General features: G+C 72.7%; 83 protein-coding genes, 2 tRNA genes and 2 pseudogenes (2 of these 87 cut by a window edge). 57 read left to right on the top strand and 30 right to left on the bottom strand.

Annotated features, from left to right (window positions below; translation table 11 throughout):
- Both G7063_RS11850 and G7063_RS11845 read right to left on the bottom strand, forming a co-directional pair.
- A protein-coding gene (locus G7063_RS11850; RefSeq protein WP_166414573.1) for a pyrimidine dimer DNA glycosylase/endonuclease V crosses the window boundary here: on the bottom strand, nucleotides 1-164 show its start. Its footprint begins 337 nt before the window's first position; only the first 164 of its 501 coding nucleotides appear in the window; it begins with the start codon at nucleotides 162-164; the stop codon falls past the left edge of the window.
- Between the two features lie 34 nt (nucleotides 165-198).
- Nucleotides 199-2,352 carry an MMPL family transporter gene (locus G7063_RS11845; protein ID WP_166414572.1) on the bottom strand — a complete coding sequence of 718 codons (2,154 nt, stop codon included), beginning with the start codon at nucleotides 2,350-2,352 and terminating at the stop codon, nucleotides 199-201.
- A gap of 110 nt (nucleotides 2,353-2,462) precedes the next feature.
- On the opposite strand from G7063_RS11845, the gene G7063_RS11840 reads away from it, so the two are divergent.
- The 5 genes from G7063_RS11840 (at nucleotide 2,463) to G7063_RS11820 (ending at nucleotide 7,370) form a co-directional block, all read left to right on the top strand.
- Nucleotides 2,463-4,154 (top strand): FAD-binding protein, encoded by a 1,692-nt coding sequence (locus G7063_RS11840; protein ID WP_166414571.1) that lies wholly within the window; start codon nucleotides 2,463-2,465, stop codon nucleotides 4,152-4,154.
- A 45-nt stretch (nucleotides 4,155-4,199) separates the two neighbouring features.
- Nucleotides 4,200-4,508: a ferredoxin family protein gene (locus G7063_RS11835; protein ID WP_166414570.1), complete on the top strand. Its 309-nt coding sequence runs from the start codon at nucleotides 4,200-4,202 to the stop codon at nucleotides 4,506-4,508.
- A 104-nt stretch (nucleotides 4,509-4,612) separates the two neighbouring features.
- On the top strand, nucleotides 4,613-5,662 hold the full coding sequence (locus G7063_RS11830) for an ABC transporter substrate-binding protein (protein ID WP_166414569.1): 1,050 nt from the start codon (nucleotides 4,613-4,615) through the stop codon (nucleotides 5,660-5,662).
- Nucleotides 5,659-6,651, top strand: coding sequence for an ABC transporter permease (locus tag G7063_RS11825; protein ID WP_206188149.1), 993 nt, complete (start codon nucleotides 5,659-5,661; stop codon nucleotides 6,649-6,651). The genes G7063_RS11830 and G7063_RS11825 overlap by 4 nt, the downstream gene beginning before the upstream one ends.
- Entirely contained in the window at nucleotides 6,648-7,370 is a 723-nt protein-coding gene (locus G7063_RS11820) for an ABC transporter ATP-binding protein (protein ID WP_166414568.1), read from the top strand. Before G7063_RS11825 ends, G7063_RS11820 begins: the two co-directional genes overlap by 4 nt.
- A gap of 119 nt (nucleotides 7,371-7,489) precedes the next feature.
- Here the strand turns inward: G7063_RS11820 and ald are convergent, their stop codons facing one another.
- From ald to G7063_RS11800, 4 genes are all read right to left on the bottom strand, one after another.
- Complete coding sequence (ald, locus tag G7063_RS11815) at nucleotides 7,490-8,623, bottom strand: alanine dehydrogenase (protein ID WP_166414567.1); 1,134 nt, start codon at nucleotides 8,621-8,623, stop codon at nucleotides 7,490-7,492.
- Nucleotides 8,624-8,776: 153 nt separating this feature from the next.
- Complete coding sequence (locus tag G7063_RS11810; RefSeq protein WP_166414566.1) at nucleotides 8,777-10,894, bottom strand: ABC transporter ATP-binding protein; 2,118 nt, start codon at nucleotides 10,892-10,894, stop codon at nucleotides 8,777-8,779.
- Nucleotides 10,894-12,630, bottom strand: coding sequence for an ABC transporter ATP-binding protein (locus tag G7063_RS11805; RefSeq protein ID WP_166414565.1), 1,737 nt, complete (start codon nucleotides 12,628-12,630; stop codon nucleotides 10,894-10,896). Before G7063_RS11805 ends, G7063_RS11810 begins: the two co-directional genes overlap by 1 nt.
- Before the next feature lie 126 nt (nucleotides 12,631-12,756).
- Nucleotides 12,757-14,454 (bottom strand): dolichyl-phosphate-mannose--protein mannosyltransferase, encoded by a 1,698-nt coding sequence (locus G7063_RS11800; protein ID WP_166414564.1) that lies wholly within the window; start codon nucleotides 14,452-14,454, stop codon nucleotides 12,757-12,759.
- Between the two features lie 54 nt (nucleotides 14,455-14,508).
- On the opposite strand from G7063_RS11800, the gene rsmI reads away from it, so the two are divergent.
- The 10 genes from rsmI to G7063_RS11750 all read left to right on the top strand — a co-directional run bounded on the left by rsmI (nucleotide 14,509) and on the right by G7063_RS11750 (nucleotide 25,761).
- Complete coding sequence (rsmI, locus tag G7063_RS11795) at nucleotides 14,509-15,348, top strand: 16S rRNA (cytidine(1402)-2'-O)-methyltransferase (protein ID WP_166414563.1); 840 nt, start codon at nucleotides 14,509-14,511, stop codon at nucleotides 15,346-15,348.
- Between the two features lie 81 nt (nucleotides 15,349-15,429).
- On the top strand, nucleotides 15,430-15,897 hold the full coding sequence (locus tag G7063_RS11790) for a hypothetical protein (RefSeq protein WP_166414562.1): 468 nt from the start codon (nucleotides 15,430-15,432) through the stop codon (nucleotides 15,895-15,897).
- Between the two features lie 28 nt (nucleotides 15,898-15,925).
- Nucleotides 15,926-17,128 carry a sorbosone dehydrogenase family protein gene (locus G7063_RS11785; protein WP_240916063.1) on the top strand — a complete coding sequence of 401 codons (1,203 nt, stop codon included), beginning with the start codon at nucleotides 15,926-15,928 and terminating at the stop codon, nucleotides 17,126-17,128.
- Between the two features lie 68 nt (nucleotides 17,129-17,196).
- Nucleotides 17,197-18,804, top strand: a complete 1,608-nt coding sequence (metG, locus tag G7063_RS11780; protein ID WP_166414561.1) for a methionine--tRNA ligase — start codon at nucleotides 17,197-17,199, stop codon at nucleotides 18,802-18,804.
- A 1-nt stretch (nucleotide 18,805) separates the two neighbouring features.
- A complete protein-coding gene (locus G7063_RS11775) occupies nucleotides 18,806-19,714 on the top strand; it encodes a TatD family hydrolase (protein WP_166414560.1) in 909 nt (302 codons plus the stop codon).
- Between the two features lie 148 nt (nucleotides 19,715-19,862).
- On the top strand, nucleotides 19,863-20,813 hold the full coding sequence (locus G7063_RS11770; protein ID WP_166414559.1) for a G5 domain-containing protein: 951 nt from the start codon (nucleotides 19,863-19,865) through the stop codon (nucleotides 20,811-20,813).
- Nucleotides 20,814-20,817: 4 nt separating this feature from the next.
- Nucleotides 20,818-21,987 carry a G5 domain-containing protein gene (locus G7063_RS11765; protein ID WP_166414558.1) on the top strand — a complete coding sequence of 390 codons (1,170 nt, stop codon included), beginning with the start codon at nucleotides 20,818-20,820 and terminating at the stop codon, nucleotides 21,985-21,987.
- A gap of 439 nt (nucleotides 21,988-22,426) precedes the next feature.
- Nucleotides 22,427-23,659, top strand: coding sequence for a resuscitation-promoting factor (locus tag G7063_RS11760; protein WP_166414557.1), 1,233 nt, complete (start codon nucleotides 22,427-22,429; stop codon nucleotides 23,657-23,659).
- Nucleotides 23,660-23,752: 93 nt separating this feature from the next.
- Nucleotides 23,753-24,793 (top strand): 16S rRNA (adenine(1518)-N(6)/adenine(1519)-N(6))-dimethyltransferase RsmA, encoded by a 1,041-nt coding sequence (rsmA, locus tag G7063_RS11755; RefSeq protein ID WP_166414556.1) that lies wholly within the window; start codon nucleotides 23,753-23,755, stop codon nucleotides 24,791-24,793.
- The gene (locus G7063_RS11750; protein WP_240916062.1) at nucleotides 24,790-25,761 is read left to right on the top strand and encodes a 4-(cytidine 5'-diphospho)-2-C-methyl-D-erythritol kinase; all 972 of its coding nucleotides are present in this window, start codon (nucleotides 24,790-24,792) and stop codon (nucleotides 25,759-25,761) included. The genes rsmA and G7063_RS11750 overlap by 4 nt, the downstream gene beginning before the upstream one ends.
- 167 nt (nucleotides 25,762-25,928) lie before the next feature.
- On the opposite strand, the gene G7063_RS11745 is transcribed toward G7063_RS11750, so the two are convergent.
- From G7063_RS11745 to G7063_RS11730, 4 genes are all read right to left on the bottom strand, one after another.
- Nucleotides 25,929-27,719 (bottom strand): ABC-F family ATP-binding cassette domain-containing protein, encoded by a 1,791-nt coding sequence (locus G7063_RS11745; protein ID WP_166414555.1) that lies wholly within the window; start codon nucleotides 27,717-27,719, stop codon nucleotides 25,929-25,931.
- 53 nt (nucleotides 27,720-27,772) lie between these two features.
- Nucleotides 27,773-28,300: a MarR family winged helix-turn-helix transcriptional regulator gene (locus G7063_RS11740; protein WP_166414554.1), complete on the bottom strand. Its 528-nt coding sequence runs from the start codon at nucleotides 28,298-28,300 to the stop codon at nucleotides 27,773-27,775.
- A 151-nt stretch (nucleotides 28,301-28,451) separates the two neighbouring features.
- Complete coding sequence (locus G7063_RS11735; protein ID WP_166414553.1) at nucleotides 28,452-29,621, bottom strand: ABC transporter permease; 1,170 nt, start codon at nucleotides 29,619-29,621, stop codon at nucleotides 28,452-28,454.
- Nucleotides 29,618-30,538 (bottom strand): ABC transporter ATP-binding protein, encoded by a 921-nt coding sequence (locus tag G7063_RS11730; RefSeq protein WP_166414552.1) that lies wholly within the window; start codon nucleotides 30,536-30,538, stop codon nucleotides 29,618-29,620. Before G7063_RS11730 ends, G7063_RS11735 begins: the two co-directional genes overlap by 4 nt.
- Nucleotides 30,539-30,835: 297 nt before the next feature.
- On the opposite strand from G7063_RS11730, the gene G7063_RS11725 reads away from it, so the two are divergent.
- Together G7063_RS11725 and G7063_RS11720 are read left to right on the top strand one after the other, a co-directional pair.
- Nucleotides 30,836-41,992, top strand: a complete 11,157-nt coding sequence (locus G7063_RS11725) for a DUF5979 domain-containing protein (protein WP_166414551.1) — start codon at nucleotides 30,836-30,838, stop codon at nucleotides 41,990-41,992.
- Between the two features lie 289 nt (nucleotides 41,993-42,281).
- Nucleotides 42,282-44,180 carry a DUF4914 family protein gene (locus G7063_RS11720; protein WP_240916061.1) on the top strand — a complete coding sequence of 633 codons (1,899 nt, stop codon included), beginning with the start codon at nucleotides 42,282-42,284 and terminating at the stop codon, nucleotides 44,178-44,180.
- 441 nt (nucleotides 44,181-44,621) lie between these two features.
- Here the strand turns inward: G7063_RS11720 and G7063_RS11715 are convergent.
- Nucleotides 44,622-45,218 (bottom strand): annotated as a pseudogene (locus G7063_RS11715) (TetR family transcriptional regulator); the annotation flags it as partial.
- A 138-nt stretch (nucleotides 45,219-45,356) separates the two neighbouring features.
- Here G7063_RS11715 and G7063_RS11710 point away from each other — a divergent pair.
- The 9 genes from G7063_RS11710 to G7063_RS11670 all read left to right on the top strand — a co-directional run bounded on the left by G7063_RS11710 (nucleotide 45,357) and on the right by G7063_RS11670 (nucleotide 54,539).
- Nucleotides 45,357-45,428: transfer RNA gene (locus G7063_RS11710), tRNA-Gln, on the top strand.
- Nucleotides 45,429-45,520: 92 nt separating this feature from the next.
- Nucleotides 45,521-47,131, top strand: a complete 1,611-nt coding sequence (gene glmU / locus G7063_RS11705; protein ID WP_166414548.1) for a bifunctional UDP-N-acetylglucosamine diphosphorylase/glucosamine-1-phosphate N-acetyltransferase GlmU — start codon at nucleotides 45,521-45,523, stop codon at nucleotides 47,129-47,131.
- Nucleotides 47,128-48,111 (top strand): ribose-phosphate diphosphokinase, encoded by a 984-nt coding sequence (locus tag G7063_RS11700; protein ID WP_166414547.1) that lies wholly within the window; start codon nucleotides 47,128-47,130, stop codon nucleotides 48,109-48,111. Before glmU ends, G7063_RS11700 begins: the two co-directional genes overlap by 4 nt.
- A 1-nt stretch (nucleotide 48,112) precedes the next feature.
- Nucleotides 48,113-48,733: an SIMPL domain-containing protein gene (locus tag G7063_RS11695; protein WP_166414546.1), complete on the top strand. Its 621-nt coding sequence runs from the start codon at nucleotides 48,113-48,115 to the stop codon at nucleotides 48,731-48,733.
- Nucleotides 48,734-48,999: 266 nt separating this feature from the next.
- Nucleotides 49,000-49,581, top strand: coding sequence for a 50S ribosomal protein L25/general stress protein Ctc (locus tag G7063_RS11690; RefSeq protein WP_166414545.1), 582 nt, complete (start codon nucleotides 49,000-49,002; stop codon nucleotides 49,579-49,581).
- A 141-nt stretch (nucleotides 49,582-49,722) separates the two neighbouring features.
- Nucleotides 49,723-50,322 (top strand): aminoacyl-tRNA hydrolase, encoded by a 600-nt coding sequence (gene pth, locus G7063_RS11685; protein WP_166414544.1) that lies wholly within the window; start codon nucleotides 49,723-49,725, stop codon nucleotides 50,320-50,322.
- A gap of 203 nt (nucleotides 50,323-50,525) precedes the next feature.
- The gene (locus G7063_RS11680) at nucleotides 50,526-51,677 is read left to right on the top strand and encodes a DUF1972 domain-containing protein (protein WP_166414543.1); all 1,152 of its coding nucleotides are present in this window, start codon (nucleotides 50,526-50,528) and stop codon (nucleotides 51,675-51,677) included.
- A complete protein-coding gene (locus G7063_RS11675; RefSeq protein WP_370520706.1) occupies nucleotides 51,674-52,507 on the top strand; it encodes a CDP-alcohol phosphatidyltransferase family protein in 834 nt (277 codons plus the stop codon). Before G7063_RS11680 ends, G7063_RS11675 begins: the two co-directional genes overlap by 4 nt.
- Nucleotides 52,508-53,135: 628 nt before the next feature.
- The gene (locus G7063_RS11670; protein WP_166414542.1) at nucleotides 53,136-54,539 is read left to right on the top strand and encodes a hypothetical protein; all 1,404 of its coding nucleotides are present in this window, start codon (nucleotides 53,136-53,138) and stop codon (nucleotides 54,537-54,539) included.
- Here the strand turns inward: G7063_RS11670 and G7063_RS11665 are convergent.
- A complete protein-coding gene (locus tag G7063_RS11665) occupies nucleotides 54,526-56,832 on the bottom strand; it encodes a glycosyltransferase (RefSeq protein ID WP_166414541.1) in 2,307 nt (768 codons plus the stop codon). The genes G7063_RS11670 and G7063_RS11665 overlap by 14 nt on opposite strands.
- A gap of 197 nt (nucleotides 56,833-57,029) precedes the next feature.
- On the opposite strand from G7063_RS11665, the gene G7063_RS11660 reads away from it, so the two are divergent.
- Nucleotides 57,030-58,481, top strand: a complete 1,452-nt coding sequence (locus G7063_RS11660) for a lipopolysaccharide biosynthesis protein (protein ID WP_166414540.1) — start codon at nucleotides 57,030-57,032, stop codon at nucleotides 58,479-58,481.
- A 25-nt stretch (nucleotides 58,482-58,506) separates the two neighbouring features.
- On the opposite strand, the gene G7063_RS11655 is transcribed toward G7063_RS11660, so the two are convergent.
- Nucleotides 58,507-60,102 (bottom strand): polysaccharide biosynthesis tyrosine autokinase, encoded by a 1,596-nt coding sequence (locus G7063_RS11655; RefSeq protein ID WP_240916283.1) that lies wholly within the window; start codon nucleotides 60,100-60,102, stop codon nucleotides 58,507-58,509.
- Between the two features lie 101 nt (nucleotides 60,103-60,203).
- Entirely contained in the window at nucleotides 60,204-61,145 is a 942-nt protein-coding gene (locus G7063_RS11650; RefSeq protein WP_166414538.1) for a glycosyltransferase family 2 protein, read from the bottom strand.
- A gap of 213 nt (nucleotides 61,146-61,358) precedes the next feature.
- Between G7063_RS11650 and G7063_RS11645 the strand changes: the two genes are divergently transcribed.
- From G7063_RS11645 to G7063_RS11630, 4 genes are all read left to right on the top strand, one after another.
- On the top strand, nucleotides 61,359-62,060 hold the full coding sequence (locus tag G7063_RS11645) for a hypothetical protein (protein WP_166414537.1): 702 nt from the start codon (nucleotides 61,359-61,361) through the stop codon (nucleotides 62,058-62,060).
- A gap of 146 nt (nucleotides 62,061-62,206) precedes the next feature.
- Entirely contained in the window at nucleotides 62,207-67,339 is a 5,133-nt protein-coding gene (locus tag G7063_RS11640) for a PKD domain-containing protein (protein WP_166414536.1), read from the top strand.
- On the top strand, nucleotides 67,336-68,256 hold the full coding sequence (locus tag G7063_RS11635; RefSeq protein WP_240916059.1) for a glycosyltransferase family 2 protein: 921 nt from the start codon (nucleotides 67,336-67,338) through the stop codon (nucleotides 68,254-68,256). The genes G7063_RS11640 and G7063_RS11635 overlap by 4 nt, the downstream gene beginning before the upstream one ends.
- A 139-nt stretch (nucleotides 68,257-68,395) precedes the next feature.
- Nucleotides 68,396-69,739 (top strand): hypothetical protein, encoded by a 1,344-nt coding sequence (locus G7063_RS11630; RefSeq protein WP_166414535.1) that lies wholly within the window; start codon nucleotides 68,396-68,398, stop codon nucleotides 69,737-69,739.
- A 198-nt stretch (nucleotides 69,740-69,937) separates the two neighbouring features.
- Here the strand turns inward: G7063_RS11630 and G7063_RS11625 are convergent, their stop codons facing one another.
- Entirely contained in the window at nucleotides 69,938-70,171 is a 234-nt protein-coding gene (locus G7063_RS11625) for a hypothetical protein (RefSeq protein WP_166414534.1), read from the bottom strand.
- A 198-nt stretch (nucleotides 70,172-70,369) separates the two neighbouring features.
- Between G7063_RS11625 and mfd the strand changes: the two genes are divergently transcribed.
- The 11 genes from mfd to G7063_RS11570 all read left to right on the top strand — a co-directional run bounded on the left by mfd (nucleotide 70,370) and on the right by G7063_RS11570 (nucleotide 88,041).
- A complete protein-coding gene (gene mfd / locus G7063_RS11620) occupies nucleotides 70,370-74,011 on the top strand; it encodes a transcription-repair coupling factor (RefSeq protein ID WP_166414533.1) in 3,642 nt (1,213 codons plus the stop codon).
- A 232-nt stretch (nucleotides 74,012-74,243) separates the two neighbouring features.
- On the top strand, nucleotides 74,244-74,729 hold the full coding sequence (locus G7063_RS11615; protein WP_166414532.1) for an adenylyltransferase/cytidyltransferase family protein: 486 nt from the start codon (nucleotides 74,244-74,246) through the stop codon (nucleotides 74,727-74,729).
- An 11-nt stretch (nucleotides 74,730-74,740) separates the two neighbouring features.
- Nucleotides 74,741-76,324: a sugar transferase gene (locus G7063_RS11610; protein WP_206188147.1), complete on the top strand. Its 1,584-nt coding sequence runs from the start codon at nucleotides 74,741-74,743 to the stop codon at nucleotides 76,322-76,324.
- A gap of 254 nt (nucleotides 76,325-76,578) precedes the next feature.
- Nucleotides 76,579-77,316, top strand: a complete 738-nt coding sequence (locus G7063_RS11605) for a MazG family protein (RefSeq protein WP_166414531.1) — start codon at nucleotides 76,579-76,581, stop codon at nucleotides 77,314-77,316.
- Between the two features lie 331 nt (nucleotides 77,317-77,647).
- Nucleotides 77,648-81,109: a carbohydrate binding domain-containing protein gene (locus G7063_RS11600; protein WP_166414530.1), complete on the top strand. Its 3,462-nt coding sequence runs from the start codon at nucleotides 77,648-77,650 to the stop codon at nucleotides 81,107-81,109.
- A gap of 318 nt (nucleotides 81,110-81,427) precedes the next feature.
- A complete protein-coding gene (gene eno / locus G7063_RS11595; RefSeq protein ID WP_166414529.1) occupies nucleotides 81,428-82,708 on the top strand; it encodes a phosphopyruvate hydratase in 1,281 nt (426 codons plus the stop codon).
- Nucleotides 82,709-82,885: 177 nt separating this feature from the next.
- Nucleotides 82,886-83,548 carry a septum formation initiator family protein gene (locus tag G7063_RS15305; RefSeq protein WP_240916058.1) on the top strand — a complete coding sequence of 221 codons (663 nt, stop codon included), beginning with the start codon at nucleotides 82,886-82,888 and terminating at the stop codon, nucleotides 83,546-83,548.
- Nucleotides 83,549-83,610: 62 nt separating this feature from the next.
- Nucleotides 83,611-84,165, top strand: a complete 555-nt coding sequence (locus G7063_RS11585) for a DUF501 domain-containing protein (protein WP_370520705.1) — start codon at nucleotides 83,611-83,613, stop codon at nucleotides 84,163-84,165.
- A gap of 71 nt (nucleotides 84,166-84,236) precedes the next feature.
- Complete coding sequence (locus tag G7063_RS11580) at nucleotides 84,237-85,190, top strand: exopolyphosphatase (protein WP_240916057.1); 954 nt, start codon at nucleotides 84,237-84,239, stop codon at nucleotides 85,188-85,190.
- Nucleotides 85,183-86,388: an acyltransferase gene (locus G7063_RS11575; protein WP_166414526.1), complete on the top strand. Its 1,206-nt coding sequence runs from the start codon at nucleotides 85,183-85,185 to the stop codon at nucleotides 86,386-86,388. Before G7063_RS11580 ends, G7063_RS11575 begins: the two co-directional genes overlap by 8 nt.
- A gap of 195 nt (nucleotides 86,389-86,583) precedes the next feature.
- Nucleotides 86,584-88,041 (top strand): NAD(P)/FAD-dependent oxidoreductase, encoded by a 1,458-nt coding sequence (locus tag G7063_RS11570; protein ID WP_166414525.1) that lies wholly within the window; start codon nucleotides 86,584-86,586, stop codon nucleotides 88,039-88,041.
- A gap of 107 nt (nucleotides 88,042-88,148) precedes the next feature.
- Here G7063_RS11570 and G7063_RS11565 read toward each other — a convergent pair whose 3' ends face one another.
- From G7063_RS11565 to G7063_RS11550, 4 genes and pseudogenes are all read right to left on the bottom strand, one after another.
- Nucleotides 88,149-88,613 (bottom strand): PTS glucose transporter subunit IIA, encoded by a 465-nt coding sequence (locus G7063_RS11565; protein WP_240916056.1) that lies wholly within the window; start codon nucleotides 88,611-88,613, stop codon nucleotides 88,149-88,151.
- A pseudogene (locus G7063_RS11560) lies at nucleotides 88,610-88,852 on the bottom strand (glucose PTS transporter subunit EIIB); the annotation flags it as partial. The gene G7063_RS11565 and the pseudogene G7063_RS11560, both read right to left, overlap by 4 nt.
- Before the next feature lie 78 nt (nucleotides 88,853-88,930).
- Nucleotides 88,931-89,176 (bottom strand): glucose PTS transporter subunit EIIB, encoded by a 246-nt coding sequence (locus tag G7063_RS11555; protein WP_166414523.1) that lies wholly within the window; start codon nucleotides 89,174-89,176, stop codon nucleotides 88,931-88,933.
- The gene (locus tag G7063_RS11550; protein WP_166414522.1) at nucleotides 89,173-90,036 is read right to left on the bottom strand and encodes a GntR family transcriptional regulator; all 864 of its coding nucleotides are present in this window, start codon (nucleotides 90,034-90,036) and stop codon (nucleotides 89,173-89,175) included. The genes G7063_RS11555 and G7063_RS11550 overlap by 4 nt, the downstream gene beginning before the upstream one ends.
- Before the next feature lie 258 nt (nucleotides 90,037-90,294).
- Between G7063_RS11550 and G7063_RS11545 the strand changes: the two genes are divergently transcribed.
- Together G7063_RS11545 and ptsP are read left to right on the top strand one after the other, a co-directional pair.
- Nucleotides 90,295-91,737 (top strand): PTS transporter subunit EIIC, encoded by a 1,443-nt coding sequence (locus tag G7063_RS11545; RefSeq protein WP_166414521.1) that lies wholly within the window; start codon nucleotides 90,295-90,297, stop codon nucleotides 91,735-91,737.
- Nucleotides 91,734-93,407 (top strand): phosphoenolpyruvate--protein phosphotransferase, encoded by a 1,674-nt coding sequence (ptsP, locus tag G7063_RS11540; protein ID WP_166414520.1) that lies wholly within the window; start codon nucleotides 91,734-91,736, stop codon nucleotides 93,405-93,407. The genes G7063_RS11545 and ptsP overlap by 4 nt, the downstream gene beginning before the upstream one ends.
- A 238-nt stretch (nucleotides 93,408-93,645) precedes the next feature.
- Here ptsP and G7063_RS11535 read toward each other — a convergent pair whose 3' ends face one another.
- On the bottom strand, nucleotides 93,646-93,912 hold the full coding sequence (locus G7063_RS11535; RefSeq protein WP_166414519.1) for an HPr family phosphocarrier protein: 267 nt from the start codon (nucleotides 93,910-93,912) through the stop codon (nucleotides 93,646-93,648).
- Nucleotides 93,913-94,040: 128 nt separating this feature from the next.
- Here G7063_RS11535 and G7063_RS11530 point away from each other — a divergent pair.
- The 3 genes from G7063_RS11530 to G7063_RS11520 all read left to right on the top strand — a co-directional run bounded on the left by G7063_RS11530 (nucleotide 94,041) and on the right by G7063_RS11520 (nucleotide 95,821).
- A tRNA-Leu gene (locus tag G7063_RS11530) sits at nucleotides 94,041-94,114 on the top strand.
- Between the two features lie 193 nt (nucleotides 94,115-94,307).
- Entirely contained in the window at nucleotides 94,308-95,141 is an 834-nt protein-coding gene (locus G7063_RS11525; protein WP_166414518.1) for a Bax inhibitor-1/YccA family protein, read from the top strand.
- Nucleotides 95,142-95,419: 278 nt separating this feature from the next.
- Entirely contained in the window at nucleotides 95,420-95,821 is a 402-nt protein-coding gene (locus G7063_RS11520; protein WP_166414517.1) for an FKBP-type peptidyl-prolyl cis-trans isomerase, read from the top strand.
- 180 nt (nucleotides 95,822-96,001) lie between these two features.
- On the opposite strand, the gene G7063_RS11515 is transcribed toward G7063_RS11520, so the two are convergent.
- Nucleotides 96,002-98,170 carry an HNH endonuclease signature motif containing protein gene (locus tag G7063_RS11515; protein WP_166414516.1) on the bottom strand — a complete coding sequence of 723 codons (2,169 nt, stop codon included), beginning with the start codon at nucleotides 98,168-98,170 and terminating at the stop codon, nucleotides 96,002-96,004.
- A 365-nt stretch (nucleotides 98,171-98,535) separates the two neighbouring features.
- On the opposite strand from G7063_RS11515, the gene G7063_RS11510 reads away from it, so the two are divergent.
- Nucleotides 98,536-99,405 (top strand): LLM class flavin-dependent oxidoreductase, encoded by an 870-nt coding sequence (locus G7063_RS11510; protein ID WP_166414515.1) that lies wholly within the window; start codon nucleotides 98,536-98,538, stop codon nucleotides 99,403-99,405.
- Between the two features lie 56 nt (nucleotides 99,406-99,461).
- Nucleotides 99,462-99,740, top strand: a complete 279-nt coding sequence (locus tag G7063_RS11505; protein ID WP_166414514.1) for a hypothetical protein — start codon at nucleotides 99,462-99,464, stop codon at nucleotides 99,738-99,740.
- 47 nt (nucleotides 99,741-99,787) lie between these two features.
- Here G7063_RS11505 and G7063_RS15300 read toward each other — a convergent pair whose 3' ends face one another.
- From G7063_RS15300 to G7063_RS11485, 4 genes are all read right to left on the bottom strand, one after another.
- A complete protein-coding gene (locus G7063_RS15300; RefSeq protein WP_240916055.1) occupies nucleotides 99,788-101,245 on the bottom strand; it encodes a class I SAM-dependent methyltransferase in 1,458 nt (485 codons plus the stop codon).
- 46 nt (nucleotides 101,246-101,291) lie between these two features.
- Nucleotides 101,292-101,699, bottom strand: a complete 408-nt coding sequence (locus G7063_RS11495; RefSeq protein WP_206188271.1) for a DUF5997 family protein — start codon at nucleotides 101,697-101,699, stop codon at nucleotides 101,292-101,294.
- 136 nt (nucleotides 101,700-101,835) lie between these two features.
- Nucleotides 101,836-102,504, bottom strand: coding sequence for a response regulator transcription factor (locus G7063_RS11490; RefSeq protein ID WP_166414512.1), 669 nt, complete (start codon nucleotides 102,502-102,504; stop codon nucleotides 101,836-101,838).
- A gap of 124 nt (nucleotides 102,505-102,628) precedes the next feature.
- The gene (locus tag G7063_RS11485; protein ID WP_166414511.1) at nucleotides 102,629-103,897 is read right to left on the bottom strand and encodes a sensor histidine kinase; all 1,269 of its coding nucleotides are present in this window, start codon (nucleotides 103,895-103,897) and stop codon (nucleotides 102,629-102,631) included.
- A gap of 204 nt (nucleotides 103,898-104,101) precedes the next feature.
- Between G7063_RS11485 and G7063_RS11480 the strand changes: the two genes are divergently transcribed.
- The 3 genes from G7063_RS11480 to G7063_RS11470 all read left to right on the top strand — a co-directional run bounded on the left by G7063_RS11480 (nucleotide 104,102) and on the right by G7063_RS11470 (nucleotide 106,666).
- Nucleotides 104,102-104,824 carry an ABC transporter ATP-binding protein gene (locus G7063_RS11480; RefSeq protein WP_166414510.1) on the top strand — a complete coding sequence of 241 codons (723 nt, stop codon included), beginning with the start codon at nucleotides 104,102-104,104 and terminating at the stop codon, nucleotides 104,822-104,824.
- 73 nt (nucleotides 104,825-104,897) lie between these two features.
- Nucleotides 104,898-105,659, top strand: coding sequence for an ABC transporter permease (locus G7063_RS11475; protein ID WP_166414509.1), 762 nt, complete (start codon nucleotides 104,898-104,900; stop codon nucleotides 105,657-105,659).
- A gap of 80 nt (nucleotides 105,660-105,739) precedes the next feature.
- Nucleotides 105,740-106,666 carry a LysR family transcriptional regulator substrate-binding protein gene (locus G7063_RS11470; RefSeq protein ID WP_240916054.1) on the top strand — a complete coding sequence of 309 codons (927 nt, stop codon included), beginning with the start codon at nucleotides 105,740-105,742 and terminating at the stop codon, nucleotides 106,664-106,666.
- 88 nt (nucleotides 106,667-106,754) lie between these two features.
- On the opposite strand, the gene G7063_RS11465 is transcribed toward G7063_RS11470, so the two are convergent.
- The gene (locus G7063_RS11465) at nucleotides 106,755-107,972 is read right to left on the bottom strand and encodes a pyridoxal phosphate-dependent aminotransferase (RefSeq protein WP_166414508.1); all 1,218 of its coding nucleotides are present in this window, start codon (nucleotides 107,970-107,972) and stop codon (nucleotides 106,755-106,757) included.
- A 106-nt stretch (nucleotides 107,973-108,078) separates the two neighbouring features.
- Complete coding sequence (gene msrA, locus G7063_RS11460; RefSeq protein ID WP_166414507.1) at nucleotides 108,079-108,747, bottom strand: peptide-methionine (S)-S-oxide reductase MsrA; 669 nt, start codon at nucleotides 108,745-108,747, stop codon at nucleotides 108,079-108,081.
- Nucleotides 108,748-108,950: 203 nt separating this feature from the next.
- Between msrA and G7063_RS11455 the strand changes: the two genes are divergently transcribed.
- The gene (locus tag G7063_RS11455; RefSeq protein ID WP_166414506.1) at nucleotides 108,951-110,270 is read left to right on the top strand and encodes an AI-2E family transporter; all 1,320 of its coding nucleotides are present in this window, start codon (nucleotides 108,951-108,953) and stop codon (nucleotides 110,268-110,270) included.
- Complete coding sequence (gene ilvA / locus G7063_RS11450) at nucleotides 110,267-111,484, top strand: threonine ammonia-lyase (protein WP_166414505.1); 1,218 nt, start codon at nucleotides 110,267-110,269, stop codon at nucleotides 111,482-111,484. The genes G7063_RS11455 and ilvA overlap by 4 nt, the downstream gene beginning before the upstream one ends.
- 199 nt (nucleotides 111,485-111,683) lie before the next feature.
- Here the strand turns inward: ilvA and greA are convergent, their stop codons facing one another.
- The gene (greA, locus tag G7063_RS11445) at nucleotides 111,684-112,163 is read right to left on the bottom strand and encodes a transcription elongation factor GreA (protein WP_166414504.1); all 480 of its coding nucleotides are present in this window, start codon (nucleotides 112,161-112,163) and stop codon (nucleotides 111,684-111,686) included.
- Nucleotides 112,164-112,425: 262 nt separating this feature from the next.
- Nucleotides 112,426-112,887: a DUF4307 domain-containing protein gene (locus G7063_RS11440; protein ID WP_166414503.1), complete on the bottom strand. Its 462-nt coding sequence runs from the start codon at nucleotides 112,885-112,887 to the stop codon at nucleotides 112,426-112,428.
- 236 nt (nucleotides 112,888-113,123) lie between these two features.
- Between G7063_RS11440 and mca the strand changes: the two genes are divergently transcribed.
- The 3 genes from mca to G7063_RS11425 are packed head-to-tail and all read left to right on the top strand — an operon-like array spanning nucleotide 113,124 to nucleotide 115,185.
- Nucleotides 113,124-113,981, top strand: coding sequence for a mycothiol conjugate amidase Mca (gene mca / locus G7063_RS11435; RefSeq protein ID WP_166415337.1), 858 nt, complete (start codon nucleotides 113,124-113,126; stop codon nucleotides 113,979-113,981).
- On the top strand, nucleotides 113,978-114,379 hold the full coding sequence (locus G7063_RS11430) for a hypothetical protein (protein WP_206188146.1): 402 nt from the start codon (nucleotides 113,978-113,980) through the stop codon (nucleotides 114,377-114,379). The genes mca and G7063_RS11430 overlap by 4 nt, the downstream gene beginning before the upstream one ends.
- Before the next feature lie 2 nt (nucleotides 114,380-114,381).
- Nucleotides 114,382-115,185 carry a nitrilase-related carbon-nitrogen hydrolase gene (locus G7063_RS11425; protein ID WP_166414502.1) on the top strand — a complete coding sequence of 268 codons (804 nt, stop codon included), beginning with the start codon at nucleotides 114,382-114,384 and terminating at the stop codon, nucleotides 115,183-115,185.
- 94 nt (nucleotides 115,186-115,279) lie between these two features.
- Here the strand turns inward: G7063_RS11425 and G7063_RS11420 are convergent, their stop codons facing one another.
- Nucleotides 115,280-115,343: the 3' end of a hemolysin III family protein gene (locus G7063_RS11420; RefSeq protein WP_166414501.1), read on the bottom strand. 638 nt of this gene lie beyond the right edge of the window; only the last 64 of its 702 coding nucleotides appear in the window; its start codon lies off the right edge, out of view; the stop codon is at nucleotides 115,280-115,282.

Genomic DNA, 115,343 nt, shown 5'->3' with positions numbered 1-115,343 from the left:
GCGGCGAGCGGGTCGGGCGCCTCACGGAACCGCTCGAGCTGCGGGTGCTGCGTGTAGCCGCGGGTCCGTCCGGCGAGGACGGCCTGCGCGAGCAGCGTCTCGCGCCAGCACGCGACGAGCCCGACGCGGTCGAGCACGCGGGGGTCGAGCGACCAGATCCTCACCGCTCGCCCCGCAGCGCCGCGGGCGGGGGTGTGCTCACCGCTCGCCCTTCGCGAGCCGCGACGGCCACCAGATGACGCGGCCGAGGTCGTAGCCGAGCGCGGGCACGAGGACGGTCCGCACGAGGAACGTGTCGATGAGCACGCCGAACGCGACGATGAACGCGAGCTGCACGAGGAAGAGGATCGGCAGGACGGCGAGGGCGCCGAACGTCGCGGCGAGCACGAGCCCTGCTGACGTGATGACGCCGCCCGTGATGGCGAGCCCGCGCGTGATGCCGTGGTGCGTGCCGTGGGCGAGCGACTCCTCACGGACGCGGGTCATGAGGAAGATGTTGTAGTCGATGCCGAGCGCCACGAGGAAGACGAAGCCGAACAGCGGCACGGCGGGGTCGGCGCCCGGCATGTCGAGCACGTGGTTGAAGACCAGCGCGCTCACGCCGAGCGTCGCGCCGAAGGACAGCACGACGGTCGCGATGAGGAGGATCGGCGCGACGACCGCGCGCAGCAGCAGCCCGAGGATGATGAGGATGACGAGCAGCACGACGGGAATGATGAGGTTGCGGTCGTGCACGGAGGCGTCGTCGGAGTCGATGGCGGTCGCGGTCGAGCCGCCGACGAGGACGTCGTCGCCGACGCTCGCGCGCAGGGCGCGCACGGTCGACTCGGCGGCTGCGGAGTCGGCGGCGTCGGTGAGGGTCGCCTGGAGGAGGACCTGGCCGTCGACGACGGTCGGGGCGGGCGGCTCCGTGCCGGGGCGACCGACGGCCTGGATGCCGTCGGCGGTGACGGGGGCGGTGCCCGACGGGGAGTCCTTCGCGGTGACGGCGAGCGAGGCGACCCCCTGCGTCCCGAGGACGGTCCGTGCGACCTCGTCGAGGCCCGCCTCCGGGGCGAGCACGTAGGTCGGGGAGCCGGAGCCGCCCGGGAAGTGCTGCGCGAGCAGCTGCTGGCCCGTGCGTGCGGGGGAGTCGCCCATGACGAGGTCGGACTGCGCGACGCCGTCGGCCTTGAGCTGCGTGAGCCCGACGCACGCGAGGAGCAGGACGGCCGTCGTCCCCACCCAGAGAGCGCGCGGGCGGCGTGCGACGGCGCCCGGCAGCGCGTGCCACAGGCCGCGCTGCGGCATGCGGGTGTGGGGGTCGGCGGCCTGCTCCGCCGTGAGGGGCTGGGGGCGTCGCGGCCAGAACGCCGCGCCGCCCGTGAGCGCGAGCAGCGCGGGCAGGAGCGTGAACGACGCGATCATCGCCCAGACGATGCCGATCGCGGCGATGGGGCCGAGGTCGCGGTTCGACTGGAGGTCGGAGAGCAGCAGGCACAGGAGGCCCGCGACGACGGTGCCGCCCGACGCGAGGATGGGCTCGCGCGCGCCGCGCAGGGCGGCGCGGGTCGCGGCCCACCGGTCGGGCTGGACGCGGAGCTCCTCGCGGAAGCGTGAGACGTAGAGCAGCCCGTAGTCGGTCGCGGCGCCGATGACGAGGATGAAGAGGATGCCCTGCGTCTGCCCCGAGAGCAGCACGACGCCTTCCTTGGCGAGCAGCCACACGGTTGCGAGCGCCGCGCACAGTGCGAAGACGCTCGTCATGAGGACGAGCAGCGGCAGGACGGGGGAGCGGTAGACGACGACGAGGATGATGAGTACCGCGGCGAGCGCGACGCCGAGGAGAAGGCCGTCGATGCCGGCGAAGGCGTCGCCGAGGTCGGCGGAGAGGCCTGCGGGCCCGGTGACGAGCACCTCGACGCCGTCGGGGACGTCGGCTGCGAACGCCGCGCGGATCGCCTCGACGCCCTCTCCGAGGTCGGACTGCGTGCTGAGCGGTACGAACACCTGGACGGCCTTGCCGTCCTCGGACGGGATCGCGGGGCTTGCGCCGCCCGCGACCTCGGGGAGCGTGGCTGCGGCCTCGGCCGCGGTGCCGAGCGCTGCGAGGTCGGCCTCGGTGAGGCCGCTGTCACGGACCGCGACGACGACCGCGGGGATCGCGTCGCTGCCGAGGAACCCGGTGAGCTGCTTCTGGACCTGCGTGGCCTCCGCGCTCGTCGGCAGGTACGCCGTGGGGTCGTTCGACGAGACCTCGGAGATACGTCCGAAGAGCGGCCCGCCGAAGGAGGCGAGGCCGAGCCAGACGACGACGAGGAGTGCGGGGACGAGGCTGCGCAAGAGGCGGGCGCGGGGTCGGTTTGCAGTCACGCCGTCACTATATACCTAGCCAGGCTAGGAATGCTCCTGGTTCGTCTCGCGATGCGGGATGAGGGCTTTATCTAGACCTTTTTGGTCCAGAAGGCCGTACGTTCCCACCCATGACAGCTCCGCGCCGCGCCCCGGCCCCCACCGTCGACCACGACGACGCCCAGGGCATCACCCTCACCGCCGACGTCCTCGTCGTCGGCGGAGGCCCCGCCGCCACCTGGGCCGCCATCGCCGCGACCGAGCACGGAGCCCGCACCGTCCTCGTCGACAAGGGGTGGTGCGGCACCTCCGGCGTCGCGGCCGCCGCGGGCGTCGCCCACTGGCTCCTGCCGCCGGACGCCGCCCGGCGCGACGCCGAGATCGCCGTCCGCGAGGCCCGCGGCGGCCACCTCACCGACCGTCGCTGGATCGAGGCGGTCCTCGACGAGGCATGGTCCCGCACCGCGCTCGTCGACGGCTGGGGCTACCGCCCCAGGGGAGCGACCCGCGACACCGACCGCAGCCGCGGCGACGACCGCACCCTCGCGGGCACCGCCCCCGACTACCTGCGCTTCCTGCGCGGCCGGACCCGACGCGGCGGCGCGCGCATCCTCGACCACAGCCCCGCGCTCGAGCTCCTCCGCGACGACGACGGCCGCGTCCGCGGCGCCCAGGGCGTCCAGCCGCGCGCCGGACGCCCCTGGACCGTCCACGCCGGCGCCGTCGTCCTCGCCACAGGCGGCACGACGTGGCGCAGCCACGCCCTCGGCGGCGACGTCGACACCGGCGAGGGCCACCTCATGGCCGCCGAGGTCGGCGCCCACCTGTCATCCATGGAGATGTCGAGCTTCTACGGCATGGTCCCGCTCGGCACGTCCATGGACAAGAACGGCTTCATGGTCGCCGCGTCCTACCGGGACCACGAGGGCCGGCCCCTGCACTACCGCGACCTCCACGCGACGCGCATCGAGCTGCTCCGCGCCTCCGAGCGAGGCACGATCACCGCACGCCTCGACCAGGTGCCGCCCGAGCGCCGCGCCGACGCCCGCGCCGCCATGCCCAACTTCTTCATGGTGACCGACAAGCTCGGCATCGACCCCTTCACCGAGCACTTCCCCATCGACTGGGTGACCGAGGGCACCGTCCGCGGGACCGGAGGCCTCCACCTCGCCGGCCTCGACGCGTCCACCGGCGTGCCCGGCCTCTACGCCGCCGGGGACGTCGCCGCGCGAGACCGCCTCGTCGGAGCCGCGACCGGCGCCGGTGGCCCCAACCTCTCGTGGGCCGTCGCGACAGGCACGTGGGCGGGGCGCACGGCCGCCGACGAGGCCCGGAGCCTCCCTCCCTACCGCGGAACCCCGCGGCCCGCGGGCGGGCTCGGCCTGCGGGGCACCGCGCCCGGACCGACGACGCCGACGCCGCGTGCCGTCCTCGACGCCGTCCAGTCCGAGACCCACCCACCCGCGCGCTCCGTCCTCAAGGACGCCGCCATCCTCCGCGACGGAGATGCTCGGCTGCGCGCGCTCGCGTCGGCCCCCGGCGTCCTCGTCCCCGCGGACGGTCCCCGCTCCGCGTCCGCGCTCCGCACGCGGGAGGTCGCCGGGATGCTCCAGACCGCCCGCTGGGTGCTCGCCGCCGCCGCAGCCCGCACCGAGACCCGCGGCATGCATCACCGCCTCGACCACCCCGAGGAGGACCCTGCGCAGGCACGCCGCCTCCTCGTCGGCGGCCTCGGCGACCCGTGGGTCGCCACCGACCCCGAGACCCCGCGCACAGGACCCGACCACGCGCCCTCCCGGGCGGCGCTCGCCGCCCTTGCGTGAGCCCCGCGCTCCCCGCACCCCCACCACCGACCCGAAGGAGACACCGTGATCGAGCTCGTCGACCCCGTCCGCTGCACGCTGTGCGACATCTGCGTGCGCGTGTGCCCGACCAACGTCTTCGACGCCGTCCCCGGCGGCGTGCCGACGATCGCGCGCCAGTCGGACTGCCAGACGTGCTTCCAGTGCGAGGCCTGGTGCCCCGCCGAGGCGATCTTCGTGAGCCCGCTGCGCACGCCCGAGCCGCCCGGCTCGCGCGCCCACGACCGCGACGCGCTCGAGGAGGCGGGGATGCTCGGGCTCTACCGGCGCCGCGTCGGCTGGAGCCGAGCCGACCCCGCCGTCGCGGACGCCTAGCGGTTCCCGACCCGGCCGCGGTCTCCTCTGACCGCCCGGCCGCCGTTCCGCCCTCTGCCCTGCCCTTCGTCCAACCCGCCCACCCTTTCGTCCTGGAGGACCCCATGACCTGGCTCCGCTCTGCCCGCACACCGTCCGACACGCCGTCCCGCCGCCGTGCCCGCGGCCCTCTCGCGACCGCGCTCGCCGCGGCCGCCGCCCTCGCCCTCGCCGCGTGCTCGGCCACCGCCGACGCGACCGGCTCCACCCCGAACGCGCCCGGAGGGCTCACGCCCCTCGTCGTCGGAGCACCGTGGAACGGCGGTCCCGGCACGACGCCGACCGAGACCGGGCCCTTCGGCTACGCCGTCGCACGCGGCCTCGCGGACAAGATCCTCGCGCCGCACGGATACGTATACGACAAGTTCGTCGGCTTCAGCAACGGACCGCCCGTCGTCGAGGCGCTGCTCTCGGGCGACGTCACGGTCGGGTTCATCGGTGACACGCCCGCGACGCAGGCGCGCGCGAGCGACCGCCCAGTGACGGCGCTCGCGATCGCCCGGCCCTCGTCGGACATCTGGTTCCTCACGCGGGACGCGTCGATCACGTCCGTCGAGGGTCTCGCGGGCAAGAAGGTCGCGCTGCAGTTCGGCTCGAACTTCGACAAGTACGGCCGTGCGGTCCTCGAGCGCGCGGGTGTCCTCGAGGACGTCGAGCTCGTCAACCTCCTCTTCGCCGACGCCCTGCCCGCGCTGCAGCGCGGGGACGTCGACGCGGTGCCGTTGCCCGCGACGACCGCCGGCCTGTGGCTCGCGCGCAACGACTTCCACGTCCTCAGCCGCGCGAGCGTCGACGACCCGGACCTTCTCGCGACGAACGTGACGCTCACGGCCGAGGCGACCGCGACGGCGCAGCCCGGGCTCGCGGACGCCGTGTGGGAGGTCTACCGCGCGGGCGCCGACGCGATCGAGGCCGACCACGATGCGTACGCCACCTGGGTGTCGGAGACGACGGGCACACCCGTCGACGTCGTCCTGCAGGCAAACCTCTGGGCGTACGGCACCGAGCGGGTCGACCCGCAGGGCCTCGCCACCGTCCGGACGACGCTCGAGTTCCTCACGGGGAACGGTTCGGGCGCGAAGGAGTTCGACGTCGACGGGTGGGTCGCGCCATGAGCGCGCGTGCCGCCACGGTGCGGACCCCCGTCCCCGGGGCCTCCAGCCCCGGGGCCTCCGTCCCCGAGGCCTCCGTCCCGGGGACCGCCGGCGACTCCCGCGAGACCGGTGCCGGGAGCACGGCGGCGTCCCGCGACGCCCTGGCCGCGACCTCGCCGGTCGGGCCTGCGCGGCACCCACGGCAGCGCACCCGCACGGTCGCCGGCGGCGGCCGGCGCGCCGTCCGTCGCATGGGGCAGGTGCTGCGGCGTGCCGCCGTGCCGGCCGCCCTGCTGGCGGCCTGGGCATGGGGATCAGCGTCCGGGCGCGTCCCGGAGCGGATCTTCCCCGCGCCCTGGCAGGTCGTCGCGACCGCGCGCGACCTCGTCGCGAGCGGGGTGCTCGCCGAGAACCTCGAGGTCTCGCTCGTGCGTGTCGCGACCGGCTTCGCGATCGGCGCCTCGCTCGGGATCCTCCTCGGGGTCGTCGCGGGTCTCTCGAGCCTTGCCGACGAGCTGCTCGACCCGACGCTGCAGATGCTCCGGACGATCCCGTTCCTCGCGGTCGCACCGCTGCTCGTCCTGTGGTTCGGCATCGGCGAGCTGCCGAAGACGATCATCATCGCGACGGCTGCGACCTTCCCCCTCTACCTCAACATCCATGCGGGGGTGCGCCATGTCGATCGCAAGGTCGTCGAGGCCGCGCGCGTCTTCGGCCTGCGAGGCCCGGCGCTCGTGGCCCGCGTCGTGCTCCCGGGGGCCGTGCCGTCGGTGCTCGTCGGGCTGCGCGTGTCATTGTCGGTGTCGCTCCTCGCGCTCATCGTCGCAGAGCTCACCAACGCCCCGCGGGGGCTCGGCGCGCTCATGACGTCGGCGCAGCAGTACTTCCAGACGGACGTGCTCGTCGTCATCGTGGCGATCTACGCGCTGTGGGGGCTGGGGGTCGACCTGCTCGTCCGGGGTCTGGAGCGGGTGCTCCTGCCCTACCGGGTCGCGGGGCGAGCCGCATGAGCGCGCGGGCGACAGGCATCTCCGCGCGCGACGTCACGCGTGCGTTCGACGGCCGCGCGGTGCTCGACGGGTTCTCGCTCGACGTCGCACCGGGGGAGTTCGTCGCGCTCCTGGGTCCCTCGGGCTCGGGCAAGACGACCTTCCTGCGGATCCTCGCGGGGCTCGAGACGCACGACGACGGCGACGTCGAGGTGGGCGAGCCGCTGTCGGTCGTCTTCCAGGAGCCGCGGCTGCTGCCGGGCACGCGGCTTCTCGGCAACGTGCTCCTCGGTCGGCGGCGCGGGCGGGAGTCGCGCGCCCAGGCGCTCGCGGCGCTCTCGGAGGTCGGGCTCGAGGGACGTGAGCGAGCGTGGCCGACCCAGCTGTCCGGGGGCGAGGCCCAGCGGGTGGCGCTCGCGCGAGCACTCGTGCGCGACCCGGGCGTGCTGCTGCTCGACGAGCCGTTCGCGGCGCTCGACGCCCTCACACGCATCCGCATGCAGATGCTCGTCGCGGACCTGTGCCGACGGCACCGGCCTGCAGCGCTGCTCGTCACGCACGACGTCGACGAGGCGATCCTCCTCGCCGACCGGGTCGTCGTGCTCACGGACGGTCGGGTCGGTCTTGACGTCACGGTGCCCTTCGCACGCCCGCGTCGACGTGGCGTGCCGGGCTTCGGCGACCTGCGGCTGCAGCTGCTCGACGCGCTCGGTGTGGTCGAGCGGGTCGGGGCGTCCTAGGCGTCGCGGCCGCCTCGGGGTCGCCCGACGGCTTCGAGGCACGGAGGGGCGGTCTCCCGCGCAGCGCGGGAGACCGCCCTCCGCGTCGCGCGCGTCGTGGAGACGGAGGGTACAGACGGTCAGAGGGTGGCGAGCGGCAGGCCATGGGCGTCGGCGACGCCCACGTGCCGGACGAGTCCCTCGCTCGTCGTGAGCCCGGCGCGCAGGCCCGCGCGCAGCGACGCCCGGCGCGGCCCGTGGTCGCCGTCGTCTGCCCCGACCGCGAGGGGCGTGCCGCTGGCGAGCTCGAGCAGGTACGGCAGCGTCGCGTTCGTCAGCGCCCGCGTCGACGTCACCGGCACCGCTCCGGGCATGTTCGCGACCGCGTACACCCGCGAGCCGTGCACCTGGTAGACGGGGTCGTCGTGCGTCGTGGGGTGCGACACCTCGAAGCAGCCGCCCTGGTCGATCGCCACGTCGACGAGCACCGAGCCCTCGCGCATCCGCGCGACGAGCGCGTCCGAGACGAGGTGCGGCGTCCGCGCCCCCGGCACGAGCACGGCCCCGACGACGAGGTCGGCCTCGAGGAGGAACGGCTCGATCTCCCACGCGTTCGACGCCGCCGTCCGCACGTGACCGCCCGTCTCGGTGTCGATCGCCCGCAGCGTCTCCGGCGAGACGTCGACGACGGTGACGTCCGCGCGCATGCCGAGCGCGATCTGCGCCGCGTTGCGCCCGACGGTCCCGCCGCCGAGCACGACGACCTTCGCCGGCGGCGTGCCCGGCACGCCGCCCATGAGGATGCCGCGGCCGCCGCGCGAGCGCATGAGCTCGACCGCGCCGACCTGCGCCGCGAGCCGGCCCGCGATCTCGCTCATCGGCGCGAGCAGCGGCAGGCCACCCGTCGGCCCGGTGACCGTCTCGTACGCATAGCTCGTGACCCGGTGGTCGAGCAGCGCACGCGTGAGCGGCAGGTCGGCGGCCGCGTGGAGGTAGGTGAAGAGCTCGAGCCCCGGCCGCAGGAAGGCGTGCTCGGCGGGCGTCGGCTCCTTGACCTTGCAGACGAGCTCCGCGCGCTCCCAGACCTCGGCCGCGTCCGCGACGACGGTCGCGCCGGCCGCCACGTACTCGTCGTCGGGCATCGCGGAGCCCGCACCTGCGCCGGCCTCGACGAGCACCTCGTGGCCCGCCGCGACGAGCGCGTGGACGCCGCCGGGCGTGCACGCGACGCGATACTCGTGGGTCTTGGTCTCCGTGGGAACACCGATGCGCATGGCTCCACGGTAGTCGCCAGTCGCGGCGGCCCACCGGACCGGGCCCGCGGGCGGCAGGACGCGCACGCGACCGTGCAGGTGATGACACGGACGGCCGAGGGCCCGCGACCTGTGGTCGCGGGCCCTCGGCTCCGTGCGGGGATCAGGCGGGTGTCACGCCTGATCCGGTGCGTCCTCGTCCGTCACGTCGGCCGCGTCGGCCGACGACTCGTCGTCGGACGTCTCGTCGTCCCCGGGCGCGGACTCCGGCCCGCCGCGGAACTGGCTCTCGTAGAGCTCGCGGTAGGCACCGCCGCGCTCGAGCAGCTCTGTGTGGTTGCCCTGCTCGACGATGCGGCCCGCCTCCATGACGAGGATGAGGTCCGCGTCGCGGATCGTCGAGAGCCGGTGCGCGATGACGAACGACGTCCGGTCGGAGCGCAGCGCGTGCATCGCGTGCTGCACGAGCAGCTCGGTGCGGGTGTCGACCGAGCTCGTCGCCTCGTCGAGGATGAGCAGCGACGGCTGCGAGAGGAACGCGCGCGCGATCGTGATGAGCTGCCGCTCGCCGGCGGAGACGGAGCCGCCGTCGGAGTCGACGACCGTGTCGTAGCCGTCGGGCAGCTGCCGCACGAAGCGGTCGACCATCGTGGCCTTCGCCGCCTCGATGATCTCCTCGTCGGTCGCGTCGAGGCGGCCGTAGCGGATGTTGTCGCGGATGGTCCCGCCCCACAGCCACGCGTCCTGGAGGACCATGCCGACCTGTCCGCGCAGGTCGGAGCGCGTGAGGTCACGCACGTCGACGCCGTCGAGGAGGATCTGCCCGCCCTGGATCTCGTAGAACCGCATGATGAGGTTGACGAGCGTCGTCTTGCCGGCGCCCGTGTGACCGACGATCGCGACCGTCTGCCCCGGCTGCACGGTGAGCGAGAGGTTCTCGATGAGCGGGCTGGCGGGGTCGTAGGAGAACGAGACGTCGCGGAGCTCGACGTGCCCGTCGGTGCGCGCGGGCAGCGTGGCCGACGCGTCGTCGGGCTCCTCCTCCTCGGCGTCGAGCAGCTCGAACGTGCGCTCGGCCGAGGCGACGCCCGACTGGAGCATGTTCGCGATGCCGGCCATCTCCGCGATGGGCTGCGTGAACTCGCGCGAGTACTGGATGAACGCCGTCGCGTCACCGAGCGTCATGCTGCCGGACGCGACGCGCAGGCCGCCGCCGACGGCGATGAGCACGTAGGAGAGGTAGGAGACGAAGGTCATCGCGGGCATGATCATGCCCGAGACGAACTGCGCGCCGAACGACGCCTGGAAGAGCTTGTCGTTACGCTCGTCGAACTCGTCGAGCATGACCTCGTCACGACCGTAGGCGCGGACGAGGTCGAGGCCCGAGAAGGTCTCCTCGACGTGGCCGTTGACGGCTCCGGTGTGCGCCCACTGCGCCTTGAAGAGGCGCTGCGAACGGACGCCGATGATGCCGGCGACCGCTCCCGACAGCGGCAGGGCGATGAGCGCGAGCAGCGCGAGCTGCCACGACACGACGAACATCATGACGAGGATGCCGAGCACCATCATGATCGACTGCACGAGCTGGCTGAACGCCTGCTGGAGGGCGGACTGCACGTTGTCGACGTCGTTCGTCACGCGTGACATGACGTCGCCGCGCTGGCGCGTGTCGAAGTACGACAGGGGCAGACGGTTGAGCTTGTGCTCGATCTCCTCGCGCAGGTTGTAGACGACGCGCATGACGAGGCGGTTGAGGATGAAGCCCTGCGCCCACATGAAGATCGAGGAGACGACGTAGAGGCCGAGGACGGTCGCGATGAGCACCGCGAGACGGTCGAAGTCGATGCCCTGGCCGGGCACGGCGCCCGAGCGCAGCAGCATGTCCGCGAACGTGTCCTGCCCCTGGGCGCGCAGGGTCGCGACGATGGTCTCGAGCGGCATGTCGGCGGGGAACTGCTTGCTGATCGTGACGCCGATCCAGCCGCTGAAGATGACGTCCATCGCACGGCCGAGAACCTTGGGCGCGATGACGGACAGGACGACGCTGCCGACGACGAAGGCGAGCACGATGCTCATGAGCGCCTTCTCGGGGGCGAGCAGCCCGACGAGGCGCTTGGCCGACGGCCAGAAGTTCTGCGCCTTGCGTGCGGGCGGTCCGCCCATGAACGGGTCGCCGTCCATCTCTCCCGGCGTGAAGTCGAGCTCCTCCTCGGCGACGGCGACAGCCGCCGTGGCCTCGGCTCCGGCGTCCGGCTGTGCGGCGTCGGTGCGCCGGCGGTCGGTGCGGGCCATCAGGCCACCCCCTCGATGCTCATCTGGGACTCGACGATCTCGCGATAGGTCTCGTTCGATGCGAGCAGCGCGTCGTGCGTGCCCTCGCCGACGACCTTGCCGTCGTCGAGGACGACGATGTGGTCGGCGGTACGGATCGTCGAGATGCGCTGCGCGACGATGATGACGGTCGCCCCTGCGGTCGCGTCCGCGAGCGCCTCCCGCAGGAGGGCGTCGGTCGTGACGTCGAGCGCGGAGAACGAGTCGTCGAACAGGTAGACCTGCGGCTGCGCGGCGAGCGCGCGCGCGATGCACAGGCGCTGGCGCTGGCCGCCGGAGACGTTCGTGCCGCCCTGCGCGACGGGCTCGTCGAGCTCCTTGGGCTTGGCGCGGACGAAGTCTGCGGCCTGCGCGACCTCGAGCGCGTGCCACATGTCGGCCTCCGTGGCCTCGGGCCGGCCGAAGCGCAGGTTGGACGCGATAGTCCCGGAGAAGAGATAGGGCTTCTGCGGCACGAGGCCGACGAGTCCCGCGATCTGGTGGCGGCCGAGCGAGGAGACGGGGACACCGCCGATCGACACGGTGCCCTGCTGGGCCTCGAAGAGGCGCGGGATGAGCCCGAGGAGGGTGGTCTTGCCGGAGCCGGTGGAGCCGACGATCGCGGTGGTCCGTCCCGCGCGGGCCGTGAACGACACGTCGTCGAGGACCGGCAGCTCGGCGCCGGGGTACCCGAAGGTCACGTGGTCGAGGACGACGTCGCCGCCCTGCGGCGCCGCGGCGGAGCCCTCGGCCGGAGCCTTCATCGTGGGGACGGCCTCGAGGACCTCGTCGATGCGCTCGGCGGAGACGACGGCGCGCGGGATCATCATCATCATGAAGGTGCCCATCATGACGGCGACGAGGATCTGCAGGAGGTACTGGAGGAACGCGGTGAGCGCCCCGACCTGGATCTGGCCGGCGTCGACGCGGTGCCCGCCGAACCACAGCACGGCGGCCGTGGCGAGGTGGAGGATCATCATGATGACGGGGAACATGAGGACAAAGAGGTTGCCGACCTTGATCGAGACGTCGGTGATCGCGAAGTTCGCGTCCTGGTAGCGCTTGGCCTCGAAGGGCTCGCGGACGAACGCGCGGATGACGCGGATACCGGTGATCTGCTCGCGCAGGACGTCGTTGATGCCGTCGACGCGGTCCTGCATCTGGCGGAACAGCGGCAGGAGCTTGACGACGAGGATCGAGACGATGACGAAGAGCAGCGGCACGGACACCCACACGAGCCACGACAGACCCGGGTCCTCGCGCAGCGCCATGACGATGCCGCCGATGCACATGATGGGCGTCGACACCATGAAGTTCAGCGTCATGAGGACGAGCATCTGCACCTGCTGGACGTCGTTCGTCGAGCGCGTGATGAGCGTCGCGGTGCCGAAGCGGGAGACGTCGAGGGAGCCGAGCGAGTCGACCTTGCGGAACACCTCGCGGCGCAGGTCGCGGCCGATGCTCATCGAGGTGCGCGCACCGAAGTAGACGGCGGCGATCGCCGTGACGACCTGGGCGAGGCACACGAGGAGCATCTGGAGGCCGGTGCTCCAGATGAAGTCGACGTCGCCGAGCGAGACGCCCTTGTCGATGATGCGGGCGTTGAGGCTCGGCAGGTAGAGGGCCGCGATGGTCGAGGCGAGCTGGAGGACGCCGACCGCGGCGATCCACCACCAGTAGGGGCGGGCATGTCGGAGCGCGAGACGCAGAAGTGTCACCGGGGAGCCTTCCGTCGGACGTGGGCAACGTCCGACGATAACCCTGGCCTCCGACATCCGGGAGTGGTTTACCCGTCGCCCGCTCTCAGCGCTCCGCGAAATCGTCGGTGCCGACGCCTTCGGGGATCAGATCCAGGACTGCAGCCACATGTGCCACTGCCAGAACTCGAAGGGCACGACCTTGGCGGTCCAGATGGGGTAGAAGAACACGCTCACGGCGACGAGGAGCCCGCCGACCACCCAGAGGATCCGGCGCACGAGGCGCCGTCGGCCCGGTGATCCCTCCGTGTGCTCGAGCGCGAGCGCGACGGCGTAGCCGAGAGCGAGGTACACCCAGGGTGCGAAGGCGATCGTGTAGAACGTGAAGATCGTGCGGTGCGAGTAGAGCAGCCACGGCGCCCAGCCGGCGACGATGCCGGAGAGCACCGCGACGCCGCGCCAGTCCTTGCGCCACACGACCCACACGACCGCCAGGAGCAGCGCCGCCGTGCCGAGCCACCAGACGAGCGGGTTGCCGAGCGACGTCACCGCGACCGAGCACTTCTCGTACGCGCACGCGCCGAGGCCGTCGGGCAGCTCGCCGCCGCGCTCGACGGAGCGGTAGTAGAAGGACGTCGGGCGCAGCTGGAGCAGCCAGCCCCACGGGTTCGACATGTACGTGTGGGGTGTCGTGAGCCCCGTGTGGAAGTCCCACATCTGCACGTGGTACTCGACGAAGGACCGCAGCGGCGCGGGCAGCCACTGGATGCCCTGGCCGGGGTTGTCCTCCGCCCAGAGCCGCTTGTACGAGCCCGTGTTGGCGAACCAGGCGCTCCACGACGCGAGGTAGGTGAGGCCCGCGAGGGGCACCATCGTCACGGCCGCCGGGACGGCGTCCTTCCAGAGCGTGCCGTTGGCCCAGCCCGTGACACCGACGGTGCGTCGCGCGGAGGCGTCCCAGAGGACGACGAGGACGCAGAGGACCGCGAGGAAGTACGCGCCCGACCACTTCGTGCCGATGCACAGTCCGAGCGCGACCGCGGCGGCGAGCCGGTACCAGCGGATACCGAGGTGCGGCCCCCAGCGCCCGAGGCCCTGGCCGGCGTCGAGGAGCGCGGCGGCGCGCCGCGCGAGCCTGCGGCGGGAGTCGAAGCGGTCGAGGACGACGAACGCGAAGCCGACGAGCGCCCAGAACATCACGAAGCTGTCGAGCAGGCCCGTGCGCGCGTGGACGATGCCGACGCCGTCGATCGCGAAGATGCCGCCGGCGACGACGCCCGCGACAGTCGAGGAGAACAGGCGGCGGCCGACGCGCGCGACGATCCACACCCCGAGGACGCCGACGACGGCGGTCGCGAGGCGCCAGGCCCACGTGTTGTCGGCGCCGCCGAGCTTGAGCCCGAGGGCGATCATCCACTTGCCGACGGGCGGGTGGACGACGTACTCGGCGCTGTCGAGGAAGATGTCGCGGTTGCCGGCCTCGAAGGAGGCGTTGGGCTCGTCGGGCCAGGCCGCGTCGTACCCGACCTGCAGCAGCGAGTACGCCTGTTTGACGTAGTAGGTCTCGTCGAACACGAGCGTCCTGGGCCGGCCGAGGTCCCACACCCGCAGGACGGCCGCGAGGACCGTCACGAGCAACGGACCGAGCCAGCCCCACAGGCGGTCCTGCGCGGTGAGACCGAGGCGCAGGGCACGCTCGCCGAGGAGCTCGCGCAGGAGGCGCCGCTCGGTCGACTCGACGACGTCGGGGAGCGGCTCGACGACGACGTCGGTCGGCGCGACGACGTCGGGGAGCTCGTCGTCGGCGGTGCCGGCGGGCGTGGGGGCGGTCGTCACGTCAGACATCGTAGGGGAGCAGTCGCGTCGGGGCAGGGGACGGGCCGTGGCAGTCTTGTGGGCATGACCGGATCGCTCATCCTCGCGGCCACCCCGATCGGCGACGTCGAGGACGCCTCGCCGCGCCTGCGGCGCCTCCTCGTCGAGGCCGACGTCGTCGCGGCCGAGGACACACGGCGTCTCCTCGCGCTCGCCGCGCGCCTCGACCTCAAGGTTCCCGGGCGCCTCGTCTCCCACCACGAGCACAACGAGTCGGACCGCGCGGACGACCTGTGCGACGTCGTCGAGGGCGGCGGGACCGTCCTCGTCGTCTCGGACGCCGGCATGCCCACGGTCTCGGACCCGGGCTTCCGCGTCGTGCAGCGCGCCGTCGAGCGCGGCCTGCGCGTCACGGCCGCGCCGGGGCCGAGCGCCGTGCTCACGGCCCTCGCGCTCTCGGGCCTGCCGACCGACCGCTTCTGCTTCGAGGGCTTCCCGCCCCGCAAGGACGGGGACCGCGCGCGGACGTTCGGGGCCCTCGCCGACGAGCGACGCACGATGGTCTTCTTCGAGTCCCCGCACCGGATCGACTCGACGCTCGCGTCGATGGCCGGGGCGTTCGGCGCCGACCGCCCCGCGGCCGTGTGCCGCGAGCTCACCAAGACGTACGAGGAGGTTCTGCGCGGCACGCTCGGCGAGCTCGCGGAGCGCGCGGCCGCGGAGCAGCTGCGCGGCGAGATCTGCGTCGTCGTCGCGGGGGCCGAGGCGCCGGCCGCGGCCGAGCCCGCCGACCTCGTCCCCGAGGTCCTCGCGCTCGCGGACGGCGGCGTCCGGCTCAAGGACGCGGTCGCGCAGGTCGCGGTGCGCGCGGGCGTCGCGAAGCGCGACCTCTACGAGGCCGCGCTCGCGGCACGGGGCCGCTGAGCGCTCCACTCGGCACGCAACCCTCGCGCACACCCCCGGCCTGCGCGAGGATGGTCGGGTCAGGCAGACGGAGGGGGAGACATGGCGTCGACAGGTGCGTTCGCAGGTCCGGGCGGTTCCCGCCCGTTCGGGTACTGGCTCGGCCTCGTCGAGGGGCTCGTCGAGGACGCGTTCGGTCGGGTCTACGACGAGGCGGGGCTCACGCGGCGGCACTGGCAGGTGCTCGCCGTCGTGCGTGACGGGGCGAGCAGCCCCGCGCAGGTCGACGCGCTCCTCGGTGCGACCGGCTCCGCGACGACGGTCCCGCACCTCGAGGACCTCCGCGCCCGCGGCTGGGTCGCGGGTCCCGCGCACCTCGAGGGCGCGCCCGCGGACGTCGGCGGGCTCGCCGTGACGGTGGCGGGGGAGGAGGCGTACGCGGACCTCCAGGCGGGGCTCGGCGAGGCCCGCAGCGCCATGACGCGCGGCCTGGCCGCGCGCGACTACGAGGTCACGGTCCTCACGCTCCAGCACGTCGCCCGCAACCTCGGCTGGCAGGGGGACGCGTGACGCGCCGGGCGGTGGAGAGGGCGGCACGGTGACCGCGCGGCTGCGCGTCGCGCGGCGCACGCGCGTGCTCGTCGTCGTCCTCGCGCTCCTCGCGGCCGTCGCGGTCGTCGTCGTGGGGATCGTGCTCGACCGTCGGCCCGGTCCCGGGCCGACGCCCGTGACCCCGACCCCCACCGCGGGCGCGACCACCCCGGAGGAGAGCCCCGAGCCCACGGCGACGACGCCGCCCGGGCCGGTCGACGTCACCGTGACGGACCGTACCGAGGTCGTCGACGACCTGGCGGCGCCGTGGGGCATGGCGCTCCTGCCGGGCGGCGACCTCCTCGTGACCCTGCGCGACACGGGCACGCTCGTGCGGGTCGCGCCCGACGGCACGACGACTCCCGTGACCGGGCCGGGCGCTGACGCGCTCGCGCGCGAGACCGTCCACCGTGGGGAGTCGGGGCTGCTCGGCGTCGCCGTCGCCCCCGGGACGTCGGACATCGTCGTCCAGCGCACGGGGACCGACGGCAACGCCGTCCTGCGCGGCACGCTCACGGGTGCGACGCTCGGCGAGCTGACGACGCTGCTCGACGGCATCGCGTCGGCCCAGTTCCACGATGGCGGCGCGGTCGCCTTCGGGCCCGACGGCATGCTCTACGTCGCGACGGGCGACGCGACCGAGCCGCGCACGGCGCAGGACCCGGACTCGCTCAACGGCAAGATCCTGCGGCTCACGCCCGAGGGCGAGCCGGCGCCCGGCAACCCCGTGCCGGGGTCGCCCGTGTGGAGCCTCGGGCACCGCAACGTCCAGGGTCTCGGCTGGGACGCCGACGGCCGCATGTTCGCCTCGGAGCTCGGCCAGGACACGTTCGACGAGCTCAACCAGATCCTCCCGGGCCGCAACTACGGCTGGCCCGAGGTCGAGGGCACGGGTGGCACGGACGACGGCTTCGAGGACCCGCTCGTCACGTGGACGACCGACGAGGCCTCGCCGTCCGGCCTCGCCGTCACCGACGAGGGCGTGTACGTCGCGGCGCTGCGCGGCGAGCGGCTGTGGCGCGTCGACCTTGCCGAGCTCGCGGAGGGCGCTGCGACCCCGACCGTCGTCCTCGACGGCCTCGGCCGTCTCCGCGGCGTCCTCGCCGAGCCGGGCGGCACCCTGCTCGTCTCCTCGAGCGCGACCGACGGGCGCGGCGAGCCGCGGGCCGGCGACGACCGCGTCTGGCGGCTCACGCTCGGACGGTCCTGAGCCCGCGGTCCCGGACGTTTCCCAGGACGCGGCGCGGCGGCGGCCGCCGCCGCCCTAGGATTGACCCCATGGCCCAGAACTCGTCCTTCTACATCACGACGCCGATCTACTACGTCAACGACGCCCCCCACATCGGGCACGCGTACACGACGGTCGCGGCGGACGTCCTCGCGCGCTGGCACCGCCAGCGCGGCGACGACACGTGGTTCCTCACCGGCACGGACGAGCACGGCCAGAAGGTCATGAACACCGCGGCGAAGCACGGCGTGACGCCGCAAGAGTGGGCGGACCGCCTCGTCACCGAGGAGTGGCAGCCCGTCCTCGCGACGCTCGACGCGACGAACGACGACTTCATCCGGACGACGCAGGAGCGTCACACCGAGCGGGTCCAGAGGTTCCTCCAGGGCCTCTTCGACGCGGGCCACATCTACCAGGGCAAGTACGAGGGCTACTACTGCGTCGGCTGCGAGGAGTACAAGCTCGACGGCGACCTCGTCGACGGCACGGGCGAGGACGCGGGGCAGAAGGTGTGCCCCATCCACTCGCGGCCCGTCGACTGGCTCTCGGAGGACAACTACTTCTTCCGTCTGTCCGCCTATGCGGACCGGCTCGTCGAGCTCTACGAGTCCCACCCCGAGTTCGTGCAGCCGGCCTCCGCGCGCAACGAGGTCATGGCGTTCGTCAAGGGCGGCATGAAGGACCTCTCGATCTCCCGCAACACCTTCGACTGGGGCATCCCGCTGCCGTGGGACTCCTCGCACGTCCTCTACGTGTGGTTCGACGCGCTGCTCAACTACGCGACGGCCGTGGGTCTCGGTGACACCGAAGGCCCGGGCGCGGAGCAGTTCGCGCGTCGGTGGCCCGCGTCCGTCCACCTCGTCGGCAAGGACATCCTCCGGTTCCACGCGGTCATCTGGCCGGCCATGCTCATGGCTGCCGGCCTGCCCCTGCCGACGACGGTGTTCGCGCACGGCTGGCTGCTCGTCGGCGGCGAGAAGATGAGCAAGTCGAAGCTCACGGGCATCGCACCTGCGCAGGTCATCGACCACTTCGGCTCGGACGCGTTCCGCTACTACTTCATGCGTGCGATCTCCTTCGGCTCGGACGGCTCGTTCTCGTGGGAGGACATGTCGGCGCGGTACGCGGGCGACCTCGCGAACGGCCTGGGCAACCTCGCCTCGCGCGTCGCGGCCATGGTCGGCAAGTACTTCGGCGGCGTCCTGCCCGCGGCCGGGGGGGCCCAGGAGATCGACCTCGCGCTCGCGGGTGTCGCCGCCCGGGCGACGGCCGACGCGGAGGCTGCGATCGACCGCATCGCGCCGCACGAGGCGATCAACGCGGTGTGGACGCTCGTCGACGCCGCGAACCACTACGTCACCGACACCGAGCCGTGGAAGGTCGCGAAGGACCCGGCCGCGCTCGGCGACGGCGGCCGGCTCGCGACGATCCTCGTGACGCTCGCGAACTCGCTGCGCTCGCTCGCGGTGCTCCTGCACCCCGTGCTGCCGAAGGCGACCGCGTCGCTGTGGGAGCAGCTCGGGGCGGAGCCCGCGCTCGGCGCGCTGGACCTGCAGCGCGTCCAGGACGCCGGCACCTTCGGCGTGCTGCCGGCCGGCACGATCATCACGAAGGGCGACGCGCTCTTCCCGCGCCTCGAGGACCCGGCCGAGGCCTGACGTGGGACGCCGCCGCGAGCGGGGCTGGGCCGCTGACCCGGCGCCGCTCGAGGTGCCGGCCGTCGACGGCCACACGCACCTCGACTCGATCCACGACGTCCTCGGCCCCGAGGACCCGCACCCGAGCGTCCGCGAGACGATCGATCGTGCCGTCGCCGTCGGCGTGCCGCGCATGGTGCAGATCGGCTGCGACCTCGAGGCCGCGCGTGCGACCGCCCGGCTCGTCGAGGAGCACCCCGAGCTCGTCGGCGGCGTCGCGATCCACCCCAACGAGGCGCCCCTGCACGCGGGGATCCGCGAGGTCGCGCCCGACGGGCTCGAGCCCGCGCCCCTGCCGAGGCACGAGGTGAGCCTCGACGACGCGCTCGCTGAGATCGCCGAGCTCGCGCGGCACCCGCGCGTGCGGACCGTCGGGGAGACGGGACTCGACTTCTTCCGCGGCGGCGAGCGCGCCCGCGAGGTCCAGCGGGAGGCGTTCCGCGCGCACCTCGCGCTCGCGCGCGAGACGGGCCTGCCCGTGCAGATCCACGACCGCGACGCGCACGCGGACGTCCTCGACGTCCTCGCGCGCGACCGCGCACCCGAATCAGTCGTCTTCCACTGCTTCTCGGGCGACGCCGAGATGGCGTCGTTCTGCGCCGCGCAGGGCTGGTACCTGTCGTTCGCGGGGCCCGTGACGTACAACGCGAACGACGACCTCCGGGCCGCGCTGCGCGTCACGCCGCTCGACCGCCTCCTCGTCGAGACCGACGCCCCGTACCTCACGCCCGTGCCCGCGCGTGGCCGCCCCAACGCGCCCTACCTCCTGCCGCACACCGTGCGCTTCGTCGCCACGACCCTCGGCCTCACCGAGGCCGAGATCGCGACCGCGACCAGCGCGAACGCCGACCGCCTCTACGGCCCGTGGTGAGTCGCGCGCCACGGGACCCCGGCTCTGTCAAGGCCGGAGGTCCCGCAGGTGAGAACGGTCACCGCGTGTTGCCACGGGCACCCCGGCCGGGGTTGAATCGGGGGCGTCCGTGACCGTGGACGACGATCGACCCCAGGGAGACAGCACCGTGGAGACCCGCCGAGCGCGACGCGAGCAGCATGCCCGCCGTACGCCGCTCCGGCTCCCGGCCCAGATCGCGGTCATCGCGGTCCTCCTCGGCGGCACGGCCGCCTACGCGGGCTCCGACCTCGCGTCCGACACTCCCGTCGCCCTCGCGGCCACGGTCGTCGACGACCTCGACGGACGCGACCGTGAGGTCGCCTCGCGCGGCTCGGCCCGCGCCACGGCCATCACCATCGTCGTCGACGGCGCGGAGCGTTCCGTGACGACGACCCACCCGACCGTCGGCGCCGCTCTCCACGCCGAGGGCATCACGGTCGCGGACGACGCAGTCGTCCTCACCGACCTCGACATGCCCGTCACCGACGGGCTGCGCATCGAGATCGCAGCCGTGACGGAGAGGACGAAGACCGTCACCGAGAAGGTCGAGCACGGCTCGTCCGAGGTCGACGACGCGAACCTCGTCAAGGGCACCCGCATCGTCGAGACGCGCGGTGTCGACGGCGAGTCGACGACGACGTACCTCGTCCGGTCGGCGAACGGCACGGAGATCGAGCGCACGGCACTCACGAGCGTCGTCGTCGCGGAGATGCGCGACGAGGTCGTGCGCGTCGGCACGATGTCCGTCCCCGACTCCTCGGCGAAGGTCCTCTCGCCCAACCAGGCGCGCGCGCTCGCGAAGTCGCTCGTCGCCGAGCGCGGCTGGGACGCGAGCCAGTTCACGTGCCTCGACAGGCTCTGGACGCGCGAGTCCAACTGGCGGGTCACCGCGCACAACAAGGGCTCAGGCGCGTACGGCATCCCGCAGTCGCTGCCCGGCACCAAGATGGCCTCGGTCGCCTCGGACTGGCGCACGAACGCCCGCACGCAGATCATCTGGGGCCTCGGCTACATCAAGAACCGCTACGGCACTCCCTGTGGCGCGCTCGACCACTCCCACGCCCGGGGCTGGTACTGAGCCTGTGACGTCCCGCCGGACCGCGCGTGCCGCGGTCTCCTCCGCCGTCGTCCTCGTCGTCGCCGCGGCGACGACCCTCACCCTCACGAGCCTCGTTCCGGGCGGCACGCCGTGGACCGGCGACGGCCCCGTGCTCGCGGCGACGACCGACCCGACAGCGCCCCAGACTCCAGCCTCCCGCAGCACGGCCCGCGGGCCGGCCATCCCGGTCGAGCTCGTCGTCGACGGCATCGAGCGTCCCGTCCTCACGGCCGCAGCCGACGTCACGGCGCTGCTCGTCGAGCAGGACGTCGTCCTCGGCGACCGCGCCGTCTCCCACGACCTCGACGCCCCCGTCGTCAGCGGCATGCGGGTCGAGGTCGTCGACGTCGAGTGGTCGCACGAGACGGTCGAGGTCGACATCGAGCCTGACGTCGACGAGATCGAGGACCCGTCGCTCGCTGCGGGAGAGCGCCGCGTCGTCTCGGCGGGGTCACCCGGGCGGTCGGTGTCGACGTTCCTCGTCGCGTCGGTCGGCGGTGTCGAGTCCTCGCGCTCCGAGATCGTCTCGGTCGTCCTGCGCGAGCCCGTCGCGGGCACGGTGCGGGTCGGGACCGGTGCGACGCCGTCGCCTGACCCCACGACGACGCCCGCGAGGCCGACGACGCCGGCCGACGGCGAGCCCGCACCGGGCACGCCGGACCCGTCGCCGTCGGAGGGATCGCCGTCGGGCGAGCCCTCGACGGATCCTGACCCGGGACCCTCGGCAGGCCCGGACCCTGAGCCCTCGTCGACGCCGACGTCGAAGCCCACCCCGAAGCCGGAGCCGACCTCTGCCCCGACGACCGCGCCGCCCGGCACCGCCGGGACGACCCCGGCCTCCGCGAAGGCGCTCGCGAAGCGCAAGGTCGCGGCGCGCGGCTGGGACAACGGCGAGTACCGGTGCCTCGTCACGCTGTGGGAGCGGGAGAGCAACTGGAGCTACAAGGCCGCGAACCCGTCGTCGACGGCGCGCGGGATCCCGCAGGCGATCATGAGCCTGCACTTCGGGTCCGACTGGCGCACGAACGACGCCGGCCTTCGGTATCTCACGACGCCGAGCGTGCAGATCGACTGGGGGCTGCGCTACATCGCGGGCCGCTACTCGGGCCCCTGCAAGGCGCTCGCCCACTCCGACGACGTCGGCTGGTACTAGGCCGCTCCTCGCTGAGGAGGGCTCGCCAGACCGTCGACGTGCAGCCCTGACCACAGGCCCCGGTGTGTGGGTTCCGGCCCCCAGGCCGGCCCCAGGGCGTGGGTGATCTGTCCCACGAAGACTTGGAGCGAAGGTCACGCTCCGGTTACGGTAGACCGTTCGTCCGTCGCCCCGCGGCTCGGACGGGGGTCTCACGAGGACCTCCGGACGCCCCCGCAGGTCGACGACGGACGGCCGTCGCGGCCGTCCCGCCCCGGCCGGGGAGGGCGCCACCCTCACGGGGACGGTCCAACAACCGGATCCGGTCTCGACCCCACGCCGCGTGCGCCCAGCGCACCACGGACCTCAGGTCACGCCCAGGGCGTGACACCAGGACCGTGCCCCTGCGGGTGCGTGGAGCGTCGACGCCGGTGCCGGACAGGTCGACGTCTGGACACCGATGCACAACCCCCTGAGCCGCGCCACGCGTGCGGAGAGCACCGACCCCACCTTCGGGACGACGGGGGAGGTGCACGCACGCAGGCCGCTCAGGCGCCGACCGTGGATCGTCGGCACGACCGCCGTCGCTCTCGCGCTCGGCGGTGCGGGCGTCGCGATCGCCACGAACGCCCACAAGACCGTGAGCCTCGACGTCGACGGCAAGACCGTCGACGTCGACACGTGGGCCGGATCCGTCGGCAACCTCCTCGACGAGCTCGGCATCGAGACCAGCACGCGCGACGTCGTCGCCCCTGCCGCGTCCTCCGCGCTCGCCGACGGCGAGACCGTCGTCGTCCGCTACGGGCGCGAGGTCACCGTCTCCGACGGCGAGGACTCCGAGTCCGTGTGGACGACCGCGCTCGACGCCTCCGAGGTGCTCGACACGCTCGAGCAGCGTGAGGCCGACATCCACCTCGTCGCCTCCCGCTCCTCCGAGCGCGCCGAGATCGGTGTGCGCCTCCCGCTCGACGAGGCCGTCCAGGTGCTCGTCGAGGGCGAGGTCCTCCCCGTCGCCGCAGGCATCTCGAGCGTCGACGCGGCGCTCGCCGCCGCGGACGTGGAGCTCGGCGATCTCGACGAGGTCCTCGTCGACGACCGCGCCGCTGACGGCTCCACCCTCGCCGACGGCGAGACCGGTGTGCTCACCGTCGTCGTGCGCCGTGTCGAGGTCACCGAGAAGTCCTCGACGAAGAAGATCGCCCACGAGACCGAGACGGTCAAGGACTCCGACCGCTACACGGACCAGGCGACCCTCGTGCGCACCGCCGGCAAGGACGGCGTCCGCACGACCGTCCACCGCGTCCGCACGGTCGACGGCGACGTCGTCGAGAAGGAGAAGATCTCCGAGAAGGTCACGACGAAGCCCGTCACCGAGGTCAAGGTCGTCGGGACCAAGAAGCGTCCCGCGACGAGCACGCCCGCGTCCTCGAAGGACCAGGGCAAGGCGCCGTCGGGCACGGTCTGGCAGCGTCTTGCGCAGTGCGAGTCGGGCGGGCGTGCCAACGCCGTCTCGGCGAGCGGCGCGTACCACGGCCTCTATCAGTTCTCGGTCGCCACGTGGCGCTCGGTCGGCGGCAAGGGCCTGCCCTCGCAGGCGACGGCCGCGGAGCAGACCAAGCGCGCCAAGATCCTCCAGGCGCGTTCGGGCTGGGGCCAGTGGCCCCACTGCTCGGCCAAGCTCGGCCTCCGCTGAGCCTGCAGTCCCACGAGTCCGGGCGTCCGGCTGCCACGCGCAGCCAGGCGCCCGGATTCTTGCGTGCGGGCCGGGCCGCGTAGGCTCGTGGGCATGACTTCTGCCGCCACCCTTCTCGGCCCCGTCCAGGTACGGGAGCTCGCCGAGAGGCTCGGCGTGCGGCCGACGAAGACGCTCGGCCAGAACTTCGTCATCGATGCGGGCACCGTGCGCAAGATCGTGCGGACCGCGGGCGTCTCGGCGGGTGAGCACGTCGTCGAGATCGGCCCGGGCCTCGGCTCGCTCACGCTCGGGATCCTCGAGACGGGCGCGAGCGTCGTCGCGGTCGAGATCGACCCGGTCCTCGCAGCCGAGCTGCCGACGACGGTCGCGACGTTCCAGCCGGACGCGGCCGAGCGGTTCTCGCTCGTCGGGCAGGACGCCCTCACCGTCACCGAGCTGCCCGGGCCGCCGCCCGTCGCGCTCGTCGCAAACCTTCCGTACAACGTCTCCGTGCCCGTGCTGCTGCACTTCCTCGAGCGCTTCGACTCGCTCGAGCGCGTGCTCGTCATGGTGCAGCTGGAGGTCGCGGACCGCCTCGCCGCGCCCCCCGGGTCGAAGACCTACGGCGTGCCGTCGGCCAAGGCCGCCTGGTACTGCCGCACGTCGCGCGCCGCGACGATCGGACGCAACGTCTTCTGGCCCGCGCCCAACGTCGACTCGGCGCTCGTCGCGATGGAGCGGCGCGAGCCGCCGTCGACGACCGCGTCGCGCGAGGACGTCTTCACCGTCGTCGACGCTGCCTTCGCGCAGCGGCGCAAGACGCTCCGGGCCACGCTCGCCGGCCTCGCCGGCTCGGGCGCGGCCGCTGCCGAGGCGCTCGAGGCCGCGGGCGTCGACCCGTCGGCCCGCGGCGAGGTCTGCGACATCGACACGTTCGCGCGCATCACCGAGGAGATCCTCGCGCGCGGCGGCTTCCACGCTCCCGCGCCCCGCGCGTCGCGGCGCGAGCGGGAGCGTCGGGCCGCCGACGGTGACGCTGCTGCCTCCGGTGACGGCGCGACGTCCGAGGGCGCTGCTGCCGTCGGCGCTGTGATGTCGGACGGCTCTGCTCCGGCCAGCGGGTCAGCGCCGACCGACGGGTCCGCCGCGTGACGGGGCTGCGTCGTGCGAGCGGGCTGCCTGAACGTGTCGTCGTCCGGGCACCGGGCAAGGTCAACCTCGCGCTCCAGGTGAGCCCCGTGGGCGACGACGGCTACCACCGTGTCGTCTCGGTGTTCCAGGCGGTGTCGCTCTTCGAGGACGTCACGGCGACGCGCGGGGACGGCCTGTCGATCACGGCGTCGGGCCTGCAGTCGGAGCTCGTGCCGCTCGACGGGTCGAACATCGCGTGGCGGGCCGCCGAGCTGCTCGCGGCCGAGGTCGGTGTCGACCCCGACGTCCACCTGCACCTCGCCAAGGGCGTGCCCGTCGCGGGCGGCATGGCGGGCGGCTCGGCGGACGGCGCGGCGGCGCTCCTCGCGTGCGACGCGCTGTGGGGGACGGGCGTGCCGAGGGAGCGGCTGCTCGAGCTCGCGGGCGAGCTCGGTGCGGACGTCGCGTTCCCGCTCGTCGGGCACACTGCCGTCGGCACGGGCCGCGGCGAGCTGCTCACGCCCGCGCTCGTGCGGGGCGAGCTTCACTGGGCGTTCGGGCTGCGGCGTGCGGGGATCTCGACGGCGGCGTCCTACGGGCGCTTCGACGAGCGGCTCGCGGAGGCTGCTGCGCGCGGCGAGGACGTGCCGATCGCGGACAGCTGGGACGACGAGCCGGGGACGGCGCTCATGGCGGCGCTGCGTGCAGGTGACGCCGAGGGTGTCGGCGCGCATCTTCGCAACGACCTCGAGTCGGCGTCGTGCGACCTCGAGCCGGCGCTCCGCGAGGTCGTCGATGTGGCGCGCGCGGCGGGGGCGCTCGGCGTCGTCGTCTCGGGCTCGGGGCCGACGGTCGCGGCGCTGGGCCGTTCGCCCCGGCACGCGCTCGCTCTTGCGGCGGCGATGATGGCGGCGGACGTCGTCGACGACGTGGTGACGGCGACGGGCAACGTCCCGGGCGCAAGGCTCCTCGCCCTCCCCACCCCCTGACACCTGCCCCCGACACCTTCGGCGGACCGCGACGTGGCTCGATAGCCGATCGAGCCGCTTGAGACGTACCCATCGGCTATCGAGCAGACGGGTTCGATGCTCGATAGCCGATTCGGACACCTCCAGGGTGTGGATCGGCTATCGGAACACCGCAGGCTGGGGCGGCGTCAGCCGAGGAGCTCCGTGAGCTCGAGCCAGCGCTCCTCCGCCTCCGCGAGCTCTGTCTCCGCCGCGGTGATCTTCGCCTGCAGTCCCGCGAGCCCGCTGAAGTCCGACTGGTCGTGCGCCGCCATGTCCGCGTGGACCTTCGCGACCTGGTTCTCGAGCTTCGTCATGCGCCGCTCGATCGCCCCGACCTCCTTCGTGAGCTCGCGCCGCTCGGCGCCCGAGAGACCGTCGGCGGTCGGCGCGGCCGCGGCAGCACCGCCGCGGGCCGCCGCGTCCTGCGCCCTGCGCTGCGCGGAGCGCAGCGCGAGGTACTCGTCGACGCCGCCCGGCAGGTGCCGCAGGGTGCCCTCGGTGACGGCGTACTGCTGGTCGGTGACGCGCTCGAGCAGGTAGCGGTCGTGGGAGACGACGAGCAGGCAGCCGGGCCACGTGTCGAGGAGGTCCTCGATCGCGGCGAGCATGTCGGTGTCCATGTCGTTCGTCGGCTCGTCGAGGACGAGGATGTTGGGCTCGTCGAGAAGGATGAGCAGCAGCTGCAGGCGCCGCCGCTGCCCGCCCGAGAGGTCCTTGACCTGCGTCGAGAGCTGCGCGTTCGTGAAGCCGAGGCGCTCGAGCAGCTGGCCGGGCGTCATCTCCTTGCCGCCGGAGACGTACGTCGTGCGGTAGGACGCGACGACGTCGGAGACGCGGTCGTCCCACACGTCGCCGAGCTCGGCGAGCTCCTGCGTGAGCGTCGCGACCTTGATGGTCTTGCCGTGCTTGACCCTGCCCGCCGTGGGGGAGAGCTCCCCGGTGATGAGCTTGAGCAGGGTCGACTTGCCGGCGCCGTTGACGCCGAGCAGGCCCGTGCGCTCGCCGGGCGCGATGCGCCACGTGACGTCGTGCAGCACGGGTACGTCGCCGTAGGCGAAGCCTGCGTCCTCGAGGTCGACGACCTGCTTGCCGAGGCGCGCTGTGGCGACGCGCGCGAGCTCGACGGTGTCGCGCACGGGAGGCACGTCGGCGATGAGCTGGTTGGCGGCGTCGATGCGGAAGCGGGGCTTTGACGTGCGTGCGGGCGCGCCGCGGCGCAGCCACGCGAGCTCCTTGCGCATGAGGTTCTGGCGCTTCTGCTCGACGACGGACGCCTGCCGGTCGCGCTCGACGCGCTGCAGGACGTAGGCCGCGTAGCCGCCCTCGAAGGGCTCGACGATGCCGTCGTGCACCTCCCACGTCGCGGTGCAGACCTCGTCGAGGAACCAGCGGTCGTGCGTGACGACGAGGAGCCCGCCCGCGTTCGCGGCCCAGCGCGTGCGCAGGTGCGCGGCGAGCCAGGCGACGCCCTCGACGTCGAGGTGGTTGGTGGGCTCGTCGAGGAAGAGGACGTCGTGGTCCTGGGTGAGGAGCGCGGCGAGCGCGACGCGGCGCCGCTGGCCGCCGGAGAGGTCGCCGACGCGGGCGTCCCACGGGAGGTCGCGCACGAGCCCGTCGAGGACGTCGCGGACGCGCGCGTCGCCCGCCCACTCGTGCTCGGGGCGGTCGCCGACGATCGCGTACCCGACGGTGAGGTCGGGGTCGAGGGTGTCGGTCTGGTCGAGCATCGCGACGGTGACGCCGCCGCGCACGGTGACGCGGCCGTCGTCGGGCGCCGTGCGTCCGGCGAGCAGACGCATGAGGGTCGACTTGCCGTCGCCGTTGCGTCCGACGACGCCTACGCGGTCGCCCTCGTCGAGCCCGAGGCTCACGGAGTCGAGGACGATCTTGTGCGGGAAGGCGATGCGGAGGTTCTCCGCGCCGAGGAGATGGGCCACCGCGCGAGTCTATGCGTCAGCGGCCGCGCCCTGGTCCCGGGGCGACGCGGCCCTCAGGCGTCGAACTGCCCGAGCACCGTCCGCAGCAGGGCCGCGAGCGTGTCGCGCTGGGCCGGGTCGAGCGTGCCGAGGAGCGTGTGCTCCTCCGCGACGAGGTCCGCCATGGCGGCATCGACCTTCGTGAGGCCCGAGGTGGTGAGGCGCACGAGCACGCCCCGACGGTCCTCGGGCGAGGGGTGACGGGAGACGAGGCCGTGGTCCTCGAGCCGGTCGATCCGGTTGGTCATGGTGCCGGACGTCACGAGCGTCTGCGTGAGGAGCGCCCCGGGGGAGAGCTCGTAGGGGACGCCCGCGCGGCGCAGGGCGGACAGGACGTCGAACTCCCACGTCTCGAGGTCGTGGCGGGCGAACGCGCCACGACGTGCGCGGTCGAGGTGCCGGGCGAGCCGGGTGACGCGCGAGAGCACCTCGAGCGGGGCGACGTCGAGGTCGGGGCGCTCGCGGCGCCACGCGTCGACGATGCGGTCGACCTCGTCCGGGGTCGCGGGCACGCCCGTCTGCGCTGCTCCGGCCTGGTTCATCGCACCAGATTACTTGACGTCGAGATACCTGTGGCGGGACGTCGGTCACGGTCCGGGAACAGGTCGGCGCCTCAGCGCTGCCCGTCCCGACGGATCGACGCGTTCCGACCGTCGAACGGTCGGAACGCGTCGATCCGTCGGGAGAACCGGCTCAGCGGGAGCGGAGCACCTCGCGCAGCGGCACGCGCGCGCCGGTGAGCAGCACGGCGCGGCCGTAGATCTTGCCGGCGCCCCACACGAGCGCCGCGACGAGCGCCGTGCACACGACGATCATGAGGATGACCTCCCACGGTGCCGCGACGCCGAGGGCCGAGCGCATCGGCATGATGAGCGGCGTGAAGAACGGCACGTACGACAGGACGGTGACGAGCGTGTTCGTCGGGTCCCAGGGAGCGACGGAGATCCCGACGATGTAGGGCACCATGAGCATCATGAGGATGGGCGTCGTCACGGAGCCGACGTCCTCCTGCCGCGAGACGAGCGCGCCCGCCGCGGCGAAGAGCAGCGCGTAGATCGCGTAGCCGAGGAGGAACCACACGAGGGTCGACCACACGGCGGAGCCGAGGTCGACCTTCATGCCGTCGAACAGCCCGAACGCCGTGGCGGAGGCTGCGCCGACGCCGACGTACGCGACGACCTGCGCAAGGCCGAGCGCGCCGATGCCGAGGACCTTGCCCGCGATGAGCTCGGCGGGTCGGATCGCCGCGAGGAGGATCTCGATGACGCGGCTCGACTTCTCCTCGACGACGCCCTGGGCGACCATCTGCCCGGTCGTCATGATGGCGACGAAGATGAGGATGCCGACGACCTGGCCGAGGATCGACGCCCCGAGCTCGGGGCCGGCCGTCGGCTCGCCGAGCGTCGTGACGACCGGCTGTGCGCCGAGCACGGCCGCGTCGACCTGTGCGGGGTCGCCGCCGAGCCCGGCGATGGCCGTGCTGAGCGCGGCACGCTGCGCCATGACGGTGAGCGTCGCGGTGAGCCCGGAGGGCACCTCGGTGCCGACGGTGACACGGACGGTGCCGTCGTCGTCGAGCGCGACGTACGGGTCGGCGCCGTCCTGCGTGGGGGCGGTCGTCACGGTGGGGTCGACGAGCGCGCCGGTCGCGGTCGCGGCGGCGGCGAGGGCGGTCGCGGTGCGGTCGTCGGGCACGCCGACGGTGAGAGGGTCGGGCTCCTTGCCGCCGAGGACGCCGACGAGCGCGGAGCCTCCGACGATGAGGACGAGGACGATCGCGGTCGTCCACACGAAGGCCTTCGAGCGGGCGCGGGTCGCGATCTCGCGGGCGGCGACGAGTCGGACGGTCCGGACGGGGCTCATGCGGGGGTCTCCTCGTGGTGCTGGTCGCCTGCGACGACGTCGCGGAACAGGTCGGTGAGGCTGGGACGGACACGCGTGAGCTCGTGGACGGGGCCGGTCGCGAGCGCGGCCGCGAGGACCTGCTGCTCGACGCCGTCGTGCGTGACCTCGACGACGGTGCCGTCGGGCCCGTCGGAGACGACGCGCGCACCGGGGACGGCCGCGGCCCAGCCGGGCGCGGCCTGCGGGGCGACGACGCGCCAGCGGGCGGCGCCCGCCGAGCGCAGCCGGTCGACGGTGTCGAGCGCGACCATGCGGCCGGCGCGGATGATGCCGACGCGGTCGCACAGACGCTCGACGAGGTCGAGCTGGTGGGAGGAGAAGACCACGGGGACGCCCACGGCGGAGCGCTCGCGGAGCACGGAGCTCATGACGTCGACCGCGACGGGGTCGAGGCCGGAGAACGGCTCGTCGAGCACGAGGATCTCGGGGGAGTGGACGAGCGCTGCGGCGAGCTGGACGCGCTGCTGGTTGCCGAGCGAGAGCTTCTGCACCTCGTCGCCGAGGCGTTCGGAGACGCCGAGGCGCTCGGTCCACTCGCGGGTCGCGGTGCTCGCGGCGGCGGCGTCAAGCCCGTGGAGGCGCGCGAGGTACTCGAGCTGCTCGCCGACCTTCATCTTGGGGTAGAGGCCACGCTCCTCGGGCATGTAGCCGATGCGGCGGCGCTGCGCGGGGCCGAGCGGACGCCCGTCCCGGAGGACCTCGCCGCCGTCGGGGGCGAGGACGCCGAGGACGATGCGCATGGTCGTCGTCTTGCCCGCGCCGTTGGCGCCGACGAAGCCGAGGATCTCTCCGCCGTCGACCGTGAACGAGACGTCGTCGAGGACGCGGCGGGTGCCGTAGGACTTCACGAGGGAGCGGAGCTCGAGGCGTGTCACGTGTTCTCCGTGGTGAGCGAGGTGGGGCCTCCACCTTGCCATCCTCAGGGTGAAGTGTGCCACGGGAGGTGCGGTTTTCCTGACATTTCGGCGAGCGAGGGCCCGCGGGTGGTTTCTCCCTGGTAAGTGGCACGGTAGCGTCTGACCAGCATGGAAGCGTCCCCATCGACGGGCGACGCGCAAGGCTGCACGGAGACGGGGGAGGTCACTGTGGCGCAGCACAGGCGTACGAGGTGGGAGTCTGTCCGGACGAGGGCGGTCGCGGCAGCGTCCGCGCTCGCGGTCGCGGTCGTGGGGATGGTCGTCATACCGTCCGTCGCGGCCCCGGCGGACCTCGACATCGCACGGATCTCCGTCGAGAAGGCCGTCGAAGGTGATGACCAGGGTTCGACCCCTTCCTTCCGGCCCGGCGAGACGGTCACCTACGTCATCACGGTGTCGTGCGCGCTCATCGACTCGCCCGGGTGCGTCGACGGTGCGATGACCGACGTCCTGCCGGCACCGCTCGAGATCGACGGCCCCGACGACGTCACGGTGACGAACAACGCGGGCGACGTCTCGGTCACCGGCCGCACCGTGCGCGTCGACTTCACCTCGAACCTCGGCGAGGGCTACACGGGCCTCGGCGCGAACGAGGTCATCATCCGCATCAAGGCACGGGTCGCTGCAGACGCCGACCCGTCCTTCGACAACGCGACGATCACCAACACGGCCGTCGCGACCGCGATCAACGCGGAGGAGGCGACCGACCCGGCCGACATCGTCCTCGCCGTCGAGGAGAACCTCGCCGCGACGCCCGACAAGTCCGTCGCGTCCCCCGCGTCGGGCATCGTTCCCGCGCGCCCCGGCCTCCCGGTCGTGTGGCGGCTGCAGGGCACGAACTCCTCGAACACCGCGGTCGACGCGCTGACGCTCACGGACGCCTCGACGGCGACGCCCTCGGTGTTCGACCACCTCGCGGTCACGGGCGTCAAGAAGATCGACCTGCCCCAGGGCGCGACCGGTGCGACGTTCACCTGGAACCTCGCGGGCGGCGGCACGACGACGACGACCTACGCCGCAGGCGGCTCGCTCGACGGGCTCGTCCCGGCTGGTGTCGACCCGTCCGGCTTCGCGGTCGAGTTCACGGGACCGGCCGGCGCGATCGCCAAGGGTGCCACGGGCGGGGTCGACCTCGCGACGGTGACGCGCGACTCGGTCGCTGACGTCCCCGAGGGCGACTCGCTCGTCCTCGAGAACTGGCTGTCCGCGACGGTGCGGAAGGACGGGACGACGTCCCCGGCCAAGACCGACGACGCAACCGTCACCGTGAAGAAGCAGAACCCCGGCGTCGACCTCACCAAGTCGTTCAGCCGTGACTGGCTCACGTCGGCGGGCCAGGCCGTGGCGACGCTCGATGCCAAGGTCACCGGCATGGCCGCGACCTCGCTGACGCTCACGGAGCCGAGCGCGTCGTCCGGCCAGCCGACCTTCGGCGACCAGGGGCTGACGTTCGGCGGCTACGCCGACACGGACACCGCGTCGATCACGTGGCCCGCGGGCGCGGAGAGCGCGACGGTCGTCTACACGTACGCGGACGGCTCGACCTCGTCGGCGACGACGAACGTCGACGGAACGCTGCCCGGCCCGGACGCGGGCAAGGTCGTCGCGCGCTTCACGGCGACGTTCGAGGGCGACCTTCAGCCTGGTGCGCAGGCCGTCGTGCCCTTCGTCGTCGAGGCCTCCCCGGAGATCTTCGCGGAGTCGACGGCGACGAACGTCGCGACCGCGCAGGCGACCGACGGCGACGCCCGGGGCGAGACGGTCACCTCGACGGACGCCATCGACCTGCTGCCCGAGCGCATCGCGACGGAGCTCGTCAAGGAGATCCTGCGTCCCGAGCTCTGGGGTGTCGGCGGCGTCTCGACCGGCGTGAAGTTCGACGCGAAGGTGTCCGAGCAGCCGGCGTCGACGATCGGCGCGGACTCGCTCGTCATCACCGACCCCGTCGGCGCGGGTTCGACGTTCTGGAACTACGCGCGCGTCACGGGTGTGACGACCGCGGAGGTCCCCGCGAACGCCGAGCTCGTCGTGCGCTACCTCGACGCGGACGGTGTCTGGCAGGTGCTCGGCACCTACCCGGGCCCGCAGATCGTCAAGGACCTCGCCGTCCCGGCGGCGCCCGCCCCAGGCGCGCAGGGCATCCAGCTCGACTACCAGGCCAAGCCCGGCCAGATCCTCGAGCCAGGCTTCCACGTCCGCCCGGTCATCGCGACCGAGCTGCTCGCGACCGGCCGTGACGGCGTCCCGCTCGCGGACGCCTACCCCGTCGTCGACGGCGAGAAGGCTCCGCTCGCGCTCGCGAACCTTGCGGGCGTCACCGTGACGAACGACGACGCCGTCGTCCCCGTCGTCTCGGAGCAGGACGACGCCGGCACCGAGGTGCTGCCGGTCGACGGCACGGGCCCCGACCTCGTCGACAAGACGTGGGCGAAGACGTACACGGCGCTCGCCGGCGGCTCGGAGACGGCGCAGCTGCGCTGGACGACAGCGGGCCTGCCGCTGGAGAAGCTGGTCCTCACGGACCCCGCGGACGCGAGCGCCCTCACCGACCTCACGACGTCCGCCTACGACGCGGTCGACCTCACGCAGGTCGCGGGCCTCGCGCCCGCCTCGAACGGCGGCAACCGCCTCGCGCGCCTCGAGCTGTTCAGCATGACGACGGGCACGTGGATCGACGTCACGTCGAAGGTTACGGGTGACGTCTACCTGCTCGACGCGGCCGAGCAGGCCTCGACGGTCGGCGTGCGCGCGACGTTCGTCGGCCCCGAGGGCAGGCCGATGGTCGAGCCGGAGACCGGGCGCTACGCGCTCGACCTCACGCTGCGCGTGCGCGACACGCTACGCGCGGACCCCGCGACGTACGTCCTGGGTGACGACCACCCGGACGCCACGTACAACGGTGGCCACGCGACGCTCCGCAACACGGTGAGCGCGACGGGCACGGCCGGCACGACCGACTTCACGTCGACGGACGCCGACACGGCGGTCATCGTCGACTCGGTCCTCAACGCGAGCATCAGCAAGGAGTTCGACCAGTCGGAGCTCCCCATCCCGGCCGCGAGCACAGGCGCGGACCAGTACCCGCTCGTCGACGCGACGATCACGGTGACGAACACGACGCTCTCGCGCACGTCGAGCCTGGAGATCGTGGACCCGTACTCGGGTCCGGGCGTCCAGGTGCCGTCGAACACGAACACCTACCTGCGCCTCTACGGCATCGGTGAGATGACGGTGCCCTCGGGCGCGACGAGCACGACGGTCACGCTCCAGCGGGAGACCGGTCCGGACGAGTCGTACACGATCGCGGAGGCCCAGGCGCTCACGCCGGCGCAGCTCCGTGACGTCACGCTCGTCACCGTGACGCACGAGGGCGTCATCGCGCCCTCGGCCGGGTCGACGACCCGTCTCGTCCACCAGCTGCGCGACGACGTCGCGCTCGCACCGGGGACGACGATCACGAACAACGCGTACTTCGAGCTCGAGCGCCCGGGCGGCGTCGCGTCCGTCGACTCGACGTCGGGCTCCGACGACGACACGCTCGGTCTCGCGAACCCGAGCTACGACGTCACGTCGGGCAAGACGGTGACGCCGTCGACGGCGGTCGAGGGCTCGGCCGCGGCGACGGGTCCGTACACCGTGCACCTCGAGGGGCGACCCGCGGGCACGGCGCGCACGACGACGCTCACGCTCACCGACGCGGACCCGCAGTTCTTCAACGTCTTCGACCTCACGGGCGCGCGGCTCACGGTTCCGACGGGCGGCCCCAACCGGTACGTCGTCAGCACGCTCGTCGACAACGACGGCGACAAGGACCTCGCCTGGTCGTCGACCGGCGGTGTCGTGACGGTGACGTGCAACGGCGACGCCGACCTCGATCCGTGCTGGGTGGACTCCGACGTGCGCCTCGCGTCGACCGCCGTGACGCCCCCGGCCGGCGTGAGCTGGTCGCAGGTGCGCGGCGTCCGTCTCGAGGTCTTCAAGGTCGCCTCGGAGACCGACCTCGGCGACACGGCGCGCGTGCGCTGGGAGCGCCCGGCGAGCCCGCGGATCGAGCTCGACCTCACGGCCGTGCGCCGCGCCGCGCTCCTCACGGGCGAGACCCCGTCGACGACGCGTCCGGACGTCCCGGCGGCCCCGGGCGAGGCGAAGCGCGGCGTGACGTCGAACAGCTTCGTCGTCCACGGCGAGGGCGTCTGGAACGGCCAGCGGTACTCGGACGACGCCGGCGACGATGCCGAGACGACGCTCACGCACCTCACGAACTCCGTCAAGGTGACGAAGACGCCGGGCAACGGCAAGGCCGGGGACACCGACGCGCAGACCGTCAACCTCGGTACGGACATCAAGTACGGCATGACGGTGCAGAACACGGGGCAGTGGCCCATGACGGGTCTCGTCCTGCGCGACGACGTCCAGGTCGTCGGCGGGTCCTCGATCCTCACGGCCGTTCCGGCCCCTGACACCGAGGGCACGGACCCTGCTGACTGGAAGGTCTTCGAGTTCTCGCTCGCGGACGCGGGCGGCGCGAGCCTGCCTGTGCCGGCCGGCTTCTCGGGAGCGCTCGACGAGGTCACCGGCAAGGTGACGTTCACGGTCCCGGCCGGCTTCATCCTGCAGCCCGGCCAGACCCTCAAGGTCGTCGGTCACCTCCGGCTGCGAGACGGGGCGGCGGCCGACAAGGCGTACAGCAACACGTTCGGCGTCCGCAGCGACCGCATGTTCGACTCGTGCGCGCACACGACGAACGGTGTGGGCAGCACGACGGTGACGAACACGGACGAGTGCGCCGCGACGACGCACGTGCGTACGCCGGCCGTCGCGCCCATCCAGATCACGAAGGCCGTCCGGGGTGACGGGGCGGGCGAGACGTCCTCGTCCGCCGACCTCGGCGTCTTCGCCCGCACCGGTGCCGCGGCCGACTGCGCCGCACCCAACGCGGGTGGTCTGTTCTACCAGCACCCGTGCGTCCCGGTGACCCGCCCCGGCGGCGTCGAGGAGTGGCGCATGTCGATGAAGAACATCGGCAACGTCGACGCGCACGTCGTGACGATCATCGACACGCTCCCGCGGGTCGGCGACACCGGTGTCTGGATCGACCAGCAGCGCGGGTCGGCGTTCGACGTGACGCTCCTGCCGGGTGTGACCGTCGACGCGCCCTCGGGCAACACGCCGGCGAGCACCGAGGTCTACTGGACGTCGAAGACGCTCGCGCCCTCGTGCTCCGACGACGACATCAAGCACACGAACGGCGGCCCGCTCGTCGCCACGTGCAAGACCGAGGTCGAGGGCCGCGGCTGGACCCTCATGACGGGTTCCGAGACTGAGGACCAGCTCAGGACGGCGTCGGCGATCAAGGTCGTCGTCCGCTGGACCTCGAACACGACCGTGCACTCGGGCCTCAAGCCGGGCGAGACGGTGAGTGTCCGCATGAAGACGCGCACCCCGGCGATCGCGCCGCCGAGCGAGCTCGACCTGCCGATCGCGTTCAACTCGGTCGCGGGCGGCACGGGTGCCCGTGCGACCGCGAACGGGACTCTCCGCGTCTCGACAGTCATCGAGCCGCGCAAGGTCGGCGTCGCGACCGCGCCCGGCGCGATCGACGTCGCGAAGATCGTCCGGACCCCGTCGGCAGGCGACGGCACCTCCCTGTGGCGTCCCGGCGCGACCGCGGCGCTCCCGACGAGCTACACGTTCCGCCTCGCGTGCTTCGCACCGGGCGTGGGCGGTGCCAAGCTCGCGCTCAAGCGCGACACGGTGACGCCGGGCGTCAGCGCGTGGATCCGTGAGGACGAGGACGACCTTGTCGTCACGGTCCCCGCGGGCGGCTCGCGCGTCCTCGACGCAACGACGACGAACCTGCCGCTCTTCGCGGAGTGCACCGTGACGGAGGAGGGCCAGCCCGCGGGCGTCAAGGTCTCCTACGCGCCGGGCGGTACGACGCCGGGCACGCTCACCGCGCTCGCCTCGCTCGCGAGCAACGCGGCCGTCCACCACCCGTGGGCGCCGGCGACCGCTGAGCGGCCGCGCGCGGACGTGACGAACACGTATGCCAACTCGGGCTTCACCGTGACGAAGAATGTCGACGACGGTGGCGCGAAGGACCAGGATGGCGACCTCCTCGTCCGTGACTGGCCGTACGCCTTCACCGCAAGCTGCACCTACCTGGGCCGTGAGGTCCTTGTCGCAGGCGAGACCTCGTTCTCGCTCGAGCACGGCCAGAGCCTCACGTTCACGCAGATCCCTGTGGGGTCGGAGTGCAGCGTCACGGAGGTGAGCCGCAGCAACGCGGGCCAGTCGGTCGCGATGGTGACGACGGACGCCGGTGCGACCGTCGTCGGCACGCCGGCGAACGGCACGACGCGCTTCACGGTGACGGACCACCTCGCCCAGGAGAACGGCCCGGGTGACGCCACGGCGTCGACGACCGCGTTCACCAACACGTTCTCGACCGGCTCGCTGTCGTTCGAGAAGACGTTCACGGGCCCCGGCATCGAGCGCTGGAGCGGCAGCACGATCTCGCTCGACCTCGTGTGCGCGATCGCTCAGCCGGCGGGGCTCACCTCGCCGCGGGAGGTCTACCGGAAGACGTTCACCTATGGGAAGACGGACGGCGGACGCACCTCGTGGGCAGGCCGGACGATCTCCGAGACGGTCGACGACCTGCCGACGGGCGCGACCTGCACCCTCACGGAGCCGGTCAGCGCAGGTGCGCACGTGACGACGACCCCGGCGAACGGCCAGGTCCGTGTCGGTGACGGCACGACCGTGAGCATCGGCGTGACGAACGACTTCCGCGAGGGGGGCGTGAGGGTCACGAAGGCGTTCGCGGGTGCCGCGAAGGACCTTGACGTGCTGCGCGACGCGGACGCCGGGTACGAGGTGCGCCTCGGGTGCACGGTCGGCGGCAGCCCCATCTCGATCCCGGGCGGCAGCGACAGGACGCTCGGCTCGACCGGCTCGTTCGCCGCCACGTGGGACCTGCTCCCCACGGATGCGGTCTGCGACGTCACCGAGCTCTCGGCGTCGGTCGGCGGCAAGACCCTCGTCGCGGGCGTCGACTACACGGCGGCCTCGGACGGCCCGGTGACGGTCGGCTCGGGGACGGATGCGGCGCTCACGCTGACGAACACGATCGTCGACACGAGCGTGATCCTCACCAAGCTGGTGACCGGCGGTGCCGCAGCCTGGGGTGCGCCGAGCTACTCGCTCACGCTCGCGTGCACGTGGCAGGGCGAGTCCCTGCCTGATCGTACGGTGGCGGTCCCGGCGAACGGCACGGCAACTGTGACGGGCGTGCCCGTCGGGTCGTCGTGCCAGATCTCAGAGCCGAACGCGCACGGCGCGACGAACGTGACGTTCTCTCCGTCGGCCGCGACCGAGGTCCCGGCACTCGGGCAGCCGACGCTCGGGTTCACCGCGACCAACGAGTACGTCGCGACGACGGTCACCGTGAGCAAGGCCGTCGGGACGGAGGCGTCGGACGGCACGGGCACCCCCGTGATCGGACGCTCCTTCGCGTTCTCGCTGGTCTGCACGCTCGACGGACGTTCGCAGACGCTGACGACGACGGTCACGGACGGCGGATCTCACACCTTCACGGGCCTGCCCGTGGGTGCGGAGTGCACGGTGACGGAGACGGCTGCCGGTGACGGCTCGGTCCCGGCCGTCCAGGTCACCGGTGCGACCGCGTCCGGGTCGGGATCGACGACGACGTTCACGCTCCCCGCGCCGGGTGTCCCAGCGACGGGTGTCACGGCGGCCTTCACCAACACCTACCCGGTCGGGTCGGTCGCGGTGACCAAGCATGTCCGTGGTGCGGGCGCCGCGTGGGCGGACGACCCGTTCACGGTCTCCATGACGTGCACGGCGCCGGTCGGCGTCGGCGGTGCCCAGAAGCTCGTCTACTCGGGCACGCACACCTTCGCCCGGGCCGCGTCGTCGACGTGGCCGTCGCAGACGTGGACGGTCGGGAATCTCCTCGTCGGCGCGACGTGCACCGTCACCGAGACCGCGACGGGCGGTGCGAACTCCAAGATCGTGGGTAGCCCGGTGGCCGTCGCTGCTGGTGGTACCGCGACTGTCGACGTCGAGAACACGTTCCTCCAGGGTGACGTCGTCGTGACGAAGAAGCTCGCCGGTGACCCGGCCGAGCTGGTGGCCGCGAAGCAGGGCACGTACATCGTCGAGCTCGTGTGCACGCGCGTGGTCGACGGCGTGACGGTCCCGGTCACAGTCCCGGGCGGGGCACGCCGCACGATCGACTTCGCGACGAGCGCCGTGGCACGCTACGCGGGCCTGCCGACGGACGCGGACTGCACGCTCAGCGAGGTCTCATCGACCCCGCAGGCCCAGGGGACGACGATCACCAACGGCGGCCAGCTCACGGTCGGCAGCACGAACGACGTCGCGCTCGACGTGACGAACTCGTTCGGCACGACGTCCGTGACGCTCGCCAAGTCCGTCACGGGTGCGGTCGACTCGAAGTACGTCCCGACGGACTTCGAGGTGACGCTCACGTGCGACTGGTACGGCGACGACGTGTCGCCGACGGCGCCGATCACGGTGCCGGCGGGCGGCTCGGTGACGGTCGGCGGACTCCCGGTCGGGTCGACGTGCTCGGTCGAGGAGACCGGTGACCACGGCGAGACCGCGGTCTCGTACACGGTCACGCAGCCCGGCGAGACGGCCCCGACTCCGATCACGCCGACGGACGAGATCGCGATCGCTGACGCGGCACCGTTCACGACGTTCACGGTGACGAACCGCTACGACCTCTCGGCGGGCTTCGACCTGTCGAAGGACGTCGTCACGGGCGCGCTCGACGCGGCCGGGGCCGGCGTCGCGATCGGCCGGTCGTTCACGTTCGCCATCGCGTGCGAGTTCCGCGGCGTGGCCGTGACCGAGGTGGTCGCGTCCGTGACTCTCGCGCACGACGAGGTCGTGACGGTCGACGGCATGCCGGTCGGCTCTGAGTGCACGGTGACGGAGCAGCCCCCGGGCGACGCCTCGACGACGTCGATCGACGTCACGGGTGGTTCCCCGACGACGTCGGGCCGTTCGGCGACGTTCACGGTCGGCGCCGGCTCGGCGCAGGCGCGGTCGGTGACGGTCGACTACACGAACACCTACCCCGTGGGCGCGATCGAGGTCGTCAAGGACATCGCCGGTGACGGCGGCGTCCTGCCCGACGGCACGCCCGTGTGGGCGGTCGGCCCGTTCGAGCTCGACATGGTCTGCACCCTTCCGGGTGCGGGCGTCGGCGGAGCGGACCTCGTGGTCTGGGACGGCTCGCACACGTTCGAGCGTGCCGACGCGGACGACCCCTGGACGACCGCTGACCTCACGTGGCGGCCGGAGAACCTGCCGGTCGGTGCTGAGTGCGTCGTCACGGAGCCGGCGCGCGGCGGGGCGAACGCCGTGGCGTTCACCGCGCCCGACGGCACGGTGACGGTCGACGACCCGGCGGCGATGCCGGCGACCGAGGCCTCGGCGACGGTCGTCGTCACCGCCGACCTCACCGACCCGGTCGAGGTCACGGCGACGAACACGTTCACGACCGGCGACCTCGAGGTCACGAAGAGCATCGAGGGCCCGACGGCTCCGACGCTCGACCCCGCGCTCGACGGCACGTACACGGTGACGCTCGTCTGCACGCGCCCCGTCGACGGCGCCCAGGTGCCCGTCGCGGTGCCCGGCGGCGCGACCCGCACCTTCACGGGCACGGGGACCACCCGCACCGTGACGTACGAGGGCCTGCCGACCGGCGCGACGTGCGAGCTCTCCGAGACGACGTCGACCCCGACGCCGCAGACCGTGGAGTACACGGTCGGCACGGGGACGCCGTCGCCGACGCCGCCGACGTTCGAGGTGCTCGAGGGCACCGCGACCGCGGGCATCACGGTGACGAACACGTTCCTCGACGGCTCGGTCGTCGCACGCAAGCTCGTCGTGGGTGACGGCAAGGGCTTCGCCCCCGCCGACTTCTCCGCGACGGTCTCCTGCACGTGGGAGGGCGCGTCGGTGCCGCTGCCGAACGGCGGCAAGGTCACGCTGCCGGGCGACGGCACGGTCGTCACGGTCGGCGACGCGCCCGAGGGCTCGGTCTGCACGATCGAGGAGGACACGACGGGCGCCGGCCAGACCGACGTGCAGGTGTCCGACCCCGTGACGCTCGTCGCGGGCGAGACGTCGACCCTCACGGTGACGAACACCTACGAGCTCACGGGTCTGTCCGTGACGAAGAAGGTCGACGGAGCTCTCGCGGCCGACGGCACCCCGGTGACGTACACGACGTCGTTCGCGTTCGAGGCGAGCTGCGTGTTCCGCGGCACCGAGGTCCTCGCCCCGGCCGACCGTGCGTTCACGCTTGCGCAGGACGGCTCCCGCGAGATCGGCGGCGTGCCCGTCGGCTCGGTCTGCACCGTCACGGAGACCGACGCTGCAGGTGCGACGAGCACGACGGTCACGCAGGTCGCCGACGAGGTCGAGGGCGCGCCTGTGACCGTCGCGACGACGACGCTCACGCTCGAGCGCGGCGTCGACCACGGTGTCGTCGTGACGAACACGCTGCCGACGGGTCCCGTCACGGTGACGAAGGTCGTCGACGGCGCGGGCGCCGCGCTGTGGGGCACGGGCACGTTCCAGGTCCGCCTCGTGTGCACGGCCGACGACGTCGCGGGCGGCACCGTCCACGACGGGCTCCACGAGCTCTCGGCCACCTCGCCGACGCTCACGGTCGGGCACCTGCCGGCCGGTGCGACGTGCGAGGTCTCGGAGACCCGGACGGGCGGCGCGGACGCGTCGGTCGTCACGGTGGGCTCCGCGACGGTGACGGACGCGACGGACCCGGGGGCGACGCCCGCGTCGTTCACGGTGACGAACACGTTCGACGTCGCGGCGGTCGAGGTGACGAAGTCGGTCGAGGGTGAGGGCGCGTCCAGCGCCCGCAGCGCCGAGTTCGTCGTCGAGCTCGTCTGCACGCGCGAGGTCGACGGCGAGACCGTCGACGTCGAGGTGCCGGGCGGCGCCCGCCGCACGCTCTCGCGGGCGGCCGGCCTCACGACGCGGTACGCGGACCTTCCCGCCGCCGCGGACTGCACGGTCACCGAGGTCGAGACGGGTGACGCCGACGCCACGAGCGTCGTCGTCGTCCAGGACGGCGTCGAGCGCGAGGCGACCGGCACGAGCGCGGACGTCGTGCTCACGGGCACGGACGTCACGGTGCGCGTCGTCAACACGTTCGACGACGACGACTCGCGCCCGACCGAGGGTCCGGACGAGCCGACGGACAAGCCGACCGACGAGCCGGGGCTCCCGGTGACGGGCGCCCAGGTGCTCGGCGCGGCAGGCCTCGCGGCGCTGCTCGTGCTCGTGGGCCTCGTCCTCGTGGCGGTGCGCAGGCGCAACGCCTGACGTTCCCGGGCGCCTGGCGCCCCGGACGACCGACGGCCCGCGCCCCTCTTCGGAGGGGCGCGGGCCGTCGTCGTCGTCGGTGCGCGCGCGGCGTCCACGCATGCTCCCGCCCGCCGTCCGAACGGTGGACACGAGGTGTGGTCCAAGGTCCCACGATTCTGCCGGGGAGCCACGGCTAACGTGGAAGTCAACGGCAGGTCAAGGCCCGTCCCGGGGCGACCACCGGCCGCTCGTACGCGACGTCGCCCCCCGGCGGCACGCGTGCGCTTGCACACGTGAGGAGAAACCCGTGGAAGAACTGCTCGCCAAGGTCTCGCTGCCGCCGGCGGTCAAGGCTGCGATCGAGGCCGCGCCGTCCGTCGTCGTCCCCCGGACGCGCGCCGAGCTCTTCGAGCTCTCGCTCGGTCCGGACGGCGGTGACAGGTTCGACGTCGTCTACCCGCTGCCCGACGGCTCGACGATCGTCGAGGCCGAGATCGTCCGAGGTCGCAACGGCATCGCCGTCAACTACCCCGAGGACTACATGCGCCGTCGGGACCCCGACTGCATGCGGATCGCGGACCCCCGGCCGACGGACAAGCCGCGCTACGAGGACGTCTACGGCGCCCCGTTCGCGCCCGTCAAGCAGGAGACGCTCGACTGGCTCGCGACCCAGGACCTCATCGTCGTCCCGTTCAAGGCGGGCGGCCTCACGTACGGCTCGCCGTCGCTCGCGATCGTCCCCGCCAACACGGCGTTCTTCGCGACCGCGCTCGTCGACCTCCAGGGCTTCGTGACGCTCGACGAGCTCGAGCCCTACGCGCCCCGCTCGATCCTCTACGCGGCGCCGCCGTTCCGGCACACGCACTACAAGGGCCGCCAGGTCGTCGTCCACGACCGCTCGGAGACGCTGCACGAGATCTACGCGTACAACCTCTACCCGGGGCCTTCGGCGAAGAAGGGCGTGTTCTCGGCGCTGCTCGACATCGGTGAGCAGGAGGGCTGGATCACCGCCCACGCCTCGTCGGTGCGCGTGACGACGCCGTACGAGAACGAGACGATCATCATGCACGAGGGCGCCTCGGGCGGCGGCAAGTCCGAGATGTGCCAGGACATCCGCCGTCAGGACGACGGTCGCATCCTTCTCGGCACGAACGTCGTCACCGACGAGCCGTACTTCATCAACCTCTCCGAGGCCTCGCGGCTCGCGCCCGTCACGGACGACATGACGCTGTGCCACAAGGACATCCAGACGGTCGACGGCCAGCTCGTCGTCGCCGACGCCGAGGACGGCTGGTTCGTCCGCGTCGACGGCATGCAGCACTACGGCGACGACCCGCACTTCGAGCGCGCCTGCATCGAGCCCGACGCCCCGCTCGTGTTCTTCTCGATCCAGGGCACGCCCGGCGCGACGATCCTCCCGTGGGAGCACTCGCTCGACTCGAACGGCAAGCGCTGCCCCAACCCGCGCGTCGTCATCCCGCGCCACATGATCAAGGACGTCGTCGACGAGCCCATGGCGATCGACGTGCGCACCTTCGGCGTGCGCATGCCGGCGTGCACGCGCGAGAAGCCGTCGTACGGCGTCATGGGCATGATGCACGTCGTGCCCGCGTCCCTCGCGTGGCTGTGGCGCCTCATCGCGCCGCGCGGCGACAAGAACCCGTCGATCGGCGAGTCGAAGGACGACGTCAAGAAGCTCAAGCACGGCGGTCTCGTCTCCGAGGGCGTCGGCTCGTACTGGCCGTTCTCGACGGGCACGAAGGTCGCTGCGGCGAACCTCCTGCTGCGCCAGCTCGTCGCGGCGGACCGCACGCGCTACGTGCTCACGCCCAACCAGCACATCGGTGCGTACAAGGTGGGCTTCGCGGCCGAGTGGCTGACCCGCGAGTACCTCGCGCGTCGTGGCGGCGGCAAGTTCCCCAAGGACCGCCTCACGCCGGCCCGCTGCGCCCTGTTCGGCTACACGCCGACCGAGGTGAAGCTCGACGGTCAGCTCGTGCGCCCGACGTTCCTCCAGCCGCAGAACCAGTCGCAGGTCGGCCTCGAGGCGTACGACGCCGGTGCGCAGACCCTCGTCGAGTTCTTCAAGGAGGAGCTCAAGCAGTACCTCACGGACGAGCTCGACCCGCTGGGTCGCGAGATCATCGAGACGTGCCTGCGCGACGGCACGGTCGAGGACTACGAGAAGCTCACGCCGATGCCGTGACGGCTCGAGCATGACGACGGCGCCCGGTCCCTCCTGCGAGGGGCCGGGCGCCGTCGTGGTGCGCGGGTCGCTGTGCCGTCGGGCTGCAGGTTCGGCGCGGCGTGGCAGCGGCGTGGGAGCGTGGTGCGCCCGTCGTGCCGGGGCTCAGCGCGTCGCGGTCGACGTGCCGGGCTCGTCGGCGGCCGAGCGTGCGCGCGCGGAGTCCTTCGCGAGGCGCGCGGCCTCGCGGGCCGCCTCCTTCTCCGCCCGCTCGCGCTCACGCGCCGCATCCTTCTCGGCCTTCTCGCGCTCCTTGTCGAGGCGGGCCTGCTCGCGTGCGGCGTCCTTCTCGGCGCGGGCGCGCTCCTTGGCGTCGAGGGCGGCGGCCTTCGCCGCCTCTGCCCCTGGGGTGTCGTCGGCGAGGCCGAGCAGTGCCCCGTCCGCGGTCGCGGAGCCCACGGCGGTGCGCGTCGGCAGGACGGGCGCGCGCTCCATGCCCGCGAGCCCGTTCCACGCGAGGTTGACGAGGTGCGCCGCGACCTCCTCCTTCGAGGCGGTGCGCTGGTCGAGCCAGTGCTGGCCCGTGAGGGCCACCATGCCGACGAGCATCTGCGCATAGATGGGGGAGTAGCGCGGGTCGAGCCCGCGGCGGGTGAACTGCGCGCCGAGCAGGTGCTCGACCTGCATCGCGACGTCGCCGATGAGGCTCGAGAACGTGCCCGAGGACTGCGTGACGGGCGAGTCGCGCACGAGCACGCGGAAGCCGTCCTCGTTGGCCTCGATGTAGTCGAAGAGCGCCATCGCGGTGCGCTCGACGAGGATCTTCGGGTGCCCGCCCGCCTCGAGGGCGCGCGTGAGCGCGCTCGTGAGGGCCTCGACCTCCCGGTCGACGACGACCGCGTAGATGCCCTCCTTGCCGCCGAAGTGCTCGTAGACGACGGGCTTGGAGACCTGTGCGCGGGCGGCGATCTCCTCGATGCTCGTGCCGTCGAAGCCCTTGGCGCCGAAGAGCTCGCGGCTCACGGCGAGCAGCTGCTCGCGACGCTCCTTGGCTGACATGCGGGCACGTGGGGCCCTCTTGTTCTCGGCGGACACGGTCCCCATCATGCCGTGCGCGCGCGGCCGGGGACAGGCGCGGTGGTCGGGTGTCCACCCGTCGGCTGGCAGAATCGGGGGCGGCGCACGTCGGTGCGCCGGTCCGCCCTGGTGTAATGGCAGCACGCCGGCCTTTGGAGCCGTGCAGTCTGGGTTCGAGTCCCGGGGGCGGAGCAGGACGTCCCGGACGTCGGCGCCGGACACGGCGGTAGACTCGTTCCCGGACCTCCTGAGGTCTGTCCCGCCCCCGAGCGACCGGAGTCCATGTGACCGCCGCACGCCCCGCCGCCGTCGTTGTCCTTGCCGCAGGCCAGGGGACCCGCATGAGGTCCGCGACGTCGAAGATGCTTCACGCGATCGGTGGGCGCACAGTCCTCGGTCACGTCCTCGCCGCGTCGCAGGGGCTCGACCCCGAGCGCCTCGTCGTCGTCGTCCGCCACGCCCGTGAGGAGGTCGCGGCGGAGGCTCTCGCGCGCGTCCCCGAGGTCGTCGTCGCGGACCAGGACGACGTGCCCGGCACGGGACGTGCCGTCCAGTGCGCGCTCGAACGTCTCGACGCGGCCGCGCACGCGACCGAGGCCGGGGCCGGCGGAGTCGCCGCAGGCGCGCTCGTCGGGCTCGAGGGCACCGTCGTCGTCGTCGCGGGCGACGTCCCCCTCATCGACACCGAGACGCTCGCGGACCTCCACGCCCAGCACGTCGCCGGCGGGCACGCCGCGACGGTCCTCACCGCGGTCGTCCCGGACGCGACGGGCTACGGCCGCATCGTCCGCGACGAGCGTGGCCGGGTCGCGAGCATCGTCGAGCACCGCGACGCGTCGCACGAGCAGCTCGGCATCCGCGAGATCAACTCTTCGATCTACGTCTTCGACGCGGCCGTCCTCCGCGGCGCCCTCGGGCGACTCGGCCAGGACAACGCGCAGGGCGAGGTCTACCTCACCGACGTCCTCGCGATCGCGCGCGCCGACGGCGGCGTCGTCGGCGCGGTCCAGGCCCGCTCGGCCCTCACGGTCGAGGGCGTCAACGACCGCGCGCAGCTCGCACAGCTCGGCGTGGAGCTCAACCGCCGCACGCTCACCCGGCACATGCTCGCGGGAGTCACGGTCGTCGACCCGGGCACGACGTGGATCGACGTCGACGTCGAGCTCGCGCAGGACGTGACGATCCTCCCGGGCACCCAGCTCCACGGCGCGACGACCGTTGGTACGGGCTCGACGATCGGCCCGGACACGACGCTCACGGACGTCGAGGTCGGCGAGAACGTCATGGTCGTGCGCACGCACGGCTCGCTCGCGGTCCTCGCCGACGGCGCGAGCGTCGGCCCGTTCGCCTACCTGCGCCCGGGCACGCACCTCGGGGTGCGCGGCAAGATCGGCACGTTCGTCGAGACGAAGAACGTCGAGATCGGTGAGGGTTCGAAGGTTCCGCACCTCACGTACGTCGGTGACGCGACGATCGGCGAGGGAACGAACATCGGTGCCGGCTCGATCTTCGTCAACTACGACGGCGTCCACAAGCACCGCACCGCGGTCGGCTCGTACGCCCGCACGGGCGCGAACAACAAGTTCGTCGCCCCCGTCTCCGTCGGCGACGGCGCCTACACGGGCGCCGGTGCCGTCATCCTCGAGGACGTCCCGCCGGGCGCCCTGGCCGTCTCGAACGCACCGCAGCGGACGATCGACGGCTGGGTCGAGCGCCGCAGGCCGGGCACGGACTCGGCGCGGGCAGCGGCCCGCGCGGCCGCGGCCACCGTGCCGCAGGGCCTCGGCGCGCAGGCGCGCGCCGAGCGTGAGCGGGCCGAGAGCGCCGCCACCCCCACGCTCCCGGGACAGTCAGTCCCGGGTGACGCCGCACCCGAAGGAGACAGCGCACGATGACCGGGATCATCTCCCACGCCGACGAGAAGAGACTCGTCCTCGTCTCGGGCCGTGCCCACCCTGAGCTCGCGCGAGAGGTCGCGGCATCCCTCGGCATCGAGATGGTGCACACGACGGCGTACGACTTCGCCAACGGCGAGATCTACGTGCGCTACGCCGAGTCGGTGCGTGGTGCGGACGTCTTCGTGCTGCAGTCGCACACGGCGCCGATCAACCAGTGGATCATGGAGCACCTCATCATGGTCGACGCGCTCAAGCGCGCCTCGGCCAAGACGATCACCGTGGTCCTGCCGTTCTACGGCTACGCGCGCCAGGACAAGAAGCACAAGGGTCGTGAGCCCATCTCGGCGCGCCTCATGGCAGACCTCTTCAAGACTGCCGGCGCCGACCGCCTCATGAGCGTCGACCTCCACACGTCGCAGATCCAGGGCTACTTCGACGGCCCTGTCGACCACCTGTGGGCGCAGCCGATCCTCATCGACTACGTGCGCTCGCGCGTCGACATCTCGAACGTCACGGTCGTCTCCCCGGACGCGGGCCGCATCCGTGTCGCGGAGCAGTGGGCCGCGAAGCTCGGCGGCGGGCCGCTCGCGTTCGTCCACAAGACGCGTGACACGTCGCGCCCCAACCAGGCTGTCGCCAACCGCGTCGTCGGTGACGTCGAGGGCAAGAGCTGCATCCTCGTCGACGACCTCATCGACACGGGCGGCACGATCGCCGGCGCGGTGCGCGTCGTCCTCGAGGCCGGTGCCAAGGAGGTCATCGTCGCGGCGACCCACGGCGTGCTCTCCGACCCGGCCGCGCAGCGGCTCTCGGAGTCGGGCGCCCGCGAGGTCGTCGTCACCGACACCCTGCCGATCGCCGCGGACAAGCGTTTCCCGCAGCTCACGGTCCTCTCGATCGCGCCGCTGCTCGCGCGTGCGATCCGCGAGGTCTTCGACGACGGCTCCGTGACGAACCTCTTCGACGGGAACGCCTGACATGGCACGCACCGGTGTGACGACCGCGGGTCGCGGCGTCGCCGTCGCGCGCCCGGACGTCACCCGGTGCGAGCTCGGGGTCGAGTCCTCGGGCGCGACGGTCGGCGAGGCGCTCGCCGCGGCGCAGCGGGCGCTCGTCGCCCTGCGTGCGGCGCTCCTCGACGCGGGCGTGCTCGCGGACGACCTGCGGACGACGCAGACCTCGACGTGGACGTCGCAGACGGGGGAGGGCGAGGCCCGCACCGAGGTCGCGCACGCCCAGCTCGGCCTGCGGGCGCTCGTGCGTTCGGTCGACGGGGCGGGCGACGTCGTCACGGCGGCCCTCACCGCGGCCGGCGACCAGGCGCGGCTCCACGGCCTCCAGGTCGCGGTGAGCGACTCGCAGCAGGCGGCGCGCGACGCGCGGGCCGCGGCCTTCGCGGACGCCCGTGACCGCGCGGAGCAGTTCGCGCAGCTCGCGGGCCGCGAGCTCGGCGAGCTGATCGAGCTCACGGAGTCGCCCGACCGGGGCACCCCCGTGGCTCGCATGCTCAAGGTCGCCGCGGCGGACTCGTCGATGCCCGTCGACGGCGGCACCGAGGAGATCACGGCGTACGTGACGACGACGTGGGCGTGGGCCTGAGAAGCCCCGTCCTGAGACCCTGCGCACACCGGCGGCCCCTCCTGGGGCCGCCGGTGTCGTGTATCCTAGGCAGGTTGCCTCGGCGAGGGATGTCTGACGGGCCGCTCAGCGCGTGCCCTGGAGGGTGGGAGATCCGCCCCCACCTGACGATCCGTGATCGACTGGGCGGTCCGCTCGCGCGCGTCCGTCATGCGCCCCGCGCCGAGGCACCGCCCACCGGGTCCCGCTACCGTTCCCGGTCTCCCGAACTCCCGCTGGAGCCCCCCATGTCTGACGTCAAGCTCTCCGCCGTCCTCCGCACCGACTTCGGCAAGGGTGCGGCCCGCCGCACCCGCCGCGAGGGTCGCATCCCCGCCGTCCTCTATGGGCACGGCTCGGACCCGCTCCACGTGTCGCTCCCGACGCACGAGACCTACCTCGCGCTCGTCCGCCACAAGAACGCGCTCTTCGAGATCGACGTCGAGGGCGACGTCAAGCTCGCGATCGTCCGCGACGTCCAGGTCGAGCCGGTCCGCCGCGAGATCGAGCACATCGACCTCCTCCTCGTGAAGAAGGGCGAGAAGGTCGTCGTCGAGGTTCCCGTCGTCGTCGTCGGCGCGCCCGTGCCCGCCACGATGCACGTCGTCGAGCAGCTCTCGGTCCAGGTCGAGGCCGAGGCCACGAACCTCCCCGACTCGATCGAGGTCGACATCACGGGCCTCGCCGCGGGCACCGTCGTCTACGGCAAGGACCTCGTCCTCGGTGAGGGCGCGTCGCTCGTCACCGAGGGTGACACCGACATCGTCATCATCTCCGAGGTGCGTGGCGCCGAGTCGTCCGACTCCGCCGAGGAGGCCGTCGAGGCCTGAGCCTCGTCGCCACACCGTGCCTGAACGCCCGGCGCCCCTCGGGGTGCCGGGCGTTCGCCGTCCGGCCCGTGCGCCCTCGCAGGGCCGGACCCACCACGACATCTCATCCGAGCAGGCGCTCGAGCGCCCGAGGAGGACCCCATGACCGACGGACCCTGGTGCGTCGTCGGGCTCGGCAACCCCGGCCCGAAGTACGCAGGCAACCGTCACAACGCCGGGCAGATGGTGCTCGACGAGCTCGCCGCCCGGTGCGGTGTGCGGTTCGCGACGCACCGTACGCAGACCGTGACGGCTGAGGCGCGCCTCGGTCTCGGCCCGGGCGGCGTGCCCGGCCCGCGCGTCGTGCTCGCGAAGACGCAGTCGTACATGAACACGTCCGGCGGGCCGGTCAAGGCTCTCGCCGGCTACTTCGACGTGCCCCCGGAGCGGCTCGTCGTCGTCCACGACGAGCTCGACATCCCGTTCGGCGACGTGCGGCTCAAGCTCGGCGGCGGCGAGGGCGGTCACAACGGGCTGCGCGACATCTCGCGCGCGTTCGGCACGAAGGACTACCTGCGCGTGCGCGTCGGCGTCGGTCGCCCCCCGGGCCGCATGGACACTGCTGACTACGTCCTCAAGGATTTCGGCACGACCGAGCGCAAGGAGCTGCCGTTCCTGCTCGACACGGCGGCCGACGCGGTCGAGATGCTCGTGACGCAGGGGCTGCTCGCGGCCCAGGGAAAGTTCCACGCGCCCGCCTGACCATGACGCCGCACGTCCCGAGGGTGAGCGGAGCCGTAGCCGGGGTGGACCTCGGGTGACGTCGCCCGTCCCGGGTCGTGGCCCGCGCGGGCTCGCAGCATGCTGGAGTCAGGCCCGCACCTGCGGGCCCCGTGCCGCGTGCGGCACCGGAGCACCCGGGGGGTCGGGACGTGGGGCGCGAGCATGCAGGACTGAGCATCGCCATGGTCGGGACGCGCGGAGCGCCCGCGCGGTACGGCGGCTTCGAGACCGCTGTCGAGGAGATCGGCTCACGGCTCGCCGACCGCGGTCACGCGGTCCGCGTCTACTGCCGCCGGGGCAACGGCGGTGAGGACGGCGACCTCGGCACGTTCGGGGGCATGGACCTGGTCCACCTGCCCGCGCTGCGTCGACGCAGCCTTGAGACCCTCAGCCACACGGGCCTGTCCGCGGCGCACCTCGTCGCGCGGCGCACGGACGTCGCGTTCGTGTTCAACGCTGCCAACGCGCCGTTCCTCCCGGTGCTGCGGGCGCGCAGGATCCCCGTCGCGACGCACGTCGACGGCCTCGAGTGGCGGCGCGCCAAGTGGTCGGGCACCGGACGGCGCTACTACCGCTGGGCCGAGCAGGTCGCGGTGCGGTGGTCGGACGCGCTCATCGCTGACGCCCAGGGCATCGCGGACTACTACCGCGACGAGTTCGGTGCGCAGACCCACCTCGTGGCGTACGGCGCGCCGCGGGTCGAGCCGAACCTTGCGCGGCTCGCCGACGTCGGGCTCGCGGCCGACGGCTTCCACCTCGTCGTCGCGCGCTTCGAGCCGGAGAACCACGTCGACCTCGCGGTCGAGGGCTATGTGCGCTCGGGCGCCCGGCGCCCGCTCGTCGTCGTCGGGTCTGCGCCGTACGACGACACGTACACCCGCCGCGTCACGGAGGCCGCCGCCGACGACCCGCGCGTGCGCTTCCTCGGCGGCGTGTGGGACGCGGAGCTGCTCGACGCGCTCTACGCGGGCGCGACGACCTACGTCCACGGGCACTCGGTCGGCGGGACGAACCCCTCCCTGCTGCGCGCGATCGGTGCCGGCACGGCGACGCTCGCGTACGACGTCGTGTTCAACCGCGAGGTGCTGCGCGGCGACGGCCGGTTCTTCGGCGACGCTGCGTCGCTCGCGCAGCTCCTCGAGCAGTCCGAGGCCGATGCTGCTGGCATCGCGGCGCGCGGGCTCGCGCTCGCCGACCGGGCACGCGACTACGACTGGGACGACGTGGCCTCGAGCTATGAAGAGCTTGCGCGGTGCCTCGCGGAGCGACGGGCGCCGGGGCCGCAGCGTGCGCGACGTCTCGCGGCGCCGCAGTGGGCGCAGGGTGCGCCGTGAGCGCCCACGACGTGTCGCCCTCGGGAGGGCCCGTGGCCGCCGACGGGCCTGCGACGGACGGCCCTGTTCCGGCGGGGCCCGCGGCACCCGTGCGCGTTCGCCTCGGCTTCCGTGACGCGTACCGCGCGCTCGGGGCGGCGCAGAAGGGTGCGGCGCGCTCCGCTCCTGCGTACTCGCGGTACGTCAACCGCCGGATCGGCCGCGTGCTCGCGGCGTGGGCGGCGAGCGTCGGGCTGAGTCCCGACCAGGTGACGGGCATCAGCGCCCTCCTGACGTTCACGGGTGTCGGCCTGCTCGCTCTCGGCAGCCCGTCGTGGCTCCTGGGCATCGCGGTGTGCGTGTGCCTCGTCCTCGGCTATGCGTTCGACTCGGCCGACGGCCAGGTCGCGCGTCTCACGGGCACGGGGAGTGCTGCAGGGGAGTGGCTCGACCACGTCGTCGACGCGACGAAGATCTCGGCGCTCCCGCTCGCGCTGCTCGTCGGTCTCTTCCGGTCGGACATGGTCGATGACGGCTGGCTGCTCGTGCCGCTCGCCCACGCGGTCGTGGGCGCTGTCCTCTTCTTCGCGATGATTCTCACCGAGCAGCTGCGTCGCGCTGCGGGCGTGCGCTCCCAGGCCCACGTGGGCACAGGCGGCCCGGACCTGCGCGCGCTTGTCGTCATCCCGACCGACTACGGCGTGCTCTGCCTCGCGTTCGTCCTCCTCGGCGCGATGACCTGGTTCCTTGCGGCCTACACCGCGATCGTCGCGGCGACCGCGCTCTTCACCGCCGCGGCGTGCGTGAAGTGGCGCCGTGACGTGCGTGCGCTCGGGGTGCCGCAGGGCTGAGCAGGCTGGGCCCGTCGACCGACGCGTCGTGACCCGTGGGGTCACGACGCGTCGTGCTGTGCCCCTGTGAGGCGCGCCGTGCTGCCGCGTCGTGCCGTCGTGCCGTCGTGCCGTGCTGCCGCGTCGTGCTGCCGAACCGTGATGCCACCCCGTGATGCCGCACCGTGATGCCGCGTCGTGCTGCCGAACGGCCCGTCCTGGCCGGGATCTCCGACCCCCCGCGGACTGTCCGTACTGTGAGGCATGTCGTCTCACCCAGGGGATTTCACCCTCGCTGTGGCGTACCTCACGATCGGACGAGCTGGGTGAGTCTCGGGGTGGGTGGTATCGAGAGCGGGGTGAGGTCAGGGGTGAGCCTCGGGTGATCTCTGCAGGTCGCGGCAGGGTCGTGGCCGAGGCGTTCGCTTATGCACGATTTTCCTCACCCGGCAAGACCTTCGACGACGGCCGTGGAGACCGCTGTCACAAGGGGTCGTGGGTCACAGATTTTCAGCTTTCTCCGTTCCTAGTCTCAATCTCGCCCAGGCACCCACCGATATCTACGACGAGCGCGCCGCGAATGCGTCGCGGAGTCTGCCGCCGTCGTGAACGTGGTGGGGCCGACGACCCCGAGCGAATGAGATTGAACGTGAAGAGCTTTACCCAGCTGCGCCGACGTGGTGCCGCCGCCCTCCTGGTGACGGTGCTCGCGGTGCCAGTGGTCGCGGTGGCGACCGCGACCGCCGCAGGGACGTCGACGTCCGTCGCGACGGCCGCCTCCGCGGTCCGGACCGCCACCGCCGCTGACGAGCGCGCGGCTGCGAACCTCTCGCGCGCCAAGACGTCGCGGACCAAGGCGGCCGCCAAGGTCACCTCGACGAAGAAGGCTGCCAAGAAGGCGTCCGCCAAGCGCGCGACCGCCGCCAAGAAGTACTCGGTCGCCAAGAAGAAGTACGCGGCCGCGAAGAAGGCGGCGGCGACGCGTCACGGCGTCGGCGGGGCCAACGAGTCCCGCGCCTCGATGAACCGTGCGTCCAAGGCGCTGAAGTCGGCGACGGCCGCATCTCGCCGTGCGACGCAGGCGAAGTCGAAGGCTCTGGTGACCTACTCGCGCGCGAAGGCACTGGTGGCCAAGACCACGAGCGCCAAGGCGAAGACCGCCAAGGCGCTCACCAAGGCCAAGAACGAGCTCGACGCCGCGAAGCGCCGTCCGACGCCGACGCCGACGCAGGCCCCCACGACCCCTGCTCCGGCCCCGACGACGCCGGCTCCCAAGCCCACCACGCCCTCGACGGTCGAGTCGGCCTCGCCGGCGCGTACCGCCTACACGGGCCCGATGACGGTGTCGACCAACGGTGCGGTCATCGAGAACAAGATCATCACGGGCCAGCTGAAGATCCGTGCCAACAACGTGACGATCCGTAACTCGCTCTTCGTGGGCCCGGCGACGGCTCCGACCGCCAACTACTTCTTGCTGTGGAACACCGAGGGCAACACGGGCCTCAAGGTCATCGACTCGGAGCTCCGCCCGACGATCAAGTCCTCGTGGATGAACGGCGTCATCGGTGCCGGCTTCACGCTCGAGCGCGTGACGATCACGAACGTCATCGACCAGGTGACCATCAAGGGCGACGACGTGACGATCAAGGACTCGGTCTTCGAGGGCAACCTCTACTACGCGAACGACCCGAACCACGGCGGCAAGGAGTCGCACGCGGACAACGTGCAGATCCAGTCCGGCAAGCGGATCAAGATCACGGGCACGACGATGCGCTCGGCCAACAACGCCACCGTCCAGGTGACGCAGGCGCTCGGTGCGGTCGCCGACCTCACGATCGCGGACAACTTCCTCGACCACGGCGGCTGCACAATCAACATCACCGAGGGCACGCGGGGCTACGGCCCGCTCGCGGGTGTGCGGATCACCGACAACACGTTCGGCACCAACCAGCGCATCGCGTCGTGCGCGGTCATCCGACCGAAGACGACGGTCATCACGGCGACCGGCAACTCGTTCACGGACGGCCGCGCCTTCGCCCTCAAGAACGGCTGACGCGCACCCTCGACGAGGGACGAGCAGCGATGCTCACGGCGCCCGCCACGGACCCGTCCGTGGCGGGCGCCGTCGTGCGTGAGGGGTCGGTGTCGCGGCGGTAGGCCTCGTGGTGGAGGCCGAGCGCGCCGGCGACGAGCCCGGGGCCTCGGGCGAGGTCGCGGCGTGCCCCGACGTCCCTCGCGTCGTCACCCCGCGCGGTGAGGAGCCGCAGCGCTCCTCGCGCGGTGACAGCCACCCCGCGCGCAGCCGACGCCGCACGGACGCGGGACCGTCCCCAGAGGCCGGGCGCGAGCTCGAGCTCGACCTCGACCGCGGTCGACGCGTGGGTGCGGGTCCTGCCGAGGAGCCAGCGACGTTCGGTGCGCTCGGGCTGGACGCGGTCGACGACGATGGACTCGGCACACGCGACGATCTCACCGCCCGCCGCGGTGACCTGGCGCGTGAAGAGCGTGTCCTCGCCCCCGCGCAGCCCGCGGTCGGCCCGGAACGCGACGCCGAGCGCGCGCACGGCCGCGACGTCGACGAGGAGGTTGCCGGTCGGGGCGCTCCGCCGGGGCGTCCCTGTCGCGAGGACGGGACGCTGGAAGAACCCGCCGGCCTCGATCCAGGCGTCGGGGCGGACGTCCCACTGCGGCACGATCGTGCCGGCGACGAGCGTCGCCCCCGTCGCCGCCCACGTCGTGACGAGAGGTGCGAGCCAGGTCTCGCCGGGGATGTCGTCGTCGTCGAGGAACGCGAGCAGGTCGGTCGTCACCTCCGTGAGCGCGCGGGCGCGTGCGGCGCCGATGCCGGGCTGCGGCTCGTGGACGTAGCGGACCTCCGGACCCCCCTCCGCGTGCGAGGCTTCGGCGCAGGCGACGACCGTCGCCGCAGCGCCGCCGTCCGGGTCGTTGTCGATGACGAGCACCTCGGTGCGGCCGCGGAGTCCGGGCAGACCGTCGAGGTGCGCGAGGACCGCGGCGAGCGACCTCCGGAGCTCGGGGTCGCGCCGGAAGGTGAGGATGACGACGGTGAGCGTCGCGTGGGCTTCCCTGCGGTGCGCGGCGACCTCGTGCAGCCCGATGACGTCGGCGGTCGGCGTCGGGTCGTCGTCGGGGGCTGGTGCGGTCGGCGTGCCGAAGCTCGCGCTCACGACCTGTCCGTCCCGGTCCCGGGAGCCGACGAGCCCGTCGAGGACGTCGCGCACGGCGGCCCGGTACCGGGCGACGCCGAAACGGCGGACCGCCTCGGTGCGGCCCGCCTGCGCGAGCCGTGCCGCATGGTGCGGGTCGTCGAGCAGCGATGCGACGGCCTGAGCGAGGTCGCGGGCGTCGCCGGGGGCGACGAGCAGGCCGGTGCGTCCGGGGGTGACGATCTCGGTGAGCCCCTGGGTGGCGCTCGCGACGAGGGGGCGGCCCGCGAGGAGCGCCTCGACGGCGGTGTTGCCGAAGGGCTCCTGGCGCGAGGGGACCAGGACGACGTCGGCCGCGTCGAGCGCCGGCCGCGTCGGTGAGACGTAGCCCCGCAGCCGGACGGCTCCCGCGAGGTCGGGTCGCGCGGCGCGCTCCTGTAGCTCGTCCTCGAACGGTTCGTAGCCGGGGAACGGGGTGCCGCAGATGTCGAGGGTGACGTCGCGCCCCTCGGCCCGCAGCAGCGCGACGGCCTCGAGCGCGACGTCGACGCCCTTGCGGGGGGAGATCCGTGCGACGAGCGCGAGGTGCGCGGGGTCGCCCGCGTGCCGCTCGCGCAGGGGCGCGGGCGTCCCCGCGTCGGGGACGCCGTTGTGGACGACGACGATGTGCCGGGCCAGGCGGGCGTCGACCGCCGTGAGGACGTCGGAGGATGCGCGCGAGTTGACGAGCAGCGTCGTCGCGAGGCGCAGCGGCGCGACGAGCCCGCGCTGCAGGACGCGGGACACCGAGTCCTCGGCCTCGTGGACGTGGCACACCGCGGGGATGCGCGCGAGGCGCGCGGCCACGAGCCACGTCGGGATCGTCAGCGTGTTGACGAGGACGACCGCGGGCCGCAGCCGTCGCAGCACCGCGTGCCCGGTGACGACGGAGCGCAGCGCGACCGCGCCGAGCCGGACGAGGCCGAGCGGGGTGAGCGCCGACTTCCTCAGGACCGGGGTCCGCGCGTCCGTGACGACGCGTGCGACGGCGGCCTCGAGCCGGGCGGTGAGCGGACCGGGCCCTGGCACCGTCACGGTGACGTCCCAGCCGCCCTCGCGCGCGGCGACGACCGTCTCGAGCAGCTGGAGGTCGCTGCCGTACAGATCGGCGGACGGGTGGGCGACGAGCAGGTGCGGCACGGTAGGTCCTCGGGACGTGACGGAGCGGTCATGTCCACCGTAGGCAGCACCGCCGACGGGGGCGGGTGATCTCACCCAGCCCCCGCCCGGTCCGGCACACGGGTCGCCCTCGCCTCACCCCGATCTCGCAGGTGGGGGCCGCAGCGCGGTCATAGACTCGCGACGTACCGCAGCACGACGTGGGGGACGGGGAGCACGTGGAGGAACTGGGCCGACGCGCCGCGCGCGGAGCCGGCGTGACGGTCGCGGCGCAGGTCGCGCGAGTCGGGGTGCAGATGCTCTCCGTCGTCGTCCTCGCGCGGCTCCTCACGCCTGCCGACTACGGGGTCATCGCGATGGTGCTCGTCGTCGTCGGCGTCGGCGAGGTCGTGCGCGACCTTGGCCTCTCGACCGCCGCGGTGCGTTCGAAGCACCTCACCGAGGCGCAGCGCTCCAACCTCTTCTGGGCCAACACGCTCATCGGCACGGTGCTCATGACCGCGCTGCTCGCCGGCGCCCCGCTCGTCGGGCACCTCTTCGGCCGCGAGGACGTCGTGCCCGTCGCCCGCCAGGTGGCCGTCGTGTTCTTCCTCAACGGGCTCACCGCGCAGCTGCGCGCTGACCTCCAGCGTCGACTCCGCTTCGGGGCGATCGCGGCGGTCGACGTCGGCTCGCAGGTCGTCGGCGCCGTCGTCGCGATCGTCCTCGCACTCGCCGGGGCCGGCGTCGGGGCGCTCGCCGCGCAGCAGGTCACGCAGTCCTTCGTCGTCCTCGTCGCGTGCGCGGTGCTGTGCCGCTGGATCCCGTCGCGGCCACGTCGCGGCGTGCCGATGGCAGAGCTCTGGCGGTTCGGCGGCAGCCTCGCCGCGTCCCAGATCGCCGTCTATATCGGCAACAACGTCGACGCGCTCGTCATCGGCACTCGCCTCGGCCCGACGTCTCTCGGCCTGTACGACCGCGCCTACCGCCTCGTCATGACCCCGGTCTCGCAGGTGCGGGCACCGACGACCTCGATCGCGCTGCCCGTGCTCGCGCGCCTCGTCGACGAGCCGGACCGGCTGCGGCGGTACCTCGTGCGGGCCCAGCTCGCCCTCGCGTACCCCGTGATGATCGGCGCCGCGCTGCTCGTCGGCACGGCGGGCCCAGCGACGGCGGTGCTCCTCGGCGACGGCTGGGACGGCGCGGCGCCGCTCGTGCGGTTCATGGCGACGTCGGCGCTCCTGCAGACCCTCGCGTACGTCTGCTACTGGGTCTACCTCGTCTTCGGGCTGTCCTCGCTCCTGCTCCGCTACACGCTCGTCACGGTCGCGCTCAAGGTCGTCCTCGTCGTCGCGGGAAGCACGTGGGGCGTCGTCGGCGTCGCCGCGGCTTACACCTTGGCGCACGCGATCGAGTGGCCGCTGTCGCTCGCCTGGCTCTCACGGCACGCGCCGCTCCCGGGACGCCGGCTCGCGACCGGTGCGCTGCATGTCCTCGGCGTCGGAGCCTTCGTGGCGCTCGCTGCCCACGCCGGGACGACGCTCGTCCACGGGGCCGCATGGCTCGTACTGCTCGTGGGGCTCGCCGCGGGTGCCGCCGCGCTCGGCGCGGTGCTCGTCGTCCCGGCGATCCGCAGGGACGCCGCCGACGTCGTCGTGGTCGTGCGCGCGGCGGTGAGCCGACGCCGCTGACGGCGTCGGCTCACCCGTGCAGGGCTCAGGCGCTCTGGCGGACCGTCCCGCCGCCGTGCCCGGGTGCTGCGGGACCGGACGTGGGCGCGGGCGAGGCGTCGCGTTGGGCGCGAGGGTCCTGGCCGGAGGCGCTCCGGGTGTCTGCTGCGCCGCGGCCCTCGGGAAGGGCCGCCCGGCGACCGTAGCCGCCGGTGCGGGAGGCGAGCGGCTGCTGCCCGACGGGAGCCGCTGCAGCGGTCCGCGGACCGGTCGACGTCGCCGCCGGTGCGGACGAGCGTGCCCGCAGGTTGCGTGCTGCGGCCGCGCGGTGCTGCGTGCCCGACTCGAGCGCGTTGGCGCCGTTGAGGACGATGCCGAGGCACGTCGCGTCGATCGTGTCGAGCATCGAGAGCGCGGTCGCGACCTGCGTGCGACGGACCCGGGACGTCCCGGCGACCATGACGAGACCGTCGGTGTGCCGGGCGAGGACGGCCGCGTCGGTGAACGGCAGCAGCGGCGGCGCGTCGAGGATGACCGCGTCGTAGAGCGCGGTCGCCTCGTCGAGGAAGGACTGCATGGCGGCGGAGTCGATGAGCTGCGCCGGGTTCGGGGGGAGGTCGCCAGCGACGACGATGTCGAGCCCGGCGGGTCCCCACGGTCGCACGACGTCACGGAGGTCGGACTCGCCGACGAGCACCGTCGTGAGCCCGTCGCGGGGATCGAGCCCGGTGTGGAGCGCGATCGACGGGCTCCGCAGGTCCGCGTCGACGAGGAGGACGCGCGACCCCTTCTCGGCGAGCGCGGCGGCGACGTTGATCGCGACGGTCGTCCGGCCCTCGCCCGCGACGGACGAGGAGACGACGAGCGACCTCACACGGCTGGCCGCGCTGATGAACTGGAGGTTGGTCTGGACGCGCCGGTAGGACTCGGCGACGTGCCCGTCGGGCTCGGCGACGAGCGCGGGCCGGCCCTTGCGTGCGTCGCGGTCGCGGGGGATGAGGCCCAGGACGACGGCGTCGGAGCGCTGCGGGAGGTCTGCGGTGCGGCGCACGCGCGTGTCGAGCAGCGAGAGCGCGAGCACCACGAAGACGCCGATCGCGAGCCCGCCGGCACCGCCCAGGGCGACGGTGCGCTTCGTGTTCGGGGTGAAGGGGACCGACGCTGCGACGGCGGGCGCGACGACCGTGAGCCGGACGATGTGCTCGTCGGCGGATCCCGGGGTGATCTCCTTGACCTGCCGTGCGAGGCTCGCCGCGACCGCGTCGGCGGTCGCGGCGGCGAGAGCAGGGTCGGGCGAGACCGCGGTGATCTCGATGAACATCGTGTCGAGCGGCGTCGCTGCGGTGACGGACCGCGAGAGCGCCCGCGCTGTCGTGGTGAGCCCGAGCTCGTTGATGACGGGGTCGAGGACCGCCGGCATCGTCGCGAGCTGGGTGAACGACTGCACGAGGTTCTGCGTGTATGTCGTTCCCTGGACGAGCTCGGCGACGGACGTGCCCTGTGTGAGCGACACGAACGACGAGGTCGTCGATCTGTACAGAGGCTGCGTCGACCGCGCCATGGCGAAGCCTGCGCCGGCGCCGAGCACCGCGACGATCATGATGACGAGCCAGCGTCGGCGCAGCGTCGCCACGAAGTCCATGAGTTCCACGTGTCCACCCCCCGGTGTTCGCGTGCCCGGGTCGACCTCGGACGAGGCACGAACCAGGCGACCCTGAGTCGGGCCTTCTCAGATCGAACCACTCAGGAGGGGTGAGCGCGCCCCTTCGGCCCTCTTCCCACCCCGACCCCACCCTCACCCGCGTGCGACGACCGTGCAGGTCCGACGAGCGCGACGAGCCCCGCGAGGGTGCCGCGGAGCGCAGGCCACAGCGTCGCGGCCGGGTCGAGCAGCTGTCGCCGGCCGCCGCGCATGAGGCACGACCATGCGTAGCCGGGCGCGTGCAGCGCCCAGCGGGCCCGGTCGCGGCGCGGCAGGTGCCTGCGCGCGAAGACGAGCCGGTTGCGGGTGTCGTAGTAGTAGTAGGTCGGGGACTTCGCCCGCGAGGCCGTCCTGCCGCGCTGAGTACCGCCGGGGTCATGGACGCAGCGGAGGTCCTCGGCGATCTCGCTGCGTCCGCCCGCCGCGTCCCAGCGCCAGCCGAGGTCGACGTCCTCCCAGTAGAGGAAGTACTCGTGGGCGATGCCTCCGAGCCGGTGCCAGGCCTCGGACCCGAGCGCGAGGCACGCCCCCGTGAGCCACGGCACCCCGCCCGACGTGCTCCAGGCGCGCGACCGTCCGCTGCGGACGTCGAGCCGGGCGCCGCTGAATCCGGGACGTCCCGTGCTGTCGAGGATGCGCGGGGCGAGCATGAGGCGAGTGTCGGCCTCGACGCGTCCGGCGAGCGCGTCGGCCGTCGCGACGTCGACGTGCGCGTCCGGGTTGAGCAGCAGGATGCTCGTGACGTCCCCGGCGGCCGCGACGCCTGCTGCGCAGCCGCCGCCGAACCCGAGGTTGGCGTCGGGTGCGACGAGGGTCCAGCCGGAGGCCTGCGCGAGCCCGGTCATGCGGCGGCGCTCGTCGGCCGTCGTCGCGTTGTCGACGACGACGACGCGCCAGCCCTCGGCCGCGCCCCCCGTCCAGGAGGAGAGGTTCTCGGCGACGAGGTCGGACGAGCCGTAGCTGACGACGACGAGCGCTCGCATCGTTCCCTGTCCCTTCTCGGCACGTGACGACCCCTGCCGAACCCTCGTCAACCTATCGAGGTGTGCCGCCGCCCGCCGGGTGGCTGCAGGTGAGCCCCGGGTGAGCGTCGGGTGACTCGACCCCGAGAACCGGCTCTCGCCCCGGGGCGGTCCCCGAATATCGGATGAGGCTGCGGCAGGACCGTGGCACGGGGCGATCAAGGGGGACCAGGGATGGACCGTCGGACAGGACCGGCGCAAGGTGCCGTACCACGGCTGAGCGGCCGCAGGGCGGTCGTCGCAGCGCTTCTGAGCGTGCCGCTCGCGCTCGCCACGGTCGCGTGCGACCCGGACGTGCCCACGACGCCCGGGGCAGCGCCGTCCGCGACGACACCCGCGGGCAACACCGTCGAGGGGTCGAGCGTCGGCACGTCGACGCCGGCCGGTGAGCCTGGCTCGACCTCCACGTCGGAGCCGACGGACGCACCCACGAAGGCTGACAAGCCCTCGGCCGCGCCGAAGCCCGTCCCGTCGGTCGACCGCCCGCGCGCGAAGACGGTCGGGCTCGAGGCCGCGGCCGAGCCCGCACCCGGGCTCACCGCGCGGCTCGTCGACGTCGAGGACGTCGCCGGCACCGCCGAAGGCCCGGGCGAGACCGCGGGCGACGCGCTCCGCGTGACCGTCGAGCTCACGAACGCCACGAAGCGCTCGATCGACCTCCGAGGCGCGGTCGTCAACCTCTACACGGGCAAGGACCGGCTGCCGACCTCGGCGCTCTCGGGTCCCGGCCTCGTCGCGCTGCCTCGGACCCTCGCGCAGGACGACACGGTCCGTGCGACGTACGTCTTCCGGACGGACGACCGCGACGGCCGCCTCGAGGTCGAGGTCGACATCGCCGACGCCGAGAGCGTCGTCGTCTTCCGGGGGACCCGGTGAAGCCCCGGCCTGCGGGCGCCGGCGGCGCCGCTGGCCGCCGCCGACATCGGGCGCCCGCGACCTCGCGCACCGCACGCATTCTTCCGGCCGGACACCCACGGCCCACGACAGACCTGCGCCACCCCTCCTCAGACACCGAGGTCCACATGAGCACGAAGCATCGCACCAGTGCCCGACGGGGAGCCGCCGTGCTCGCCGTCGTCGCGACCGCACTCCTCGGGGCGCTCGTCCCCGCGACGAGCGCGGCCGCGTCGCCGACCGTCGACACAGCTGTCGCCCCCGGTCCCGCCCGGTCGTCGAAGGCCGACGTCGTGGGCTCGGCGGGCCTGCCCACCGCCCAGATCGACGGCGTCGCGTGGGCGCAGGTCGTCGCGGGGAACACCGTCTTCGTCGGCGGGGAGTTCACGACCGCGCGCCCGCCGGGTGCCGCGGCGGGCACCCAGACCCAGGCGCGGGGCAACCTCATGGCCTACGACGTCCGGACCGGAACGCTCCTGCCATGGGCGCCGACCGCGAACGGGGCTGTTCGAGGTCTCGCTCTCTCGCCGGACGGGAAGACTCTCTACGCCGCGGGCACCTTCACCGCGGTCAACGGTGAGACCCGCTACCGTCTTGCCTCGTTCGACGTGGCGTCGGGTGCCCTCCTCGCGTTCCGCCCCGTGCTCAACGCGACCGCGCTCGACGTCTCGGTGTCGTCGAGCGGCGTCTTCGTCGGCGGGATCTTCACGACGGTCAACGGCGTCCTGCGGCAGAAGGTCGCGGCCGTCCACCCGGTGACGGGCGCGACGCTCCCGTTCTCGGTCGCGGTCGACGACGGCCGCGTCCAGGCGCTCGAGGCCTCGCCCGACGGCACCTCGGTCGTCGTCGGCGGCAGCTTCACGACGGTCGGTGGCTCGTCGAACCCCGGCTACGGCCTCGTGCGGGTCGACGCGGCGACGGGTGCGACGATCGCGACGCCCATCAACACCCAGATCCGCAACGGCGGCGCGTCGTCGTCGGTCTACTCGCTGAGCTCGGACGGCGACAACTTCTACGGCACGGGCTACCACTTCGGCTCGGGCGGCAACACGGAGGGGACATTCGCCGGGCGGTGGTCGGACGGCTCGCTCACGTGGGTCGAGGACTGCCACGGCGACTCGTACGCGAGCGCTCCGCTCGACGACGCGGTCTACACCGCGAGCCACAAGCACTACTGCGCCAACTCGGGCGGGTACCCGCAGACGAACCCGTGGCGCATGAACTACGGCACCGCGGTCTCCAAGGCGGCGTCGGGCGACACGAACGTCGCCGACATCTACGGCTACGGCCACCACGACGGCGAGCCGCGCCCCGACATGCTCGACTGGTTCCCGGAGTTCAACACGGGCACCTTCACGGGCCAGGGCCAGGGACCGTGGTCGCTCGCCTCGGGCAGCGGCTACCTCGTGGCCGGCGGCGAGTTCACGCGCGTCAACAACGTTGCGCAGCAGGGACTCGTCCGCTTCGCCAAGCGCAGCGTGACGCCCGACACCGACGGTCCGCGGTACGGCGGCGCGACCGCGGGTCTCGTGGTGACGTCGCCCGCGGCCGGCACGGCGCTCGTCCGCTGGCCTGCGAACTTCGACCGCGGTGACGAGGAGCTCTCGTACCGCCTCTACCGCGACGACCAGTCGACGATCGTCCAGGAACGCACCGTCACGGCGTCGTTCTGGAAGCGGCCGACCCTCACGTTCGTCGACAGCGGCCTCGCGAACGGCTCGACGCACCGCTACCGTGTGCGCGCCTCGGACGCGGCGGGCAACGTCGCCTGGTCCGACTGGGTGAGCGTGACGATCGCCGGCTCGGGCTCGCTCGGCGCCTACGCCAGCGCGGTCCTCGATGACGGACCGTCGTCGTACTGGCGCATGGACGACGCGAGCGGCACGACGGTCGTGGACACCGTCGGCTCTCGGAACCTCACCGCACGCGCCGGGGTCGGCACGGGTGCGGCGACCGCGCTCACCGGCCAGGAGGGCTCGGCGCGGACGTTGTCCGGCTCGAGCACCTCGTGGGCCGCGGCGACGACGGCCGAGCCCGCCCCGATCGAGTTCTCGGTCGAGGCCTGGTTCCGCACGTCCTCGTCGCGCGGCGGCCGCATCGTGGGCTTCGGCTCGTCGTCGACGGGGAGCTCCGGGACGAACGACCGTCACGTCTACGTCGACTCCCAGGGCCGCGTGGTCTTCGGCGTCGCGACGTACGGTCGCTCGACGGTCGTCTCGCCCGCCAGCTACACGGACGGCCAGTGGCACCACGTCGCGGCCACGATGAGCCAGCGCGACGGGCTCGCGCTCTACGTCGACGGACGACTCGTGGGGTCCCGTGACGACATCCGCACCGGAGACGCCTACAACGGCGTGTGGCGCGTCGGCGGCGACTCGCTCAGCGGGTGGCCGTCGGTACCGACGAGCTCGAGCCTCACGGGTGACGTCGACGAGGTCGCCGTCTACGACGGCCGCGTGCTCACCCCGGCGCAGGTCCGTGACCACGTCGCGGCGGCCGGACGGACCGTCGTGGTCCCGCCGGCACCGGCGGACGCGTACGGCGCAGCGGTCTACGGCGACTCGCCCGAGCTGTTCTGGCGCCTCGCCGAGACGTCGGGGACGACGGTCGCGGACTCCTCGCGGTCGGGCCAGCCGGGCACGCTCGGCGGCACCGTGACGTACGGCGTCGCGGGTGCGCTCGCGGACGTCCAGAACGCCGCGTTCCGCTTCGGCACCCCTGCGCGCATCGTCGCGTCCCGGCAGGTCGGCAACCCGACGAGCTTCTCGACGGAGGCCTGGTTCAGGACGACGTCGACGCAGGGCGGTCGCATCGTCGGCTTCGGCAACTCGACGGGGACCACCTCGACGAGCTACGACCGTCACACGTACATGCAGGACGACGGCCGGATCGTCTTCGGCGTCTACCGGGGCGCCGAGTTCCGCGCGACGTCCGCGCAGGCGTACAACGACGGCCAGTGGCACCACGTCGTCTCGAGCCTCGGCGGTTCCGGCATGCGGCTCTACGTCGACGGTGTGCTCGTCGGCACGAACCCGCAGACCCGCGCGGAGAACTACGTGGGCTGGTGGCGCGTGGGCGGCGACAACACGTGGGGCTCGTCCTCGCAGACGCTCGCGGGCGACATCGACGAGGTCGCGGTCTACGCGCGCCAGCTGAGCGACGCGACGGTCGCGTCGCACCACGCGGTCGGCTCCGGGACGGTTCCGAACGAGACGCCCACCGCGGCGTTCTCCGCCGACGTCACCGAGCTGAGCGTCGCGCTCGACGCCTCCGGGTCGGACGACCCGGACGGCACGATCGCCTCGTACGCGTGGGACCTCGGTGACGGGCAGAGCGCGACCGGGAAGACCCCGTCGCACACCTACGCGGCCGACGGCACCTACACCGTGAAGCTCACGGTGACGGACGACCGCGGAGCGACCGCCACGACGTCGAAGGACGTCACGGTGGCCGCGCCGCCGCCGAACGTCGCGCCGACCGCGGACTTCACGTCGACGGTGACGAACCTCGGGGTGGCGCTCGATGCCTCGGGCTCCTTCGACACGGACGGCACGATCGCCTCGTACGCGTGGGACCTCGGTGACGGGCAGAGCGCGACCGGGAAGACCCCGTCGCACACCTACGCGGCGGCCGGGACGTACACGGTGAAGCTCACCGTGACGGACGACGACGGCGCGACCGGGGTCACGCAGAAGGACGTCACGGTGGCCGAGCCGACGGGCGCGGTCGTCGAGGACGCCTTCGGACGCACCGTGTCGAACGGCTGGGGCTCTGCCCCGACGGGCGGCGACTGGACCGCGGCCGCCCCGACGTCCGCCTTCTCGGTGGCCTCGGGCACGGGGCGCATGTCGCTCCCGGCCGGGGCGACCCGCGTCGCGCGGCTCTCGTCGGTCTCGACCCAGGACGTCGAGGTGCAGGCGACCGTGTCGCTCGACAGGATCCCGGCAGGCACCGGCTTCATCAGCCTCGCCTCCCGGACCTCGGGCACGACCGGCTACGTCGGCCGCCTGCGCGTCGCCACGGACGGCTCGGTCCAGCTCCACGTCGGTCGTGGCGTCTCGACGATCACCGCCCTCGCGGGCGGCGTCGTCAACGGCCTGACGTTCGAGCCCGGGACGAAGTACCGCATCCGTCTGCAGACGACGGGCACGAGCCCGACGACGATCCGGGCGAAGGTCTGGGCCGACGGCACCCCGGAGCCCGCCGACTGGCGGGCGACGGTGACGGACTCGACGGCCGGGCTCCAGCAGGCCGGCGGGATCGGCGCGCAGGTCTACGTCGGAGGAGCCACCGGCTCGCCCGTCGTGACGGCCTCGTGGGACGACCTCTGGGCCGGTGAGCCCGGCACGGGGCCGGGCACCGGCACCCCGCCCGCGAACGTCGCGCCGACCGCCCGGTTCACGTCGAGCTCGACGGGCCTTGCGTCCGAGCTCGACGGCACGGGCTCGGACGACACGGACGGGACGATCGCTTCGTACGCGTGGGAGCTCGGTGACGGGCAGACCGCGACGGGTGCGACGCCGTCGCACACGTACGCGACGGCTGGGACGTACACGGTCAGGCTCACGGTCACCGACGACGACGGCGCGACCGACTCGGTCTCGCACGACGTCACGGTGACGGCGCCGACCGGGGCGCTCGTCGAGGATGTGTTCGCACGGACCGTGTCGAACGGCTGGGGCACCGCCGCCACCGGAGGGGCATGGACGTCCGCGAACCCGCAGTCGTCCTACTCCGTCGCGGGCGGTCAGGGCCTCATGGCCCTCACCCCGGGGGCGACTCGCGTCGCGCGGCTCGGCGCTCTCAGCGCCCGTGATGTCGACTCGGAGGTCGTCGTCGGCGCCGACGTCCGTGGGTCCGGCACCGGCTTCTGGACGCTCGCAGCCCGCACGAGCGGCACGACGGGCTACGTCGCACGGCTCCGTGTCGGGACTGACGACTCGCTCCAGCTCCACGTGGGGCGCGGCGTCTCGACGATCACGGCGCTCGCGGGCGGCGTGCTCGACGGGCTGACCTTCGAGCCCGGCACCCGGTACCGCGTGCGGCTCCAGGTGACGGGCGCGAGCCCGACGACGATCCGCGCGAAGGCGTGGGTCGACGGCACGGCCGAGCCGACCGCGTGGCGTGCCACGGTGACCGACTCGACCGCCGACCTCCAGTCGGCTGGCGGCATCGGTCTCCAGGCCTACGTGGGCGGAGCGGCCGGCGCGCCGACCGTCACGGTCGCGTGGGATGACCTTGTCGTCAAGGAGGTCCCGTGACGGCGGCACGCATCACGGTCGGCATCCTCACGTTCCGACGCCCCGAGGGCCTCGCGAGCACGCTCCCGCTCGTCCTCGAGCAGGTCGCACAGGTGCCGGGGGCGGAGGTGCTCGTCGTCGACAACGACTCCGAGCCGTCCGCGCGCGACGTCGTTGATCGGCTCCGCGAGGCGGGGGACCCGGTCCGCTACGTGCACGAGCCTGAGCCGGGCATCGTCGCGGGACGCAACCGGGCGCTCGACGAGGCGACGGGCGACGTGCTCATCTTTCTCGACGACGACGAGCGGCCCTCGCCGGGCTGGCTCGACGCGATGCTCGGGGCGCACGAGCGCTTCGGCGGGGCCGGCGTCGTCGGCCCCGTGCTCGGCGAGATCGAGGGAGAGCTCGACCCGTGGATCGCTGCGGGACGGTTCTTCGAGCGCAAGAGGTACCCGACGGGTACGGTCCTGCCGCTCGCGGGGACCGGCAACCTCCTCCTCGACCTCCCTTCGGTGCGGGAGCACGGCACGCGGTTCGACGACGCCTTCCGGGTCTCGGGCGGCTCCGACACCGCGTTCACGAGCGAGCTCACGGCTGCGGGCGGCAGGCTGTTCTGGTGCGACGAGGCCGCGGTGCTCGACGTCGTGCCGGCCGAGCGTGCGACGCGCCGCTGGGTCCTGCGCCGCGCGTTCCGCAGCGGCAACTCGCGCGTCCGCGTCGCGGTCCACCAGGCGCCGTCGACGGTCGCGCAGCTCGGTCGCCGGGCGCGGGGTGCGTCGGCGGGCGTCGTGCGGATCGGCGGCGGGGCGCTGCGGGCTGCGGTCGGGACGGTCGCTCGCCGGCCCGGCCATCAGGCACGGGGGGTGCGGACGGCGGCCCGAGGTGCTGGGATGGTGGCGGCGGCGTTCGGCGGTGTGTACGAGGAGTACCGCCGCTGAGGCGTCACGAGGAGCGCGGGAGGAGGTCGGTCCGGTGAACGTGTCCGGGACCAGTGACGGCAGTGCGGTCCTCGGTGACCGCGCCGCCTCCCGCCCGCACGCTCCCGGCGACCGGCGAGAACGTGGGGACGTCCACCTCGTGTCGGAGTCCCTGGGCTCCTCGGACCTGCGGAACGCGCCGGACGCCCACCTCGAGGGTGTCGCGCGGCTCGTCGACCCGGGTACGGCGTGGGGACCCGAGGCACCTCGTGCGCGCGTCGTCGAGAAGCTCCTCGCGGCCGCGCTCGTCGTCGCCGCCGGCACCTGGTACCCCGTCGTCGGGGGACTCACCGTCGCAACGGTCCTCGCCGTCGGTCTCTCTCCCGTCCTGCTCGGGGCGCTGCGGCACTTCCGTGGTGCGACCGCGCTCTTCGCGCTGTGGCTCGTGACGATCGCCGCGGGGCTCGTCCTCACCCAGGTCGCGGACGCCGACGCGACCGTCCTGCCGAACGTCATGCGTGACGGGGCGTTCCACCTGCTCGGGGTGACCTTCGGGATCCCCGTCATCCTCTGGGCGCGCAGGAGGTGGTCCGACCCGGCCGTCGGGCTGTTCTTCGGGCTCGGGATGCTCGCGTCAGCGGCGATGCACCTCAACCCGGTCAACCCGTGGAAGTTCACGCTGTCCGTCCCGGTCGCGGTCGTCCTGCTGTCGATCGCCTGGATGTGGCGCAGGCGCTGGCTCGAGGTCGCGGCGCTGGTCGTCATCGGCGGGCTGTGCGCGATGAACGACTCGCGTTCGATGTTCGGCGTCGTGCTCATGACGGCAGCGATCATCGTCGGCAAGGAGTGGCGGGATCGAGCGCGGCGCCGGCGCGGCCGCCTGACGCGTCGCGGGAGCGTGCTGAGGCTCTTCCTCGTCGTCGCGCTCCTCGGCGGCGTGGCGTACCAGCTCGGGCAGGCGCTCGCGCTCGAGGGCGCGCTCGGGACGGCGGCTGCGGAGCGTTCGGCGCGCCAGATCGAGCAGTCGGGGTCGATGCTCGTCGGGTCGCGGCCCGAGATGGGCGCGACCTTCTCGCTCCTGCGCGAGCGGCCCCAGGGCTTCGGGTTCGGGGTGCTGCCGAGCTCCCACGAGCTGCGGGTCGCGAAGATCGGGATGTCCGGGCTCGGGTACGACCCGAACAACGGCTACGTCGAGCGGTACATGTTCGGACGCGGCGTCGAGGTCCACTCGGTCGTGGGCGACCTGTGGGCGTGGTGCGGGATCGCGGGGGTCGTGCTCGGGATCACCCTGCTCGTGGTCGTCGGCCGGGGGCTGCTCGTGCGGATCGTCGACGGGACCGCCTCGGCGCTCGTCGTCCTGCTGAGCCTGCGGGTCCTGTGGGACCTGCTCTTCGCGCCGTTCTACAGCACGATGGTCTTCCTCACGCTGCTGCTGGGACTTCTGCTCTCGGCACGCACGGTCGCGGCCGGGCCCGCGCAGGAGGCGCGTGCGTCGTCCGTGTGACGGCTGGAGCGTGACGACCGGCGCGTGCGGCGCTGCCCGTCCGTGGCCGCGACGGGACCCGCGCCACGGTTGTCTGCCTGCTGAGGCGCGCCTGCTGCGCGGCGCTTTCGAGGGGTCCGCGCCCCCACGCGCCGGAACGACGATGCCCGGCCCACCCTTGCGGGGAGGCCGGGCATCGTCGGTGAGGACGAGGTCGACTCAGCGCGCGTCGCCCCAGGCGTCCTTCCAGACCTCGGACCACGTGCCGTCGGCCTGGCGACGGGGCAGCGGGAACGAGGTGTCGAGGTGGGCCGCCGGGGTCCACGTGACGGGCGGCGTGGCCGGCGTCGACGGTGTGGCTGCGTGCCGGTGCGCGCGGCGCGTAGCGATCATGAGGGTGAGCAGCGACAGCACGATGACGGCGGCCGCGGGTGCGTAGATCTCGGCGAACATCGGTCCTCCCTGGGTCGGTGCCGGGTTCTCCGGCCTGGGTCGATCGTGTCGAGGAGGCGGGATCAGTCGACAGGGGCGGGCGGGGTGACCGCCGGGGTGATCCGGGGCGGCAACGCTCAGGTGGTCGGGGGAGGGCGCGGGCGTAGACTCGGGGCCGAAAATCCGTCGTCCGGGGTGCCTGCCCCACCTTGGAGAACCATGTCCCTCACCGGTGTGCTCGCCCTCCTGCGCCAGGATGCGGCGGTGGCCGACGCGGTGGATCGCGTGAGCGCGCGGGGTGCGCTCGACGTCGTCGCACCGGCGGGCGTCCGGCCGGGGCTGCTCGCGCTGCTCGCGGGCGCCGACCCGGACGCGGCTGCTGCGGCTGGGGCCGAGGTCGTGGACGTCGTCTACCGGTCGGGCCGTCCGCTCGTCGTCGTCACGGCGACGGGGCGTGAGGCCGAGGAGACGGCGGCGGCGCTGTCGTCGTACCTGCCTGCGGACGACGTCGCGGTGCTGCCGGCGTGGGAGACGCTGCCCCACGAGCGGCTCTCGCCGCGCGCGGACACGGTCGCCAACCGTCTCGGTGTCATGCGCCGCCTCGCGCACCCGGCGGCGGAGCGGGGCGTCGACGGGCCGGTGCGCGTGCTCGTCGTGCCCGTGCGCTCGCTCCTGCAGCCTGTCGTCGCAGGTCTGGGGGACCTCGAGCCGGTGCAGCTGCGCGCGGGGGACCGCGTCGACCTCACGGACGTCGCGCAGCGTCTCGCGGACGCGGCGTACACGCGCGTCGACATGGTCGAGCGGCGCGGGGAGTTCGCGGTGCGCGGCGGGATCCTCGATGTCTTCCCGCCGACGGAGGACCACCCGGTGCGCGTCGAGCTGTGGGGCGAGGACGTCGAGGAGGTCCGCTGGTTCGCGGTCGCCGACCAGCGCAGCCTCGAGATCGCGGAGCACGGGCTGTGGGCGCCGCCGTGCCGGGAGCTGCTCCTCACCCCGCAGGTGCGCGAGCGCGCGGAGGCGCTCATCCAGCGGCTTCCGGGTGCGACGGAGATGCTCGACCGCATGGCGCAGGGCATCGCGGTCGAGGGCATGGAGTCGCTCACGCCGGCGCTCGTCGACGACATGGTGCCGCTGCTCGACCTCGTGCCGGACGACGCGCTCCTCGTCGTCGCGGACCCGGAGCGGGTACGGCGCAGGGCGCACGACCTCGTCGCGACGACCGAGGAGTTCCTCGCGGCGGCGTGGACGTCGGCCGTGGCGGGTGCCGCGACGCCGATCGACCTGTCTGCGGCGTCGTTCCTCACGATCGCTGACGTTCGTGACCTCGCGGCCGTGCGGGGCCTGGGCTGGTGGACGCTCACGCCGTTCGCGCACGGGCCGGACGGCGAGGACGCCACTGTCGTCGACGAGGACGCGCCCGTCCTGCGCGTCGGCGCGCGCGACGTCGAGACGTACCGGGGCGACGTGCAGCGGGCGCTCGACGACGTGCGGGGGCTGCAGCTCGCGGGCTGGCACCTCGTGCTCTCGACGGAGGGCCACGGTCCTGCCCGGCGCATGACGGAGCAGCTCTCGGCCGAGGGGACGGCGGCGCGGCTCGTGAGCGACGTGCCGCTCGTGCCCGAGGGCGGAGTCGTCCACGTGCTCGCGGCGCCCGTCGGCACGGGCTACGTCCACACGGACCTGCGTCTCGCGGTGTTCTCGGAGGCCGACCTCACGGGGCGGGCGGGCAGCTCGACGCGCGACATGCGTCGCATGCCGTCGAAGCGCCGCAACGTCGTCGACCCGCTCGCTCTGCGGCCCGGGGACTTCGTCGTCCACGAGCAGCACGGCGTGGGCCGCTTCGTCGAGCTCGTGCAGCGCACGACGGGTGCGGGCGCGAAGAAGGCGGTGCGCGAGTACCTCGTCGTCGAGTACGCGTCCTCGAAGCGCGGGCAGCCGGGCGACAGGCTCTTCGTGCCGACGGACCAGCTCGACCAGGTGACGCGGTACACGGGCGGGGAGTCGCCGAGCCTCAACCGCATGGGCGGCGCGGACTGGCAGAAGACGAAGGCGAAGGCCCGCAAGCACGTCAGGGAGATCGCGGGCGAGCTGGTCCGCCTGTACTCGGCGCGCATGGCGACGCAGGGTCACGCGTTCGGCCCGGACACGCCGTGGCAGCGCGAGCTCGAGGACGCGTTCGCGTACGTCGAGACGCCCGACCAGCTCGCGACGATCGAGGAGGTCAAGGCGGACATGGAGAAGCCGGTCCCGATGGACCGGCTCGTGTGCGGCGACGTCGGCTACGGCAAGACGGAGATCGCGGTCCGCGCGGCGTTCAAGGCGGTGCAGGACGGCAAGCAAGTCGCGGTGCTCGTCCCGACGACGCTGCTCGTCAACCAGCACCTCGAGACGTTCGCGGAGCGCTACGCGGCGTTCCCGGTGACGGTCAAGGCGCTCTCGCGCTTCCAGACGGATCTCGAGGCCGAGGCCGTGCTCAAGGGGCTCAAGGACGGTTCGGTCGACGTCGTCATCGGCACGCACCGGCTGCTCACGGGTCTCATGCGCTTCAAGGACCTGGGGCTCGTCATCATCGACGAGGAGCAGCGCTTCGGCGTCGAGCACAAGGAGACGCTCAAGCAGCTGCGCACGGACGTCGACGTGCTCGCGATGTCGGCGACGCCGATCCCGCGCACCCTCGAGATGGCGGTGACGGGCATCCGTGAGATGTCGACGCTGCAGACGCCCCCGGAGGAGCGCCACCCGGTGCTCACGTACGTCGGGGCGTACGACGACAAGCAGATCACGGCCGCCGTGCGACGCGAGCTGCTGCGCGAGGGCCAGGTCTTCTACGTCCACAACAAGGTCGACACGATCTCGAAGGCGGCTGCACGTCTCCAGGAGCTCGTGCCGGAGGCCCGGATCGCGACGGCCCACGGCAAGATGAACGAGAACCAGCTCGAGCAGGTGATCCAGGACTTCTGGGACAAGAAGTTCGACGTCCTCGTCTCGACGACGATCATCGAGACGGGCCTCGACATCTCGAACGCCAACACGCTCATCCTCGAGCGGGCGGACGTGCTCGGGCTCTCGCAGCTCCACCAGCTGCGCGGCCGTGTCGGGCGCGGTCGTGACCGTGCGTACGCGTACTTCCTCTACCCGCCGGAGAAGCCGCTCACGGAGACGGCGCACGACCGGCTCGCGACGATGGCGGCGCACACGGACCTCGGTGCGGGCATGCAGATCGCGATGAAGGACCTCGAGATCCGTGGTGCGGGCAACCTGCTGGGCGGCGAGCAGTCGGGGCACATCGCGGGCGTCGGCTTCGACCTCTACGTGCGCATGGTCGGCGAGGCTGTTGCTGCCTACCGGGGCGACGCGGAGGAGGAGGCGCCCGAGGTCTCGATCGAGCTCCCGGTCGACGCGCACGTGCCGCACGACTACATCGCGCACGAGCGCCTGCGGCTCGAGGCGTACCAGAAGATCGCGGCCGCGCAGACGGACGAGGTCCTCGCCGAGGTGCGCGCGGAGCTCGTCGACCGCTACGGGCCGGTGCCCGAGGCTGTCTCGGCGCTCTTCGACGTCGCGTCGTTCCGCAACTTCGTGCGGACAGCAGGCCTGAGGGACGTCACGGCGCAGGGCAAGCACATCCGCTTCGCGCCGCTCGAGCTGCCCGAGTCGGCGACGCTCCGCCTCCAGCGCCTCTACCCGGGCAGCATGCTCAAGCCGGCGATCCGCGCTGTGCTCGTGCCGTTCCCGACGACGGCGCGCGTGGGCGGACAGCCGTTGCACGGCTCGGCCGTGCTCGCCTGGGCGCGGCAGCTCGTCGAGGCCGTCGTGCTGGGCAACGTGGCCTCGGCGGCGGCGCGGGGGACGTCGGCATAAGCGCTGCCCACCCCTCCGTCGAGGCGTCCGCACCCAGCAGATACTGCTCCTCGCCCATGCCTCACCCCGTGTCTTGAGCCTCACCCGCTCAGGTCACCCGGACCCCACCCCGCACAGGGGTGCCCGGTGATCCCGGCCCGCTCCTAGGTTGGGACCTGCGGGGCCGGGGGCGCCGCACGAGGCGTTCGCAGGTCTGCGACGCCGCGCGGTCGGAGCGATGGGGAGCAGGCACATGGGTGCAGGGCAGGTGCGTGCCGCAGGGGCGGTACGCAAGGTCGTCGGGTACGCGCCGGGAGCGTGGGACCTCTTCCACGTCGGTCACCTCAACGTCCTGCGCCACGCCGCGGCACGGTGCGACTACCTCATCGCTGGCGTCGTCGACGACGACATGCTCGAGGCTGCGAAGGGCCGGCGTCCCGTCGTCCCCGCGCTCGAGCGCGCTGAGATCGTGCGGAGCGTGCGTTTTGTCGACGAGGTCGTCGTCGAGGCGCAGCCCGACAAGCTCGTCACCTGGCGCGAGCACCCCTTCGACCTCTTCTTCAAGGGCGACGACTGGCGCGGCACGGCCGCGGGCGCCGACCTCGAGCTGCGCTTCGCGCAGGTCGGCGTCGAGGTCGTCTACTTCCCGTACACGATGCACACCTCGAGCACGCAGCTGCGACGCGCGCTGACGCTCCTCGACCCGGTCTCGACGCTCGCGGGCGTCGCGGCCGAATGAGAGGAGACACCGTGGCTCACCCCATCGGACTCCCGTTCCTCGGCGGCCGCCGGCTTGCTGACGGGTCAGGCGTCGGCTCCGGCGTCCGGAGCTTCTTCGCGACCGTCCACGCACCGTCCGTCCGCGAGGTCACGGGGCGCGGGCCGCAGCTCGACGTCGCGGGCACCTCTCTGCAGACGGTCGGTCGCCGTCGCCTGCTGCCGAGCGTCCCCTGGACGGGGCGCTACACCTCGCTCGTCATGATGCTCGACGCCGTCGCGATCGTGCTCGCGGCGGTCGTCGCCGTGCGGCCGTGGGCGGGCGGCGACGTCCTGGGGCGTGCGGTCGTCGCGGCGCTCGTCGTCGTGCTGTGGTTCGGCGGCCTCGCCGCCGAGAAGACGCGCGACCGCAGGATCGTCGGCATCGGCCTCGAGGAGTATGCGCGCGTGTGGCGGGCCAGCTGGCACGTCGTCGCGGCCGTCGGCCTCGCGGCGTTCCTCGTCGGGGCGCGCGTCGACCGCGGTGTCGTCGTCGTGCTCTTCGTCCTCGGCGTGCCGCTCGCGCTGCTCGCCCGCTTCGGGGCGCGCACGTACCTCAAGAGCCTGCGGGACGCGGGGCGCGCGCTGTCGCGGATCGTCGTCACGGGGTCGCGGACGTGCGTCGCCGAGCTCGTCGCGGACCTCAACGGCAACCCGCGCGCCGGCTATCTCGTCGTGGGCGCGTGCGTCCCGGGCGGGGACCCGCTCGCGGAAGAGATGATCGCGGGGGTGCCCGTGCTCGGCGACGTGCCGGACGTCCCGCACCAGGTGCGGGTCGTGCGGGCGCACGCGGTCGCGGTCGTCGGGGCGGACAGCCTCACGGCCGGCGTCGTGCGGGACCTCGGCTACCGGCTCGAGTCGACCGGCACGGACCTCATCGTCGCGCCGGGCCTCGTCGACGTCGCGGGTCCGCGCGTCGTGCTGAGCCCGGCCGAGGGTCTCTCGCTCGTGCACGTCGACGCCCCGCAGTTCACGGGCGCGCGCTACGTCGCGAAGTCCGCGCTCGACCGGGGCCTGGCGCTCCTCGCGCTGCTCGTGCTCGGGCTGCCGATGCTCGTCATCTCGGTGTGGGTGCGGGCCACGAGCGCCGGCCCGGTCCTCTACCGCCAGGAGCGTGTCGGCCGCGACGGCCGCCCGTTCCAGATGCTCAAGTACCGCTCGATGCGGGTCGGCGCGGACTCGGAGCTCGCGGCGCTCGCGGACGCGAACGAGGGTGCGGGCCCGTTGTTCAAGATGCGTGACGACCCGCGGGTCACGCGGGTCGGGGCCGTCCTGCGGCGGTACTCGCTCGACGAGCTGCCGCAGCTCCTCAACGTGCTGCGCGGCGACATGAGCCTCGTGGGCCCGCGTCCGCCGCTGCCGGCAGAGGTTGCGCAGTACGACGGCCACGCGCCGCGCCGCATGCTCGTCAAGCCGGGACTCACGGGGCTGTGGCAGGTCTCGGGCCGCTCGGACCTCTCGTGGGAGGAGGGCCTGCGCAAGGACCTCTACTACGTCGAGAACTGGTCGCTCGTCGGTGACGTCCTCATCCTCGCGCGGACCTTCCGCGCGGTGCTCGCGCACGAGGGCGCCTACTGACGTCGAGGCTCCGGGTCGGACCCACCCCCCGGTCGCCGCGATGCGGCGGTCGTCCGCCCCGGCCCCGCGTCCGGGTCGCCGCCGACGAGTGGCGGCGGCGACCCGGACGCCACCGGGGTGCCCTGAGCGGGCGGTCCGCGCGGGGGACGGCGTGCGCCGACCGCCCCGACCCGGTCGCCTCCTCCCGCCGTGCGGTCCGCGCCGGTTCCGGGCGTGCGTCCCGGGCGTGTGTCCGGGCGCGCGATGATGGCGGCATGAGCAACGCCTGGGACGACCTCGTCGGCACGATGGACCGCCTGCGCTCGCCGGGCGGCTGCCCGTGGGACGCGGAGCAGACGCACGAGAGTCTCGTGCGGTACCTGCTCGAGGAGTCGGCCGAGCTCGCGGAGGCGATCGAGACGGGTGACCGGGCGGGGTTGCGCGAGGAGCTCGGCGACGTCCTGCTCCAGGTGGTCTTCCATGCGCGGGTCGCGCAGGAGGACGCTGAGGAACCGTTCGACGTCGAGGACGTCGTGCGGGACCTCACGGCCAAGCTCGTCCACCGCCACCCGCACGTGTTCGCGGGGACGCCGCTCGGGGACCTCGACGCGCAGTGGGACGCGCTCAAGGCGCGGGAGAAGCGGCGGGAGTCGGTTCTCGACGGGATCCCGGCGGGGCTCGGGGCGCTCGCGGCGGCGCAGAAGGTGCGGGGGAGGCTGCGCCGGGCGGGGCTCCTCGAGGAGGCGCTGCGGGAGGCTGGGGCGCCCGCCCGCTCGTCGACGTCCGGTGCCGACGGCGTCGATGGTGCTGGCGCCGGCTCGGGGGCCAGCTCCGGCAACGGGTCGGACCGTGCCGTGGGTGGTGCCCTGTCGGCGAGCCTGGCTGCGCGTCTCGAGGCGCTCGTCGTCGAGGCGGAGGCGTCGGGCGTCGACATGGAGAGCGTGCTGCGCGGCCGGACGACGAGGCTCGCGGCTGCAGCGCGCCAGCTCGAGGCCCAGCAGTTCGAGGCCTAGGTGCCCGATCCCCGCTAGTCCCAGCCACCCCCGTCTCGTAGGTCTCCAGCACCATCGAACGGTGCTGGAGACCTACGAGACGGGGGTGGCTGTGTCCGGCAGGTCTCGCCATGCGGACTCGCTCGGAAGATCCCATCTTGTACGATCCGCGCCATTCTGCGGCTTGGCTCGCGAGCGCGCCCGGGGCCGATGGCCCCAAGTTGCCTCGACTGCAAGTTTCCGTAATCTTGCAGTCGCGAGCCGGAGTCTTGCGGGAGGCGACCGGCGCGGGTGCCGCGATGTCGCGGTACCAGGAACGGGTCATCGATGACCCTGAGCAAGGAGCATCTCCATGCATCACCCCGTCCAGCCGTCCGAAGCACTGCGCGAACGCCGCGGCAGGCGCCTCCTCGCGGCCGCCGCGGCCGTCGCCGTCGCAGGCTCGGGCCTCGCGGCCCTCGCGCTCCCGGCGCAGGGTGCGACACCCCAGCCCACCACCTCGGTCTCGTCCCCGAACGGGCGTGGCGACGTCATCCTCAACATGTTCCAGTGGTCGTGGAACGCGATCGCGCAGGAGTGCACGACGACGATCGGTCCGGCCGGCTTCGGGTACGTCCAGACGTCGCCGCCGCAGGAGCACATCCAGGGCACCGAGTGGTGGACCTCCTACCAGCCGGTGTCGTACAAGATCGAGTCGAAGCTCGGCACGCGCGCCGAGTACCAGAACATGATCAACACGTGCAAGAAGGCGGGTGTGGGCATCATCGCCGACGCCGTCGTCAACCACATGGCGGGCGCCGACAAGGGCGGCGGCACCGGGACGGGCGGCTCGTCCTACTCGGTCGAGAACTACCCGGGCCTCTACGGCCCGAACGACTTCAACGACTGCAAGAGCAACATCAACAACTACGGCGACCGCAGCAACGTGCAGAACTGCCGGCTCGTGTCGCTCCAGGACCTGCGCACGTCGTCGGACTACGTGCGCACGAAGATCGCCGGGTACTTCAACGACCTCATCTCGATGGGAGTTGCGGGCTTCCGTATCGACGCTGCCAAGCACATCCCGGCGGCCGACCTCGAGGCCATCAAGGCGAAGCTGTCGAAGCCGGACGTCTTCTGGGTCCACGAGGTCATCGGCGCGCACGGCGAGCCGATCCAGCCGTCGGAGTACCTGGGCTCGGGCGACTCCCACGAGTTCCACTACGCCCGTGACCTCAAGACGCACTTCGACGGGCAGATCAAGAACCTGCGCTCGATCGGCGACGGCAAGCTGCCGTCGAACCGTGCAGGTGTGTTCGTCGACAACCACGACACCGAGCGCAACGGCGAGACCATGAACTACAAGTGGGGAGCGAAGTACACGCTCGCCAACGCGTTCATGCTCGCGTGGCCCTACGGTTCGCCGTCCGTCTACACGGGCTACACGTGGACGGACAAGGACGCCGGGGCGCCCGGTGCGACGGGGAGCAAGGTCCCGGACGCCTCGTGCTCGAGCAGCTCATGGACGTGCATCCAGCGCAAGCCTGAGATCACCGGCATGGTGAAGTTCCACAACCTCGTCGCGGGTACCTCCGTGACGAACTGGTGGGACAACGGCAACAACCAGGTCGCGTTCGGCCGCGGGGACAAGGGCTTCCTCGTCCTCAACAACGAGGCCTCGCCCTCGACCCGCACGTACTCGACGTCTCTGCCTGCGGGCACGTACACGGACGTCGTCTCCGCGACGGGCAAGACCTACACGGTCAACGGCGCGGGGCAGTTCACGGCGACGGTGCCGCAGTACGGTGCGCTCGCGCTCGTCAAGGCCGGCACGACGCCGACGGACCCGCCGACGACGACGAACCCGACCGACCCGACGACGCCCCCGGCGTCCGGTGCGATGAAGGTCTTCTACAAGTCTGCGTGGAGCTCGACGAAGGTCCACTACAAGGTGGGCTCCGGCGCGTGGACGACGGCGCCCGGCGTCGCGATGACGCCCGCGTGCGACGGTTACGTCTCCGCCGAGATCCCGGGCGGCGCGTCCGGTGTCACGGCGGCGTTCAACAACGGTGCGGGCTCGTGGGACAACAACGGGTCGAAGGACTACGCGCTCACGGGCGCCTCGGTCGTCGTGGCGGACGGAGCGGCCACGCAGGGTGACCCGTGCGCGCCGGTCGCCGACACGACGACGGTCTACTACCCCAAGGGGACGTGGGCCACGACGAACATCCACTTCAAGGTCGGCTCGGGCGCGTGGACCGCGGTCCCCGGCGTGAGGATGGCTCCCGCGTGCGACGGCTGGCTCAAGCACACGATCGACTCGAAGGGCGCGAAGATCACGGCGGTCTTCACCGACGGAGCGGGTGCGTGGGACAACAACGGGTCGAAGGACTACACGCTCTCGGGCGAGACCGTCCAGGTGAAGAACGGTGCGGTCTCGGCGGGCTCGCCGTGCGCCCCGGAGCCGACGGACCCGCCGACGACCACGGAGCCGACGGACCCGCCGACGACGGAGCCCGGCTCGTGCACGACGGAGGGCAAGCAGCCTCTCGTCCCGACGGGTCTCAAGGCCGTCCTTGACGGCGGCACGGCGACCGTGACGTGGAACGCACCTCGAGACTCGGAGTGCGCGGTGCTCTACACCGTCGTGCGCGAGGGTGGTGCGTTCGCGTCGAAGCGTGACGTCGCCGGTCCCTCGATCACGGACGACGGCCTCGCGTCGGGCCTCACGTATACGTACAAGGTCCGTGCCGAGGGCGCGGACGGCCAGGCCTCGGCCTACTCGGCGAAGGTGACCGCCGCGGCGGCGACCGAGCCGACGGACCCGCCGACGACCGACCCGACGACCGACCCGACGGACGAGCCGACGGACGAACCGACGACGGGCCCGACGACGCCGCCCACCGGCGGTTCGGCCGAGGGCCCGTACTACGCGACGAACCCCTCGGGCCAGAAGGGCAAGCAGAAGACGATCACCGTCGACGGCGTCGCCTCGGAGTGGACGTCGGACATGATCGTCGCGCAGGGCGTGGCGAACGACGACCCGCGGATCTTCCGCGGTTCGCACGAGGGCCCCGTGTACGACCTCTACTCGCTCTCGGGCGCGTGGGACGACACGAACCTCTACCTCATGTGGCAGATCACGAACGTCACCGACGTCACCGATCCCGGTCAGGGCTACCCGATCTCGGACAACGGCAAGCCGACCAACGGTGACATCCCGTTCCAGCTCGCCTTCGACACGGACTCCACGAAGCAGGGCTCCGGCCTCATCGACGGGACGACGGGCGGCGTGTGGGGCATCAACAACAAGTTCACCAACGGCGTGGACAAGCTCGCGATGTTCTCCGCGAAGTCGGGCGTCGGTCAGCCGTCGATCTTCTCGCTCAACGCGGGTGGCGCGTTCGACTACAAGACCGCGAACGTCCTCGGCTTCACGGCCGGCGGCGTGAAGTACAAGGCGGGCGACGGCTTCACGGGCTCGACCCTCATGGGTGTGAAGAAGAACGGCTACGAGGGCTACACGCCCGCGGACCTCACGGACGCGAGCAAGTACTCCGACCTGCTCAAGGCGGGGCACAACAAGGCGCAGGACACCTTCTACGAGATGTCCATCCCGCTGGCCTTGCTCGGCATGACGAAGGCCAAGCTCGAGTCGCAGGGCCTCGGCGTGCAGCTCATCAGCACGTTCGGTCAGTCCGGCATCAACTCGCTGCCGCACGACCCGACCGTCCTCGACAACGCCACGAAGGCCTATTCGGCGGACGAGTCGACGTCGATGGAGAAGGAGGACTGGGACACGTTCTCGGTCTCCCTCGCCCGTATCGGCAAGTGAGTCAGGGCGCCGGGCAGCCCCGATGATCCGGTGGTCCGGGACGGTCGTCGTCGTGACGGCCGTCCCGGACCGCCCCGCTCCACCGCGGCCCCGGCAGTCCCCCGCTGCAGGGGCCGCGGTGCGTCGGCACGAGTGGCCTGCCGGCCGCGGTGGGGCCCTTCGCGGGTGTCCTGCGGTCGCGCGTGAGCCGTGCGCGACCCTGCCGGGACCGTGCTCCGTACATGCACGGCGTCCGTAGGACGAAAGACGGGTCCCACGCGTCGGCGGGGGCGACTACCCTAGGAACGACCACCACACAGTCATCTGAAGGAGTTCTCTGTGGCCATCATCGAAGGCGTGTACGCACGCGAGATCCTCGACTCGCGCGGCAACCCGACCGTCGAGGTCGAGGTCGCCCTCGACTCCGGCGTGACCGCCCGCGCGGGCGTCCCCTCCGGCGCGTCGACCGGCGCGTTCGAGGCCGTCGAGCGCCGTGACGGCGACAAGGGCCGCTACCTCGGCAAGGGCGTCCAGGGTGCTGTCGACGCCGTCAACGAGGAGATCGCCCCCGAGATCCTCGGCTTCGACGTCGAGGACCAGCGCGCGATCGACCAGACGCTCCTCGAGCTCGACGGCACGCCCAACAAGGGCAAGCTCGGCGCCAACGCGATCCTCGGCGTCTCGCTCGCCGTGGCCCGTGCCGCGTCGGACGAGGCCGGTCTCGACCTCTACCGCTACGTCGGCGGCCCGAACGCCCACGTCCTGCCCGTCCCGATGATGAACATCCTCAACGGCGGCTCGCACGCGGACTCGAACGTCGACATCCAGGAGTTCATGGTCGCCCCCATCGGCGCGTCCTCCTTCAAGGAGGCCCTGCGCACGGGTGCCGAGGTCTACCACTCGCTCAAGTCGGTCCTCAAGTCCGAGGGTCTCGCGACGGGTCTCGGTGACGAGGGTGGCTTCGCGCCGAACCTCTCGTCGAACCGTGCCGCGCTCGACCTCATCCTCGTCGCGATCGAGAAGGCCGGCTTCAAGCCGGGCGAGGACGTCGCGCTCGCGCTCGACGTCGCCGCGACCGAGTTCTTCAAGGACGGCGCGTACCAGTTCGAGGGCGGCCAGAAGTCGGGCGACGAGATGATCGCCTACTACGAGCAGCTGGTCGCGGACTACCCGCTCGTCTCGATCGAGGACCCGCTGTCCGAGGACGAGTGGGCCGACTGGGCCAAGCTCGTCGCGAAGGTCGGCGACAAGGTGCAGATCGTCGGCGACGACCTCTTCGTGACGAACCCCGAGCGTCTCGCTCGCGGCATCGCGGAGAAGTCTGCGAACTCGCTCCTCGTCAAGCTCAACCAGATCGGCACGCTCACCGAGACCCTCGAGGCCGTCCAGCTCGCGCAGCGTGCCGGCTTCACGGCGATGGTGTCGCACCGTTCGGGCGAGACCGAGGACACGACGATCGCTGACCTCTCGGTCGCGGTCAACGCGGGCCAGATCAAGACCGGTGCCCCCGCCCGTGGCGAGCGCATCAACAAGTACAACCAGCTCCTCCGCATCGAGGACGCGCTCGGCGAGGCCGCGGTCTACGCGGGCCGCTCGGCGTTCCCGCGCTGGGGCAAGTGAGTCCTCACGTCCTCGGACGTGTGAGCTCGGGGCGGCGCTGACCGCCTGACGAGGCCGGATCCCTGCGGGGGTCCGGCCTTCGTCGTCCCCGCTCTTCGTGGCGCTGTGGTGGTGAAGACACTGCGCGGGTGCGGGTCGTTGTCCCCGGACGCGTCCGGCAGCGGGCAGGATGGTCCCGTGAGCTCTCGTCGACCCGCGTCCCCGGGCGGCCCGTCGCGGTCGTCGGGCACGCGCGTGCGCCCCAGCGCGCCGAGGTCCGGCAGCGGGCGCTCGGGCGCGTCGCGTCCCGAGAGCACCCGCCCGGCGGGGCGCGAGCCGCGTGCGGCGTCGGGCGTCGAGCGTCCGGTCGCGTCGGCCTCGGCGTGGCCGCGCATCCTCACGGTGCGCTCGATCGTGCTGTTCGTCGTGGCGATGCTCGCGTTCGTGCTGCTCTTCCCGACGGTGCGCGCGTACTTCACTCAGGCGGCAGAGCTGCAGGCGATGCGCCAGCAGGTTGAGGACGCGAAGACCCGCAACGACGAGCTGCGCTACGAGCTGAGCCGTTGGGACGACGACGCGTTCGTCGCGGCGCAGGCGCGCGAGCGGCTCGCCTACGTGTACCCCGGCGAGGTCGCGCTGCGCGTGCTGGATCCGGAGTCGGTCGTCGAGAACGTCAACCCGGAGACGGGCAAGGGCGTCACGGAGGGGCCCGTCGACGTGGGCTTCGCGGAGACGCCCTGGTATGCGACGGTGTGGAACTCGTTCGAGGTCGCGGGCACGGTCGAGGTGACGGAGGACGGCGCCCCCGTCCCGCAGGCCAAGGTTCCTGCCGACGACGAGGACGACGCCGGCGAGGGCTGACCCTCCTTCCTGCATGAGCGACAATGGAGGCCGTCCCCGCAGTCGTCCCCGATGGGAGCCCCGTGACCGAGCAGACCGACCCGACCGTGCCGCAGCCATCCGCGGGCGGTGCGCCGTCCGTCGACGAGACGGTGACGGAGGCGGACCTCGTCGCGCTGCACGAGCAGCTCGGGCGTGAGGCGCGGGGCGTCGTGGGGATCGCGGCGCGCTGCCGGTGCGGGCGTCCGCTCGTCGTGCGCACGGCGCCGCGGCTCGAGAACGGCACGCCGTTCCCGACGACGTTCTACCTCACGCACCCGGCGCTCGTGGCGGGGGCGAGCACGCTCGAGGCGAACGGTGTGATGAAGGAGATGTCGTCCCGGCTGCTCGAGGACGAGGACCTGGCCGCGCGCTACCGCACGGCGCACGAGCACTACCTCGCAGAGCGTGAGTCGCTCGGTCACGTCGAGGAGATCGACGGGATCTCGGCCGGCGGCATGCCGACGCGCGTCAAGTGCCTCCACGTGCTCGTCGGGCACGCGCTCGCGGCGGGGCCGGGTGTGCAGCCGCTCGGCGACGAGGCGCTCGAGCTCATCGCCGAGGCTGGCACCTGGTCGCGGGCCCGCTGCTACTGCTGAGCAGCTGACCCACCCTCGGGCCGGGACCCGAGATGCCTCGGGTGTCGGACGCAGGTGGGAGGATGTCCGTCGTGACTCGCGTAGCTGCCATCGACTGTGGAACCAACTCGATCCGACTTCTCGTCGCGGACGTCGCGTCCGACGGGACGCTCACGGACCTCGTGCGGCGCATGGAGGTCGTGCGCCTCGGTGCGGGCGTCGACCGGACAGGGGAGCTCGACCCGGTGGCGCTCGCGCGGACGCTCGCGATGACGCGCGAGTACGCGGCGACGATCGCGGAGCTCGGCGCGGAGCGCGTGCGCTTCGTCGCGACGTCGGCGACGCGTGACGCGCGCAACCGCCAGGACTTCGTCGACGGCGTGCGGGAGATCCTCGGCGTCGAGCTGGAGGTCGTCGCGGGTGCGGAGGAGGCACGGCTGTCGTTCGCGGGCGCGACGAGCGTCATCGGCGACGGGCACGCGGCCCCGTACGTCGTCGTCGACCTCGGCGGCGGCTCGACGGAGCTCGTGCTCGGGACGGACGCCCCGGCGGGGGAGTTCTCCATGGACGTCGGTTGCGTGCGCATGACGGAGCGCCACCTCGTCACGGACCCGCCGACGGCCGAGCAGGTCGCTGCGGCGCGCGCGGACGTCCGGGCGGCGCTCGACGTGGCGGAGGAGCACGTCGACCTCGGTGCGGCGCGCACGCTCGTGGGCCTTGCCGGGACGGTGACGACGGTGACGGCGCACGCGTTGCGCCTGCCGGCGTACGACCGCGACGCGATCAACGGGGCCATCCTGCCCGTCGACGTCGTCCTCGCGTCGTGCGAAGACCTGCTGACGATGCCGCGCGAGCAGCGTGCGGCGCTCGGCTTCATGCACCCGGGTCGCGTCGACGTCATCGCGGCGGGCGCTCTCGTGTGGTCCGAGGTCGTCGCGCGCGTCGCGCAGCGCGTCGCGGAGCAGGGCGGCGAGCTCTCGGACGTCCTCACGAGCGAGCACGACATCCTCGACGGCATCGCGCTGTCCGCGGCGGCCCGTGACTGAGCCGGCGGCGCCCGGCGTGGGAGCCGCCGCGACCGCCGCCCCGGTCCGGCCAGTGCGGCTCGACGCGCTCACCGGCCTGCGCTGGTGGGCGGCGTTCGCGGTGTTCGTCCATCATCTTGGCAACCTCGTCGTCTACCCCGCGCCGCTCGCGGCGTTCACGGTGCTCGGCGTGCACGGGGTGACGTTCTTCTTCGTGCTGTCGGGCTTTGTCCTCACGTGGTCGTCGGGCCGGGCACTGCCGGGGGCGACGGTGCCGGACGCACGGACGTTCTGGTGGCGGCGCTTCGCGCGGATCTACCCGGCGCACCTTGTGGCGCTCCTCCTCGCGATCCCGGTGTTCACGACGTTCGTCGTAGGACCGGATACGGGGAACTGGTGGGTCCGCGGGACGAGCCTGGGAGTGCTCGCCCTCTCGTTCGTGCTGCTCCAGGGCTGGTCGCGCGACCCGTCGGTGCTGTTCTCGGGCAACCCAGCGGCGTGGACGCTCACATGCGAGGCGTTCTTCTACGCGTTCCACCCGTTCGTGGACCGTGGTCTGGCGCGGTGCGGCCGGCGTGCGACGCTCGTCGCGGCAGGCGGGATCGTCGTGCTGCTCGTCGGGCTGCGGGCCGTCGTCCTGCTGGGCGGGCCGATCGGTGCGGCGGTCGGGGGACTGCCCTGGCCCGTGCTGCGCTCGACGGAGTTCCTGCTCGGGATGGCGTGCGCACGGGCGCTCGCTCTGGGCTGGCGGCCGCGGCTGCGGGTGGGTGCGGTCGTTGCCGTCCTCGCGGTCGTGGGCGGATGGCTCGCGCTCACGCCGTGGTGGCTGACGTCGGGACCGGGGGCGTCCGGCGCCGCCTGGGCTCGGCTCGCAGCGCCGGGCTGGCTCGCCTCGTCGGTGCAGGAGGTCATGACCGTGGGAACGGCCCTGCTCGTCGTCGCGGTCGCGTGTCGTGCGCTCGAGGGTCGGCCGACGGCGCTCGAGCGTCGGCGGTTCGTCATGCTGGGCGAGTGGTCGTACGCGTTCTACCTCGTGCACGCGACCGTCATCTACGTCGTGCTCGACCTTGTCGGCCGGCAGCGAGGCCTGCTCGGCGTCGCGTGCGGGCTGCTGGTTCTCGCGGGGTCCCTCGCGGCAGCGTGGGCGCTGCACGCGTGGGTCGAGCGGCCGGCCGAGCGGCGGATGCGCGGCGCGTGGGACGCGCGCCTGGCCCGCTGACAGGACTGGCCCACTGGCGCGCCTGACTACGCCCGCTACCTGGCCGCGCCCGACCGACGGTGTTCGCCCCTCCGTCGTCCATCGCCCGGGGGGCTCGCCCTCCGGGGCCAACCGTTCCCCTGGCGTTCCCTGCGTCGCTGCCCGCGTGACGAAACACTCTGGGGCGCGCGCAGGGGGCGGCGTTAGGATGTCCTTATGCCCCAGGATGATCTGACCGAGGTTTCGCGCGCCCAAAAGTCGGCCGCGCCCACGTCCCGCAAGGTGCCCCGCATCGTCGTGCTCGGCGGCGGCTCCGTCGGCCTCTACTCGGCCCGCCGCATCCGCAAGCGCCTCGGTGGGCGGGAGGCGGCGATCGTCGTCGTCGACCCGCGCCCCTACATGACGTACCAGCCGTTCCTGCCCGAGGTCGCGGCCGGCTCGATCGACGGCCGTCACGGCGTCGCGCCTCTGCGCCGCGCGGTCAAGGGCGTCGACCTGCTCCAGGGCATGGTCACGCACATCGACCACGCGAACCGTCGCGTGACGATCGCGCCCGAGTCGGGCGAGACCTACACGATCCGCTACGACCACCTCGTCGTCGGCCTCGGCGCCGTGTCGCGCACGCTGCCGATCCCGGGCCTCGCGGAGACGGCGATCGGCTTCAAGACGGTCGAGGAGGCGGTCGCGGTCCGCAACCAGGTCCTCAACCGCATCGACGTCGCGAGCTCGACGTGGGACCCGGCCACGCGCCGGCGCATGCTGACGTTCGTCTTCGTCGGGGGCGGCTTCGCGGGTGTCGAGGCGATCGGCGAGGTCGAGTCCATGGCGCGCGCGGCCGTGAGGTACTACCCCGAGATCGACGCGTCGGACCTGCGGTTCGTGCTCGTCGAGGGCTCGCCGCGCATCCTGCCCGAGGTGTCCGCGGAGCTCGGCGGCTACACGCTCGACCAGATGCGCAAGCGCGACATGGAGATCTACCTCTCGACGTTCCTCAGCTCGTGCGTCGACGGGCACATCGTCCTGTCGAACGGCCAGGAGTTCGACGCGGACACGGTCGTGTGGACCGCGGGCGTCAAGGCGAACCCGGTCCTCAAGGACTCGGACCTGCCGCTCGACAAGCTCGGTCGCGTGACGACGAACTCGTACCTCCAGGTCGTCGACGCGGACGGCACGGTCGTGCCCGACGCGTGGGCGGCGGGCGACTGCGCCGCGGTCCCCGACCTCGTCACGGGCGGCACGTGCCCGCCCAACGCGCAGCACGCGATCCGTCAGGCGAACCGCCTCGGCGAGAACCTCGCGAAGGGCCTGCGCTCGGTCGGCCCGACGGAGTACTCGCACCGCAACGTCGGCGCGGTCGCGTCGCTCGGCATGTACCAGGGCGTCGCGCAGATGTTCGGGCGCATCAAGGTGCGCGGCTGGTTCGCGTGGGTGCTGCACCGGACGTACCACGTCATGGCGATGCCGACGTGGAACCGCAAGGTCCGCATCATGGCGGGCTGGACCGGTGCGCTGTTCCTCAAGCGTGAGGTCGTCTCGCTCGGGTCGATCCACGACCCGCGTGCCGCGTTCCGTGCGGCCTCGCAGCCGCCTGCGCCCAAGCCCGCCGAGGCGGCGGCGACGTCGCCCGACGCTCCGACGCTCGCCGCGGATCCGAAGGCCGACGACAAGGCCTGACGGTTCCCCTCAGGGGCTGCCCGTCACCACGAAGGGCCAGGACGTTGATCTCTCAACGTCCTGGCCCTTCGTCGTCGTGCCGTGTTCGGAGTTCCGTCCTGCTCTGCTCAGCCCCAGACGAACAGAGTGTCGCTCGCGGTGACGTCGCTGCCGTCGGCGGGCGTCCCGGTGAGGGCGTCGGCCGGGGCCTCGAGCGCGACGACGGGGCAGACGGCGGAGCGGCCGCCTGCCTCGACCGCGGCGGGGTCCCACGTGATGAGGACGTCGCCGCGCGCGACGACGTCGCCCTGCTGACGGTGGACGGTGAAGCCCTCGCCCTCGAGCTGGACGGTGTTGATGCCGAGGTGGACGAGGACGGCGCGGCCGTCGTCGCCCTTGACGACGAACGCGTGGGGGTGGACCTTGACGATCGTCCCGTCGATGGGGGCGACGGCGTCGCGGCCGCGCTCGGGGTCGGGGACGATGGCGACGCCGGGTCCGACGTAGCCCGCGGAGAAGACGGGGTCGTCGACCTCGGACATCGCCATGGTGCGGCCCGCGACGGCCGCGAGAACCTCGAGGGGTGCGGTCACCGCAGGTCCTCGATGTCGGAGGCGAGGGTGTCGGCCTCGGGTCCGACGATGACCTGGACGGCGTCGCCGCCCATGACGACGGCGATCGCGCCGGCGGCCTTGAGCGCGGCCTCGTTGACGAGCGAGGGGTCCTCGACCTCGACGCGCAGGCGGGTGATGCAGGGCTCGAGGTCGACGATGTTCGCGTCTCCGCCGAGGGCTGCGAGGATCTGGGAGGCCTTGCTCATGGTGTGCTCCTTGGGTGCGGTGGTGCTGGGTCAACGGGCGACGGGCACGGTTGGTGCCCGGGATGCCGGGATGCCGGGGTGTTCGGTGCGCTACATGAGGTCGTCGAGCGCTGAGGCGATCGTGTCGACCTCGGGTCCGACGACGACCTGGATGACGCGGCCGTGGTGTGCGACGCCGTAGGCGCCTGCGGCCCTGAGCGCGGCGGTGTCGACGACGGCGGGGTCGGTGACGAGCGCTCGGAGACGGGTGGTGCACGGGTCGATCTCGACGATGTTGTCGACGCCGCCGAGCGCGGCGAGGATCGCGGCGGCGCGCTCCTGGTCGGACGTGCTCATGAGACTCCTTCCGGGGTGGTGGCGAACGGGGCTGGTACGAGCGGGGCCGGTGCGAGCGTGGCGGGTGCGAGCTGGGCGGCGACGGGCTCGACCGCACCGGGTCCGTGCTGGGTGGCACGGGGAGGCCGGGGGACGAGCATGGGACGGGCCTCGCGCAGGGGGACGATGACGCTGTAGCGGTCGCCGCGGAAGGTCGACTGCGTGAACATCACTGCGGTCTGACCCGAGTAGGAGCGTCGCTGGGTGCGCATGACGGCACGCGAGGTGGTCATGCCGAGCTGTTCGGCCTCGGTGGTGGTGGCGTCGGCGGCCTGGAGGGCGTCCTCGCCCCAGGTGGGGCCGAGGTTGAGCTCGCGGAGGACGGCGTAGAGGCTGTCGGGGACGCCGTCGGCGAGGAGGTCGGGGGCGAGGTGCGCGGGGATCCACGAGGTCTCGATGCTCATGGGGGTGCCGTCGGCGGTGCGGAGGCGGGAGACGTGGTGCACGGGCGCGCCCTCGGGGAGGTCGAGGGCGCGGGCGACGCGGGGGCCGGCGGGTACGGTGTCGGCCTGGAGGACCTGGGCGCCGGGCTCGAGGCCGCGCCGGCGGGACTCCTCGCCGAACGTCGTGAGGCGCATCTCGAAGTCGGCGTGGCGGGGGGCGACGAAGGTGCCGCGGCCCTGCTCGCGGACGAGCGTGCCCTCGGCGACGAGGGCGTCGAGGGCCTGGCGGACGGTCATGCGGGAGACGTCGAAGCGCTCGGTGAGGGCGCGCTCGGAGGGCACGGCGTCGCCGACCTCGAGCTCGGTGGCGATGAGCTCGGCGAGGTAGTCGCGCACGACGAGGTGCTTGTGGCGGCGCGCTGCCTGCTGCGGCGTCATGGTGGTGCTTCCCCCTCCCTCGGTCGTCCCTCCGTCGGGACGCGAACTCCGTCGTCGGAGCGCTTGACACATCATCATGTCTAGACCACTGTGGTGGCAAGTGGTCCAGACAACTTGTCCCACGACTCTACGCCAGGACCTGGGGGACGGCCGACGACGGTCGCCGCCGCTGCACCACAAGGCTCCACGCGAACCACCTCACGACCATCGTCCGACGACGCACCGATGCCTCGCCGCGACGTGACCCGAAGGAGTGCCATGACCACGGTCGACCAGACCGCCCCACGCGCGAAGCGGACCATTCCCGGTTTCGCCCAGCTGCAGCGCGTGGGACGTTCCCTCATGCTTCCCATCGCCTCGCTGCCCGCAGCGGCGCTGCTCCTGCGACTGGGCCAGCCCGACATGCTCGGCGCCGACGGCCTCGGCAAGAGCGCCGACTGGCTCGTTCCCGTCGCTGCCGTCCTTGCCGCCGCCGGTGGCGCGCTCCTCGACAACCTGCCGATCCTCTTCGCGATCGGTGTCGCGATCGGCTACGCGCGCAAGTCCGACGGCTCGACGGGCCTCGCCGCGATCATCGGCTACCTGGTCTTCACGGGTGTCACGAAGGCGATGTCGCCCTACATCCTCGGCAAGCCTGACGCCGTCGTGTCAGGAGACGTGCTCAAGGGCGTCGACCCGGCGGCTCTCACCGCCGCGCAGGGCGGCGACTACACGGCGCTCGTCCAAGCAGGTGTCGACGCGGGGGCTGGGGCACCCACCCAGGCCCTCATCAACTACGGCGTCCTCGGTGGCATCGTCATCGGCCTCACGGCTGCGGTGCTCTACCAGAAGTACTACCGCATCAAGCTCCCCGCGTACCTCGCGTTCTTCGGCGGTCGCCGCTTCGTGCCGATCGTCACGGCCGGTGCCGCCGTCCTCATCGGCGTCCTCGCCGCCTTCATCTACCCGGCGTTCGACGCCGCGTTCACCGCGGTCGGCGACTGGGTCACCGGCTCGGCCGTCGTGGGTGGTTTCGTCTTCGGAACGCTCAACCGCCTGCTCGTGCCCTTCGGCCTCCACCACCTGCTCAACTCGATGCCGTGGTTCCAGTTCGGTGACTTCACGAACGCGGCCGGCAACGTCGTCCACGGCGACATCCCGCGCTTCCTCGCGGGCGACCCGACCGCAGGCATGTTCCAGGCCGGCTTCTTCCCGATCATGATGTTCGCGCTGCCGGCCGCTGCCCTCGCGTTCGTCCACACGGCCAAGCCGCAGAACCGCAAGGTCATCGCGGGCATCATGGGCTCCGCTGCCCTCGTCGCGTTCGTCACGGGTGTCACCGAGCCGCTCGAGTTCGCGTTCGTCTACGTCGCCTACCCGCTCTACGCGATCCACGCCGTGCTCACCGGTGCGTCGCTCGCGATCGTCAACGCGCTCGAGATGCGTTCCGGCTTCGGCTTCTCGGCCGGTGCGATCGACTTCCTCCTCAACTGGAACATCGCGGAGAACCCGGTCGGCATCGTCGTCGTCGGCCTCGTGTTCGCGGTCATCTACTACTTCCTCTTCCGCTTCGTCATCACGAAGTGGAACCTCAAGACCCCTGGTCGTGAGGACGAGGGCGTCGAGGGTGTCGACACGGCCGCGCTCGTCGCGGACGACCCCACCGGTGGCGCGGCCACGAGCGGTGCGGGCAGGACCACCTCCGGGGGTGACACTGCATGACCTCGATGCTGACCGGGGTGCCTGTGAGCCCTGGGCGGGTCGTCGGCGTCGTGCACGCGATGCCGGCCCCTGTCCCTGAGCCCTCGCAGGCGCCCAGATCGGCCGGGATCGACGCCGAGACGGCGGTCGCGCAGGTCGCGACCGCCGTCTCGGCGGTCCAGGCCGACCTCTTCGACCGGGCCGGACGCGCCCACGGTGCGGCGGCCGACGTCCTCACCGTGACGGCCGCGATGGCCGGTGATCCGACGCTCGCCAAGGGTGCCGCAAAGCGCATCACGGACGACGGGGCGACCCCCGAGCGTGCCGTGTGGGACGCTGCCGAGGCGATCGCCGTCCAGCTCGAGGGGCTCGGCGGCATGATGGCCGAGCGTGCCCGCGACGCGCGTGACGTGCGTGACCGCATCGTCGCCGCGCTGCGCGGCCTGCCCGCGCCGGGCGTGCCCGACCCGGGCTCGCCGTTCGTCCTCACCGCGACCGACCTTGCGCCCGCCGACACGGCGACGCTCGACCCGGAGAAGGTCCTCGCGATCGTCACGGCTGGGGGCGGCCCCACGTCGCACACCGCGATCCTCGCCCGCTCGCTCGGCATCCCCGCGATCGTCGCGTGCGCCGGTGCGACGGCCATCCCCGACGGCACGACGGTGCTCGTCGACGGCGCCGAGGGCACCGTCGACACCGCTCCGTCGGACGCCGACGTCGCCGCGGTCGCGGCGCTCGCGGGCGTCGTGCGGACGTTCGACGGCCACGGGCGCACGTCCGACGGCCATCCCGTCGCGCTGCTCGCCAACGTCGCGGACGCCCAGGGCGCCGACGCGGCCGTCACGGCGGGCGCCGAGGGCGTCGGCCTCTTCCGCACCGAGTTCTGCTTCCTCGGCCGCGCAGACGAGCCGAGCGTCGAGGAGCAGGTCGACGCCTATCGCACGATCCTGTCGAGGTTCCCGGGCCGCAAGGTCGTCATCCGCACGCTCGACGCGGGCGCCGACAAGCCGCTCGCATACGTCACGGCCGACGACGAGCCCAACCCGGCGCTCGGGGTGCGCGGCCTGCGCACGGCCGTCGACCACCCCGACGTGCTCGAGCGTCAGCTCGAGGCGATCGCGGCGGCGGCAGCCGCCGAGACCGCCGACGTGTGGGTCATGGCGCCCATGGTCGCGACCGTCGCCGAGACCGAGGAGTTCGTAGACCGCTGCGCGGCCCACGGCCTCACGACCGCTGGCGTCATGGTCGAGGTGCCCGCCGCGGCGCTGCAGTCCGAGCACATCCTCGCCCGGGCGTCGTTCGCGTCGATCGGCACGAACGACCTCACGCAGTACTGCATGGCGGCCGACCGCGAGACGGCGGCACTCGCCGGTCTCTCGACCGGCTGGCAGCCTGCTGTGCTTCAGCTTGTCTCGGCGACCTGCCGCGGGGGAGCGGCTGGCTCGGCGCCCGTCGGCGTGTGCGGCGAGGCTGCCGGCGACCCGGCGCTCGCCGTCGTTCTCGTCGGGCTCGGCGTGACGTCGCTGTCGATGACGCCGCGCGCGCTCGCCGACGTCGCAGCGGTGCTCGCGTCCGTCGACCACGCGACGTGCGAGAGTCTCGCGCAGCTCGCGCTCGCGCAGCCCGATGCTGTGGCGGCGAGGTCAGTCGTCCGCGCCGGGATCCCGGCGCTCGCGGAGCTCGGGCTCTAGCGGCCCGACGGTTCTGTGGCCTGACGGCTCGGGCAGCCCGACGGTTGTCTCAGCAGGTCAGCACTCGAAGTACGACGACGGGGCCGGCGAGGATCTTCTCCTCGCCGGCCCCGTCGTCGTGCTGCGGCTGGTCCTGCACGCGATGCGCGCCTCGCGCACCGGCCGTGCAGGTCCCGTGCCGCTCAGATGCTCTGGTGCGCAGAAGCTCTGATGTTCAGGCGTGCAGCGATGCTGCGGCTCAGATGGTCTCCTGGCTGAGGAAGGCCTCGAGCGCGTCGATCGCGGCGACGTCGTCGGGCCCGTCGCCCTCGGTGCGGAGCGTGACGACCTCGCCGGCAGCGGCGCCGAGCGTCATGACGCCGAGGATCGAGGCGGCGTCGACGGGCTCGTCCTCGCCGCGCGAGATCGTCACGGGCACGGGCTGCTTGCCGGCCTCCTGGACGAACATCGCGGCGGGGCGGGCGTGCAGGCCCTCGAGAATCGCGACGGTGACGGTACGTTCCATGGTCGAGCTCCTTCGCTCCGGTTCTTGTGTCCTGCCGATCCTAGGCGACTTTCGCTCCGCTGGTCTAGACCAGCGGGTGTGACCTGTTCCGTGGGACGATCGTGCGTGCTGCGCCGGCCAGGCCCAGCGCCCCCGTAGCCCAACCGGCAGAGGCAGTCGGCTTAAACCCGACGCAGTGTGGGTTCGAGTCCCACCGGGGGCACCGGCGACGTCGCGGGCATCGTCCCGATGTCCGTCGCCCGATGTCCGTCGTCCCTGGCATGCTGATCCTCGTCCCGCATATGTCGGGACGAGCGGGAACGAAGTGCGACCCGCGTGCGTTCCACCCACAGGACGCGCATCAACGCAAGCAGCCCGGACGACCGACCGGCCTGTCACGACTGCCAGGAGGAACAGTGAGCAACCCCGTCTTCACGTCGAGCCGGGCCTTCCGGGACCCCGTGCAGCAGCGCGGGAACCAGGCCCAGGGCTACGACTACGGCACCGCGGCCTCCGCCGCGACGCTCGAGAACATGTACGCGCAGCCGTCGGCGTCGCCCGTGCAGACGAACCGGCTCACGTACGACGACGTCATCGTCAAGACCGGTGGGCTCCTCGCCCTCGTCGTCATCGCGGCCGCCGTCTCGTGGCAGCTGTCGCCCTCGATGCCGGGCCTCTACATCGGTGGCGCGATCGTCGGCTTCGTCCTGGCACTCGTCAACATCTTCAAGCGCACCCCGAGCCCCGCGCTCATCATGGGCTACGCGGCCGCCCAGGGCGTGTTCCTCGGGGGCCTCTCGGTGTTCCTCGACACGATCTACCCGGGCGTCGCCATGCAGGCGCTCATCGCGACCGTCGTGACGTTCGGCGTCGTGCTCGTCGGCTTCAAGAGCGGCAAGCTCCGCACGTCGCCCAAGCTCACGAAGATGTTCTTCATCGCGATGATCTCCTACGCGGCATTCTCGCTCGTCAACCTCGGCATGATGCTCTTCGGCGCGACGGACAGCGCGTGGGGCATGCGCTCCGACGTCTCGATCGCCGGCCTCCCGCTCGGTGTCATCATCGGTGCTGTCGCGGTGCTCCTCGCTTCCTACTCGCTCGTCATGGACTTCGAGCAGATCAAGCACGGTGTCGAGGTCGGCGTCCCGCGCAACCTCGCCTGGACCTTCGCGTTCGGCCTCGTCGTCACGCTCGTCTGGCTCTACGTCGAGTTCCTGCGCATCTTCGCGATCCTCTCCGGTCGCGACTGACCTTCGCTCACCAGCACTTCCGACGCGGGCGTCCCGGATCTCCGGGGCGCCCGCGTCGCTGCGTGCCGGCCGGGCCCGGGCTCGAGCCGTTCGAGAGCCGGAACGTCGCCCCGCCGGCGTGCTTATGGCGTGGGGCCCGTCGCCCTGCCGGTGTGCTTGTGGTGTGGGGGCCGTCGTCCTGCCCGTGAGTTCCGCGCGTGTGGACCGCCGCCGCGCCTACTACCCTTGACCGAGGCCCCGCGACCGCGAGGCCCCACCACGACGAGAGGTTCGACACCGTGGCTACCCTTCCCCAGGCATCCGGCGGCTTCGGCGACAAGCCGGTGCTGACCTTCCCCGACACCGAGGCTCCGGCCGAGCTCGAGGTCCAGGTCCTCGTCCAGGGCACGGGCGACACCATCGAGGCCGGCGACAACATCGTCGTCAACTACCTCGGCCAGACGTGGGGCGGACACGTCTTCGACAACTCTTACGACCGCGGCTCCGCGATCGACTTCCCCATCGGCATCGGCCGCGTCATCGGCGGCTGGGACCAGGGCCTCGTCGGCAAGCAGATCGGCTCGCGCGTCCTCCTGTCGATCCCGCCGCACCACGGCTACGGCTCGCGCGGCGTGCCGCAGGCCGGCATCGGTGGCGACGACATCCTCGTCTTCGTCGTCGACATCCTCGGCACCAACTGAGCCTCGGCTCGCAGCTCTTCCCCTCAGGGGCGGTCCGTCCGGGCCGCCCCTGAGGCGTTCCCGGAAGCAGTGCGACCACGACTCTCCTGGGGATAAGCGTCTCGCGGTGTTCCAGGAGGCGAGGCGTTCGCCTGTCTCGGTCCAGGACCGTCGGTCGTGCTCGGTAATGACCAGCCGCGGTCAGAACGGGACATCGGTACTTGGCGAGTCCGGCGAGGCCGGGGTCGCCGGTGAGTCCGGGGCCGCCGGGGTCGCCGGTGGGCCCGAGGCGGCAGGACGTTCTTCGGACGCGCGGTCTTCGGACACGTGTCCCTCGGACACGTGTTCTTCGGACGCCTGTCCCTCGGACGCGCGTTCCATGGACAGGTGTTCCTTGGACGTGCGTTCCTCGGATGCTCGCTTCTTGGGCGCGTCGTCGAAGGTCGGATCGAGCGAGGCGCGGGTCGTGCTTGTCCGTCCCGTGGGCGACGTCCACCGGAGCGTCGACGGAGTGAGCCGTCCACCTGGGCGCCCGTGCTGCCCGTCGCGGCCGACGCTGTCACAGTCGGCGCTCTCACAACCAACGCCGTCGCGGCCCGTGTGGCCCGGATGGCCCGGGAGGCCAGCGCTGCCAGCCCCACGAGCCTCGTCTGCTCTGAGGGCGTCGCGCAGTCTTGTGGCCCGGGCGTCATCGACAACCTGGACCGACCATGCGCCGGCGTGCTTGAGGCGGTGGTGCATGCGGCACAGGTGGGCGAGGTTCGACGCGGACGTCGCCCCTCCTTCCTCCCAGGCCTCGACGTGGTCGAGGTCGCACGCCTCGGCGCGGCGACGGCACGACGGGAACCTGCACGTCGCGTCGCGCAGCTGGGTGAAGGCGCGCAGGTGCGCGGGGACTCTGTAGGTCGAGCGGGACATGTCGAGCGGCACACCGGTGTGAGGGTCGGTGAGGATCCTCCGGAGCGAAGAGCTCTGGGCGACGAGCGCCCGGGCTGCCTCGCGGTCGATCGGTCCGGCCCCGACGATCTCGCCCACGGGAATGGGCACGAGGCGTTTGGCGCGCCGGTTGCTGTGCTGGACAGGGTCGTCCGGCGGTTCGAAGTGGTCGGCCGAACCGTCCTGCAGCGCGCCATCGCTCAACGCACCATCGTGCTGCAACGCTCCATCGTGCAACGTGCCGTCCGGGGGAGCCCCGGCTGCACGTCGGTGGGCCGTGCATGTAGCCGTCGTGGCCGCGTCGTCCGCGAGCCAGTCCACCGGGACGAGCACTGCGACAGTCGGGACGATCCCGTAGATGTCGATGTCGCACGCAGCCGATGCGGCGTGGGCGTCGTCGTCGCCGAGCGACTCGACGTAGGCGGCCTCGAGCATCCGTCTGTCGCGTTCTTGCGCCCCGCGGCCTTGTGTTTCGCTGCCCGGAGCCGCATTGCTCGCAGCAGCGTCGCCCGCCGCGCCGTGGCCCTGAACGCCTACGCTGCCGCTGCCGCTGCCGCTGCCGCTGCCGCTGCCGCTGCCGCTGCCGCTGCCGCTGCCGCTGCCGCTGCTGCCGTCGGCGCCGCTTGTGTCTGTGAGGGCAAGATCAGCGCCGTGCGTGTCGGTGCTGGGACCTGCTGAGGGGCGAGGCGTGCCGGAGCCGGTCACGAGCAGTGCCCCGTCGGCGAGCGCGTACGCCATGAAGGCGTCGGCCCGCAGCTGGGTGAGCGTGCGGGGGTCGTCGGGAGCCTGCACGGCCATCGCGGCGTCGGTGCAGCGGTTGTAGATCGCGTGCGCAGCGACGGCGGGCAGGTGCGCGGTGAGCGTCGACATGCCGTCGCGGGGCGGTGCGAGGAGCACATGCCTGCTGGCCCGCGCCCGCCGGTGCCGCACGTCGACCGACTCCGGGTGCCGCAGCTCGCGGCGACGCCGGGCGAAGACCTGGAGGCTTGCTGCTGTCACGTTGGGGGCCTTCGCGAGGATCTCGGCCTCGAGCGGTCCGCGCGCCGCGACGGGCAGTGTCGTGAGCTCCTCGAGGGCGACGCGGACGTGGCGCTCAGAGACGTGTCCGTCGAGGAGCGCCCGCCACAGTGCGGGGTGCTCCTCCGTGGCCGTCCGTGCGTCCTCCCAGGCACGTCGCACCGTCCCCTCGGGCATATGGAGCGCGGTCGCGACCTCGGCGATGCCCGATCTGTGCGCGGCCTCGACCGCGCGCGACGACGCGAGCGCGACGTCGTCGACGCGCTCGGCGTGAGCCGCCTCCTGGTCCGCGAGGACGCCGAGGTGCGAGAGAGCGCGGGCCTTCATGGCCGAGGCGGTCCGGATGGTGCGTTCGGCCTCTTCGACGACGCGCAGGACGAGGTCCTGGACCTCGCGCAGGCGGAGCCCCTCCGCCACCCAGGCCTCGTGGCCCTCGAGTGGGGGAGCGCTTCTGCGGTCACGTGCGTCGCAACCCGATTCGTCCGCCATGCGCACTATTCTATCGAACGCGAGTTCGACCGCAACCCGAGCGAGGAGTGTGCGGGGGTGGGGTCAGCCGAGGTGCGGGGTGAGTGCGTGCGTGCGCCGCGAGGCGTCGTTGACGTGCCAAGAAGGCACTGCGGCGCCGACGCGCAAGAGGGCACGGTGACCCCGACGCGCCACGAGAGCGCGGCGACCCCGACGCGCCAGGGGAGCGCGGCACCCCGACCCTTCGAGGGAGCTCAGCGTCGTTGAGGCGTCAAGGGACGTGACCACGCGGGCGCCGCGGCTACGCTCGAACCATGCGAGTCGGCTTGTGCATCCTGCCCCAGTTCCGCTGGTCCGAGGCCGCGCCCCTGTGGCGCGCCGCCGAGGACCTCGGCTTCGCCCACGCCTGGACCTACGACCACCTCGCCTGGCGCTCCCTCGCGGACGAACCCTGGTTCGCCACCGTCCCGACGCTCACGGCCGCTGCCCTCGCGACGACGACGATCCCGCTCGGCACCTTCGTCGCGACCCCGAACTACCGCCACCCGGTGACGTTCGCGAAGGACGTCCTCACGCTCGACGACATCTCCGGCGGCCGCGTGCTCCTCGGCCTCGGCGCGGGCGGTGGCGGCTTCGACGCCGCGGTGCTCGGCGACGAACCCCTCACGCCGGGGCAGAAGGTCCGACGGCTCGACGAGTTCCTCGGCCTCCTCACGACGATGCTCACGGAGCCCGTCACCGACCACAGCGGCGAGTTCTACACTGCGGTCGACGCACGCACCTACCCCGGACCGCTCGCCGGGCCGCCGCCCCTGCTCGTGGCGGGCAACGGCCCACGTGCTCTCGACGTCGTCGTCCGCCGAGGCCAGGGCTGGGTGACGACGGGCATCGAGCAGGTCGGCGACGTCGACGCCTGGTGGGCGAGCCTCGCGACGCTCTCCGCGTGCCTCGACAGCGCCCTCGTGCGCGCCGGTCGCGCCGACGCGATCGTCGACCACGAGCTCTTCCCGCGCTACCTCAACCTCGACACGTTCACGTACTCGCTCGAGTCCGTCGGCAAGTTCGACGACATGGTCGGGCGGGCCGCCGAGCTCGGTTTCACCGACGTCGTCGTGCACCGACCGCGCGCCGACGGCATCTACGCGGGCGACCCCGAGATCATCGAGCGGCTCACGCTCAGCTGAGCACGAGGGCGGGGCTGAGTACGAGGGCGCGGCCGTGCTCGCCCGCGCGGGTAGGTTTGCCCGACGAAGCGCCCGACGAAGCGCCCGACGAAGCGCCCGACGAAGCGCCCGACGAAGCGCCCGACGAAGCGCCCGACGAAGCGCCCGACGAAGCGCCCGACGAAGCGCCCGACGAAGCGCCCGACGAAGCGCCCGACGAAGCGCCCGACGACCCGCCCGACGACCCGCGCGAAGACGCGCCCGACGACGCGCTCGAAGACGCGTCCCACGACGCGCCCGACGAAGCGCCAGCGATGGCGGGCGACGATGCGCCAGCGACGGCGCGCGTGCGATGACGCGGCTGCCGTGCGCGTCGTCGTGGCTGCGGCGGGGCCTGGGCGCCTCAGCGCTTGACCGACCTCGTCACCGTGAACTTCGGTGTGCGCGAGGCCTGCTCCGTCGGGCCGACGACCCGCTCGAGCGACGGCCGGTAGCGCAGGTGCGAGTTCCACACGACCCACAGCTCGCCGCCCGGCCGCAGGACGCGCGCGGCCGCCCGGAACATCGCCTCGGCGATGTCGGTGCTGACGACCGCGCCCGCGTGGAACGGCGGGTTGCAGACGACGACGTCGACCGAGCCGTCCGGCACGGACGCCGCCGCGTCGTCACGCAAGGTCGCGACGCGGTCGCCGACGCCGTTCGCTGCGGCGGTCGCCGCGGCCGAGAGCACCGCAGCCGCGGAACGGTCCGTCGCGACGACTGACGCGCCCGGGATACGAAGCGCGACGGCCGTCGCGAGCACGCCAGTGCCGCAGCCGAGGTCGAGCACACGGAAGAAGGGCCCGACGGAGGGCGACGGTGAGGAGAACGACGTCGTGCTTCCCGACGACGTCGTGATGCTCGACGGCTCTGTGATACTCGACGACTCAGCGCTGCCCGACGGCTTCGTGCCTCTGCCGCCCCGATGCGTCTCGAGACCGTGGACGAGCTCGCCCAGGACGTCGAGCAGGGCACGCGTCCCGATGTCGAGCGTCGTCCCCGCGAACGCGGCGCCATGCGCGACGACCTCGAGCGAGGAGGCGACGCCGAGCGTGGTGACACCTGCGCTGCTGACGCCTGCCCTGTCGATGCCCGCGCCCGCCGGTATCTCGACCCGTGCCCGGCGCGGGAACGCGTGGTGGCCCGCTGTCGCCGCCGTGGGTCGCTGCGCGACGAGCGCACGGGCCTTGCCGTGCGCGAGCGTGGCCGTGACCTCACCGAACCGCACGGCGAGCACGTCGTTCATGCCGCGGCTCATGTGCTTGAGGCGACCCGTCGCGAGGAGCACGACGTCCGGGGCGGTGTGGTCGGCGACGAGGTCGGCCAGCTCGGCGAGCGCGTCGAGCGAGCGGGGGAGCCGCGCGAGGACGATCCGTGCACCCGCGACGACGGCAGGAGAGAGGGGGTCGTGGACGGTCAGTCGGTGGCGGAGCGACGGCTCGCGAAGGGCGGGGGTCCCTGACGGAGAGGTCGACGTGGGGTCCGCGGCCGAGTCGGGCGCGATGCCCGCTGCGACCCTCGCAATCTCTGCTGCTGCGACGTTCGCCGCGTTGAGGAGGAGCGCCCGCTCGCTCGTCACGGTGTCGGTCGCGACCCGCACGTCGGGCGCCCCGAGGGCGAGGGCCCCGAGGGCGAGGGCACCGTAGTCGTCGTCGAGGACCGCGACGTCGCCTGGTCCCGCTGCCGCCAGCAGGGCCCGCGCCTCCGCGAGGACGAGCCGGTCGGCCGCGTCGACGGCGACGAGCTCGGGCGCCTCGACGTCAGGTCGCCGACACAGGAGGTCGAGCACGGCGTCGAGGTCGTCCGGGAGGTCGAGGGGCATGCGTCGATTCTCCCGCACGCGGTGCGGGCAGGCCTGCGCGGCGGGCTCAGTGCCCGCGCGGAGCGCCCTTCGGGTGCTTGTCGGCGGCGGGCGCGGCCTTGAGCGCACGCTTGGCGTCACGCTCGCGGACCCGCTCCTCCTCGGCGCGGACCTCGGCCTGGATCTTGCGCTCGCGCACGAGCCAGTCCGGGTTCTTCTCGCGCAGCGCGACGATCTGCTCGGACGTCAGCGCGTCCGAGACGCCGCCGCGCGCGAGGCCCGAGATCGAGACGCCGAGGCGCGCCGCGACGACGGGCCGCGGGTGCGGGCCGTCCTGGCGCAGCTCGACGAGCCACTGCGGGGGGTCTGTCTGCCACGCGTCGAGCTCGTCGCGCGTGATGAAGCGCTGCTGGAACTCCTCCGGCGTCGCGGGCAGGTAGACGCCCAGCTTCTTCGCCGCGGTCGCGGCCTTCATCGCCTGAGGGTGCTTGCTCACGGGGACCATCCTACCGAGCGGTGCGCGGGCAGGGTGACGGGGCGAGGGACCACGCGGCGTGGCCTCGACCACGCAGGGCGTTCCGACGTCGCGGGAGAGGCCCGAGGAGGGGCGCTCAGCCGAGCCCGGCGTCGCGCACGCAGTTGGCGATCTGCACGCGGTTGTCGACCTCGAGCTTCGTGAAGATGCGCCCGACGTGCGACTTCACGGTCGGCACGCTCATGAACAGCTCGGCGGCGACCTCGGTGTTCGACAGGCCGCGGGCGACGGCGAGCGCGACCTCGTGCTCACGCTCCGTGAGCCGCGCGAGCCGCTCGAGGGCCTCGGCGGAGCGCGTCGGGCTGTCGCCCGTCGCTGCGGCGATGAGCCGGCTCGTCACGGCGGGGGAGAGGGTCGGCTCGCCCGCGGCCGTGCGCAGGACGGCGTCGACGAGCCGGTCGGGCGGGGTGTCCTTGAGGAGGAACCCGTCGGCCCCGTGCCGCAGGGCCTCGAGCACGGTGTCGTCCGTGTCGAACGTCGTGAGGACGAGCACGCGCAGCGCCGGCCAGCGAGACCGCAGCACCCGGGCCGTCGCGAGCCCGTCGCGGCGCGGCATGCGCACGTCGAGCAGCACGAGGTCGGGGGACGTGGCCGCGACGACGTCCTCGGCCTCGAGCCCGTCGGCGGCCTCGCCGACGATCTCGAGCTCGCGCGACCCGCCGAGGATCATGCGCAGGCCGGAGCGGACGAGCGCGTCGTCGTCGACGACGACGACACGCACGCGGGAGGTCGCGGGAGCGGTCATGACGGACAGCGTCTCATGCGCGGTACGGCGTGGCCCGGGACTGCCGACCGCGGCGCGGAGGCCGCACGGGACCCCGGCGGCGCGACGGGTGCGGCGGCCGCGTGGGCGTCCGGCCCGGGCGCGCTCACCGCGACCACGGCAGCCATGCCTGGACGACGAACCCGCCGGTCGCGTCGTCCCCGGCGTCGAGCGTCCCGCCGAGGAGCGTCACGCGCTCGTGCAGCCCGCGCAGCCCGTGCCCCGACGACGGCAGGCGCGAGTCGAGGGAGGACGCGAGCACCGACGTGGCGTCGGCGCGCGCCGGACGGCCGAACGCCCTCTGCGTGCCGGGCGTGCGGACCATGACGGTGAGCCCGTCGTCGGGCGACCCGACGACGCGTACGACGACCGGCGACGCGGGTGCGTGCTTGCGCGCGTTCGTCAGCCCTTCCTGGACGACGCGGTACGCGGTGCGGGCCGTCGAGCCGGCGAGCGTCGCGGCCTCGTCGGTGACGGACGGTGTCATGCCGAAGTCGACGTGCGAGCCGAGCGCCCGCGCGTCCGCGACGAGGTCGTCGATGCGTTCGATCGTCGGCTGCGGGGCGTCGGTCGCGCTCGCCTCGGTGCCGACACGCAGGACGCCGAGCACCTCGCGGAGCTCCTCGAGCGCGCGGTGCGCGTTGTCGCGGACGATGCCGGCCGACTCGCGCACCTCCTCGGGCGACAGGTCCGTGCGGTAGGCGAGAGCGCCGGCGTGCATCGCGACGAGCGAGACGCGGTGCGCGAGGACGTCGTGCATCTCGTGCGCGATCGCCGCGCGCTCCTGCGCCCGCGCGCGCTCCGCGTCGGTCGCACGGGCCTGCTCGGCGGCCTCGGCGCGCGACTGCAGCGTCCACACGAGCTCGCGGCGCGCACCGATGTAGAGCCCGATGCCGACGGCGAGGACCGTCGAGACGATCTGGCTGAGGAGGACGACCCACCACCGCAGCTCGACGAGACCCTCGACGGCGTAGAACGACGTGACCGACGTGAGGAAGTACAGCACCGTCACGGGGACGACCTCGATCGCCCGACGGCGGGCGCACACGGAGACGACCGCGAGCGTCGCGGCCACGGCGGCCGTCATGGAGAAGGCCGACACGAGGAGCAGCACGACGGCGATCGTCAGCGGCCAGCGGCGCCGGAACCAGATGAGCACCCACGACAGGACGCCGAGGGCGAGGTCCAGGCTCTCGCGGGGCGTCGTCGTGTACTCGACCGCGGTGCCGGCGGACTCGGGCAGGGAGAAGCCGAACGTGAGGAATGCGCCGCTGACGACGATCACGAAGCGCCACGTGCGTCCCCACGCCGTGAGCGGCGGGGCCGGGACGGGTGGCTTGGCCGCGAGCCGAGCCAGGGCAGGGGGAAGACGCACGGCACGAGCCTACGGAACGACGCCGCCGTCCGGCAGCGTCCCGGGGACCGCAGGCCAGCCGGGGACCCGCTACCTGGGTCGGACACACGCGACCTCGGGCGGGGTCTGCTGCGACCGACGGCGGTGCAGCCGTCGACCGCCGTCACCCCGCCGGGCGACGCCCGACCGATGCCTGGCCGCCCTCCCCGACGGGAACGTAGAGCCATGATCACAGTCACGCACCTCACCAAGCGCTTCGGCCGTGTCACCGCGGTCGACGACGCCTCGTTCTCGGCCCTCCCCGGCCGCGTCACGGGCCTCCTCGGCCCGAACGGCTCCGGCAAGACCACGACGCTGCGCACCCTCGTCGGGCTCGTCCGCCCGACGTCGGGGAGCGTGACGATCGCCGGCCGCCCCTACGCCTCCCTGCCCAACCCCGGTCGCAACGTCGGCACGATGCTCGACGCCGACGCGCTCCACGCCGGTCGCACCGGCTACGAGGAGCTGCGGCTCGCCGCCGGCATCCTCGGGCTGCCCGCGACGCGCGTCGACGACGTCCTCGAGATCGTCGGCCTCACCCCGGCCGAGGCGAAGCGACGGACCCGCACCTACTCGCTCGGCATGCGCCAGCGGCTCGGCCTCGGGCTCGCGCTGCTCGGCGACCCCGAGGTCGTCGTCCTCGACGAGCCGGCCAACGGGCTCGACCCCATGGGCATCCGCTGGATGCGCACCCTCCTGCGGGAGTTCGCTGCCGAGGGACGCACCGTCCTGCTCTCGAGCCACCTCCTCACGGAGATGGAGACGGTCTGCGACGACATCGTCATCGTCGGTCAGGGCCGCGTCCTCGCGCAGGGCACCGTCGCGAGCTTCGTCGAGTCCGACGGCAACCTCGAGGAGGCGTTCGTGCGCCTCACGTTCGGCACCGACCGCGAACGGGTCGAGCCGTGAGCGCGGGCGCCGCCGCCCGGCCCAGCCGACCCGCCACGCCCGCCCCCGCACCGTCCAGCAAGGAGATCCACCGATGAGCGCCCTGCTCGCACACGCCCCCGTCCCGTTCCTGCGCACGTGGAACGCGGAGAACCGCAAGATCGTCGACACCCGCGCGGGCGTCGTCTTCCTCAGCCTCATCGCGCTCGTGGTCGTCGGCATGTCGGCCGTCATCGCGATCTGGCCCGGCGAGCAGACGCTGACGTTCGGGACGCTCCTGGGCAGCTCCGTGTCCATGGGCCTGGCGATGTTCATGCCGATCCTCGCGATCCTCGCCGTGACGTCCGAGTTCTCGCAGCGCACGCTCGCCGTGACGTTCGCGCTCGAGCCGCGGCGCGGTCGCGTCGTCGCCGCAAAGATCGCTGCCGCCCTCACGATGACGGCCGTCCTCGTGGTCGTCGCGCTCGTCGTCGCGGCCACCACGGTGCTCCTCGCGGCGGCGATGCGTGGTGAGACGGCCGTGTGGGACGTCGACGGCGGAGTGCTCGTCGGCGCACTCGTCACGCTCGTGCTCGTCGTCCTCCAGGGCACCGCGTTCGGTCTGCTGCTGCGCTCGACGCCCCTCGCGATCGTCGCGTACCTCCTCCTGCCGTCGCTGTTCGCCTTCGTGACGATGTTCATCTCGGCGATCCGCGACGCCCTGCCCTGGTTCGAGCTGTCCAGCGCGACGGTGCCCCTCATGGAAGGGCTGAGCCTCACCGGCACGGAGTGGGCGCAGCTCGCCTCCGCGTCGGCCATCTGGATCCTCCTGCCGGGCGCGATCGGCGTCTGGAGGCTCCTCAAGGGCGACCTCTGACACGCAGGTGCCGGGTGCGGTGACGGTCGGGGTCCGCGTGCGGACCCCGACCGTCACGCGTGTCCGGATACGCTGGACGAGTGAACGACGCCCCGGAGGACACCCAGCCCGAGGACACCCAGCCCGAGGGGAGTCCGATCGAGGTCGCTCGGCCCGACGGGCGCAGGGCCTTCCGGCTCGGCTACGTCCCGGGCGTCAACCCCGCGAAGTGGATCCGGACCTGGCGCGCGCGCCTCACCGTCCCGCTCGACCTCGTGCCGCTCGAGTCCGACGACGCCGGCGAGGCTGTCCGTGCGGGGCAGGTCGAGGCCGCGCTCGTGCGCCGGCCCGCCGCGACGCACGACGGCTACGAGCGCATCCTCCATGCGATCCCCCTGTACGACGAGGTCCCCGTGGTCGTCGTCGGCAAGGAGCACCTGCTCTCGCTCGCCGACGAGGTGACGCTCGAGGAGCTCGCCGACGAGACCGTGTGGCACCCGCTCGACGACCGCTTCGACTGGGACGCCCTCGCGTCGGGGGCCGAGCCTGCGACGATCAGCGGCACGCCACCGGGCGAGCCCGGCTACATGCGGCCCGCGCACGCCAAGGAGGCCGTCGAGATCGTCGCGTCGGGCGTCGGCGTCGTCGTCCTGCCGATGTCCCTGGCGCGCCTGCACCACCGGCGCGACGTCGTCGCCGTGCCGCTCGCCGGTGGCCCGACCTCGGGCGTGAGCCTCGCGTGGCCCGCGCTCGACGGCGACCCGCTGTGCGAGGAGCTCGTCGGCATCGTCCGGGGGCGCTCGGTCAACAGCTCGCGCGGCGCGGCCGCGCAGGATCAGGCGGCGCAGGACGGGGCCGAGCGCAAGGGCGGTGCGACGGCCGGGACCACCGCGCTCACCCGGACGGGCGAGGCCCGGCGCAAGAAGAACGCTGCCGCGCGCGCCCAGGCCGACCGCACCGCCGCCCAGCAGCGCAAGCGCGGCGACCAGAGCCGCGCCAAGGGCAAGGGCACCAAGCGCGGCCGATAGCCGCACGCAGAACGACGGCTCCCCACCCGTGCAGGGTGAGGAGCCGTCGTCCGTCCGCCGCTCGGCGCTGTCGATGCAGTCGCCGCGGTCAGCGCCGGATCTCGTCGAGGTGCTCCGCGATGCGCCCGATCGCCTCGGTGAGCACGTCCTCGTCAGGCAGGCACACGAGACGGAAGTGGTCGGGCTCGAACCAGTTGAAGCCCGTCCCGTGCGTCACGAGGATGTGCTTGTTGCGCAGGAGGTCGAGGACGAACTCCTGGTCGTCGGCGATCCCGAACATCTCCGTGTCGATCTTCGGGAAGCAGTACAGCGCGCCCTGCGGCCGCACGTTGCTCACGCCCTCGATCTCGTTGAGGAGCCTGTCAGCGAGCATCATCTGGTCGTAGAAGCGCCCGCCGGGGACGATGAGCTCGTTGATCGACTGGTAGCCGCCGAGCGCCGTCTGGATCGCGTGCTGCGCCGGGACGTTCGCGCACATGCGCATGTTCGCCATGAGGGTGAGGCCCTCGAGGAAGTCCGTCGCGAGGTGCGTCGGGCCCGAGATCATGAGCCAGCCCGCCCGGTAGCCGCACACCCGGTACGCCTTCGACAGGCCCGAGAACGTCAGGCAGAGGACGTCGTCGCCCGCGTACGTCGCTGTGTGGTGGTGCGTCGCGTCGTCGTAGAGGATCTTCTCGTAGATCTCGTCGGAGAAGATGACGAGGTCGTGGCGTCGTGCGATGTCGACGATGCCCTTGACGACGTCCTCCGAGTAGACGGCGCCCGTCGGGTTGTTCGGGTTGATGAGCACGATGCCGTGCGTGTTCTTCGTGATCTTCGACTCGATGTCGGCGAGGTCCGGGTTCCAGCCGTTCTCCTCGTCGCACCGGTAGTGCACGGGGGTACCGCCCGAGAGCGTCACCGCGCCCGTCCACAGCGGGTAGTCCGGCGCCGGCACGAGGATCTCGTTGCCGTCGTCGACGAACGTCTGCAGGACCATCGTGATGAGCTCGGAGACGCCGTTGCCGATGAAGACGTCCTCGACGTGCGTGTCGACGAGGCCGCGCGACTGGTAGTACTGCGCGACCGCGGTGCGCGCCGAGTAGATGCCGCGCGAGTCCGAGTACCCCTGGGCCTCGGGCAGGTGCTGGATCATGTCGGCGAGGATCGTCGGCGGTGCCTCGAAACCGAAGGGTGCCGTGTTGCCGATGTTGAGCTTGAGGATCTTGTTGCCGAGCGACTCGAGGCGCTGGGCCTCGACGAGGATCGGACCCCGGACGTCGTAGCGGACGTTCTTCAGCTTCTTGGACTGCGTGATCTTGCGCACCCCGCCATGGTGGCACAGCGGGGGCGCGTCACGGCAGGTCGCGACGTCAGGTGGTGTGGACGTGCGTGCGGATCGTGTGGAGGGTGACGCGCGGGCAGCGGCACCTTCAGCCCGCGAGCGGCTCGCAGCGGACGCCCGTCGCGTGGACGGGGCAGTAGCCGTGCGGCACCTTGTGGAGGTACTGCTGGTGGTCCGCCTCCGCGAGGTAGAACGGGCCGGCCTCGGCGGCCGGACGGACCTCGGTCGTGATCGGCTCGAAGCCACGCTCGGCGAGGCTCGTCCCGAACGCCTCCCGCGTCCGAGCGGCGAGGTCCGCCTGCTCGGGCGTCGTCGTGAAGATCGCCGAGCGGTACTGCGTGCCGACGTCGTTGCCCTGGCGGAAGCCCTGCGTCGGGTCGTGGTTCTCCCAGAACGTGCGCAGCACGGCCTCGTCGCTCACGACCGTCGGGTCGAACACGACGCGCACCGTCTCGGTGTGCCCCGTCATGCCCGTGCACGTCTCCTCGTACGTCGGGTGCGGCGTCGTGCCACCCATGTACCCGACCGACGTCGACACGACGCCCGGCAGCTGCCAGAAGAGCTTCTCCGCGCCCCAGAAGCAGCCCAGCCCGACGAAGATCTCGCGGGTGCCGTCGGGCAGAGGACCCTCGAGCGGCGTGCCGAGCACCGCGTGCGTCGGCGGCACGGGGAAGGCGCGTTCGGCGCGTCCCGGCAGGGCGTCGGCGGGGCTGACGAGCGTCGTCGGGACGCGACGGCCGAAGAGGTTCTCGAGCACGGTGGCCTCCTGGTGAGGGAGCAGGTGGGAGGAGCAGAGGTGAACGCCCCGTGAAGAGGTGCAACAACGCTGGGACGGCGCGTGTTCCCGCGGCGCGCGAGGGCCTCGCGCCGGCGCACGGGGCCGTAGGCTGGCACGCAGGGCCGACGGCCCCTCGACGAGCGTCCGACCTGCGCGGACGTGGGGCAGGAAGGACGGCGACGATGAGCGACGACACGACGGGGAACGCACCGACCACGGGCGACCCGCTCCACGGCGAGTACGTGGCGGCACGCTCCATCCCGCCGACCGTCCAGGCAGCGGCCGCCTGGTCGTGGCGCCTGCTCATCATCGCGATCTGCGCGGGCGCGGCCATCTGGGTGCTGCGTCCGCTGAGCGACCTCTTCGTCGCCGTCGCCGCAGCCCTGCTCTTCACCGTCCTCCTCGCACCCCTCCACGGCTGGCTCGTCCGCACCCTGCGCTTCCCGCGCGCGCTCGCGGCCGTGACGTCCGTGCTGTTCCTGCTCGGCGCCGCCGTCGGCCTCATCGTCCTCGCCGGGCAGCAGATCGTCGCCGGCATCGCCTCCCTCTCGACGCAGGCGCAGGAGGGCCTCGAGCAGATGCTCGACTGGCTCTCGACCGGCCCGCTCAACGTCGACACCGGCCGCCTCGAAGGCATGCTCAGCGACATCTCCACGACGATCGAGCAGAACATCGGCACCGTCGTCTCAGGCGCCATGTCGGTCGGCTCGACCGTGACGGCCGTCGCCGCCGGCTTCGTCATCGCCCTGTTCTGCACGATCTTCTTCCTCTACGACGGCCGCACCATCTGGACGTGGATCGTCGGCCTGCTGCCGCGCGCCGCGCGCGACGACGTCCACCAGGCAGGCCGCCGCGGTCTCGTGACGCTCGCCGCCTACACGCGGACCCAGATCCTCGTCGCCGCGATCGACGCGACCGGCATCGCGATCGGCGCGGCCGCCCTCCAGCTGCCGCTCGTCGTGCCGCTCGGCATCCTCGTCTTCATCGGATCCTTCATCCCCTTCGTCGGGGCGATCCTCACCGGCGCGATCGCCGTCCTCGTCGCGCTCGTCGTCAAGGGATGGGTGTGGGCGATCGTCATGCTCGGCATCGTCCTGCTCGTCCAGCAGATCGAGGGCCACCTGCTGCAGCCCTTCCTCATGGGCCACGCCGTCTCGATGCACCCCGTCGCCGTGCTCCTCACCGTCTCGGGCGGCACGATGGTCGCCGGCATCGCGGGCGCCCTGTTCGCCGTGCCGATCGCCGCGGTCGTCAACACCGTCGTCCTCTATCTCTCGGGCCACGACAAGTTCCCCGACCTCGGGATCGGGGACCGGCTGACCTTCCGGCCCGAGGCCGAGGCCGAGGTGCGACGGCGTGCCATGGCGCTCCGCCGCGGCGGGCAGGAGGACGAAGGCGCGGGTGACGACGCCGGTGGTGCCGCCGCCGCCGCCGACGCCGCCGACGGCGGTGCTGCGGCCGACGGGTCCGGCTCCGGTCCGCGGACGGGCGACGACGCATGACCTCGCCCGCGCTCACCGTCGCGGACCTCGACGACGCCCGACGACTCCTTGCCGGCGTCGCCGTGACGACCCCCGTCGAGCACTCCCGCGCACTGTCCGAGCTCACGGGCACCGAGGTCCACCTCAAGTGCGAGAACCTCCAGCGCACCGGCTCGTTCAAGCTGCGCGGCGCCTACGTGCGCCTCTCCCGGCTCACGGCCGACGAGCGCGCGTCCGGCGTCGTCGCGGCGAGCGCCGGCAACCACGCGCAGGGCGTCGCCCTCGCTGCCCGCGAGCTCGGCATCCACGCCGTCGTCTACATGCCGTCCGACGCCGCCCTGCCGAAGGTTGCCGCGACCCGCGCCTACGGCGCCGAGGTGCGGCTCGTCGGCCAGAGCGTCGAGGACGCCCTCGCCGCCGCCTACGAGCACGCGCGCGTCACGGGTGCCGTGCTCATCCACCCCTTCGACCACGTCGACGTCGTCGCCGGCCAGGCGACCATCGCGCTCGAGATCCTCGAGCAGGTGCCCGACGTCCGCACGGTCCTCGTCCCCGTCGGCGGGGGAGGCCTCGCCGCCGGCATGGTCGCAGCCTTCTCCCAGCTCGCGCCGCACGTCCACGTCGTCGGCGTGCAGGCCGAGCGCATGGCCGCCTACCCAGGCTCCCTGCGCACCGGCGTCGCCGAGACCGTGCCCGTGCGCTCGACGATGGCCGACGGCATCGCCGTCGCCCGCCCCGGTGTGGTGCCGCTCGAGCTCCTGCGCCACGGCAACGCCGAGGTCGTCACCGTGAGCGAGGACGAGATCTCGCGCGCCCTCCTGCTCGTCGCCGAGCGCGCCAAGCTCATCGTCGAGCCCGCCGCCGCGACCGGCGTCGCCGCGCTCATGGCCGAGCCCGACGGCTTCGACGGACCCGTCGTCGTCGTGCTCTCCGGCGGCAACGTCGACCCCGTCGTGCTGCTGCGCGTCGTGCGCCACGGCCTCGCGTCCGCTGGACGCTACCTCCAGGTGCGTGCCCTCCTCACGGACCGGCCCGGCATGCTCGCCGACATCCTCCTCGCGATCGCGCGCGAGGGCGGCAACGTCATGCACATCGAGCACGTCCGCACGGGCCCGCACCTCGCGATCGACGAGGTCGAGGTCGTCCTCCAGGTCGAGACGAAGGGCGCCGAGCACCAGGAGGCTCTCCTCGAGCACCTGCGTGCCGAGGGTTACCGGCTCGCGCCGGGCGTCTGAGTCTGACTGTCTGTCTGCTCGGCTGCCTGGCCCGGGCGAACCGACTGACTGCGCCCAGGCACTTCCCTGGGTTGCGTGGACGCAACCTTCTCGACGCTTCCGCTGCCGACAACGACGGAGCGGGCCGCCCTGGTGGGGCGACCCGCTCCGTTCGTGCGTGCTGGCGCTCAGCCGGTGAAGGGCTCAGCCGGTGAAGGGCTCAGCCCTCGTAGGGCTTGGCGGCGATGACCTTGACGAGACGCTCGGCGCCGTTGGGAGCCGTGAACGACACCTCGTCGCCGACCGACCGGCCGAGGATCGACGAGCCGAGGGGCGACGCCTCCGAGAAGACGTCGAGGTCCGTCGTGCCCGCGATCTCGCGCGAGCCGAGGAGGAACGTCATCTCCTCGCCCGCGAAGTCGAGCGTGACGATCATGCCGGGCTCGACGAGACCGTCGTCCGGCGGCGTGCCGATCTGCGCGCCCTCGAGCTTGGCCTTGAGCTCGCGGACGCGGGCCTCCTGCTTCGCGTGCTCCTCGCGGGCCGCGTGATAGCCGGAGTTCTCCTTGAGGTCGCCCTCGTCACGGGCCTGCGCGACCCTCGCGACGATCTCGTCCCGGCCGGCGCCGGTGAGGTGCTCGTACTCGGCCTTGAGCCTGTCGTACGCCTCCTGCGTCAGCCACGTGGTGGTCCCGGTCATTGTCGCTCCTTTCGGTCCACGTAGGACTACGGCGCACGGTGAGAACCGTGCGCCGAGATGATGTGATGAAGAGGTCGAGCCCCTGCTCGTCGTGTGCGACGCGCCCTCGCGTGCCACGCAGCGACCACCCGAGTGACGGGTCCGGCCGGGAGCGTGATCGAGAACGCGCAGCACGGTCGCCGAGCAGTGGTCGAAACACACAGTATAGCGGCTCAGGGACGTCGGGCCGGGCCCTCGGTCCCCGGGCGCGGCGCGGTGACGCTCAGTCCTCGACGCGCTCGCAGGACTCGACCATGCCCGTCGTCGCGAGCTCCGCGGTGCGGACGTCGACGGTGAACGACTCGCGTTCGCCCGAGCTCGGCGGGATGACGACCTCGCGGAACCCCACCTGCGCGTAGTTCTCGGCGAGCGCGACGACCTTGCAGCGCAGCGTGATGTCCGCACGCTTCGTCACGTGGAACGTCACCTCGGTGAGCTCGGCGCTCTTCACCGAGTACCCGACGGGCTTCGTCGTCCACGGCTCGCCCGCGACCATGCTCCAGCCCGCCCACCCGGCGCCGACCGTCGCGAGGGCGATCGCCGCGATCGCCGCCGCACGCAGACGACGTGCGCGGCGTGCGTCGGGCGCGAGCCTGCCGTAGCGGTCGTCGAGGTCCGTGGGGTCTCCGGACGGTGCGGGGACCGGGGCCGAGGGCATCGCCGGGGTCTCGGGGGAGGAGGACATGCCCTCAGTCTCCCAGGCTCGGCCGGGTGCGGGAACCGCTGTGCGCACGTCGGGCCGCGGGACCGGTGGCACGCGGGGCCGTCCGCCCGGGGCCGGGACGACGGCTGCGCGGACCGTCGCTCGCGGGTGCTGCGACGGCCTGCGATGTCCGTCGCGGGAGATACGGTGAGGGGTGGAGCCTGACCCCGGGCCCCCGCACCGAGAGGACCACCGACGTGACGACGCCCCTGCGCCTCATGGCCGTCCACGCCCACCCCGACGACGAGTCGAGCAAGGGCGCCGCGACGACCGCCCGCTACGCCGCCGCCGGCGTCGAGGTGCTCGTCGTCACGTGCACGGGAGGCGAGCGCGGGTCCGTGCTCAACCCCAGCTACGGCCGCGAGCTCGCCGAGGGCGCCGAGATGGCAGCCGTGCGCCGCGACGAGATGGCCGCTGCGGCGGCCGCGCTCGGCGTGCGCCAGCACTGGCTCGGCTTCGTGGACTCCGGGCTGCCCGAGGGCGACCCGCTGCCTCCGCTTCCCGAGGGCTGCTTCGCGCTCGTCCCGCTCGAGGAGTCCGCCGCCGAGCTCGTCCGCGTCGTGCGCGAGTTCCGCCCCCACGTCATCACGACGTACGACCCGTCGGGCGGCTACCCGCACCCCGACCACATCCGTACGCACGAGGTCACGGCCGCGGCCTGGGAGGCCGCGGGCGACCCCGAGCGTTTCCCCGGCGCAGGCGCGCCGTGGGCACCGCTCAAGCTCTACTACAACCACGACTTCTCGATGACCCGTATCCGCACGGTCCACGAGGCCATGGTCGACGCCGGCCTCGAGTCGCCCTTCGGCGAGTGGGTCGAGACGCGCGCAGCGCGCGAGATCGTCGAGCGCGCCGTGACGACCCGCATCGAGGTCTCCGACCACTTCGACGCGCGGGACGAGGCGCTCCGCGCCCACGCGACCCAGATCGACCCCGACGGCTTCTTCTTCGGCACGCCGCGCGACCTCGAGATCGAGGTCTGGCCGTGGGAGGAGTACGAGCTCGCCGACGCCCGCGTCGCGACCACGCTGCCCGAGACCGACCTGTTCGCGGGCCTCACCGAGGAGCACCTGTGACCCTCTCCCTCGCCGCGCTCGCGGCGCTCCTGCCTGCCCAGACGCTCACGCCCTCGCCGTCGCCGTCCGACGTGCTGCGGCCCGGGCTCGACCCCTACGACGTGTCGCCCGGCCTCATCGGCTTCCTCGCGATCTTCGCCGTCGCGGCCGTGTGCGTGCTCGGCTGGATGTCGCTCAACCGCAAGGTCCGGCGCATGCGCTTCGCCGAGCGTGCCGAGGCCGCGGAGCAGGAGGGTGCCCGGTCCCCGGAGACCGTCGAGGGTTCCGCCGCGGACGGAGCCGTTGCCGATGGCACTGCCACGGACGGACCTGCTGCGGGAGACTCGTCCGTCGGCTCTGCCGCCGGGGACCCCTCCGCCGACGGCGACGCCGGCGAGCCGGACGCCCCGCGGGGCTAACCGTGCGCGTCGGGATCGCGCAGGTCGCCGCGCCACGTGACGCGGAGGCCGCCGCGCGCATCTCGACCGACGCGATCGAGGCGTGCGCCGACGACGGTGCGCGCCTCGTCGTCCTGCCCGAGTACGCGAGCGGCTTCGACCCGCGCGGTGTCGGTCCGGACGACGCGCAGACGCTCGACGGCACGTTCGTCACGGCCCTGCGCCGGGCCGCCCGGTCGCGGGGTGTCGACGTGCTCGCGGGCGTGACGCTCGAGGTCGAAGGACAGCCTCAGGGCGGCGCGCGGGCGCGGAACGCCGTCGTCCACGTGCGGGCCGACGGCACGCTCGGCGACACGTACACGAAGGTCCACCTGTTCGACGCGTTCGGGCAGCGGGAGTCCGACCGGTTCGTCGCGGGGGACCCCGCGGCGGCGCCGCTCGTCGTCGACGTCGACGGGCTGCGCCTCGGCGTGCTCACGTGCTTCGACCTGCGCTTCCCCGAGTCCGCACGACGGCTCGTCGACGCGGGCGCCGAGGCGATCGTCGTGCCCGCCGCCTGGGCCGCAGGGCCCGGAAAGATCGAGCAGTGGACCGTGCTCGCGCGGGCGCGCGCCCTCGAGAACGTCGCGTGGCTCGTCGCTGTCGGCATGGCCGGGCGCGGGGTGTGCGGGACGAGCCTCGTCGTCGACCCTGTGGGAACGGTCGTCGAGCGGCTCGGGCTCGGGCCGGGGCACGTCGTCGTCGACCTTGACCCCGCGCGCGTCACCGGCGCGCGCACGCGCAACCCCGCGCTGGACCTCCGCCGCTACGAGGTCCGTCCTCGCTGAACGGGCAGAGCGCTCGACGGGCGGGGAGCTCGACGAGCAGGTTGCGCGACGGCCCGGCGACCCGCGACCAGCGACTCGCGACCCGTCAGACCCGTCAGACGATGTGCGCGATCGCGATCGCGACCGCCGCGAAGTGGCACCAGAAGCCGATGACCGTG

This window comes from Sanguibacter sp. HDW7 (genome assembly GCF_011300875.1).
Classification (GTDB): Bacteria; Actinomycetota; Actinomycetes; order Actinomycetales; family Cellulomonadaceae; genus Flavimobilis.
Note: the sequence above shows the minus strand (reverse complement) of the source record. Positions and strands in the feature narration are given on the sequence as shown.

What these genes read in the sequence shown, in the direction of transcription:
- G7063_RS11600 (WP_166414530.1), top strand. Translation starts at nt 77,648, where the DNA reads ATGCATCACCCCGTCCAGCCGTCCGAAGCACTGCGCGAACGCCGCGGC.
- G7063_RS11700 (WP_166414547.1), top strand. Translation starts at nt 47,128, where the DNA reads ATGACCGGGATCATCTCCCACGCCGACGAGAAGAGACTCGTCCTCGTC.
- G7063_RS11800 (WP_166414564.1), bottom strand. Translation starts at nt 14,454, where the DNA reads ATGTCTGACGTGACGACCGCCCCCACGCCCGCCGGCACCGCCGACGAC.
- G7063_RS11820 (WP_166414568.1), top strand. Translation starts at nt 6,648, where the DNA reads ATGAGCGCGCGGGCGACAGGCATCTCCGCGCGCGACGTCACGCGTGCG.
- G7063_RS11840 (WP_166414571.1), top strand. Translation starts at nt 2,463, where the DNA reads ATGACAGCTCCGCGCCGCGCCCCGGCCCCCACCGTCGACCACGACGAC.
- G7063_RS11640 (WP_166414536.1), top strand. Translation starts at nt 62,207, where the DNA reads ATGAGCACGAAGCATCGCACCAGTGCCCGACGGGGAGCCGCCGTGCTC.
- G7063_RS11570 (WP_166414525.1), top strand. Translation starts at nt 86,584, where the DNA reads ATGCCCCAGGATGATCTGACCGAGGTTTCGCGCGCCCAAAAGTCGGCC.
- G7063_RS11615 (WP_166414532.1), top strand. Translation starts at nt 74,244, where the DNA reads ATGGGTGCAGGGCAGGTGCGTGCCGCAGGGGCGGTACGCAAGGTCGTC.
- G7063_RS11650 (WP_166414538.1), bottom strand. Translation starts at nt 61,145, where the DNA reads ATGCGAGCGCTCGTCGTCGTCAGCTACGGCTCGTCCGACCTCGTCGCC.
- G7063_RS15300 (WP_240916055.1), bottom strand. Translation starts at nt 101,245, where the DNA reads ATGCCCCTCGACCTCCCGGACGACCTCGACGCCGTGCTCGACCTCCTG.
- G7063_RS11790 (WP_166414562.1), top strand. Translation starts at nt 15,430, where the DNA reads ATGGCGTCGACAGGTGCGTTCGCAGGTCCGGGCGGTTCCCGCCCGTTC.
- G7063_RS11605 (WP_166414531.1), top strand. Translation starts at nt 76,579, where the DNA reads ATGAGCAACGCCTGGGACGACCTCGTCGGCACGATGGACCGCCTGCGC.
- G7063_RS11725 (WP_166414551.1), top strand. Translation starts at nt 30,836, where the DNA reads ATGGTCGTCATACCGTCCGTCGCGGCCCCGGCGGACCTCGACATCGCA.
- G7063_RS11645 (WP_166414537.1), top strand. Translation starts at nt 61,359, where the DNA reads ATGGACCGTCGGACAGGACCGGCGCAAGGTGCCGTACCACGGCTGAGC.
- G7063_RS11680 (WP_166414543.1), top strand. Translation starts at nt 50,526, where the DNA reads ATGGTCGGGACGCGCGGAGCGCCCGCGCGGTACGGCGGCTTCGAGACC.
- G7063_RS11455 (WP_166414506.1), top strand. Translation starts at nt 108,951, where the DNA reads ATGAGCGACGACACGACGGGGAACGCACCGACCACGGGCGACCCGCTC.
- G7063_RS11740 (WP_166414554.1), bottom strand. Translation starts at nt 28,300, where the DNA reads ATGAACCAGGCCGGAGCAGCGCAGACGGGCGTGCCCGCGACCCCGGAC.
- G7063_RS11510 (WP_166414515.1), top strand. Translation starts at nt 98,536, where the DNA reads ATGCGAGTCGGCTTGTGCATCCTGCCCCAGTTCCGCTGGTCCGAGGCC.
- pth (WP_166414544.1), top strand. Translation starts at nt 49,723, where the DNA reads ATGACCGACGGACCCTGGTGCGTCGTCGGGCTCGGCAACCCCGGCCCG.
- ptsP (WP_166414520.1), top strand. Translation starts at nt 91,734, where the DNA reads ATGACCTCGATGCTGACCGGGGTGCCTGTGAGCCCTGGGCGGGTCGTC.
- G7063_RS11760 (WP_166414557.1), top strand. Translation starts at nt 22,427, where the DNA reads ATGCACAACCCCCTGAGCCGCGCCACGCGTGCGGAGAGCACCGACCCC.
- greA (WP_166414504.1), bottom strand. Translation starts at nt 112,163, where the DNA reads ATGACCGGGACCACCACGTGGCTGACGCAGGAGGCGTACGACAGGCTC.
- ald (WP_166414567.1), bottom strand. Translation starts at nt 8,623, where the DNA reads ATGCGCATCGGTGTTCCCACGGAGACCAAGACCCACGAGTATCGCGTC.
- rsmI (WP_166414563.1), top strand. Translation starts at nt 14,509, where the DNA reads ATGACCGGATCGCTCATCCTCGCGGCCACCCCGATCGGCGACGTCGAG.
- G7063_RS11480 (WP_166414510.1), top strand. Translation starts at nt 104,102, where the DNA reads ATGATCACAGTCACGCACCTCACCAAGCGCTTCGGCCGTGTCACCGCG.
- G7063_RS11555 (WP_166414523.1), bottom strand. Translation starts at nt 89,176, where the DNA reads ATGAGCACGTCCGACCAGGAGCGCGCCGCCGCGATCCTCGCCGCGCTC.
- G7063_RS11695 (WP_166414546.1), top strand. Translation starts at nt 48,113, where the DNA reads ATGGCACGCACCGGTGTGACGACCGCGGGTCGCGGCGTCGCCGTCGCG.
- G7063_RS11550 (WP_166414522.1), bottom strand. Translation starts at nt 90,036, where the DNA reads ATGACGCCGCAGCAGGCAGCGCGCCGCCACAAGCACCTCGTCGTGCGC.
- G7063_RS11825 (WP_206188149.1), top strand. Translation starts at nt 5,659, where the DNA reads ATGAGCGCGCGTGCCGCCACGGTGCGGACCCCCGTCCCCGGGGCCTCC.
- G7063_RS11810 (WP_166414566.1), bottom strand. Translation starts at nt 10,894, where the DNA reads ATGGCCCGCACCGACCGCCGGCGCACCGACGCCGCACAGCCGGACGCC.
- G7063_RS11495 (WP_206188271.1), bottom strand. Translation starts at nt 101,699, where the DNA reads ATGAAGGCCGCGACCGCGGCGAAGAAGCTGGGCGTCTACCTGCCCGCG.
- ilvA (WP_166414505.1), top strand. Translation starts at nt 110,267, where the DNA reads ATGACCTCGCCCGCGCTCACCGTCGCGGACCTCGACGACGCCCGACGA.
- G7063_RS11690 (WP_166414545.1), top strand. Translation starts at nt 49,000, where the DNA reads ATGTCTGACGTCAAGCTCTCCGCCGTCCTCCGCACCGACTTCGGCAAG.
- G7063_RS11475 (WP_166414509.1), top strand. Translation starts at nt 104,898, where the DNA reads ATGAGCGCCCTGCTCGCACACGCCCCCGTCCCGTTCCTGCGCACGTGG.
- mca (WP_166415337.1), top strand. Translation starts at nt 113,124, where the DNA reads ATGGCCGTCCACGCCCACCCCGACGACGAGTCGAGCAAGGGCGCCGCG.
- G7063_RS11535 (WP_166414519.1), bottom strand. Translation starts at nt 93,912, where the DNA reads ATGGAACGTACCGTCACCGTCGCGATTCTCGAGGGCCTGCACGCCCGC.
- G7063_RS11545 (WP_166414521.1), top strand. Translation starts at nt 90,295, where the DNA reads ATGACCACGGTCGACCAGACCGCCCCACGCGCGAAGCGGACCATTCCC.
- rsmA (WP_166414556.1), top strand. Translation starts at nt 23,753, where the DNA reads ATGACTTCTGCCGCCACCCTTCTCGGCCCCGTCCAGGTACGGGAGCTC.
- G7063_RS11625 (WP_166414534.1), bottom strand. Translation starts at nt 70,171, where the DNA reads ATGTTCGCCGAGATCTACGCACCCGCGGCCGCCGTCATCGTGCTGTCG.
- G7063_RS11655 (WP_240916283.1), bottom strand. Translation starts at nt 60,102, where the DNA reads ATGGACTTCGTGGCGACGCTGCGCCGACGCTGGCTCGTCATCATGATC.
- mfd (WP_166414533.1), top strand. Translation starts at nt 70,370, where the DNA reads ATGTCCCTCACCGGTGTGCTCGCCCTCCTGCGCCAGGATGCGGCGGTG.
- G7063_RS11830 (WP_166414569.1), top strand. Translation starts at nt 4,613, where the DNA reads ATGACCTGGCTCCGCTCTGCCCGCACACCGTCCGACACGCCGTCCCGC.
- metG (WP_166414561.1), top strand. Translation starts at nt 17,197, where the DNA reads ATGGCCCAGAACTCGTCCTTCTACATCACGACGCCGATCTACTACGTC.
- G7063_RS11490 (WP_166414512.1), bottom strand. Translation starts at nt 102,504, where the DNA reads ATGACCGCTCCCGCGACCTCCCGCGTGCGTGTCGTCGTCGTCGACGAC.
- G7063_RS11735 (WP_166414553.1), bottom strand. Translation starts at nt 29,621, where the DNA reads ATGAGCCCCGTCCGGACCGTCCGACTCGTCGCCGCCCGCGAGATCGCG.
- G7063_RS11440 (WP_166414503.1), bottom strand. Translation starts at nt 112,887, where the DNA reads ATGTCCTCCTCCCCCGAGACCCCGGCGATGCCCTCGGCCCCGGTCCCC.